The following is a 101,017-nucleotide window of genomic DNA, read 5'->3' as shown; positions in this document are numbered from 1 at the left end:
GCGCGGACCAGGTCCCGGGCGAGCGGCGCCGGGATCGGCCCGACCCCGACGACGTGGGCGGGCTCGTCGTCCGCGTCGGCCAGGGTCCGGTCGGTCATCACCAGATGCACCTCGACCCCGGGCACCATCGGTGCCCCCTCGGCCGGCCTCAGTACCCGGTCCACCAGGGCGTCGGCCATGATCTGACCTTTGGAGCGGTGCTCGTCCCCGTCGCCCGCACCGGTCATCGCGGTGCGGTGCAACTCCCCGAACACCGCTACGCCCTGCTTCATCGGCAGCAGCGCCGTCACGTACGTCATGCAGTCCGGCGCCGGCCGGATACTGACCCGCCGGTCCACCGCCGCCTTCGCCGCCCGCTCCGCCGCACCGTGCGGATCGAGCCGCTGCGCCCACCCCCGGGCCTCCCGCTCGGTCCGCGCATCACCCCACCCGGCCAACTCGCTCGCGATCGCCGCATCGATCTGTGCGCGGTGCTCCACCGACAGGTGCGCGGTTTCCCGAGCAATAATCGTGGCCCGCCACTCACTGGCCTCACCGGCCGCCAGCACGGCCAGCACCCCGGGCATCTCCCGCACCAGGGTGCGAGCCAACCCGACATGCCGGTTCCCTTTGTGCGCGCTGTCCCGCCGGGCCAACCCGACCTGCCCACACACCGACCGGCTGATCTCTCCCGGCTTCGAACCCGCCGCCACCAACAACGCCCGCTGCGACCCGGCAAACGCGTCCGTCACCTGCGCCTGCCGGGCGAACGCTGCCGACTTCACCCGTTCCAACGCGGTCAGCTCATCGATCCGCTCCGGATCGGTCAACCCGTCCAGGCCCGCCGCGGCCAGCGCCGCGAGGAACACGGCAGCGGCCTCGAGGATCGACGACATACGTTCGATTCTATCGCAGAGACCGCTTCATAGCCAGAATATTGGCACCTAGATACACAGATTTCGAACATGAGCGCGAACGGGAGATCTTGCTGGACGAGGGCATTTCTGTACCAGCCCGCGAAGGTGGGCCCGGGGCGAATCGGAACCAGAGGCTGCCGGGAGAAGCTCACATGCCGGCGACTGTCCGCCCGGGCGTACTCGCCCAGCGACTCTCGTTGAGTCGGCGGCTAGAGCCTGTCGACTAATTCGTTCGTAGGTGGATGAGGGTGGCGGCGAGAGTGATGCCGCCGAGGTAGGTCAGGGCGTGCTTGTCGTGCCGGGTGGCGATGCCCCGCCACTGCTTGAGCCGGAGAAATCCGCGTTCGAAGGTGTTCCGCAGGCGTAGATCTTGGGATCGAACGCGGGTGGCCGACCGCCGGCGGAACCCTTGGCCTTTCGCCGCTCCTTCTGGTCTGTGCGTTCCGGGATGGTGTGCGGGACTCGCCTGTTTCGCAGTTCCTTTCGACTGTTCGGGTGGGAGAAGGCCTTGTCCGCCAGCAGCCGGAACCGGTGCCGACGGCGGGGCAGTCGCTGGTTCTCGTGGAGGTCCAGCAGCGGTTGAAGTTGCGGGTTGTCACCTGCCTGCCCGGGCGTGAGTGATGACCGTCACTGGGTGGGTACCTGCGTCGGTCAGCGTGTGGATCTTGGTGCTCAACCCGCCCCGAGACCGGCCCAGGGCATGATCAACAGGCTCAATGGGCGAATTCGTGTAGTTCGACCTGCCCCCCTGTGGTGTCCGGGAGCTTCGACAGGTCCTCCGGAACAGCGCTGGTCTTGCGGGCTCCGGCGGCGTGTTGGTGCGCGCGGACCACGGTGGAATCGATCGAGAGGATGCGGTCGAGTTCCTCGCTGGCACTGACGCCGAACAGTCCTGCTGACCGGGCGGCGTCGAAGAGCTTCTGGTAGGTCCCGTCGTTCGACCAGCGGAAATGCCATTTCCATACGGTCTGCCAGGGACCGAACTCGTCCGGGAGGTCTCGCCATGGGGACCCCGTGCGGTACCGCCAGGCGATACCTTCTAAGGCTGTTCGGTGACACGCCCACGGCCGGCCCCGGCGGCCCGTCGAGGACGGCAGCACGGGCTCGACGATCGTCCAGAAGTCGTCTGTGAAGACACCATCGCGAACCATTTCAAGGTCATCTGTCAGCCAAGCGCTCCTGATAGGGAGACACGCTCTAGGCTCACTGCCGCTCCCGGATGATCCGGGCCACTACCCGGTTCAACGCCTGCGCCACCACCCGCACCGAGCGGCGGCGCAGGTTCTCCGGGCGGGTCAGCAGATCGATGGTGCGGCTGGCGCCGATCCCGGTCAGCGGGCGCAGCACGATCGTGTCCGGCGCGGCCAGCGGCGAGGTGTAGCGGGGGACCAGTCCGATGGCGTGGCCGGCGGCGACGATCGAATTGAGCGTGCCGTAGTCGTTGATCCGGTGGACCACGGTGAGCTGCCGGCCGGCCACCGCGGCCACCGCGTCGAGCAGGTCGTCGGGGGAGTAGCCGCCGCGGGTGGTGACCCAGCGCTCGCCGGCCACCTGTTCGGCGGTCAGCTCGGCACAGCCGGCGAGCGGATGGCCGACCGGCAGGGCCACGTCCAGCGGCTCGCGGACCAGGGTGATGGTGCGCAAGCCGGCCGCCGGCCAGGCCGAGCTGTAGTCCAGCCGGTGCGCGATCACCAGGTCGTACCGGGCGGTCAGCCCGGGGAAGTCCTGCCGGGGCACGTCCTCGTCGGTCAGCCGGACGTCGGGCGCCGTCGGCAACCGGGCCAGCTCCTGCAGCAGTAGCCCGAACATGGACTGCCCGGCGCTGTGGAAGCCGGACACCGAGACGGTGCCGCCGGCCGACTGCTCGAACGTCTCGACCGCGGTGCGGGCGGCCGCCATCGCATCGATCACCTCGGCGCCCGCGTCGGCCAGCACCTGGCCGGCGTCGGTCAGTGCCAGGGTCCGACCACTCTTCTGGGTGAGCGGCGTGCTGAAGCTGCGCTGCAGTGCGGTCAGGTGCTGGGAGACCGCGGACGGCGAGACGTTGAGCACCTTGGCGACGGCCGAAACACTGCCCAGGGCGCCGAGTTCGCGCAGGATCTGTAGCTGATGCACGTCCATATGGGAAACCTATCGGTGAAGCATGTGCTAAAGCAATGCCGAAGAAAGAGCCGGTTGCTCTTCATGGTTGTCGGGCCATCTACTTGTCCACATGAAGGCACTGTTCAAAGCCGAACGGGCACCGGGGTTCGAACTCACCGAGCGTCCCGACCCCACCGCCGGACCCGGCGACGTCATCGTCCGCGTCCTGCGCACCGGCATCTGCGGCACCGACCTGCACATCCAACGCTGGGACGCCTGGGCCGATTCAATGGTCCGCGCCCCCCTGATCCCGGGCCACGAGTTCTTCGGTGAGGTGGTCGAGACCGGTTCCGACGTGCGCGATGTCGTCGTCGGTGACCGGGTATCCGGCGAGGGCCACATCGTCTGCGGCTCCTGCCGCAACTGCCGGGCCGGACGGGGGCACATGTGCATCCGCACGATCAGCGTCGGCGTCCAGCGTGACGGGGCGTTCGCCGAGTACGTCGCCGTCCCGGCGAGCAACGTCTGGGTGCATCACGCGCACATCGACCCCGATCTCGGCGCCATCTTCGACCCGTTCGGCAACGCCGTGCACACCGCCCTGTCCTTCCCGCTGGTCGGCGAGGATGTGCTCGTCAGCGGGTGCGGCCCGATCGGGCTGATGGCCATCGCGGTGGCCCGGCACGCCGGCGCCCGGTTCGTGGTGGCCACCGACGTCAGCGCCGCCCGGCTCGACCTGGCTCGCAAGATGGGCGCCAACGAGGTGGTCGACGTGGCCCACCAGCCGATCTCCGACGCGCAGCGCTCGCTGGGCATGCGCGAGGGTTTCGACGTCGGCTTCGAGATGAGCGGCGCCCCGGCCGCCCTGCAGTCGATGATCGAGAACCTCAATCACGGTGGCCGGGTGGCCATCCTCGGCCTGCCCGCGCAGCCGTTCGCGATCGACTGGGGCAAGGTCGTCACGCACATGCTCACCCTCAAGGGCATCTACGGGCGCGAGATGTACGAGACGTGGAACGCCATGGGCGCCATGATCCAGTCCAGCCCGGCGCTGCGCGAGGCGATCACCTCGGTGATCACCCACCGCCTCCCGGCCCGCGACTGGGAGCAGGGATTCGCCGCCGCGGCCGCCGCCGGCACCGGCAAGATCGTCCTCGACTGGTCGGAGGTCTGACCCATGTACGGAGCACTGCAGCAGCACATCACCGCCGAACTCGACGGCATCCGTGAGGCCGGCCTGACCAAGCGGGAGCGGTCGATCACCGGCCCGCAGGGCACCGAGATCGTCGCCGACGGTCAGTCGGTGCTGAACTTCTGCGCCAACAACTACCTCGGCCTGGCCGACGACCCCCGGCTCCTGGCCGCCGCCCACGCGTCACTCGACGAGTGGGGCTACGGGTTGGCCAGCGTCCGATTCATCTGCGGCACGCAGGCGCAGCACCGGGAGCTGGAGCGCCGGCTGGCCGGCTTCCTGGGCACCCAGGAGGCCATCCTGTTCCCGTCCTGCTTCGACGCCAACGGCGGCGTTTTCGAAACCCTTTTCGGGGCCGAGGATGCCATCATCTCCGACGCGCTGAACCACGCCTCGATCATCGACGGCATCCGGTTGTCCAAGGCCCGCCGGTTGCGCTACCGCAACCGCGACATGGCCGACCTGGAGCAGCAGCTGCTCGCCGCGCAGGACGCCCGGTTCCGGATCGTGGTCACCGACGGTGTTTTCTCGATGGACGGCTACATCGCCCCGCTGGCGCAGATCTGCGACCTGGCCGAGCGGTACGACGCGCTGGTCTTCGTCGACGACTCGCACGCCGTCGGGTTCATCGGCGAGAACGGCCGGGGCACCCCCGAGCTGTGCGGCGTGCAGGACCGGGTCGACATCTACACCGGCACGTTCGGCAAGGCCCTGGGCGGCGCCTCCGGCGGCTACGTCGCCGCGCACGCCGAGATCGTCGAGCTGCTGCGGCAGCGGGCCCGGCCGTACCTGTTCTCCAACACCCTGGCCCCGGCCATGGTCGCCGGCACGCTGGCCGCGCTTGACCTGGTCGCCGGCTCCAACGAGCTGCGCAAGCGACTGCAGGAGAACGCCGCCCAGTTCCGCACTGCGATGACCGCGCACGGCTTCGACCTGCTGCCCGGCGAGCACCCGATCGTGCCGGTGATGTTCGGCGACGCCGCGTTGACCGCCCGGATCGCCGACGAGATGCAGCGCCAGGGCATCTATGTCACCGCGTTCAGCTTCCCGGTGGTGCCGCGTGGAGCGGCCCGCATCCGGGTACAGCTGTCGGCCGCGCACACCCCCGAGCAGATCGACCGGTGCGTCGCGGCCTTCGTCGCCGCCCGCGAGCTGGCCGTCTGACCCCGCCGCGCCGACAGCACTGCACCCGGATCCCGACCCACCCGAACGGCGAGGCGATGAACGACGCGGCGATGCACGTCCTGCGGGTCACCGACCTGTCGGGCGTGCTGGCCAACGCCCTGCTGGGCGGGGTACTCGCCCGGTCCCGCGGGTTCGACCTGATCGGCTTTGCCGTCCTGGCGGTGGTGTCCGGTCTCGGCGGCGGCATCATCCGCGACATCCTGCTGCAGAAGGGCACTCCGGTCGCCCTGGTCGACCACACCTACGTGCTCACCGCGCTGGTCGGCGCCGCGGTGGCCTTTCTGGTGCCGATCCGCGGCCGGGCCTGGGAACGGTCGTTCCCGGTGCTCGACGCCCTGGCCCTGGGCTGCTGGGCCGCGGTCGGCGCGCAGAAGGCGTTGAGCCTGGGCCTGGAATGGCCCGCCGCGATCGCCCTCGGCGCGATCACGGCAGCCGGTGGCGGGGTCGTCCGGGACGTGCTGCTGCGCCAGGTGCCGGCCATCTTCGGCGGCAACACCCTCTTCGTCACCCCGGCGCTGCTGGCCGCGGCGACCATGGTGCTGTTCCACCTCGCCGGTCAGGTCACCGCCGGCCTGCTGGTCGCCACCGGGGTCGGAGCCGGCCTGACCCTGCTGTCCCACCATCAGGGGTGGCGGCTGCCCGCCCCACCCGCCTGGTCCGCCCCGGTCCGGTTCGGCCGGTCCCGCCCGGACGGTCGCGCCCGCGACGAGGGCTGACCCGCCCGGTCCGGCCCGTCCGCCGTCTCGTCGACCCTCCAACGATCTCCCCCGCTTCGCTCTGCTGGGCCGTGCCCTACCCCGCTCGGCCCTGTGTGCTGCCCCGCCCGGACCCGGGCGGGCCCCCATCCCGAAAGGCGCTCCGATGCCCCACTCCGCGGCCGAAGAAGCCCGCTCCGTCGCCGAACACGTCAATCATCCCGGGCCGGACGATCCGGTCCTGAAGGAAGAGTTCGTCGCCGAGAACGCCGGCTATCACAAGAGTCTGACCAAGCGGCAGATCCAGATGATCGGCATCGGCGGCGCGATCGGCACCGGCCTGTTCCTGGGTGCCGGCGGCCGGCTGCACACCGCCGGCCCGGGCCTGGTCCTGGTCTACGCGGTCTGCGGGTTCTTCGCCTTCCTGATCATGCGGGCGCTGGGCGAGCTGATCCTGCACCGCCCGTCCTCGGGTTCGTTCGTCTCCTACGCCCGCGAGTTCTTCGGTGAGAAGGCGGCTTTCGCCGTCGGCTGGCTCTACTGGCTGAACTGGGCGGTCATCGCCGTCGTCGACACCACCGCGGTGGCCCTCTACATGAACTTCTTCAAGAAGTACATCGCGGCCATGGGTGCGGTGCCGCAATGGTTGTGGGCGCTGCTGGCGCTGATCCTGGTCGTCGGGATGAACCTCATCTCGGTGAAGGTGTTCGGCGAGATGGAGTTCTGGTTCGCGCTGATCAAGGTCGTCGCGCTGGTCGCCTTCCTGCTCATCGGCACCTACTTCGTCATCTTCGGCACCCCGCTCGAAGGGCACGACCCCGGCTTCAGCCTCATCTCGGACAACGGTGGCTGGTTCCCCAACGGCATCCTGCCGCTGCTGATCGTCACCCAGGGCGTCGTCTTCGCCTACGGCTCGATCGAGCTCGTCGGCACCGCCGCCGGTGAGACCAAGAACCCCGAGAAGGTCATGCCGCGCACCATCAACGCGGTCATCTTCCGGATCGCCATCTTCTACGTCGGCTCGGTCCTGCTGCTCTCGCTGCTGCTTCCGTACACCGCCTACCAGGCCGGTGAGAGCCCGTTCGTCACCTTCTTCGGTTCGATCGGCGTCCAGGGCGTTGACGCGATCATGAACCTGGTCGTGTTGACCGCCGCGCTGTCCTCGCTCAACGCCGGCATGTACTCCACCGGGCGCATCGTGCACTCGCTGGCCGCGGCCGGCAGCGCCCCCCGCTGGACCGGCAAGATGACCAAGTCGGGCGTGCCGTTCGGCGGCATCCTGCTCACCGGTGTGGTCGCCCTGCTGGGCGTCGGGCTCAACGCGATCGTCCCCGAGCAGGCCTTCGAGATCGTGCTCAACGTCTGCTCGCTGTGCCTGATCGCCGCGTGGATGGCGATCGTCGCCTGCCAGCTGCGGCTATGGCAGTGGGCGCGGCAGGGCAAGCTGCAGCGGCCGTCGTTCAAGATGTTCGGCGCGCCCTACACCGGCCTGCTCACCGCACTGTTCCTGGTCGGCATCCTCGTGCTCATCGCCCTGGACTACCCGGTCGGCACCGCGACGTGCGGACTGTTCCTGCTGGTCATCCCCGTGCTCATCGGGGGTTGGTTCCTGGTCCGCAAGCGCGTGCTGGCGCTGGCCGCCGAACGTTCCGAGCACGCGTCGGCATCGACGGCCGGGGGCGACGGCCCGACGACGACGACCGTCGGCTGACCATGTCCGGCGTCGCGGCGGGGGAGTGGACCGGGCTACCGGCGCCACTCACCGACCACTGGGACTGGCAGGCCGACGCGGCCTGCCGGGGGATGGACAGCGACCTGTTCTTCCATCCGCCGAACGAGCGGGCCCGCGGCCGCCGGCGACGGGTCGCCGCCGCCCGGGCAGTCTGCCAGAGTTGCCCGGTGATCCGATCCTGCCTGGCGCATGCCCTGGCCGCCCCCGAGCCGTACGGCATCTGGGGCGGCCTGTCCGAGGAGGACCGGGCCGAACGGCTCGGCCGGGCCTCGCTGCGCTACCCGGCCCGCCGGGCCGACCCGGTGCCGACCGGACCCTGACGCACCCGACCCCACTCCCGCCCGCCCTGCCCACCCTGACCACCCCTGCCCGAGGAGACTGTCCCCATGATCAGCGTTTTCGACTTGTTCAGCGTGGGGATCGGTCCGTCCAGCTCACACACCGTCGGTCCGATGCGGGCCGCGCTGATGTTCACCGATGAGCTGGCGCAGGCCGGGACCGAGCCGGTGCGGGTGCGGGTGGAACTGTTCGGCTCGTTGGGGGCGACCGGGCACGGGCACGGCACGGTGAAGGCGGTCATCCTCGGGTTACTGGGCTACGCGCCGGAAACGGTCGACCCGCGGGCCACCGGCGCCGCGGTGCAGACCGTCTACGACAGCCGCACCCTGCGGTTGCCCACGGGCACGGTCATCGACTTCGACCCGGACACCGACATCGTGCTGCACCGGCGCAAGCGGTTGGACTTCCACACCAACGGGATGCGGTTGTTCGCGGACGGTGCCGATGGTACGGAAATGCTGGTGCGGACGTACTTCTCGGTCGGCGGCGGATTCGTGCTCGGGGAGGACGAGGCCGGCCGGCCGGCGGTGGTCGCCGATGCCACGCCGGTGCCGTACCCGTTCCGCACCGGGTCGGAACTGTTGGCGCACACCCTGGCGACCGGTCAATCGATCAGCTGGGTGATGCTGCAGAACGAGCTGGTGCTGCGCAGTGAGGAGCAGATCCGGGCCGGGTTGCTCGAGATCTGGGCCGTCATGCAGGAGTGCGTGGACAACGGCGTCCGGGAGACCGGGGTGCTGCCCGGCGGGCTGAAGGTGCGCCGCCGCGCGCACACCCTGCACGAGCAGCTGATGGGGGCCGGCGAGTCGGCCGATCCGTTGCACGCGATGGAATGGATCACGCTGTTCGCGTTGGCGGTCAACGAGGAGAACGCGGCCGGCGGCCGGGTGGTGACGGCGCCGACCAACGGCGCGGCCGGGATCGTGCCGGCCGTGCTGCACTACTGGACCCGGTTCGTCGCCGGCCCGTCCGAGGCCGAGCAGGCCGACGGGGTCGTCCGGTTCCTGCTGGCCGCGGCCGCCATCGGCATCCTGTTCAAGGAGGGCGCCTCCATCTCGGGTGCGGAGGTCGGCTGCCAGGGCGAGGTCGGCTCGGCATGCTCCATGGCGGCGGGCGGGCTGGCCGAGGTGCTGGGCGGCACACCGGCGCACGTGGAGAACGCCGCCGAGATCGGGATCGAGCACAACCTGGGCCTGACCTGCGATCCGGTGGGCGGACTGGTGCAGATCCCGTGCATCGAGCGGAACGCGGTCGCCTCGGTCAAGGCGGTGACGGCGGCGCGGATGGCCATCCTGGGCGACGGTCAACACCATGTCTCGCTGGACAAGGCGATCAAGACCATGCGCGAGACCGGTGCGGACATGAGCGTCAAGTACAAGGAGACCGCCCGCGGGGGCCTGGCCCTGCACGTCATCCCGGTCAACATCGTCGAGTGCTGACCGGGCGGCGATGCCGGTGACGCGACGCCCGGCGGCCCGACCGAGACGACCGGTCGCCGGTGAATTCAGGCCGAGCTTGCCGTCGTCGACCGGCCCGACATCGCCGTGACCGGCACCGGTATCGGAAGCGGCCCCAGGCTGTTCCGGCGGGCCGCGGCCGGGTAACGCAGGTTCCCCACCCCCAGGATGGCCGCCCGTTCGTCCTCGGACAGGCCACCCCAGATCCCGTAGGGCTCCCGGGTTTGCAGGGCGTGCCGGCGACATTCCTCGAGGACCGGGCAGCCATGGCAGATTGCCTTCGCCTGCTCGATGCGCCGCTGCTTCTGCCCTTTTCGTTCGCGAGCCGGGTGAAAGAACAGCTCCACCTCCATGCCGCGACAGGTCGCCGCCAACTGCCAGTTCCACTCCTCGGCGACGGGCACCGGCAGTTGCGCAGGGCGGTTGATCATGCTGTCACCGGGTGAAGCGGGTCGGCCGGAGCGTTCCGTTCGGGTCAATGCGGCCGGTGCGGGGAGGGCCGCTTCGCACCTGGTCATCGCCATGGAGGTCCATCCTGATGTGTTCGGTCGGTTGGTTGTCTCGGGATTCCGCGCAGCGGGGTCTCGAAGGTGCCGAGCCCGTCGAGGGGCCACTTCTGGTCGTTCCGGGGTGGTGGGAACGGCGGGAAGTGGCCCCTCGATCAGGGGTTCAGCGGACGATGAGGACGGACAGGGTGCGGGGGCCGTGGACGCCTTCGACGCGTTCGAGTTCGATGTCGCTGGTGGCGGAGGGGCCGGCGATCATGGTGAGGGGTCGGGTGGGGTCGAGGCGGTTGATGGCTTCGGGGACGGTGTGCACGATCTGGTCGGCGTACAGGACGACGAGGTGGGTGTCGGGGATCAGGGTGATGGCGCGGCGGCCTTGGCCGGGTCCGCCGTCGAGGGTGATGGTGCCGGAGAGGGCGATGGCGACGGTGGCGGTGGTGAGGACGGCGTCGATCGAGTCGAGTTCGTTCGGGGTCAGGACGGTGGGGGTGCCGTCGGTGGTGACGGTGCGGGCGGAGCGGGCGGCGGCGGCTTTGAGGTCGGGGTTCAGGTCGGCGGCGACGACGACGGTGCGGGCGTCGGTCAGGGCGGTGTCGATGGCGTCGGCGAGTTCGTCGGTGGTGACTTCGCGGACGTGGGCTTTGTAGTCGACGAGCCGGTCGACCATGAGTTCCAGGACGGGGGGGCTGCCGGGTGGGTCGCCGACGCGGATGTAGTCGCGGGGGATCGGTGGTGGTGCGCTGACATCTGCGGCGAGGGCGTCGCGGATGCGGTTCAGGACGGTCTCTCGGCTACTCATGGTGCGTTTCCTTCCACCATTGCCGGAATGTTTGTTTGGGGGGTGCGGGCATGTCTTTGCTGTGGGTCCAGGCGGATCCGGGGAAGGGTAGGTGTTTGATTTTCTTGTCGGGTCCGGCGACGAGGCGGCCGACGGCGAGGCCTTTTTCGACGGCGGCGAACCGTTTCGGGTCGCTCATGATCCAGGGAGGAGGCGTAGGGCAGGGTCGAGTTGACGTCGTCGTGGCCGTGCATGCCGGTCAGTTGCGGGGTCAGGACGGCGCCGATCGGGCCGGGGTAGACCGAGCCGTAGGCGTGGCCGCCGGTGCGTTCGTAGACCGGGCACACGTTGAGGCAGGCGGAGCAGCGGATGCAGTGCAGGGCGGCGCGGCCGATCTGGTCGGCCAGGGCGTTGGTGCGGCCGTTGTCGAGCAGGATGATGTGGAAGTTCTGCGGGCCGTCGCCGTCGGTGACGCCGGTCCATAGGGAGGTGTAGGGGTTCATCCGTTCCCCGGTGGAGGACCGGGGCAGGAGTTGCAGGAACACTTCCAGGTCGGTGAATTCGGGCAGGATCTTCTCGATGCCCATCACGGTGATCAGGGTGTCGGGCAGGGTCACGCACATGCGGCCGTTGCCTTCGGATTCGACGACGCCGATGGTGCCGGTCGCGGCGATGCCGAAGTTGGTGCCGGAGATCGCGACCTTGCTGCGGAGGAATTTGCGGCGTAGGTGTTCCCGGGCGGCCATCGCGAGGCGGCGCGGTTCGTCGGTCAGGTCGGCGGGGGCGCCTTCCATTTCGGCGAGGAAGATGTCGCGGACCTCGGTGCGGTTGCGGTGGATCGCGGGGACGAGGATGTGGGAGGGCTTGTCGTGGCCCAGTTGCACGATCAGTTCGGCCAGGTCGGTCTCGACGGCGGCGATGCCGTTGTCCTCGAGGTATTCGTTGAGGCCGATTTCCTGGGTGGCCATCGATTTGACCTTGATGACTTCGTCGACGCCTTGGGCGCGGACGAGGTCGGTGACGATCCGGTTGGCTTCGTCGGCGTCGGTGGCCCAGTGCACGATGCCGCCGCGGGCGGTCACGTTGGCCTCGAATTGTTCGAGCAGGGCGGGCAGGTTCGACATGACCTGCGTTTTGGTCGCGGCGCCGGCGTCGCGGAGCGCTTCCCAGTCGGGCATTTCGTCGACGACCTGGGCGCGTTTGCTGCGGATGACCGAGGTGGCGTGGGCCAGGTTGCGGCGGAGTTGGTCGTTGGCGAGTTCCTTGCGGGCGGCCTTGGGGAACGGCAGAGTGCCGCGCAGCGGCGACTCCTCCTGCGCGGCGTGCCGTTTCGGGATCCCGAGGAACGTGCTCATGCCGATACCAGCTCTCGGGTGGAGGCCAGGATCTGGGCCAGGTGGATGGTGCGGATGCCGGTGTCCTGCCGGGACAGGCCGCCGCCGATGTTCAGCAGGCAGGACGCGTCGCCGGCGGTGCACCGGTCGGCGCCGGTGCCGGTGATGTTGGTGACCTTGTCGGCGAGCATCGCGGCGGAGGTGCCGGCGTTCTTGATGGAGAAGGTGCCGCCGAAGCCGCAGCATTGGTCGGCGCCGGGCAACTCGACCAGGTCGATGCCCTGGACCGCCCGCAGGAGTTGGAGGGGTTTGTCGCCGACGCGCAGCATCCGCAGGGAGTGGCAGGTCGGGTGGTAGGTGACGCGGTGCGGGTAGTACGCGCCGACGTCGGTCACGCCGAGCACGTCGACGAGCAGTTCGGACAGTTCGTAGGTGCGGCCGGCCAGGGCGGTGGCCCGGTCGGCCAGGGCGGTGTCGCCGGCGCGGCGGGCGACCATGGCCTGTTGGTGGCGGACCGAGCCGACACAGGACCCGGACGGGGCGACGGCGACGTCGAAGGTGGCGGCCTCGAAGACCTCGACGTGGTGCCGGACGACGGGCACGGCTTCTTTGAGGTAGCCGGTGTTGACGTGCATCTGCCCGCAACACACCTGGTCGGCCGGGAAGACGACCTGGTGGCCGAGGCGCTCGAGGAGCACGGTGGTGGCCTGGGCCACCTCGGGGAACAACGCGTCACCCAGACAGGTGGCGATCAACGCGATACGCATGGGCAGGACTCCGGTCAACTCAGTGCGGCGGCGGAAGAGTTGCAGTCAGGCAGGTGCGACAAGCGGGTGGAGACGAGCGAACGCAGGGATACGGCGGCACGGCTCGAGGCCGCTGGTGGTCATTGTGGAACGGCGCCCGCCGGAGGGCATCCGGGGGCGCCGTTCGAGTGGCTGTCAGGTCAGCCGATCATCCAGGACAGGACGTTGCTCTGCAGGTAGACCAGGACGCACATGGCCAGCAGCAGGCCGACGCTCCACTTGAGCACCCGGCGCAGAATTTCCGATTCCTTGCCGAGCAGGCCGACGGCGGTGGCGGCGATGGTCAGGTTCTGCGGGCTGATCATCTTGCCGACGACGCCGCCGGAGGTGTTGGCGGCGACGAGCAGGGTCGGGTCCAGTCCGGCCTTCTCGGCGGCGGACTGCTGCAGGGTGGCGAACAGGGCGTTGGCGCTGGTGTCGGAGCCGGTGACGGCGGTGCCGACCCAGCCCAGGATCGGGGACAGGAAGGCGAAGAAGGCGCCGGTGCCGGCGGCCAGCCACTGGCCGATGGTGATGGTCTGGCCGGACATGTTCATCACGTAGGCCAGGCCCAGCACGCTGCCGACGGTCAGCAGGGCGTACCGCAGCTTGTAGATCGTCTTGCCGAATTCCTTGACGGCCAGGCTCGGCTTGATGCGGTAGGCGATCATCACGATGACGCCGGAGATGATCAGCAGGGTGCCGGCGTTGGACAGGTAGCCCAGGGTGTACTGGGTGGCGGTGGAGGGCTTGCCGGCCAGGGTCAGGATGTTGCCGTCGGAGCCGGGCCAGCCGAACTTCAGGTCGGTGCTGGCCAGCCAGTTCTTGAGCGGGGTGAACAGCTTGGCCAGGGAGAACACCACGATGACCACGATGTAGGGCAGGAACGCCATCACGGTGCGGCCGACGGTCATCTTCTCGGTGGAGACTGCGGTCGCGACGGGGCCGGTGCCGGCACCACCGGTGGGCTCGACGTGCTCCTCCTGGGCGGCCAGGGCCAGACGCTCGCGGGCCTCGACGGTGCCCTTGGGCTTCCAGAACTTGAGCATCACGACGACGGCGATCAGGGCGGCGAGCGAGGCGATGATGTCGGTGAGTTCGACGGAGATGTAGTTGGAGCTGATGAACTGGGCGATGGAGAACGCGATGCCGGAGACCAGGGCGATCGGCCAGGTCTGCTTGAGGCCGCGCTTGCCGTCGACGATCATGACCAGCAGCAGGGGGACGAACATGGCCAGGATGGGGGTCTGCCGGCCGACGACGGCGCCGATCTCGTGGTAGTCGATGCCGGTCAGGTTGCCGGCGGTGATGATCGGGATGCCGATGGCGCCGAATGCGACGGGGGCGGTGTTGGCCAGCAGCACGGTGGCCGCGGCCCGCATCGGGGAGAAGCCGAGCGAGACGAGCATGACGCCGGTGATGGCGACGGGGGCGCCGAACCCGGCGAGGGCCTCGAGCAGACCGCCGAAGCAGAAGGCGATGATGATGCCCTGGATGCGGGGGTCGTCGGAGATCCGGTTGAACGCGGTCCGCAGGTCCTCGAACCGGCCGCTGATCACGGTCAGCTCGTAGAGCCAGATCGCGGCCAGCACGATCCACATGATCGGGAACAACCCGTACAGGATGCCCTGCGAGGCGCCCAGCAGGGTCAGGTCGACCGGCATCCCGAACGCGAGGATCGCCACCAGGATCGATGCCGCCAACCCGGCGAGGGCGGCGAAGTGAGCCTTTGTCTTCAAGACTCCAAGGAAGATGAAGACCACGGCCAACGGGATGATCGAGACCATCGCCGTCAAGAACAGACTGTCGCCGACGGCAGTGACGTCGGGTGTGTACGGGGTCGACATTGATCCTCCACGTGGTGGGAAACTCTCGGTCGTGCGCTAGCGGCGTGACGGTGGGTGTGCGCATCCGGAGACCGATGCTCATGGTGTCCGGTGATCAGATTGCGGTCCACTTCAGATGCGCTGCCGCCCTATGCGTATTCCGCATTCCGGTCATGCAGCGGGTGGTGCCGGGTCCTCCCGTCCTAGGCCTCGCCGCCCGTGCGGAAGCCGCCCGCGTCGCCCGGCCCGGATCCAAGGCCGCTGACCAGGTGGTCGGACAGTCCGGCGGCAACATCTGCCAGCGTGGCCGCGGCGTGATGATCGGCCAGCCAGGACGCGAACAGCGGTGCCGTCATCCGGCCGGCGGCCGTCATGACCGGTACCGGGACCAGATCGAACGCAGGCTCCCCGCAGCCAACGGCCACCCCGCGTCCGGCGGCCGCGTTGGCCATCCCGACCGGCGGGCAGTCGTATTCCTCTGCAGTTCGGTAGACGAGCCCCGCGTGGGTGGTGGCCTCGTCGATGATGTGCCGGACGTGCCGCCGGCGGTCCGGCAGGATCAGCGCATGCCCGACGAGCTCGGTGAGTGTCACCGACCCGTTCGCGGCAAGATCGTGAGTAGCCGGAACGAACGCGTGCACGGTTCGCCGGGCGAGCACCGAGACCGCGAGGTGTCCGGGCGGGATGTCTTCGTCGACGACCAGGTCGGCGTTCCCGTCGAGCGATGCATAGACCTGTCCCGCCTCGGCCGACCGCACGGCGAGCGGCGGTAGGTCGCGGGACGCCGATGCGATGAAGGGTGCCAGTACGTCGTAGGCGGTCACGGCGGAGGCGGTGATCTGCACCGTCGTGATTGCGCCGCAGGCGATGTCGCCAGCGAAGGATTGCACGTCGGTGGCCGTCGCCAGCAGCGTCCGCGCTCGTGGCAGCAGCTCCCGGCCCGCCGAGGTCAGGACCAGCCGGCCGTCGACGGGCCGGAACAGCAGGAGACCGATCTCCCGCTCCAGCCGATGGAGCTGGCGGGACAGGGAAGGCTGACTGACATAAAGCTCCTGGGCCGCGGCGGTCACCGAACCGGCGTCGGCGACGGCGACGAAGCAGCGCAACAGCCGCAGGTCCACCGTGTGCTTGGGTCCGGTCGACCGCAAGGAACGACCGCGCGGAGCCTGGGGTCCCATGACCGCCTTCGGAATTGGGTGGGCCGGTGGTGCGGGCACCGTCGAGGTCGGCATGGGTGAGGTTCCGGCGGTCAAGGTCGGCACAGGTAGCCCTCCTACAGGCGGTGAACGTCGTTGTATCGGGCCGGCGGGGAGGTGCGACTTGCGAGTGGAGAGGGAAGGCTTTTGGTAAGACCAAGATATGTATTGACCATAGAGCACATGTGGAGGTGTGTCTAGAGCCCCCGGCGAATCGGCTGAGAAGGACCGCGGCCGCGGCGCCCGATCCCGTGGCCGGGCGACCGCGGACGGCCGGGCGGGGCCGGGCAGGCCGGAATGTACGAGAAATCCGATAAGTACGAGAAGTGCGCAATAGGCCGGCCGGGTGCCGGCCGGTGGTTGGTTCCTCGGCGGGGCGTCGTCGGCACCGGACACTCGCCCCAGCCCGTGCGCGCACCGCCGACCACAATGACCACAACGACGCCAAAGACGAATAGCCGCACTTGTTTTTACAAGCATCGACGCTCCGCTGAGCCCGCTTACGGTTTGTCTACCAGCGACTTTCCGAAGGGAGCACCGATGCTCATCGCCCTCGGCTGCGTGATGATCGCAGTTTTCATGTATTTGATTCTCAGCAAGAGAATCGTCCCGGTGATCGCACTGATTCTGGTGCCGATCACCATGGGCCTGGTGGCGAGCGGCCTCGGCATCGCCGAGGACGTCGAGGGCGGTGTCACCGGCGCCATCATGAAGGCGGTCAAGGACTTCGCGCCGACCGCGGCGCTGCTGTTCTTCGCCATCATCTACTTCGGCCTGATGATCGACGTGGGCCTGTTCGACCCGCTGATCCGCTTCATCCTGCGCGTCGTCGGCAACAGCCCGGTCAAGGTCGTCCTCGGCACCGCCCTGCTGGCCGGCGCGGTCTCCCTCGACGGCGACGGCTCCACCACGTTCATCATCACCGTCTCCGCGCTGCTGCCGATCTATCGCCGGCTCGGGATGAGCCCGGTCGTGCTCTGTGTGGTCGCCAACCTGGCCAACGGTGTGCTCAACATCGTGCCCTGGGGTGGACCCACGATCCGTGCCGCGACGGTGCTGAACGTCTCGCCCTCCGAGCTGTTCAACCCGATGGTCCCCGGCATGATCATGGGCATCATCACCGTCTTCGTGCTGGCCTACTTCCTGGGCCGCAGCGAGAAGAAGCGGCTGATCAAGTCGGGTCTGACGCTGGACACGGTCGCCGCGGAGCTCCGTGGTGGCAACGGTGGCGGCACCCGCACCGCGGTGCTGACCGGCCCCGGCGCCGGCGGCGCCGGAACCACCACCGGTGGCGACTTCCCGCCGGTCCCGCCGGCCAACCTGAACCTGTCCTCGATCGCCCGCTCCGAGCTGGGCGTCACCGATGACGGCGAGCACTCCGACATGGAGGACGGACTCGATCCGAACCGCGCGACGCTGCGGCCGAAGCTGATCTGGTTCAACCTGGCGCTGACCATCGGCCTGCTGGTGTGTCTGGGGCTGGACAAGCTGCCGCTGGCCCTGGTGTTCATGGTCGCCGCCGCGGTCGCCCTGGTCGTGAACTTCCCGAAGCAGAAGGACCAGGCCGATCGGATCACCGCGCACGCCACGTCCATCGTCTCGGTGGTCGCCATGGTGTTCGCCGCCGCCGTCCTGGTGGGTGTGCTGTCCGGCACCGGCATGGTGACCGCGATGGCCAACGGGATCGTCTCGGCCGTGCCGGAACCGCTCGGACCGTACTTCGCCGTCATCACCGCCATCCTGTCCATGCCGCTGACGTTCTTCCTGACCAACGACGCCTTCTACTTCGGCATCCTGCCGATCCTGTCCCAGGCCGCCGGTCACTACGGGATCTCGCCGGTCGAAATGGCCCAGGCCTCGATCATCGGCCAGCCGGTGCACATGACCAGCCCGCTGGTCCCGGCCATGTTGCTGCTCATCTCGCTGGCCCGGGTGCAGATGGCCGATCACCACAAGAAGGTCATCTGGCGGGCCGTGGTCTGCTCGCTGGTCATGCTCGCCACCGCCGTCGTCCTGGGCGTGATCCCGGTCGGCTGATCCGACCCGGACCGGCCCGGTCCGAACCTCGCACCGCCAGGCCCGGTCCTGGGCCCGACACCTCCACCGTCGGGTCGGGGACCGCTCCGGATCCCGCGCACCGACCCTGGGACAGTGCCGTCCCCCTTGCCTGACCGACCGCCGATCTCGACAAGGAGTGACATGACCGTCACGCACGAATCCACCGCCCACTCCGACATCCATGCCGCCATCACCGACGAGGACCCGCAGGAGAGCCGCCGCCAGCGGGGGCCGCTCGCCGGGTACCGCGTCATCGACGCCGCCACCGTCTACGCCGGCCCGCTGGCCGCCACCATGCTCGGCGACTTCGGGGCCGAGATCATCAAGGTCGAGCACCCGACGGGCGACTCGGCCCGCACCCACGGGTGGCGCAAGCAGGGCAAGGGCCTGTGGTGGAAGACGTTGGGCCGCAACAAGCGGACGGTCACCGCGAAGCTCTCCGACCCGGACGGGCGTGAGCTGTTCCTGGATCTGATCCGCACCGCGGACGTGCTGATCGAGAATTTCCGGCCCGGCGTGTTCGAGAAGTGGGACCTGTCCCCGCAGACGCTGCACGAGATCAACCCGGGCCTGGTCATCCTTCGGGTCACCGGCTTCGGGCAGGAGGGCCCGTACGCGCAGCGGCGGGCGTTCGGCACGCTGATCGAGGCGATGAGCGGCCTGGCGCACATGACCGGCCAGCCCGACGGGCCGCCGACCCTGCCGCCGTTCGGCCTGGCCGACGGGGTGTCCGCGCTGGCCGGCGCGTACGCGGTCACCATGGCCTTGCTGCACAAGGAGCGCGGTGGCGCTGGCCAGGTCATCGACCTGTCGCTGCTGGAGCCGCTGCTGCTGATCCTCGGCCCGTCGCCGTCGGTCTACGACCAGCTCGGCGAGGTACCCGGCCGGCACGGCAACCGGTCGCCGAACAACGCCCCCCGCAACACCTACCTGACGAAGGACGGCCGCTGGGTGGCCGTCTCGACCAGCTCGCTGTCGGTGGCGGAGCGGGTGCTGACCCTGGTCGGCCACCCCGAGGTGATCACCGAGCCGTGGTTCACATCGGCCGGTGAGCGGGTCGAGCACGCCGACGAACTCGACGGCTACGTGGCCTCCTGGATCGCCGCCCGCGACGAGGCCGAGGTGGTCGCCGAGTTCAACCGGGTCGGTGCCGCGCTCGCCCCGGTGTACACGGTGCACGACCTGATGAACGACCCGCACGTGATCGAGCGGGACATCGTCACCACGGTCGACGACGAGGATTTCGGCCGAATGAAGATGCAGAACGTGATGTTCCGGATGTCCGCGACGCCCGGCGGGATCGACTGGACCGGAAGGGATCTCGGGGCCGACAACGAGGAGGTCTACGTCAAGGAGCTGGGCCACGACCTGGATCGGATCCGGACGCTGCGCGACGCGGGTGTGCTGTGACGGCGGGCCGGCCGGCGCCCGCCGCGGGCCCGATCCCCGAGGACCATCCGGCCGCCCGCCGCAGCCCGATGCACCCCGGGCCGCACGGTTCCGTCCGGTTTCCGGCCCCGACCACTCCGATCCCGAAGGTGCGACCATGAGCGGCCCGACCAGCTACCTCTTCGTGCCCGGCCACCGGCCGGACCTGATCGCCAAGTCCCGCCGGTCCGGCGCCGGTGCCGTCGTCATCGACCTGGAGGATGCCGTGGCACCGGCCGACCGGCCGGCCGCCCGGCGCGCGGTCCGCGCCGCATTGACCGCGGAACCCGTTCCGGGTCAACAACTATGGGTCCGGATCAACGCCCCGGGCAGCGCCGACGCGGAGGCCGACCTGGCCGCGATCGGCGACCTGCTCACCCACGCCCGGGTGCCCAAGGTCGACGACCCCGGGCAGCTGGACTGGGTTGCCGCCCGGGCGTCCCGGCTCACCGCCACCCTGCCCGCCATCGAATCGGCCACCGGGTTGCTCGCCGCGCCGGCCGTCGCCGCCCACCCGCTGGTCGTCCGGCTGGGCCTGGGCGGCGTCGATCTGGCCAACGATCTGGGCTGCGACGGCAGCGCGGCGGCCCTGGCCTATCCGCGGTCGGTGCTGGTCGTCGCGTCCCGGGCGGCCGGCCTGCCCGGCCCGGTGAACAGCGTGTTCGCCCAGCTGGACGACCCGGACGGTTTGCTCACCCACGCCCGCGCGGCCCGCGCCATCGGGTTCGGCGCCCAATCGGCGCTCACCCCGCGGCAGCTGCCGGCGATCCACCAGGTGTTCGGCCTCGCCGCGGACCGCCTGATCTGGGCCCGCGAGGTGCTCGGCGCGTTCGAGGCGGCGGGCGGCGCGGCCTGCCGAACCCCCTCCGGCGAGTTCGTGGACCTGCCGATCGCCCAGGAGGCGCAGCGCATCCTCGCCGCCGTCTGAACGCGGTTGAACATGAACGACACGCCCTCGTTCCTCGCGATGAGGGCGTGTCGTTCATGATCAACCGGGTCGGCGCGCGCTCGGCCGGAGGTCGTGGGATCCAGTCGTACCAGAAGTAGGATTGAGGGCATGACGGCGGCCGGATTTGAGAAGCACTCCGTATCGTTGCCCGCGGAAATGTCCGAGCGGGTTCGTTCCCGGGTCGGAACGCGGGGCTTTTCGGCCTACGTCGCGCAGGCGGTGGCTCGGCAGTTGGAGCGCGATGCGCTCGATGACGTGTTGGCCCGGATGGAGAGCGAACACGGGCCGGTCGACGAGCACGAGGTCCTGGCGATCATGCGGAGGCTGGCCGGATGATCGTCCGGCCGCATTCCTTCCTGCTCGATGCGGAGGCGCTGTCGGCCCTGGCCGTCGCCGACCGGAGAATGCAAGCGTGGGCAACTGTCGCTCGCCGCAGCGGGTCCAGCTTGCATGCGTCAACTCTCACGCTGGCCGAGGTGACCGATGGCCGGGGCCGGGATGCGGCGGTGCACCGAGTGGCCAAGGCGCTGCGGCTGGTCGAGGTGACCGAGCAGATCGGCTTCGCTGCCGGCCGGCTCCGGGCGGCGGCCGCGACGGCCCGGCGCAAACCCCGTGATCTCACCGTCGACGCGGTGGTGGCGGCGACGGCCCTCGTCCTGACGTCGCCGGTCGTCGTGTTGACCTCGGATCCACGGGATCTGCGCCTGCTCCTTTCCGAGACGACGGTCCGGGTGGAGGTTATCGAGCCGTAGGCGCGGGGCCCGGCCTACTCAGACCAGCCGGTAGAGCCGCTCCGGCCGGCCCGTCTTGCCGTACTTGAGCCGCACCTGCGCCACCCCCGTCTGATCCAGATACTCCAGATACCGGCGCGCGCTGACCCGCGAAATGCCCACCCGCTCGGCGCATTCCGTCGCCGACAGGGCCTCGTCGGCGCTCAGCGCCCGGCGCACCAGGTCGGCGGTTTCCCGGCTCAGCCCCTTCGGCAGGTCGGGCCGCCGGCCCGGCCCGCTGCCGACGCCGAACAACCGGTCGATGTCGCTCTGGTCGACCTGCGGGGTGTCGAGCACCGCCCGCGCCTTGCGGAAGTGGTCGAGCCGCTGCGCCAACGCCGTGTACTCGAACGGCTTCACCAGGTAGGACATGGCCCCGCCCTGCCAGGCGTCGCGCACGGAATCCAGTTCCCGTTCCGCCGTGACGACGATGACGTCCACCTCCGGGTGGTCCTGCCGGGCGATCCGCAGCACCTCCAGGCCGCTCATGTCCGGCAGGTGCACGTCGAGCAGCATCAGGTCGGGATTCAGCTCGGCCAGCTTGGCCAGCGCGTCGATCCCGGTGTGCGCGACGCCGGCGACCCGGAACCCGTCCTGCGTCTGCAGGAACCGGCTGTGGATGCGGGCCACCATGAAGTCGTCGTCGACCACCAGGACCCCGAATTCCGGCTGCGCCGCCGTCATGCCCGCTCCCGTTCCCGGGCGCCCGCATCGGCGCCCGTGGTGCCGTCCGGATCCGCGCGGTCCTCGACCGGCACCCGGCCCAGCACCGCGGTGAAGACGGCGCCGACCGCCGGGACGGAATCCTGACCACTGTGTACCCCGACCCAGCCACCGCGGCGCAGGCAGACCATCCGCACCAGGGACAGCCCGACCCCGCGGCCGCCGGCCACCGTCGACGACTTGGTCGAGAACCCGCGCGCGAACACCAGATCGCCGGTGCCCTCGGGAACGCCGGGGCCGCTGTCGGACACCACGACGCGCACCGCCGACTCGTCGGAGACGATCTCCACCGTGACCGCGGCGTCGACCGAGTTGGCGACGGCGTCCAGGGCGTTGTCCACCAGGTTCCCCAGGACCGTCCCGACGTCGGTGGACAGCTCGGAATCCAGCCGCGCGCAGCGCGACTCGGGGGACAGCTGGAGCTCCACCCTTGACTCGGCGGCCAGGCTGGCCTTGGCGATGAGCAGCGAGGCCACGGCCGGGTCCTTGATCAGCTCACTGATGGTGGTGTCCATCCGGGCCCGTCGAGCGGTGATGGTCGACAGGTACTCGCGCAACTCGTCGTACTCGCCCAGTTGGGCCAGCCCCGAGATGATGTGCAACTGGTTGTCGAATTCATGGGTCTGCGCGCGCAGCGTTTCGCCGACGCTGCGGGTCGCGCCGAGCTGGCGTTGCAGCGCGATCAGGTCGGATCGGTCGCGCAGCGTGGTGACGGTGCCGATGTCCTCACCCTTCCGGCCCTCCCGGCCGGGGGTGCGGGCGGTCCGCCGGTTGGCGACCAGCACCCGGTCCCGGTGCAGCACGACGACGTCGGCGCCGTCGGCCCGGCCGCACAGCACGTCGGCGACGTCCGGTTCCAACCCCAGTTCGTCCACCGGCCGGCCCACGCAGTCCCCGGGCAGATCGAGCAGGTCCCGCGCGCCGTCGTTGGCGATGGTCACCCGGCCGGCCGGATCGACGCCGACGACGCCCTCCCGGATGGAGTGCAGCAGCGCCTCCCGCTGATCGGTGAGCGTGGCGATCTCGGCCGGCTCGAGCCCGCGGGTCTGCTTCTTGATCCGCCGGGCCAGCAGCCAGGACCCGGTGAGCCCGGCCAGCGAGGCCAGTCCGAGCAGCAGCGCGACTTCCGGAACGTCGGAGGCCAGCGTGGTGACCGCGCTCGGGTACTCCTCACCGACGACGGCCAGCCCCACCAGCGACGGGTCGACGGCGCCGCCGGTGGGGCTGGTGAACACCGGCGTGCTCGCCGCGATGAGGTCGTTGCCGGCCAGGGTGAGGTCGCCGTCCCAGGCCCGGCCGTCCCAGGCCCGTTCGTCCGACACCACCAGTTCGCGGCCGATCAGGGTCGGGTCGGTCGCAGCGATGATGGTCCGACCCGCGTCGGCGATGACGACGATCGATGTGCCCGACTGGATGCGCGTGGACTCGACGATCGGCGCCAGATCGGCCGCTGCCGTCGCCGCGTCGATACGTTCGCGGACCGCGGGATTGGCGGCCAGGCTCTCGGCGGCCCCGAGGATGCGGTCGGCCGCGTTCGCCCGGAACTGGGCCTGCGACTGCCGCGCCGACACCACCGCGGCCACGATCAGCACCAGCGCCACCACGACCAGCTGCAGCACCAGGAACTTCCCGGCCAGCGTCCGCGGCAGCCAGCGTCGCATCAGGCGAGCCTCCCTGCTCGATCGTCTCCGGGCACGTCAAACCCTAGGACGTTCGGTGGCCGGCGCGGCGGCGACCACAACGACCAATAGGTCCGTTGCGACCGCAACCACTCGTCCGCCGGGGTGGGTCGTGCCAGGCTGACGGGCGGGAGGCGCACCGTGGGCAGGTCGATGCGGGTGTTGGCGTGGGTGCTGGGCTGCCTGTTGCTGACGACCGGGTGCACGGTGGACGGGTCGGGCGGCGGGGTCGACCGGTTCCGGATGATGGTGCCGAACGTGCCCGGCGGTGGTTACGACGTGACGGCCCGCACGGCGGTGTCGATCGCCGAACGGGCCGGCCTGCTGGACGACCGGGTCGCGGTCTTCAACCTGGCCGGTGACCAGGGGGTGATCGCGCTGTCCAGGCTGCTCGACGAGTCCGGCAACGGACGGCTGGCGATGATGATGGGGCTGGGTGTGGTCGGCGCGACGATCGCCAGCGGCAGTGGCCACCGGGTCACCGACGGGACGCCGATCGCCCGGCTGCTCCAGGAGCCGGAGGCGGTCCTGGTACCGGCCGATTCCCCGCTCCGCGATATCGAGGACGTGGTTCGATCGTGGCGGGCCGATCCGGGCGGGCTCGGCCTGGGCGGCGGTTCGGCGGTCGGCGGGCCCGATCATCTGATGACGATGCAACTCGCGCAGGCGATCGGCATCGACCCGCACCTGGTGCGCTATGGCACCTTCGACGGTGGCGGGGCACTGCTGCCCGCCCTGCTCGACGCCCGCATCGACGTCGCCGTCTCCAGCCTGGTGGAGTACGCCGAGCAGATCCGCTCCGGCCAGTTGCGGGTGCTGGCCGTGTCCGGACCGGAGCGGGTGCCCTGGGTGGAGGCGCCGACGCTGACCGAGTCCGGCATCGAGGTGATCTTCACCAACTGGCGTGGCGTGATCGCCCCGCCGGGCATCTCCGACGCCGACCGGGAGCGGCTGGTCCGGCTGTTCCACGATCTGGAGCAGACCCCGGAATGGCGCGACGCGCTGACCGAGAACAGCTGGACCGCCGCATTTCTGGACGGCGATGCGTTCGCGGCGTTCCTGCAGTCCGAGGACGAGCGGGTGCGCGACGCGCTCGCCGAGCTGGGCCTGGGCTGACCGCTCCTTCCGGACGGGCCGGCTCCGCTCCTGATCGCCGCCGGGTCGGACAGGCCAGTTACGTCCAACTGGACCGATCTCGCGCCGCCAGTAGGTCGTTGCCTGCGCGGGTCGCATCACGATCCTCGAGAGCATAGAGATCGCGCGGATTCCAGTAGCTTTCGGCGCCGTTCCGGCGAGCGGCGCGGCGTTGGGACCAGCGGTGCAGGAGCGATTTCCTTGTCATGCCTGCCAATCTGCGCGCAACTGGCTATCCATACCAGGTCCAGCTGGGCAATACTGGACCGATGAGCAAGGCTTGCCGATCGAATCAGTCCGAGACCCGATGACCGCACCCATCGTCTCGGCGACCCGGCTCACCCGCGATCTCGCGCAGTGGCGCGACCCGGGCCAGCGGCCCCGGCCGGCCTTCCGGGCCCTGGCCGAACGCATCAGCGTGCTCGCCCAGGACGGCCGGTTGCCGGTCGGCGTCGCGCTGCCGGGCGAACGCGACCTGGCGGCCGCCCTGGACGTCAGCCGCACCACGGTGGCCGCCGCCTACTCGATGCTGCGCGAGCGGGGGTACCTGGCCTCCCGCCCGGGCGCGCGGAGCACCGTCGCGTTGCCCGATGACGTGCTGGGTGGTGCGGTCGGCTCCCGGTTCGGTCCGGTGGGCGAGACCGCGAGCGGCATCGTCGACCTGTCGTACGCCGCGCCGGTCGCGCTGCCGGCCGTCGGCGAGGCGTACCGGGAGGCGCTCGTCCTGTTGCCGCAGTACCTGGCCGGGCACGGGCTCGGCGTCGTCGGGGTGCCGCGGCTGCGGCAGGCGATCGCCGACCGGTACACCGCGCGGGGCGTGCCGACCCGGCCCGAGCAGATTCTGGTCACTCATGGGGCCCAGCAGGCGATGACCCTGGTGATCGACCTGTTCACCGCTCCGGGCGACCGGGTGCTCGTCGAACACCCGACCTACCCGCACACCATCGAGGCGATCACCGCGGCCGGCGGGCGGGTCGCGCCGGTGCCGTTGATCACGGACAGCGGCTCGGCCGGCTGGGACCTGGACGGCCTCCGGGCGGCCGTGCGCCAACTCGCACCGAGCCTGGCCTACCTGCTGGTGGACCACCACAACCCGACCGGGCTGGCCCTGGACGAGCCCGGGCGCCGGGCGATCACCGCACTTGGCCGGTCGGCGCGAATGACCGTGGTGGTGGACGAATCCCTGACCGAGCTGGCCCTGGACGCCCCGCTGCCGCCTCCGATGGCCGCATTCGGCCCGGTGATCAGCATCGGCAGCGCCTCGAAGCCGCTCTGGGGCGGGCTGCGGATCGGCTGGGTCCGGGCCGACGAAGCGACGATCGTGCGGTTGGCCACCGCCCGCGCGCCACGAGATCTGGGCGCCCCGCCGCTGGAACAACTCGTCACCGCCCTGCTGCTGGCCGAGATCGAGGACCTCGCCGAGCAACGCCGGGCCCAGCTGCGCATTCAACGGGCCGCGCTGATCGCGGCGCTCGCCGAGCAGTTGCCGCAATGGCGGTGGGTGCCCGGGCCGGGCGGCCTCTCGTTATGGACGCAGATGCCGCTGCCGGTGTCCTCCCGGCTGGCCGCGGCGGCCGCCGGACATGGCGTCACGCTGACCGCCGGCCCCCGGTTCGGCGTCAACGGGGCCTTCGAGCATTGGGTCCGGCTGCCGTACGTGCACGAGCCCGATCGCCTCCGGCAGGCGGTGTCCGGTCTGGCGGCGGCCTACCGGGCGGTGACCGCCGGGGCCGGCACCGGCCTGCGCGAGCCCGCCGTCATGGTCTGATCCCGCTGGGCCCGGACCGGCGCGCCGCCCGTCGGATGAGCACCACGGATCAACCGGACGGGATCAGCCCGACGAGGAGATGTAGTCGATCAGCTGATCGTGCTCGGTCTGCAGTTCGTCGACCCGGAGCTTGACGACGTCGCCGATGGAGACGATCCCGGCGAGTCGCCCGCCAATCGTCACCGGCATGTGCCGGAATCGCTTGTCCGTCATGGTGATCGCCAGCCGACGCAACTCGTCGTCGGGCGTGCAGGTGACCACGTCGGTGGTCATGAACTGCCGGATGGGTGCGGTCAGCAGCGCGGTCCCCAACGTCGCCAGCGCGCCGACGACGTCCCGCTCGCTCAGAATGCCGCCGACCGTCACGCCGTCCGCGCTCACCACCACCGCGCCGATCCGCCGGCCGTGCATCATCTCGACCGCCTCGGCGATGCTCGCGTCGGGGTCGATGGTGGCGACCGCGGTGCCCTTCCGGTCCAGGATGTCCTTCACCCGCATGTGCGCTCCCACGAATCTCGGTTTCATCGGCGGCGGTGTCATCGAGAAATTCTGATGAGACCGCCGAGCGTAGTCGGTCGGCCCGAAGAATCGAGTGATCCGGCGGCAATTCAACAATTCCCGTTGCCGCCGGGCGGCAATGCCGCACAGTGCACCGCAGAATTCAACAGATGTCGACAGGAGCCGATACTCGACGGAAGACCGACGTGTTTCCGGTGACAACATCGGCCGTCGCCCCGGGCATTTGCCCCGGTGGTGATCCACGGGTCGATGAATCGCCGGGCGCCGGTTGACCCGTTACGACTAGCCCAGTGCCGGTCTGCGGGGCCGGTCCGATCGGATGTGTGGCGGCCCGTGCCGGGCCGCCGGGCCGCCACCCCGCGCCCGGCGATGGGCGCGATCCGTCATCCTGGTCCGATGGACCTGCGCAGCCTGGAGTACTTCGTCGCGGTGGCCGAGGAGCTCTCGTTCACCCGGGCCGCCCAGCGCTGCGACGTGACCCAGCCGACCATCAGCGGGCAGGTGCAGGCACTCGAACGAGAGGTCGGCGAGTCACTGTTCGACCGGTCGTCCCGCGGCATCGCGCTGACCGACGGCGGGCGGACGTTACTGCCTTACGCCCGCCGCTGCCTGGCCGCCGTCGAGGATGCCAAGGCCGAGTTTTCCGCCCGGGCCGGACTGCTGCGCGGCGCGCTGCACATCGGGACCGGCGGTGGGATCGAGCACACCACGGTGCCCACGCTGCTGGGCCGGATGCGGCATCGCCATCCGGGCATCGAGGTCCATGTCACCGAGGCGACCAGCGCGCCGCTGGTGGAGATGGTGCTGCAAGGGCGGCTCAACGCGGCCGTGATCGCACGGCCGGCAGAGCCGTTGCCGGCGGCGATCACCGCCTCGACGATGTTCAGCGACCGGCTCGTGGCGGTGTTCGACCCGGCCGTGGTGGAGCTGGCCGGTGATCCGGTTCCGCTGCAGGCGCTCACGGGCGAATCGATCATCAGCTATCCGCGCACCAGTGCCCTGCGGTCCCGGCTGGAGGACGTGGCGGCCGGTATCGGCGTGGCGGTCACGGTGAACTACGTCGCCAACGACGTCCGGCTGCAGGTCGCCTTCGCCCGAGAAGGGGTCGGCGTCGCGATCTGCGCCGGCTCGGACCCGGCGCTCGCGGACCTCGCGGGGTTGACCGTCCGGCCGATCTCGCCGCCGGTCGACTTCGACAAGATCCTGATCTGGCGCCACGACATCACGCCGTGCGCGCCGCTGCGGGCGTTCCTGCAGCTGTGGTGGGACTTCCGGGCCCGCGACGAGAGGGTCGAGAAGACCGCCTGACGCCGGCGTGCGGTGCCGGTGCCGGGTGTTCGTTGCGCGCCGCCGGCCGTCCCACGGATCGCCGGTCTGATCGCCCGCCCGGGTCGGCACCGACTTGCCACCCTCCGCCCACTTGATCGGCTCCGCAGGGCAGAAGACGGCAAGTCGGTCCGACCCGAGGACCGGGCCAGGTTCAGGACCGGATGAACTCCAGCAGGTCGGCGTTGATCACGTCGGCGTGCGTGGTCGGCATGCCGTGCGGGTAGCCGGGGTAGGACTTGAGCGTCCCGTTGGGCAGCAGCTGCGCCGAGAGCGGGCCGGAGTCGGCGTAGGGCACCACCTGGTCGTCCTCGCCGTGCATGACCAGGACCGGGATCTGCACGGCCCGCAGGTCATCGGTGAAGTCGGTCTGCGAGAAGGCGACTACGCCGTCGTAGTGCGCCTTGGCCCCGCCCGACATGCCCTGCCGCCACCAGTTGGCGATGATGCCGGGATCCGGTTCGACGCCGTCCCGGTTATAGCCGTAGAACGGGCCCGACGGGAACGACCAGAACAGCGACGCCCGGTTCGTGGCGACCTGCTCCTGCAGCCCATCGAAGAACGACTTCGGCAGGCCGCCCGGGTTGCTCTCGGTCTGCACCATGATCGGCGGCACCGCCGAGATCAGCACGGCCTTGGCCGCACGGTCGACACCGTGCCGGGCCAAGTAATGGATGACCTCCCCGCCGCCGGTCGAGTGACCGACGTGCACGGCGTCGCGCAGGTCCAGGTGGTTCACCACGGCGGCGAGATCGTCGGCGTAGTGATCCATGTCGTGCCCGTCGGCGACCTGCTCGGAGCGGCCGTGGCCGCGCCGGTCGTGGGCGACGACCCGGAATCCGTGGCGCAGGAAGAACATCAGCTGGGAATCCCAGTCGTCCGACGACAGCGGCCAGCCGTGGCTGAAGACGATCGGCTGGCCCGATCCCCAATCCTTGTAGTAGATCTCGACGCCGTCGCCGGTCACGATCGTTGGCATGTGCGCTCCTTGAACAGTCCCGGCGGGCGGGTCGCGACCGCCGGGGGCGATGTGGTCATCGGCAGCGTAGGACGGGCCCGCACGCCCCCGCCGACGTGGTCGATCGGCCTGCCTGATGAGGTCATCGACGCGGCCTATCACCGCCGGTCCGGGACCCGTGCGGGCGTTACTGCAGCACGATCAGCAGGACGATCAGCGTGATCGCGATGACGGCCATCACGACCGCGACGACCCACCACCAGTCGAAGCCGGGTGCCGGTGCGGGTGGAGGTGCCGGTTCCGGTGGCGGCGCGAACATGATGAGCGGTTCGGGGGCCGGCTCCGGCTCGGGAATGTCAACCGGGTGCAGGGACAGCGCACAGCGCACACAGATCTCCGCCGTCGGAGCGTTCGGCTCCTCGCAGTGGGGGCAGATCAGCGAGGCGGTCGCGGCCCGGCCGACGGTGCCGGGCAGCCGGCGCAATGACGCCCCGGTCTCCTGGCCCTCGGGGGTGATCACGGTGCCCTTGGCCCAGAACAGCGGGAAGTCGCAGTTGCGGCAGAAGTCGTCGGCCGACCGCCGGGCCATGTTGACGGTGGCCAACTGGCCGCATTCCGGGCAGGTGACCACGTCGGTCGCGGCGGCGGTGCGCTGGTCGGGCAGGGCCGCCGTCAGTGGCGGCTGGTAGGTCGGCGGCCGGTAACCGCGGCTCACCGGCGGCGGTTCGTCGGCGTCGACCACCAGCGGCCCGGTCTCGGGCGCTGCCGGCGGCGGCGGCGCCGGTGCGGCCTGCCTCGATTGCGCCGACATGGCCGCCAGGATCCTGGTGACGTCCGGGTCGTCCGAGGTGATGCCGGACACCGGTTCACTGGTCATCGATCGTCCTCCACCGTCGACAGGGCGCGTCGCCCGCCCACCCACAGTTCCACCCGTACGTGCGCGGGCACCTCGTCGCGCAGCAACGCGACGAACTCCCGGTCGGTCAGATGTCCGGTGCCGTCGACCTCCACGCGTACCCAGGCGACATCGTTCGGCGCCTCGCCCTCGCGCCAGATCCCGCCGCCGTCGTCGATCGTCGCCGGCCCACCGGACAGCATCTGCACGAACTCACGCAGCCCGTCCGCGGTGCCGCGACGGGACAGCGAGCGCGCCGACGAGCGCACGATGAGCCGTTGCAGGTCGACGGGGAGCGACGTGTCGACCGAATCCACGCCGATCCAGCCGGCCAGCGCCTCGAGCATCGGTACCGGCGTGACCGTGACGTCGGCGACGTGTTCGACCATGTCCGCGTCGTCCAGCAGGGTGGACGCCAGCTCCTGGAAGATGCCGACGAACCGCACGAAGAAGTCGTGTTGCGCCATGCCGACCGGCAGTTGGTCGACCAGCCACCGCGGGTGCCGGGCGGGCCGGCTCACGCGCATGCCCCGGCGGACCGGCACCCCGACCCCGGCCACACCGGCCACCGGATGGTGGGCGGACACCGCGACTGCGGTGCTCGGCGCGTCGGCCGGTGGGGCCCCCGGTAGCGGGGAGGCGCGGTCGCCGGGACCGGGGTCCGGGCCGGGAGCCGTCATCGGACCGGCCACCCGGGCCACCCCGCCGGCGCGGTCGCCCCGGCGCCACCGCCCCGCGGGCGGCGATCGTTCGATCGGCCGGACCGGCTCATCGCACGACGACCCGGTGGTTGCCGGACAGGAACAGCGAATGCCGGTCCAGCCGGATGACATCTCGCCCGGCCCCGATGCGTTGTCGGGTGCGCAGGTCGAACTCGTACAGCTGCACCTCGTCGACCCGATCCACGCCCTCCACGGTCTCCAGCAGCTGGGCGATGGCGGCGGCGTTCAGGTCGACGTCGAAGAGCCAGCCCGCGCCGTCCGCGCCGCCGGTGAGCGGGTTGATGTACCGGGTCAGCTCGTCGACCGCTCGCTGCCGGACCAGCGCGAGCGGCCGGCCGGGCGGTGCGTGAACCAGCGCCGCCACCGAGACGCCCTGGTAGTAGGGCGTGCCCACCTCGACGGCGGTGCCGACGATGCGGTGCCGGTCCAGATGCTCGGTGATCCGCCGCATCAGCGGCGCGGCCAGCGCGTAGTCGTCGAGCTGCTGGGACTTCGGATCGGTCCGGACGGCCGGTACGACCAGCAACCGGACCGGCCCGCGGCCGGTGGCGGAGGGCAGGCATCGGGCCCGGGCCACCTCGACCGAGGACTCGAGGGTCAGGCGCTCGAAATCGCCCGCGGTGACGGCTCGTTGACCGGTGCGCAGGGTCAGTGGGCCACGTAACTTGGCCTCCGCGACCGTTTCCGCATCGACGCCGCCGGTGGCCGCGCGGAGGTTGACGCAGCCGGAGATGAACGGCACGGACGTGCGCATCGCGGTCAGCGTGCGGGACCCGACGTTGCCGGCCGCTCCGCCGCCGAACCGGTAGCCGGTGACGGCGATCTCGGACCCGTCACGCGGGATCATGCCGTGCTGGCGGACCGACCCGTCGGCGTACCGGATGCGCGGGCCGAACCGGACCTCACCGGATGCCGAGTCCCAGACGAAGTGCCGATCGGCCGGACCGGACCGGGAGAAATCCTCCACCTCGGTCCATTCCGACGAGCCGTCGGGGCCCGACACGCGGACCGTCTCGCCGCTGCGCCGCGGCAGGATCGGCGGGAAACTCACCCGGAACTCCTGCCCCGGGCTGCCGTCCGACCGGCCGAGGACCTCCGCCGGTGACGGCGAGGCGTGTTCGGCCAGCACCGTGGCGCCGATCGTGGCGGCGCGCACGTCGTCGATCCTGGGCGCCGCCTGGTACATGGGCTGCCCGGCCCGCGGGGCGGTCAGCCGGACCCGCAGCCAGAAGGCGCTGGTCTCGCCCAGGGTCAACGACTGGTGTTCGTTCGGCACCATCAGCACGATCTCGCCGGACCGGTTCAGGCCGCCGGTGGTGTCGGTGAACACGTCGGTGCCGATCCAGGCCTCCCCGTTCCATACCTCCCAGGCCAGCGGCGGTCGCAGCGGATCGACCCCGATGCCCTGCGCCACCGCCGAGACCGAGAGCCGAAGCGCAACCCCGGCCAGCGATCTGGTGAAGCCCAGCAGCATCGCGTCACCGGGCAGCAGGGCACCGGCCGCGTCGACCGTGCTGAAGCAGGTGACGGACGAGCCCTCGTACCGCAGGTCGTCGATCACGTCGGTGAGCCGTTCGCCGCGGGCGTCGGTGGTCATCGCGGCGACGAGCTCGGGCGGCCGGATGTCGAGCCGGTCGACGGTGGTGAAGACGACCGCGCGATCGGTGACCGTCTCCCGGGCGGTCGTCACCTGGGTCCCCGCCGGCACCGTCGTCACGGTGTCCTGCGGTGCGGACAACCAGAAGGTCACGTCCGCCCGGGCGACCGAGGGTGGGAACGGCTCGATCCCCACCAGGTTCAGGAAATGCACGTACAACCGGTCGGGAACCTGGTTGACGCGGTAGAGCACCATCTCGCTCATCCAGGCGAACAGTTCGATCAAGGCCACGCCCGGGTCGGACAGGTTGTGGTTCGTCCACTCCGGGGTATAGCGCGGGATCAGGCGCTTGGCCTCGTCCACAATGTCCTGGAAGGTGCGGTCGTCCAGATTCGGTGTCGGTAGCGCCATCTCACCCCTCCTCGTGCGGGATCACGTAGAACGGGAACACCAGGTTACGCCGGTCGTTGGTGGCTCTGATCCGGTATCCGATGGTGATGGTGACCAGCGCGGCGTCCCGCGGGTCGGGCACCGGGTCGACCCGTTCCACCTCCACCCGCGGCTCCCACTGCACCAACGCGTCCCGGACCGCCTGCGCCATCAGCCCGAGCACGTTCGCGGTCACCGGTTCGAACAGCAGATCCCAGATGCGACAACCGAACTGGGCTCGCATCACGCGTTCACCCGGCGCGGTGGTCAGGACCACCCGCATGGCCGCCTCCAGGTCGTCGGCGCCCTCGGTGAGCCGGATCGAGCCGGTGTGGTCGACCTGCAGCGGCCAGAAGAAGCCGCGCCCGATGAACGACGCCTCGGGGTGGGCCGGGTCCCGCGAGACCGCTCCGGCCGGCACGATGTCAGACATTGTTCACCGTCATCAGTTGACCGCCACCATCGCGCCCTTGATGGTCATCGCCCCGCCGGCCGAGACCTCGTTCGTTGCCGACGCCTTGATCGCGATCTGGGTGCCCGACGTCTCGGCCTTCACGCTGGCCTTCTGGGTGATGTTCACGCCGGAGACCTCGACATCGGTGTCGGCCTTCAGGGTGATCTTCTTGCCCTGGATGGTGATCGAGCCGTCGCTGCCGATGGCGATCGACGAGTTGCCGGACTTGATCGTCATCGGCTTGCCCGCCGGCACGGTCGCCTCGAACTTCTCCTTGCCCAGCACGATCTGGTGCTCCGCCCCGGCCAGGATGAAGCTGATGTGCTGGTCGGTGGCCGCGTCACCGTCGCCGAACTCCATGAAATGACCGACCCGCGAGGTGATCCGGCGTTTGTTCACCTTGCTGTTGGCCACCCCGAACTCGGCCGGCACGTCCTGCCCGTTGTAGACCCCGCCGAGCACGATCGGCCGGCGCACGTCACCGCCCTCGAAGCCGACGATGACCTCGTCGTTGATTTCCGGGACGAACGTGGCGCCGCGCCCGCTGCCGGCGCCGAACGTGATGACGCGGGCCCAGTTCGACTCGAGCTGATCGCCGGCCGCCTTGTAGGCGACCGTCACCTCGCCCGGCGAGCCGTTCGGGTTGCCGACCTTGGTGACCACGCCGATGACGATGCCGTGCCGGCGGAAGCTGGACGTCGCCTCGCTCGTCAGGGCGTCGACCAGGGACGACGGCCGACGGTCGCCGGCGGTGAACCGGGTGGCGAAACCCTTGCGGTTGTAGACGTGTTCGACCTCGGTCACGTGGTAGTTGCCGGATGCCGGCCCCGCCCCGGTGATGGCGACCGTCGCGCCCGGCACCACGGCCGGTTCCACCTGCCGGGTCGTGGCCTTCGCGGTGACCGCGCCCGCCGTCCACCGGCCCGCCAGCCGGTTGGCCAGGACCTCGGCGTCGGTCTGGTCGAGCGGCACCTCGGTGGCGGTCGCCGTCTTGGCCCGGGAGGTCAGGTCGCTCGCGGTGATGAACGGTTCCACCAGCGACGCCACACTGCTCGCCGTGGTGGCCCGCCCGTTCGCGGTGACCGCCTGCTTCGTCTGCGGCCACCAGCCGTGCACGACCGGTTCGGCCGGATGCAGGGCGCTGGCCTTCACGGTGAACCCGACGAGGGTGGGATCGTCGCCGAAACCCAGCGACGACACCGGCTGCCCGTCCGACGGGGCGGAGACCACCAGCGTGGACTCGGCCACCCACCAGTCGTTGCCGGTGCGATCGGCGATCTCGGTGAGGAAGCCGAAGTCGGTGTCGGATTGCATGAGGTAGTCCTGCTGGGTGGTCAACGCGTCGGTGCCGCCCCGATTCTGGTAACTCAGACCCTGCTCCCGGCAGATCTGGGCGATCACCTCACCGTAGGTGATGGCGGCGAACGTACGGATCTTCGCGCCCAGCGTGAGCTTGTACGCCAGATCGTCGACGACGACGGTGAACTCGGGCTGCCCGCGGTCCATGGTGAACTCGACCCCGGTGACCTCGCCGGCCAGCAGCACGGTACCGGGGCCGCCGGTGATCTTGACCTGCGTGCCGATGCCGAAAATGCCGCCGGCGGCAAGGGTGTGGCCGGCATCGTCGAACCGAAGGACGGCCCGGCCGGGCAGCCGCAGCGCTCGGCTGATCCGCAGTTCGATCAGCGACTCGAGGTGACTCGTGGACAGCGGCGATCCGTTGACGTCGATCACCGGCGCCGTCCGGTTGATCTGCAGCGCGACCGTCATTCCGCACACCTTCCGGGGCGCCTCGCGAGCTCGGTCGCCCCGCGAAGGGGCGCCGATCTGACGTGCCGATGATTCGCTCGCTGTCGCTCGCTCATCTCGCCACCCCTTCCGGGGCACCTCGCGAGCTCGGTCGCCCCGGGAAGGGGCGCCGATCTGACGTGCCGATGATTCGCTCGCTCATCCCTGACCCCCCGGAATCGACAACAGCTGCCCGGGCCGCAGGGCCAGCGGATCGGCGACCGCGTTGGCCTGGGCGATGCTGCGCCAGCGGGTGGAGTCGCCGTAGTACTTCGCCGAGATGCGGTCCAGGGTTTCGCCCGGCTGCACCCGGTGGACGCGGTGCGGGTGAGGGGTGCCGGACGTCGGGTTCTGCGGACCGAACGCGTCGGACTGCGCGAACTGACGAAGGCTCAGATCGACCTCGGCGCGCAGCGGCACCCCCGTCGAGGAGAAGTAGGTGAAACGCAGCGTCAGGTCGGTGACGACGGCCTTGAACGAGTGCAGGTTTCCCCAGTGGAAGACGACGTAGGGCGGGCGGGCGTTATTGCTCTGCGCGTCGGTGCCGGGCAGCGATGAGTCGACGTCCATCAGCTTGAGCACCTTGCCGGTGTGCTGGCCGACGGTCTGCCCGGTATCGGTGGTGTCGAAGTGCAGCGTCAGCCGCATCTCGCCGGACTGCGCGCCGAGGTAACGGACCTGGCCGACGCCCTGGCCGCCCAACGACTCGGCCCGCCATGAATTCGACCGCGACACGGTCAGCTCGGCCGGGTTGAACATGCACGGGATCGTGTCCGGCCGGCCCTCGATCTCCAGGAACGCCTTCTCGGTCAGGGCCATTCAGAACACCCCCGGGGTGAAGCGGCGGCCACGCCGCGCCAACTCGTCCAGTACCCGCTCCTCGAGCCGGTCGACGATGATGTCGACCAGTTCGTCCCACTCGCGTGGGGTCAGTGCTTCGGCGATCTGCTGCCGCGGCACGACGTCGTCCGTCGGGGAACTCACGGCTACCTCCCTGGGCATGGCGACCGGCTGGCGGCCGGGGACCCCGCCGCCGCCGGACGGGTCGGCCAGGCCGGCCCGTGCCCGGTCGAACAACGAGGGTGGGATGAGGTCGACCAGGCTGCCGCGGCGGGCGGTGACCTCGGTCGTGCTGGTCGTCGGGTTCACCGGGCCGCCGGTCGGGTCGGTGAACACCGGACCGGGCGGCGTCAGCGATCGGGAACCCCGGGTGCGGGCGCCGATGGCCGCGCCGGTGAGGGCCCGCTCGCCGCGCGCGCCGCTGAAGGACCAGTTCGGGTCGGCGCTGCGCGGCACATCCGGTCCGCGGCGGTCACCGGTCTGCCGGTGCGATCCCAGGCGCGGAGTACCGGTCGGTGGCGCCGGCGGCATCCGCCGGATCACCCCGGCGATCGCCGCGTCGACCACCGCCGCGGCCGGGATCACCTGCCGCAGCAGCAGTCCGGCGACGGCGGCGGGGTTCGGTCGGGCGGCCGGGGCCGGGTTCGGGCGCCCCGCGGTCATGCCGGGTTCGCTCTGGCGGCCGTGACCAGCGGCGCCGTTCGGCCGAACCCGGCCGGCCGGGCCGGTGAGCGGCGGGGTCGGCGCGGCGGTGCGTGCGCGACCGATCATCGCGTCGGTGGCGTCGTCGGGATGGGCGGCCGCGCGGGCCGGGGAGCGTCGCAAGACGAACGGTGCCGCCGCGCCGCGGTCACGGCGCGCGACAGGGCCGGGTGGCCGGCCGGCGGCCCCGGCGCGCGCTGCGTTCGCCGCCGGGCTGATCGTGCGGGCCGACCCGAGCGACGCCACCCCGGACGCCGGCGCCCCCGTCGGAAGGATGGACCGCATCGCCGTCGGCAGCAGGAAGCCGGAGCCCGCCGATGTGGTGACTTCGGGTCGGGTGGCGCGGAACAATTGAGCCGGTGTCGCCTCCGCCGTCCGGCGACGAACGACTCGGCTGTCGGCGCGGAGGTCGGTTCGCCCGGAGCGGCGGTCGCCGGCGGCCGGGTCGTTGCCCGGCGCGCGGCCAGTGGCCCGCCCGGTTGCGCGCGCGGCGGACCCGGCCGCCAGCTGGAGCACGGTTCCCGTTGCGGTGCGGTCCGTCCCGCCGATCCGATTCGGTTGGGAGCCGCGCGGCGTCGGTCCGACCCCGGTACGGCGCTGAATCGCGGGCGGTTGCGACGTTCCCGACCAGGACGCACCCGCGGCCAGGTCAACGGACCCGGTTCGTCGGCGAACCGCCCAGCCCGCCTGGCGCCGGATCGCTGCCGGAGCCGGTCCGGCCGCTCGCGTCGTGGCGGCGGAGGCCGTGGGAGCGATCGGGCTGGCCACCCACGATCCGGTGGCGAGGCCTCCGTGCACCCCGGCGCGTCCGATGGACGTGACGGTGGATCGGTTCGTCCCGCCCTGCGCCGCGATACCCCGGCCGCCCGTCGCCGTCGGCACTCCGGGACGGCCGACGGCGAACGGCAGGGTGGCCCCGGCGGCCATCGGCAGGCCAGTGGCCGGCCGTGCCCAAGGCGAACGCGACCCGGCGATGGCTCGCGCGGAACCGGCGGCCGGCGACGCCGTCCCCGAGCCCGAGCCGACTCCGCGTCCTCCCGGGCGCGACCGGCTGAAAGCCGCTTCCGCCGGGGAGTGTGCCCCGTGCGCAGCGATGCGGCCGGCCCGGCCTGACCGGGATTCGCGCGACCCGGGCGCGGTGCCGACGTCGGGCCCGTTGCCGGCGGAACCACGGCCGGCGTGGGACCGGCGGATGCTCCGCGATCCGGGCCCGGAAATCGGGGCGGGCACGCTGCCCGGGCGACGTCCGGTGGTGTGGGACGCCCGGATGTTCCCCGTTTGATCGGACGACGCCAACGGTGGTGCGCTGCTCCGGTGACGGGGATCGCCCGCGACCCGCTCCGGTCGTGGGGCAGCCGTCGCCAAGCCGGCGAGGGCCGTCATCGACGGTGCCGGCCGACGCATCGACCGGGTCGGGCGGATGGTCTTGAACGCCCATCGGCCGGCGGTGCCGTCGATCGCCCCGGCCGCCGTCGACAGAGCGGCGACCGATCGGGTCAACCCCCACTGGGCACCGATCGCCGATGCCGGTGCGGTCGGGTTGCCGGGCCGAGCTGTGTCCGGTGCCCGGCCGCCCAGCAGGTGGCCCGGGGCCCATCCCGGGACGAGCGCGCGTCGAATCAGGCTGCCGGGCGGCATGCCTCCGGAGGCTGGGCCGGCGGCCAGGGCCGCACCGCCGGCGGAGCCCGGGAGGGCGACGACCGTCGGACCGATCGACCGCCCGTCCCGGACATCGAGGACGGGACGGTCGGGTTCGCTCACGTCATCGGGCCTGGTGCCCTGGGGCGTCGCGACGCCGCCGGCAACCGGGGCGAATCGTCGGATCGTCCCGGCCGTCGAGATGTCGGGCACGCCGGCCGCGGCGGGCGTCGGTGGGCTCGGCGACCGGTCCGCGTCGGCCGACCCGGCCGGCAGCGGGGCCGGGGCAACGGGGGGCATCGAGGAGAGGGCCGGCGGCGATCCGGCCACCGACGTCGGGTCCGCGGCCCGCCCGGACGAGCGGTCGGTCGGGGCGGTCCGGACACCCGCCGCCCGAGCCGGATGGGTGGTCGCCGGCATCGCGGAGCCGGATATGGATGACGGCGGGGACGACGCGGAGCCGGATGTGGATGACGGCGGGGATGACGCGGAGCGACGGACCACCGTGGCCGCGGCACCCGCCTCCGCCCCGACGGTGCCGGCCGCCGTCGGTCCACCGGGCGCCGACGAACTCGAGCCGGTTGACCGGGCCGCCGGTCCGTCGATGCCGGGCATTGCGGGGTCCCCCGCGCGACTCCGCGGGGCCTCAAGCCCGGCTCGAGATGACGGCGACCCGGTAAGCGTCGGCGAGCCGGTGACGATGCCCGGCCGGCCGGCCGGCGCGGCCGGGGTCGGGGCCGGTGGTGACGCGGCCGCACCGCTCGACCGCCCGACCGTGGGCGACGTCGCCGGGCCGGTCCGGTCGATCCGGGCCAGCCGCGGCGGGACCGGCAACCGGGCGGCCGACCGGACCCGGGCGACCACCGACCGGCGGATGAAACGACCGGGCCGCCATCCGTTGCGGGTGGCGTCGTCGCTCGACCCGGTTGCCGCCGGATCGCCCGTGCGGGGCAGGGTGCCCGGTACTGCGGGCCGCTCGCGCGACCCGAGCATCAACGGCCCCAGGCTGAGCGGATTCACCCGGTGCGCAGGACCTTCCGCCGCCCGCGGGGCTGCCGGCGACGGTACCGGCTGGGCGGCGGGCGCGCCGGAGCCCGTCGGGCTCGGCGAGACACCGGCCGGCCGGCCGCCGGACCACCGCCGCCGGATCGCCGACACCGACGGTGCCGCCGGCGATGTGCCTCGTTCGGGCGCCGCGAGGTTCGGCGCCGGTGGGGCCGTCCGGATGGCCCGCGGCCCTTGATCCACCGGCACCGACCGCACGCGCACGGCCGCGGCCCGCTCCTGTCCGCCTGCGCCGAATGTGCCGGGTGGTTCGAGGGGGGTCGTTCGGGCCGGCTGCCCGGAGGCCGAGATTCCACGTCGCACCGGTACGGCTGATTCCGTGGCCGCGGTCGCGGCTTCCGCCCGTGCTGCTTCCGAACTCCGCCCGGCCCACCGCCGCCGAAGCGCAATGCTGTGCCTTGTCCAACTCCCCGGGGCGGGCGCGGTGGTCCTGCGCCGGACCGCCGGGTAGGCCCCGGGCAGCGGGCTACCCGCCGAAGTCTCGCCCGACGCCGACGTGACCGGCCCGCTCTGGGGCACCGGCTCGCCCTGGGACACCGGCCCGCGCCGGATGGACGGCACCTGCTGGGCTGCCGGCCCGACATCCAAACCCGTTCCGCTCCCGGGGATTCCGGTCGCCGCAGGCCCACCGGCGACGGCGGGCCCGGCGCCCGGGCTCGCCGATGGAACCGTCTGACCGGCCGGCCGGGCATCGTCCGTCGCCGGGTCGGGGGTCCCTGGCACGCCGGACGGTGATTGGTCCGAGAGTCTCGGGTGGGCTGACGGCCCAGGAGGGTTGGCCGCCGGCAAGTCGGCCGTGCGTCGAAGCAGGCTCGCCGGGACGGAATCGGGTGGCCGGGCGGACGGGACCTCGGTCGCCGGAGTCGAGGTAAGGGCGGTCGACGTCAGTCGCGCCGACGGATCAGTGGTGCCCGCTGGGCGGGCATGGTCCGTCGCGGAGCCGGGAGTGACGCCGTTCCCGGGCGGAGGCGAGTCCGGCCGGCTCCGGTGCGGGTCCGACCCGGAGGGGATACCCGGTTGGCGGGCCGCGCTTCGGCGGATCACCTCCGCGGAGCGGGGATCCCCAGCGCGAGGGGTCTCCGCGGAGAGGGGGGCTCCCGGTGAACCGGTCGTGCCGGCCGACGGGGGAGTTCCGGGTGCACCAGGAGCTCCCGCGGACAGGGAAGGTGCCGCTGCACCCGGAGCGCCCGCGGACCCGAACATTGCCGGTGAACTGAGAGCGCCCGCAGACCGGGGCGTGAAGGGCGAACTGGGAGTGCCCGCGGATGGCGAAGTCTCCGTGGGGCGGGGAGTGTTCGCCGGGGTGCTGCGCGGAGGGGCCGCCGAGGCGGGGCGGGATCGGGGGACGACGGTGGCGGCCGGGCCGTCCCCCGGGCGGGTCCCCGGCGGTGAACCACCTGCGGACGACGCCGGCCCGGCCACGCCCGGACCGGGTCCGGGTGGCCGCGGACGGGGGGCTACGAGTTTTCGCGCCGCCCCGGCCATCGAACCGCCGAAGTTCACCTCTGGCATGCGGCGCACGGCAACAGGTTTCCCGGTCATTCCGGTCGTCGTTGCTCCGGGGCCGCGACCACGCAGGGATGGCACCGATCCGGCCGCCCGGCGCAGGGACCGGGATGGAATCTCGGTCACCGGCCAGGTGGCGGGGGCCCGGCTCGTCCCGCCGTCCGGACCGCGAGCGACCGATCCGGCATCAGCCGCTCGGGCGGCACCACCCGAGGGTCCGCGCGCAGCCGCCCACCCGGAAGCGGCGGCGCCCCAGGACTCCTCGGTTCCGTGGTTGGACGGGTACCACCACAGCGGCGGGCGCACCTGCCGTTCGGTCCGGGCCGGGGCGATCGGCACCGGCCCGGCCAGGTGGCGCCGAATCCGCGGCGCTTGGCCAAGACCCGCGGTGAACCGGAGGGCGGCGCCGCCGATGCTGCCCAGGGCGGCCGGACGTCGCCGGGTCCGGGGTCCGGGGAACGCCCAGCGCGAGGCCAGCGATCGGGCGAACACCGAGGGTGCCGTCGTCGCGGGGCGCTCGCCGTCCGGGACCGCCGCGCCGGCCGCCTCCGCAGCCAGGGCCTCGGTCGGGTCGTCGCCCGGGCCGCCGTTCATCGGCCCGGCGCCGAGCTACGGAATCCGTGGTGGGCGATCTCCAGCTCCTCGGTCAGCGGGTCCTCGCTGGTGGTGCTGAACCGGGGGCCGGTCCAGCGAATCGGGTAAACACCTTCCAACGACCAGGCCCGCAGCCGTGAACCGTTGCCGGCGATGGCCGTGATCGCGCCGGTCGACCGGACCAGCTTGTTGCCGGCCGCGGCGAACCCCTCGCCGGCGGTCTTGTTCATCCAGTCGAACAGCGCGTCGGCGTCGGTCAGCCCGCGGGTGAAGGTGATCGTCGGCCACTCGAGCCGGCCGGGCAGCCGGTGCACGAAACCGTTCTGACCGCCCTCGACCACCTCGACGAATTTCGAGCTCACCTCGAGTCCGACCACCGAGGCGAACAGTCCGATTTCGACACCGTCGACCTCGAAAAGGAATCGCGAGCCGAGCGCGAGGTCGCCGCCGAGGTAGCGCGTCGAGTCAGGCGAACTCACGGACCACCTCCCACGCTCGCTCGTTCAGGCCGGCCACTGCCCGGACGAGCCGGACCCGATCCATGTGTTCGAGGTCGAGCAGCTCCTCCAGCGGCCAGTGCAGGTGGTAGGCCAGGTAGGCCATCTCCTGCCACAGCACGTCGACCGGATACCGCAACATGGCGAATCAGGCCGGCACGCGAGGGATTTCCTCGATGCGGGGCCGCGACGCCGGTGGGGCCGCCGTCGGACCGGCCCCACCGGCGGGTGGGGTCGGGTCCGGCGCCCGCGGAACCGGGGCGCTGACCCCGATCAGCGGTGGCGCCTGCACCTGGGTGGCCAGCAGCTCCTCGTACTCCTGCTGGCTGCCGAAGTTGATCACGCCGTAGAAATCCTGCAGGAAGGCCAGATCGGCCGCGAACAGACCCTCGATCTCGTGCGGGGTGACCAGGTCCAAGCTGCCCAGTGATTGCACCACCCGAGCCAGAATCAGCACCGTCAGCCGGGGGTCGTCCGGACCCTGCACCGTGGGGTCGCGCAGCGGCTCGAGCTCGTCCCGGGCGGTAGCCAGCCGCATGCGGCCGGTCCGGTGTACCTCACCGTTCCGGTCGACATACCCGCGTGGGAGTGTGAACTCGTACGCGGTGGTCAGGCTCACTTCACCCTCGCCAGGCTCTCGACGGTGAGCGTGATCGTCTCCTTGACCGGATCGTTCGACTCGACGGACAGCTGGTCGGTGGAGATCTTGGACGGCCAGCCGTTGGTGAAGTTGAACCGGGCAATCTCGGCGTTGGTCGAGTCGTACATCACGATCGAACCGCTCTTGCGGTTGTTGGTGCGGTCGGACAGCAGGATGCCCTTGTCCCGGATGTCGTTGAACCAGCCCCACATCTTGTCCTGGGTCATGTCCGGTGGGGCCATGCGAGTGAGCGACAGGTCGGGCGCCTTGTTGGACTTGCCGAGGGTCTTGACGACCTGGACCTTGCCGTTGGCCCCGGCCTGCTCCATCGTCACGACCTCCATCTCGATGTCCAGGCCGGAGACACTGGACAGGATGGAGACGACCGCACCGTCGATCTCGAGGAAGAAGTTCTGGCTGACGATGGGGTCGGTGTTGATCAGTTCCGCATTGGGCATGGTGGTCTCCTTGAATGAATGACGTGGCTGGGAGCGTCAGGGATCAGTTCGCGACCTGCTTGTGCTGGGCGATGCGGAACACGACGAACTCCGCCGGCTTGACCGGGGCGATGCCGACCTCGACGATCAGCAGGCCCTGGTCGATCGACTCGGGCGGGTTGTTCTCGGCATCGCACTTGACGTAGAAGGCCTGATCGACCGACTGGCCGAAGAGCGCCCCGGTGCTCCACAATCCGCGCAGGAACGCGTTGAGCGTGCGCTTGATGCCCTCCCACAGGGAGACGTCGTTCGGCTCGAAGACCGCCCACTGGGTGCCGTCCGCGATCGTCTTCTCGACCATGTTGAACAGCCGGCGGACGTTGATGTAGCGCCAGTCGGAATCGCTGGCCAGCGTGCGGGCCCCCCAGATGCGGATGCCCCGGGTGCCGAACGGTCGGATGCAGTTGATGCCGATGGGGTTCAGCACCGCCTGCTCGTTCTGGGTGACGCCGTAGGCGACATCCAGGCAGCCGCGGATGGTGTCGTTGGCCGGGGCCTTCCAGACGCCACGGGTCTCGTCGGTGCGGGCCCACACCCCGGCGATGTGGCCGCTGGGCGGGATGAAGATCTCGGCGTCGCCGTTCACCCCGATGGGGTTCTCCACCTTGATCCACGGGTAGTACAGCGCAGCGAACGCCGAGTCGTACATGGCGGTCTCGGAGCGCCAGTCCCGGATCTGCTGGGGCGTCATGCCGGGCGGCGCGTCGAGCACGGCCATCCGGTTGCCGTTCTGCTCGCAGTGGCTGATCAGGGCCGTCTGCACAGCCTTCCACAGACCCAGGTCCAACGTGCCGTCGGCCTTGGTGGCCGCGGTGATCAGGTCGGGCACCACCACGATGGTGACGTCGTCGGCGACCGCCAGCCCGTTGATCCCCTGACGGGCGGACTCGGACCCGGCGAACTTGCGGCCACTGACCGGAACCGCCTCCGGAGCTGCCTTCTCGAGCGGGTACAGGCCCGGCCGGAGCAGCTCGAGCTGGCTCGACAGGTCGGTCTTGGCCTCGAGCAGCACCTCGACCTTGATCCGGGTGGATGTGTCGTTGACGACGGTGGCGACATTGCGCTTGCCACTGCCCAGGGTCAGGTCGGAAAATGACTCGACCACGGTCGGCCCGTCGAGCACGTCCAGGGTGAAGGGGGCCGGCCCGTCCTCGTCGGTGTCCTGGCTGGTCACCCGCAGGGTGAGATTGGCGTCGGGTTCGATGCTCTCCACCGTGAGCGGCAGGCCGAGCGCGCGGTCGGCGGCCGGGAGCTGCCGGGTGGCGGGTTGGCCGGACGGCGCGGTGTTCGGCACCCGCACGATGTAGGCAAGGGCTCCGCCGTTGGCGAAGTAGCCGTAGACGGACAGCGGCAGGATCGCGCCGGGAGTGAAACTCCCGTAGAGGGCCTCGAACTGCGACCAGCTGGTCACCAGGCGGGGGGCCAGGCCCTCCGGGTCCGTCGGGTCGTCGGTCGGGTAGCTCTCGGTGAATCCGACGAACGCGGCGACCGACGTGGGTGCCGCGGACAGCACCTTCTGGGTGGACGCCACTTCTTCGATGTACACACCTGGTGCGGCGTAGGTGGGCATCTGCACTCCTTGGGTTGGGGACCGGGCTGGACGTGGACTGGGATCAGGCCGCCGTGGTGCGGACGGCGCCGGGCATGGTGATGGAGATCGTGCCGGCGAAGGCGCAGAAGCATTGCGACCCGGCCACGACGACGGGCGCGCCCCCCGCGGTCATCTGCGGGGCCATCGGTGTCCACGGGGCCACGACCACCGGGACGCAGGGCATCGGCGTGAGCACCCCGAGCGCGGCCGCGGTCGCGGCGGCCACCGTCGGGTTCGCCAGCGACTGGCACATGCCGAACGGCGGGATGTTCGCGCCGGGCGCGATGTCGGTGATGTTGGCGAGCGGGCGGCCCTCCACCGTCGGCCGCGGGGCGACCACGTTCAGGGTCGACGGGGCCAACCCGAACGAGCAGGTGATCATGGCGCCGGACACCGCACACGGCTTACCCATCGTGGATCGACACCCCCCGCCTCACAGCTTGGACGCCTTGGCCGACGAGGTGAGCTCGGCGCCGGTCGTGGTGATGAAACAGACGACCGAGCGATCGTTCTCCTGCTCCCACCCGCGCGCCGACGGGACCAGGTAGGTGAAGAACAGCGAGGAATCGAGATAGCTGATGCCGACGTAATTCTGGAACTGTTCGGCACAGTTGGCATCCGCCCAGGACTTGAGTGCGGCATCGCCGGGAAAGGCATCGCCTTGGACGCCCGCCGGCGGCTGGTAGGCGACGGTGGCGTAGGCCTCCTGGCGGTGCGGCCCGTCGCACGGAATCGCGGACAGCGTCGCGATCTCGGCCTGGATCTCCTGCTGCGCGGCGAAGCACTGCCCGATCTGGACGTTGAACACCGACACCTCGACGGGCTGCGGGCCGTCGTCCCCGCGCAGCCCGGAGAAGAAGCTGCACCCGGTCAGGCAGACGGTGGTGGCGCCGATCCCGATCATCCGGCCGATCGCGCCCGCGCCGGACCGGCGATGCTGCGCCAGTGGCCCGAGTACCACCGCGTTCACCCCCGTCGGCCGGCCGTCGGACGACGCATGCCTGACGGCAGCGTGCGAGCCGAGCCCACCAGTCGGGGCGCCGCAGGGGCATCGGGCGAACGCCCTATTTCGTGCGCGCCCTACCCGACGGCCCCGGGATCGGGGTCCTAGCCTGGTCGGATGGCCGACGATGGGCGAACTGCAGCTCCGGCAGCTAAGGCCAGGGCCGGCGGCCGATCAGCTCGGCCGCAGCTCCTGCGCCAGCATGACGATGATGCCGCTCGGACCGCGCAGGTAGGTCAGCCGGTAGATATCGGCGTAGGTCCCGACCCCGCGCAGCGGATGGCAGCCGTGCCGGGCGGCGATGTCCAGCGCCTCGTCCAGGTCGTCGACCGAAAACGCGACCCGATGCATCCCGATCTCGTTCGGCAAGGTGGGTTCGGTCTCGATCGCGGCGGGATGCAGATACTCGAACAACTCGAGCCGTCCCTGCCCGTCGGGTGTCTGGAGCATCGCGATCTTGGCGTGGTTGCCGTCCAGACCGACCGCGGTGTCGGTCCACTCGCCGCTGACCGTGTCCCGGCCGATCACCGTCAACCCCAGGTCGGTGAAGAAGGCGATGGTGGCGTCCAGGTCGCGGACGGCGATGGCGACGTTCTCCAGTTTGATCGGCATGCCCGGCACGTTAACAAGAGGTCGGTGCCTGCAGCTCCACCTCCATCGGCGCCAGGAAACCCCGGGAGAGGCCGGTCAAGGCCGGGCCGGCGGTGACCGGCGTCCCGGTGTCGAACGGGGGTTGCGGGGCATACTCGGCCCTGAGCACCACGCAGCGGGCATGGTTCTCGCTGCACAGGTGGGCGACGAGCCGGATGGCCAGATCCTGCCAGCGGTGACGCCGGCGGCCGTGAGCCGGTTCCCGTCCTCGACGACGCGTTCGTCGACCTTGATCGCCCCGTACCCGGGGAGCAGGTGACGCATCGACCAATGTGAGGTGGCGCGGCGACCACGCAACAGCCCGGCGGCCCCCAGCGCGATCGAGCCGGTGCACACGCTGGTCACCCAGCGGGCATTCGCCCCCACCGACGCCAGAGCGGCCATCGCGGGGGCGTCCCGGAGCAGGATGCCGGTGTCGCCGCCCGGTACCAGGATCACGGCGGGGGCCGGTGGGAGCTCCGCCACCGTCATCGTCGGCACCACGGCGGTGCCGCCGCCGCTGACCACCGGCACGCCCGCTGCGCCGGTGGTCACCAGGTGGACGGCCGCGCCCGTCGCCGAGAGGAAATGCAACGGTCCGACGACGTCGAGCAGTTCGAACCCAGGATGCAGCCAGATCACGATGTCCTCGCCGGTCGCGAAGCGCACGCCGGGCAGTGCGGCCAGGGCGTCGTGCGCGGCGATCAACCGGTCGATCGCCCGCCGCTTGGCCTCATCGCCGTCCGCCGCGATGAACAAGGTGCTGCCGGTCGTCAGACCCGTCGCCGCGTCATGACCGGCGCCGGTCGGGGTCCGGTCGGACGCCTGGTCGTCGTGCATGTCCTGGCCCCCGATTCGGTTGGTGCCCGGCGCCCTCACGCGGACGGGACCGGAAGGTTGAGGTCGGGATGAAGGGCGTTGGCGATCGTGGTCAGGCCGACCATGATCGCGATGGACGAGTCGGTCTCCGCGGTCGGGACCTCGCTGATCCGGCCGTTCTTGACCGCCGGCAGGTCGGGGACGTTCTCCTCGAGGAAGGCCTTCTGCGACGCGAAGTCCTGGCCGTCGAACGTGCCGACCAGGATGACGTCGGCGTCGGAGGCGGCGAACTCCTCCTTGCTGACGTAGACGGCGGTCGAGGGGAAGGCGTTCTCGCCGCCTGCGGTGCTGATCAGGCTGTCGTAGATGCCACCGGCGAGCACGATCACCGGCCCGGTGCCACCGTTGAAATAGGCGGTCCTGACCGGCGGTTTGCCCTGGACCGCGTCGATGACCTGCTGCCTGTCGGCGTTGAGAGTCGCAATGACCGCATCGGCCTTGTCGCTGACGCCGAAGATGCGGCCGAAGTCACCGAGCGTTCTGGCGGCGGCGTCGACGTTCCAGACATTGATGTCCTGCGCATCCGCGGAGGTGCACAGGTTGGCGCCGTCGACCGTCGCCCCGGTCTGCTCGATCTGCGGCACCGTCGCGTACCCCTGCGCCGGGTCGAACGCGGACCCGTCCAGCACCTGCCCGGTCACGAAGTCGGGGTTCTCGCTGAGCAGCACCTCCTTTGACGGGAAGCTCATCGAGCTGCCGATCGCGTTGAGCCCCTGTGCGTCCTGCGCCACCGAGGCGGGGTAGGGCGAGTAGTTCTGCTGCACCGCGACGATCCGGTCGCGAAGGCCCAGGGCGAGCAGCGCCTCGGTCGTGGACTGCCACAGGCTGACCCTCGGACGTCACGGTGATCGACCGGCCACAGCTCTCCAGCGTGACCGGGTAGGCGGCGGAGTCAGCGGCGCTGCTGAACGGGCTCGGCGCCGGCGCCGGAGCAGGCCGACGTGACCAGCAGCAACGCGATGGCGGCCGTCGAGACGCCGACGAACCGTCGAAGGGTGGATCGCGTGACACTCCCTGTCGGTGAACGGATCTGGTGGCGTTGAGCCAACCCGTACACGGCCAGCGTGGTGGCCAGGGCGCCGACGAAGGCGGCGACCGGAACGGACATGCTGGCCAAGGCCCCGCTGGCCAGGGTCAGGACGGCCACCGCGGCGACGGATGCGCCGGAGGAGACACCGAAGACGAACGGGTCGGCCAGCGGGTTGCGCAGCACGGCCTGCAGGACGGCGCCCGCGACGGCCAGCGAGGCGCCGACAACGAATCCCAGCAAGGCCCGGGGCAACCGGAACTCCCAGACGATCCGGTCCTGCACGCTGGTGGCCGCCGCGTCCACCGGGCAGGGCAGCACGTGACCGGCGATCACCGACACCACCCGTCCCGGGGCGATGCCGACGGACCCGATTGCCACGGACAGCACGATCGCCACGACCGACGCGAGCAGCAGCACGAGCACGGCGGTCCGGGGACGTGACGTCCGGGCGGCGGCCGGAGCGAGCCCCGCCCCGGTCGCAAAGGCGCTCACCGCGCACTTGGCAGCGGCGCCCCGCTCGGCGCCCGGACGGACCCGGCGGGCACCGGCGTGCCGGGCGTGATCGGCGACCGCATGGGCGACTCCTCTTCGGGGGCAGGGCGTCCGGCGCCACGGCGGCACAGGCCGGCGCAGCTGGGCGACCCCCGGGTAGTCGGGTACGGAACCGGAAAAGTTCTGACTCCCGCGGTTCTTTTCTTCGGGCGTCCCCAGATGGTCGAGTCCGTCCATCCTCGGCGCCCCGCCGGGCCCCTCGAGCCGATGGCGCGGCGGGCCGGACCCGGTCGGGTCAGCCGAGCCGGTCGCGCAGCAGGCCGGACCGATATGCCAGCGCGACGGCCTCGGCCCGGCCGCGGACGTCGAGCTTGCGGTAGATGCTCACGCTGTGGTGCATCACCGTCTTGGTGGACAGGAAGAAGTCGCTGGCGATCTGGGCGTTCGTCCGGCCGCTGGCGATCGCCGCCAGGATTTCCAGTTCGCGGGCCGTCAGCACGTGCGCGACGACGCGGTCCCCTGTGGCGATCATCGACGGCCGGCTGGCCGCCGCCGGTGCCGCCGACGCCAACGAAGCCAGGGGAGCGCCCACCTCAACGGTCGCCGGCTCGTCCGCACCTTGCGCAGTCCCGATCGGCGCAAGGGTGCCCAATGCGCCTACTGCGCCTGCCGGGCCCATGGGGACCACCACGTCCGCCCCACCCAGGGCGAACGGCGGGACCGCCGCCGGCGAGTGGTCCGTGGCGATCTCGGTGGCAATTCCCACGGCCCATCCGGAGAGCCAGCCCCACCCCGCAATCGCCGATTCGCCGATCGGGGCCGGCTCCTGACGGGTGCTCGCCGCGAAGGCGCGGCGGGAGTCGTCGACCACCGGCGCCGGCAGGGCCCGCTCGAGGAGCCGGCCGTTGCCCGCGACCGCGTCGACCGCCAATGCAGCGTCCGCGTGCCGACCCAGCCGGCAGGCCAGGAACGACACCGCCCAGGCGGCCGTCACCTCGGCGAGCCGGTCGTCGCAGCGGCGGGCCGCGCCGATCGCCTCGACCAGATGCTCCGCCGCCTCGCCCGGGCGGTCGAGTTCGATCATCGTGATGCCCAACAGGTTCCGGGCCATCGCCGTGCCCTGCGCATCGCCGGCCGCGCGCAGCACGTCGAGGTTGCGGGTCAGCAGGCGGTCCGCACCGGCCCAGTCGCGATCGGCCATCAGGCTCATCGACATGAGGGTGGCCGCCCGGGCCGCCAGCCGGACCAGACCCGTGTCGGTGGCGGCGACATATGCCATCCGCGCCCACTGCACGGCGAGCCGGTCCTGCGCGCAGCGGACGACCATCCAGCGCAGGAACGCGCGGCGGAGCAGGAACATGCAGGTCCAGTACGGGTCGCCGTGCTCCTGGGCCGCGTGCAGGCCGTCGGCGATCAGCAGCCCGCACTCCTCGTACTCACCCACCATCAACAGGCCGAGCACCAGGTGGTCGGTCCAGCTCATCCAGGCGGACGGCCGATGCCGGTCGATCGCGGCGGGGCGGGCCGCGCGGATGGCCTCGATCCGGGACAGATCCCCGGTGGCGACCGCCAGCCGGGCCCACCAGCCCAGCGCGAGCCGGCGGGCTCGGTCGTGGCCCGGAAGCGCACCGACGACGGTCGGGTCGGCGCCCGACTCCGGCGCGGCCTCCAGGAAGGTGCGGTACCACCCGATTCCCTCGGTGGGCGAGCCGCGGCGGCACCAGTACTCGCCGAGTCGCAGACACAACGACAGGCCGAGCGTCCAGTCGCCATCGGCCGCGCAGGCGGCCAGCGACTGCCGGATGGCCGGCAATTCCAGATCGATCCGATCGAGCCACCCGGCTTCATCGACCGAGGTGATGCCCAGCTCCGCCCGGCCGAGCAGGTCCAGGCACCAATGCGCGAGCCGTCGCTGCACCCGGGGTCCGTCGCCGGACGCGGTGAGCAATTCGGCGGCGAAGGCGCGGGCCACGTCGGACATGGCGAAGCGGACGGGCTCGGGGTCGGCGGGCGCCGTGACCGGCTCGATCAGGTGCAGGTCGACCATCTCCGCGATGCCGTCGAGAACGTCTTCCGCCGCGTCCCCCGGTGTGGCGCCATCTGCGTCCGGTTCGGCCCCGTCACCGGCGATCGCCTCGGCCGCGTCCAGGCTGAACGATCCCGGCAGCACCCCCAACCGTCGGAACAGCACCTGGTGGGCCGGTTCGAGCAACTGGTGGCTCCACGCCAGGGTGGCCCGCATGGACAGCTGACGGGTCGGCAGGTCGGCCGGACCTTTGGCCAGCAGGGTGAGCAGGCGTCGGTGGTTCGGTGAGTGCATCTGCGCCAGCAGGGCCGTCGGGGACATCATCCGCGTCCGCGCCGCCGCCAGTTCGATGGCCAGCGGGACACCGTCCAGGGCCCGGCAGAGGGTCGCGATGGCCGGCCGCTGGGCGGCCATCGCCTGCGGATCGGCGCCGACCGCGACGGCGCGCGCCAGGAACAGGTCGACGGCCGGTCCGTCGGGCGTGGTCGGCAGCCCGACCAGATGCAACACCCGCTCGTGGCTGAGCCCCAACCGGCTGCGGCTGGTCACCAGGATGGTCAGGTGTCCGACGGTGCTCCGGATCTCCGCGATCAGATCGCTGATCTGACCTACCTGCTCGACGGAGTCCAGCACGAGCAGCCGCGGGTCCTCGGCCGGCGCGACCAGCGGCCCGTCTCGAAGGGTGCCGGTGGCCGCGTCGAACCGGCTCACCAGCAGGGGTGCGCAGACCCGGCGAATGGCCAGGGTTGCACCGGTGCGATCCAGGTCGGCGAGCGGGACGAAGTCGACCGGGCGGGCTTCCCGGCGGGCCACCTCGAGCACCACCCGGGTCTTGCCCACTCCGCCTTCGCCGCTGACAGTCACCAGACCCGGTGTCGCGACCATGGCGCAGAGCCGGGCGATTTCCGCCTCACGGCCCACCAGCACCGTGTTCGCGGCCGGCAGGGCGCGCGGTACCGGAACGGAAGTCTCCGGGGGAGGGCACGTGTCAAGACTCATTGCTGTGTGTCGCCCGTCCTGATGCATCCGAGATCGAAAACACCTCTTGCCCCAACCGGACGAAGATTACGAGGCGAATGTCCACTGCACAACAAATGAGTGAAGGCAGACGGGTGGCCCGGGCAACGGTCGGGTTAACGCCCGTTTGCGAGCGTGCCGGACGGGCGCTCCGCGCGACGATGCCGACCCGGTCGGGTCGGCCGGCCCACCCGTTCGTGGTGATCGCGGCCCGGCCGGCGCGGTGTCGGGAACCGTCGGTGTCGTTGCCTGACGTTGGGCTCCCCATCCGCGTGATCGTCCGGGAGCGGCAGTCTCGGGGCAATAGACCTGGGTCCCCAGCACGGGGCCCGCGGGTCCGGTGTTCCGCCCCGTCACGTCCACCCAGGGCCCGCCGAGGAAGCCCCGGCGATGACGTCGATCCGGTCGCCGACGAGGCCGGGACGACCGGGGGTGAATCCGACGTAATGCTTGACGGATCTCGGTCCGCGGGCCACGCTAGTACTCGACGTCGGCCATATAGCGGGTCGCGTCCTTCGGACTTCACCGTCCGCCGGCTCGTAGGTTCGGCGCCTTTTCAGGTGCTCCTCGTCGGCGTGGGGTTGAACCCGGGGGAGACGTCTGGACAGGCGTGCCCTCCGGTGGTAAGCTACTTGTTTGCGCTGCCCTCTTTGTGCTGCCTGGACTCTGTCGGAGTCCGACCGCCGTCTCGCCAAGACCGGTTGGACCCCCTCTGACCTGGGGCGATACCGAGAGGTGCCGGCCATGTCCTGACCATCCACGACACCAACCCACGACCAGAACACCCCCTTGGTTCCGGCCGCTCGGCGAACGGGCGGGACCGCGCATCAGCGAGTGTCCACACAGTGTTTGTCCTCGAAAGGACGAATCTTGGCAGTCACCAGCACGTCCAGGTCCACCGCAGGCAGCCTCAACCGGGTTTCCTTCGCCAAGCTCCGCGAACCGCTCGAAGTACCGAACCTCCTCGCCCTGCAGACCGATTCCTTTGCCTGGTTGGTCGGCGGCGCCGAGTGGCGCGCGCGCCAGGAGGAGCCGACCCCCAGTGGGCTCGACGAGATCCTCGAGGAGATCTCGCCGATCGAGGACTTCTCCGGCAACCTCTCGCTGTCCTTCTCCGACCCGCGCTTCGACGAGGTCAAGGCGAATGAGGAGGAGTGCCGGGACAAGGACATGACCTACTCGGCGCCGCTGTTCGTCACCGCCGAGTTCATGAACGGTGAAACCGGCGAGATCAAGTCGCAGACCGTCTTCATGGGCGACTTCCCGATGATGACGAGCAAGGGCACCTTCATCATCAACGGCACCGAGCGGGTCGTGGTGTCGCAGTTGGTGCGGTCGCCCGGCGTCTACTTCGACAAGAACCTGGACAAGACCGCCGGCAAGGACGTCTTCAGCTGCAAGGTCATCCCGTCGCGCGGCGCGTGGCTGGAGTTCGACGTCGACAAGCGCGACACCATCGGCGTGCGGATCGACCGCAAGCGCCGCCAGCCGGTGTCGGTGCTGCTCAAGGCCCTGGGTTGGGACACCGAGCGGATCCGCGAGCACTTCGCCTGGTCGCCGGTGCTGCTGGCGACCCTGGAGAAGGACCACATCGCCGGGCAGGACGAGGCGCTGCTGGACATCTACCGCAAGCTGCGCCCGGGCGAGCCGCCGACGAAGGAGAGCGCGCAGGCCCTGCTGGACAACCTGTTCTTCAAGGACAAGCGCTACGACCTGGCCAAGGTCGGCCGGTACAAGGTCAACAAGAAGCTGGGTGTCGATCAGCCGACCAGCGTCGGCACCCTCACCGAGGACGACCTGCTGTCCATCGTCGAGTACCTGCTGCGGTTGCATCAGGGCGACGCCGAGTGGACGAAGAACGGCCGGGTCTACCCGGTGGAGACCGACGACATCGACCACTTCGGCAACCGTCGGCTGCGCACCGTGGGCGAGCTGATCCAGAACCAGATCCGGGTCGGCCTGTCCCGCATGGAGCGCGTCGTCCGCGAGCGGATGACCACCCAGGACGTCGAGGCGATCACGCCGCAGACCCTGATCAACATCCGGCCGGTCGTCGCCTCCATCAAGGAGTTCTTCGGCACCAGCCAGCTCTCGCAGTTCATGGACCAGACCAACCCGCTGGCGGGCCTGACCCACAAGCGGCGGCTGTCCGCGCTGGGTCCGGGCGGTCTGTCCCGGGATCGCGCCTCGCTCGAGGTCCGCGACGTGCACCCGTCCCACTACGGCCGGATGTGCCCGATCGAGACCCCGGAAGGTCCGAACATCGGCCTGATCGGCTCGCTGTCGACCTTCGCCCGGGTCAACCCGTTCGGCTTCATCGAGACGCCGTACCGCAAGGTGATCGACGGCGTCGTGTCGGATCAGATCGAGTACCTGACCGCCGACGAGGAGAACCGGTACGTCATCGCGCAGGCCAGCGCCAAGCTGGATGTCGAGACCGGAGCCTTCACCGAGAGCCGGGTGCTGGTCCGCCGCAAGGGCTCCAGCGAGGTCGACCAGGTCCCGCCGGACGAGGTCGAGTACATGGACGTCTCGCCGCGGCAGACGGTGTCGGTCGCGACCGCGATGATCCCGTTCCTGGAGCACGACGAGGCCAACCGGGCCCTGATGGGCGCGAACATGCAGCGGCAGTCGGTGCCGTTGCTGCGCTCGGAGGCACCGCTGGTCGGCACCGGCATGGAGGCCCGCGCGGCCAAGGACGCCGGCGACGTGCTCATCGCCGAGAAGTCCGGCGTGGTCGAGGAGGCCACCGCCGACTACATCTCGGTGATGAACGACGACGGCACCCACCGCACCTACCGGCTGAACAAGTTCCGCCGGTCGAACCAGGGCACCAGCTTCAACCAGAAGCCGATCGTGGACGAAGGCGCGCGGGTCGAGGCCGGCGACGTCATCGCCGACGGTCCGTGCACCGACGGCGGCGAGATGGCGCTGGGCAAGAACCTGCTCGTCGCGCTGATGCCGTGGGAGGGTCACAACTACGAAGACGCGATCATCCTGAGCCAGCGGATCGTCCAGGACGACGTGCTGACCTCGATCCACATCGAGGAGCACGAGATCGACGCCCGCGACACCAAGCTGGGTCCGGAGGAGATCACCCGGGACATCCCGAACGTCTCCGAGGAGGTCCTCGCCGACCTCGACGAGCGGGGCATCATCCGCATCGGCGCCGAGGTGCAGGACGGCGACATCCTGGTCGGCAAGGTCACGCCCAAGGGCGAGACCGAGCTGACCCCGGAGGAGCGGCTGCTGCGCGCGATCTTCGGCGAGAAGGCGCGCGAGGTCCGCGACACCTCCCTGAAGGTGCCGCACGGTGAGACCGGCAAGGTCATCGGCATCCGGGTGTTCAGCCGGGACGACGACGGCGCCGAGCTGCCGCCAGGGGTCAACGAGCTGGTCCGCGTCTACGTGGCCCAGAAGCGCAAGATCCAGGACGGCGACAAGCTGGCCGGCCGGCACGGCAACAAGGGCGTCATCGGCAAGATCCTGCCCGTCGAGGACATGCCGTTCCTGCCCGACGGCACCCCGGTCGACATCATCCTGAACCCGCACGGCGTGCCGCGACGGATGAACATCGGCCAGATCCTGGAGACCCACCTCGGCTGGGTGGCCGCCCAGGGCTGGCAGATCGAGGGTGATCCGGAATGGGCTCGGCAGCTGGCGCCGGAGGCGCGAGCGGCCCAGCCGTTCACCAACACCGCGACGCCGGTCTTCTCCGGTGCCTCGGAGGCGGAGATCATGGGCCTGCTCGGGGCGACCACCCCGACCCGGGACGGCGAGCGCCTGGTCCACACCGACGGCAAGGCCGAGCTGTTCGACGGTCGCACCGGGGAGCCGTTCCCGTACCCGGTGTCGGTCGGTTACATGTACATCATCAAGCTGCTCCACCTGGTGGACGACAAGATCCACGCCCGGTCCACCGGCCCGTACTCGATGATCACCCAGCAGCCGCTGGGCGGTAAGGCGCAGTTCGGTGGGCAGCGGTTCGGCGAGATGGAGTGCTGGGCCATGCAGGCGTACGGCGCCGCCTACACCCTGCAGGAGCTGCTGACCATCAAGTCGGACGACATCGTCGGCCGGGTCAAGGTCTACGAGGCCATCGTCAAGGGCGAGAACATCCCCGAGCCGGGAATCCCGGAGTCGTTCAAGGTGTTGCTCAAGGAGCTCCAGGCGCTGTGCCTGAACGTGGAGGTCCTCTCCAGCGACGGCGTCGCGATCGAGATGCGCGACTCCGACGACGACGACCTCGAGCGGGCGGCCGCGAACCTGGGCATCAACCTGTCCCGGAACGAGTCCGCCTCGGTCGATGACTTGGTCAACTAAAGCTGTGAGCTGATCCTTCGACGGTGGTGACCGGGATCGCAACCGGCCACCACCACCCGGAAAGCCGCCTGCGGCGGAGCAGGGCTCACCTCCCGCGAGCCCCGCTCCGCCCCGGGTCCGGCCCTCCACCCCCGATCGCGATGCACAGCTGGTCGAGCCAGGCCAGCGAGCAGTGTGATCACCCGAAATACCGACAGACAGGGACGTGTCACCAGTGCTCGACGTCAACTTCTTCGATGAGTTGCGTATCGGTCTCGCCACCGCCGACGACATCCGCGCGTGGTCCCACGGCGAGGTCAAGAAGCCGGAAACCATCAACTACCGCACCCTCAAGCCGGAGAAGGACGGGCTCTTCTGCGAGAAGATCTTCGGGCCGACCCGCGACTGGGAGTGCGCCTGCGGCAAGTACAAGCGTGTCCGCTTCAAGGGCATCATCTGCGAGCGCTGTGGCGTCGAGGTCACCCGGGCCAAGGTGCGCCGGGAGCGGATGGGCCACATCGAGCTGGCCGCGCCGGTCACCCACATCTGGTACTTCAAGGGCGTCCCGTCGCGCCTTGGCTACCTGCTGGACCTGGCCCCGAAGGATCTCGAGAAGATCATCTACTTCGCGGCGTACCTGATCACCGCCGTCGATGAGACGGCTCGGCACAATGACCTGCCGACCATCGAGGCCGAGATGGGGGTCGAGCGCAAGAACCTGGAGAACGAGCGGGACGCCTCGATCGACGCCCGGGCCAAGAAGCTCGAGGCCGACCTGGCCGAGCTGGAGGCCGAGGGAGCCAAGTCCGACGTGCGCCGCAAGGTGCGCGAGGGCGGCGAGCGGGAGCAGCGGCAGATCCGCGACCGCGCGCAGCGGCAGATCGACCGCCTCGACGAGGTGCTCGACCTGTTCCGCAAGCTCTCGGTGCGTCAGCTGATCGTCGACGAGCTGCTGTACCGCGAGCTGGAGGACCGCTTCGGCGACTACTTCCACGGCGGCATGGGCGCCGAGGCGCTCAAGCAGATCATCTCCGACTTCGACATCGACGCCGAGTCCGAGCTGCTGCGCGACACCATCAAGAACGGCAAGGGCCAGCGCAAGATCCGGGCGATCAAGCGCCTCAAGGTCGTCGCCGCGTTCCAGCAGACCCGCAACTCGCCGCTGGGCATGGTGCTGGACTGCGTGCCGGTGATCCCGCCGGAGCTGCGCCCGATGGTGCAGCTGGACGGCGGCCGGTTCGCCACGTCCGACCTCAACGACCTGTACCGCCGCGTGATCAACCGGAACAACCGGCTCAAGCGACTGATCGACCTCGGCGCCCCCGAGATCATCGTCAACAACGAGAAGCGGATGCTGCAGGAGGCCGTCGACGCGCTGTTCGACAACGGCCGCCGCGGCCGGCCGGTGACCGGTCCGGGCAACCGTCCGCTCAAGTCGCTGTCCGATCTGCTCAAGGGCAAGCAGGGCCGGTTCCGCCAGAACCTGCTCGGCAAGCGCGTCGACTACTCGGGCCGCAGCGTCATCGTGGTCGGCCCGCAGCTCAAGCTGCACCAGTGCGGCCTGCCCAAGCTGATGGCGCTGGAGCTGTTCAAGCCGTTCGTGATGAAGCGGCTGGTCGACCTGAACCACGCGCAGAACATCAAGTCCGCCAAGCGGATGGTGGAGCGGCAGCGGTCGCAGGTGTGGGACGTCCTCGAAGAGGTCATCTCCGCGCACCCGGTGCTGCTGAACCGGGCACCCACCCTGCACCGGCTGGGCATCCAGGCCTTCGAACCGCAGCTGGTAGAAGGCAAGGCCATCCAGCTGCACCCGCTGGTCTGTGCCGCGTTCAACGCCGACTTCGACGGCGACCAGATGGCCGTGCACGTGCCCCTGTCGTCCGAGGCGCAGGCCGAGGCGCGGGTCCTCATGCTCTCGTCGAACAACATCCTGTCCCCGGGTTCGGGCCGGCCGCTGGCCATGCCCTCGCTGGACCTGGTGACCGGCCTGTACTACCTGTGCGGGTACAAGCCGGAGGCCAAGGGGGCCGGGTCGGCCTTCTCCTCGGCCGCCGAGGGGATCATGGCGCTGGACGCCGGACTGATCGACCTGCGCGCGCCGATCAAGGTGCGGCTGCCGGGTTCGGTCGTGCCGGGCAAGTTCGACACCCTGCCGGAGGACCACGAGCCGGGCACCCCGTGGCTGGCCGAGACCACGCTAGGCCGGGTGCTGTTCAACGAGCTGCTGCCCGACGGGTACCCGTTCGTGAACGAGGAGCTGCCCAAGAAGCGGCAGGCCGTCATCGTCAACGATCTGGCCGAGCACTACCCGATGTCCGTGGTGGCGCAGGTGCTGGACCGGCTCAAGGAGGCGGGCTTCCACTGGGCAACCCGCTCGGGCATGACGGTGGCCATCGGCGACGTCATCATCCCGCCGGAGAAGGAGGAGATCCTGCTCCGGCACGAGATCGAGGCGGAGCGGGTCGAGAAGGCCTACCAGCGCGGCAACCTGTCGCACGAGGAGCGCAACGACGACCTGGTGAAGATCTGGGAGGCGGCGACTCGGGAGATCGAGGAGGCGCTGCCGCCGGCCTACCCGGCCGACAACCCGGTGTCCACCCTGGTCAACGCGGGTGCGGCGGGCAACTGGATCCAGGTCCGGTCGCTGGCCGGCATGAAGGGTGTGGTGGCCAACTCCAAGGGTCAGCAGATCCCGCGGCCGATCCGGTCCTCGTTCCGCGAGGGTCTGTCGGTGCTGGAGTACTTCATCAACACCCACTCGGCCCGGAAGGGTCTGGCCGACACCGCGCTGCGCACGGCGGAGTCGGGTTACCTGACCCGTCGTCTGGTCGACGTGTCGCAGGACGTCATCGTCCGGGAGACCGACTGCGGCACCGAGCGCGGCGTGCTGCTGCCGATGGCCGACCGGTACGCGGACGGCTCGCTGCACATCAACGAGTTCATCGAGACCTCGGTGCAGAGCCGGGTGCTGGCGGTCGACCTGGTCGCCGACGACGGCACGGTCGTCGTGCCGGCCGGCACCGACGTGCGTGAGCACCACGTACGGGACGCGGTCGCGGCGGGCATCACGACCGCCCGGGTGCGGTCCGTGCTGACCTGCGAGGCGGCCATCGGCACCTGCGCGGTCTGCTACGGGCGCTCGCTGGCCACCGGCAATCTCGTCGATGTAGGTGAGGCGGTCGGCATCGTCGCCGCGCAGTCCATCGGCGAGCCCGGCACCCAGCTGACCATGCGGACCTTCCACACCGGGGCGGCGTCGGGTTCCTCCGACATCACCCAGGGTCTGCCGCGTGTGCAGGAGCTGTTCGAGGCCCGGATCCCCAAGGGCAAGGCGCCGATCGCCGACGCCGCCGGCCGGATCCGGATCGAGGACGCGGACAAGTTCTTCAAGATCATCGTCACCCCGGACGACGGGTCGGAGGAGATCGTCTACGAGAAGCTGCCCAAGACGCAGCGGCTCGCGACGTTGACCGTCGACGGCTCCGAGCGCCTGCTGGTGGACGGCGACCACGTGTCGGTCGGCCAGCAGCTGCTCGAGGGCAACCCGGATCCGCACGAGGTGCTGCGGGTCATGGGTCAGCGCGAGGTGCAGCTGCACCTGGTGCGTGAGGTGCAGAACGTGTACCGCTCGCAGGGCGTCGGCATCCACGACAAGCACATCGAGGTGATCATCCGGCAGATGCTGCGGCGGGTCACGATCATCGACTCCGGCTCGACCGAGTTCCTGCCGGGTGCGGTGATCGAGCGCAAGGAGTTCGAGGCGTCCAACCGTCGCGTGCTGGCCGAGGGTGGCGAGCCTGCGGCCGGTCGTCCGGCGCTGATGGGCATCACCAAGGCGTCGCTGGCCACCGAGTCGTGGCTGTCGGCGGCATCCTTCCAGGAGACCACCCGGGTGCTCACCGATGCGGCGATCAACGCCAAGTCGGACAAGCTCGTGGGCCTGAAGGAGAACGTGATCATCGGCAAGCTGATCCCGGCCGGCACCGGCATCGCCCGGTACCGGGACATCCAGGTGCAGCCGACCGAGGAGGCCCGCGCGGCCGCCTACACGCTGCCGTCGTTCGACGACACCTACTACGGTTCCGACACCTTCGGTGCCGCCACCGGGGCGTCGGTGCCGCTGGACGACTTCGATCTGGGTCGCGACTACCGCTGACGCGCCCGTCGCGTCGGTGACGTGACGACGCGAGGCCCGGCTTCACCACGGTGAAGCCGGGCCTTTCGTCGTCTGCGGTTCCTTCGTCGTCTGCGGGGCCTGCGTTGACTGGGGGGCCTGCTGGATCCGGCCGGCCCCGTGCGCCGGCCCCCCGTGCGCCGGCCCCCGTGCGCCGACTCGCCTCATCCGCAGGTTCTGAAGCGATTCAGAACCTGCGGATGAGGCGAGTCGGCGGTTCTCGACCCCCGTCGGACGCCTCGGACCTGGTGGTCGATCGGCCCGGGCCCATGGTCGGCTCCGTCGGTCGGGCCGGATAGCCTGGGAGGGTGACCGGATCGAGCGGACGAGGCCTGCCCTGGCAGGCAGCTCGGGCGGTCCCGATGGCGGTCATCACCATTGGATTCAGCGTCGCCGCGCACGTCGCCGCGGGCGGTATGCCGCCCGCCGTCGGTGCGCTGGCCCTGCTGACCGTGCTGTCCGCGGTGGTCTCGCTGCCGATCCTGTTGCGGTGGCGTTCACCGGCCGCCCTGGTGCCGATGCTGACCGCCGCCCAGGGGGCGCTGCATCCGGCCTTCGGCCTGCTCGCCGATTCCGGCGCGCACGCCGGCCACGTCATGCCGGGCGCCGGTACCTGGTCGTCCGCCATGCTGCTGGCCCACCTGGCGGCCGGGCTGCTGGCCGCGTGCCTGGTCGTGCTGGTCGATCAGCTGCTCCGGTCGGCCTTCCTGGGCCGCCTGCAGCGTCCGGTGCTCTCCTCGCCGATCGTCGACGGGGCGGCCGTCCCGCCCCGGCCGCGAACTCGCCCGGCCTGGGTGGCCGTGGCCGCCGACCTGCTGCATGCCGCACCGCGTCGCGGTCCGCCGGCGGTGTGCGAGGCGTGACCGACCGGCCCGCTGATCCCCTCGGGATCAGCGTCCGGGCGTTGGGCCGGCCCCGCTGCCCAAGCCCCCGACTGCCCGTGGCCCCGACAGCGCTGACCCCGGATGGGCGTGCCCGTGGCACCCGCCTGGGTGGCGTGCCTGTCCGCCGGTGCCCGGGTCGGCGATCGCGGCCCGCCCGGGGTCCGAAGCGCCCCGCTACGGGTGCATCGCCGCCATCGGTACTGAGTGTGCGACCCGTCCGGATCGCCCGAACGAGGCTGCCCTGACGGGGCTGCCCTGACTGGGTGGCCACGGGACCGGTCAACCGTCCGGGACCGATGAGCTCACGGGTTGCGCGCGCTCCGGGCCACGTCACGCGCATGCCGCCGACCGGTCTCCAGTCCAAGCGCCGGCCAGTCGACCGGCCGGCGCAATCAGCCCCGCCCGTCCTGGCTCCTGGCCGCCCGACCGAACCCTCCGGCGTCCGGCCTCCCCATCCGACCACCTGAAATGAGAATCCGATGACCCACCTTCGGCGCCTGCCCCGCGCCTCTTGGCTGCTGGCCGCCGCCTGCGCCGGCGGCCTGCTGCTGGCCGGCTGTGGTTCCGGCACGACCTCCACCGCCGGCCCGTCCTCCGGTCCCGCGACGACCACCGCGTCCACTGCCTCATCCACCGGTGCCGCGGCCGGCGAGGTGACCATCACCGACACCTGGATCCGCGCCACCGATGGCACCTCGGATCCGACGATGACCGCCGCCTTCGGTGCCCTGACCAACCACACCGATCAGCAGCGGACCATCGTCTCGGCGACCAACAGCGCCAGCGACCACACCGAGCTGCACGAGATGGCGATGGACAACGGCGCGATGGTCATGCGGCCGATCGCCGGGGGCATCACGATCCCGGCCGACGGCACCGCCACCCTGGAGCCAGGTGGCTTGCACGTGATGGTGATGGACCTGACCGCGCCGATCAAACCGGGCGAGGAGGTGAACGTGGTGCTCACCCTGGACGACGGGAGCACCGTGCCGTTCACTGCCGTCGCCAAGGAGTTCTCCGGGGCCCAGGAGTCGTACTCGCCGTCCGGGGGGATGGAGATGGGCACCAGCGGCGCCATGGGGTCCGACATGGGGATGACGACCTCCGGCCATGGCTGAGACACCCATCGACCGGGCGGGCGACGGTAGACCGGCGGGGTCACCCCCGGTCTACAGTCGGCGCCGGTTGTTGGCTACCTCCGCGGTGGCCGCGCTCTCGGGCGCGGCCGCCGTGGCGGTGGGCGGGGGGATCGCGGTTGCCCGCACCACGGACGACGCCGCCCCGGCGTCGGCCGGTGCCGGGAATGCCGGTGCCGGGAGTGCCGGTGCCGGAAGTGCCGATGCCGGGATTGCCGGTGCCGACGCCACCGCCGCGGCAGCCACGGCCACCGTCCCGTTCGCCGGTCCGCACCAGGCCGGGGTGCAGACCCCGGCCCAGGCGTTCGCCGCGTTCTGCGCCTTCGACCTGCGACCCGAGGTCGACGCCGGGGCGCTGCGCCGGCTGCTGCGCCTGCTCAGCGACGACGTCGCCCGGATGACCGCCGGGACCGCCGCGCTGGCCGACACCGCGCCGGAACTGGCGGCCGCCCCGGCCCGGTTGACCATCACGGTCGGGTTCGGTCCCACCCTGTTCGACAAGGTCGGGCCGGCCGTCGCCCGCCCGGCGGGCTTGACCGAGCTGCCCGCCTTCCCCGAGATCGACCGGCTCGACCCCGCCTACGGCGCCGCCGACCTGCTGCTGCAGATCTGCGCGGACGACGCGCTGGTGGTCGCCCACGCGCAGCGCATGCTGTTCAAGGACACCCGGGCCTTCGCCACGGCGCGATGGACGCAGCGGGGGTTCCTGCCCTTGCACGCGGCGGGCTCCACCCCGCGCAACCTGATGGGGCAGGTCGACGGCACCGTCAACCCGACCGTGGACGCAGACTTTGACCGCGTGGTCTGGCACGCCGGCGACGGGTGGTTCGCCGGGGGCACCTTTCTGGTGCTGCGCCGGATCCGGATGGAGCTGGACACCTGGGACGAGCTCGATCCGTCGGCGATGGAGGCGACCGTCGGCCGCCGGCTGTCCACCGGCGCCCCGCTGACCGGCACCGCCGAGCACGATGAGCCCGACCTGACCGCGCTGGACGCCACCGGCCTGCCGGCCATCGCGGATTTCGCGCACCTGCGGGTGGCGCGCGGCGACGGCCCGGCCCTGCAGATCCTGCGGCGCCCGTACAACTACGACGACTCACCGGGCGCCGACGGCGGCAGCGATGTCGGACTGCTGTTCTGCGCCTACCAGGCCGATATCGCGGCCCAGTTCGTGCCGATGCAGCGCCGCCTGGCCGCCGGTGACCTGCTCAACCAGTGGACCACGCCCATCGGTTCGGCCGTGTTCGCCGTGCCGCCCGGGTTCTCGGCCGGTGGGTTCGTCGGGGAAGGAATGTTCACGTGACGCTCGAAACGGTCGGGTTCCGCCGGCGGTGGGGGATGCTCGCACTCCTGGTGCCCGTCCTCACCGTGCTGTCGGTGGTGGCGGCGCCGGCCGCCTGGGCGCACAGCTCGCTGATCTCCAGTTCGCCCGCGGCGGACAGCGTGCTGGCGACGCCACCGACCCGGATCGACCTGGTCTTCAACGAGGAGATCCGCGACTTCCAACCCAAGATCGCGATCACCGTCGGCGATGCCGACCCGGTGGAGGTCACGCCGGTCGTCGACGGGGCGACTGTGTCGGCCGACCTGACGGGCACCCCGTTGCCCACGGTGGCCGGCGCCGGCTCGGTGGCCTGGAAGATCGGCTACCGGGTGGTGTCCGCCGACGGTCATCCGGTCTCCGGTCTCGTCCCGTTCTCGGTCGGTGACGGTCCGGCCGCCTCGGCCACCGGCACGGCCACCTCGACGGGCGCTCCGGCGGCCGCCGGCACCGGCGCCGCCCCGGCTGTTCCGGCCGACCAGGACTCGTCCGGCTGGCTGTGGGTCGGCGGGGCCGCGGTGGTCGTGGCCGCACTGCTGGTCGCCATCGTGCTGCTGCGCCGGCGCCGGCCGGGTTCGGACCCCGGGTCGGCCCCGGGCGGGACGCCGGACCGGGCAGCGGGCGGACAGTAGCGCGATGTCGATCCGGCAACCCGTGGCGACCGGGGTGAGCGTCGCACGCAGCCTGGTGTTCGGCGTGCTGACGACCTCGGTCACGGCGCTCGCGCACGCCGGCGCCGGTGGTGCGATGCCGGCTGCTCCGGGCCTGGTCGTGCTGACCCTGATCACCTCGGCCTCGGCCTGGCCGGTGCTGCGCCGCGCGGTGCGCCCGGCGGTCCTGTTCGCCGTGATCGGGGTGGCCCAGCTGGCCCTGCACCCCGCTTTCCAGGCGCTGGCCGCGACGGCCGGGCACGCCGGCCACCCGGGGACCTTGCCCATGACGGTTGCGCACCTCGCGGCCGGCCTCGGGGCCGCCGGGCTGGTCATCGCGATCGACCCGGTGCTCGGTCGCCGGCGAGTCGGCCGGGCGTGGCGCAGACGGGCACCGGCGCCGGCGATCGCCCACCGGCCCATTCCGATCCTGCCGGCGCCGGTATCGATGGTCGCGGCGAGAGCGGCGTCCGACGCGCCGCGCCGCGGACCGCCGGGCGGGGTGCTGACCTGTCCAGGGATCCGTCCATCGTCGCGACGTCCCGCCACCGCTCGCCGCCCCGGCGGCTGCGGACGCACCATTCCCCTTTGCCGATCAGGAGTCCTGTCATGAGCATTTCCGTTCGTCGGTCCGGCGCCCGGGCCGCGGTCATCGCCGCCGGTGTCGCCGCCCTCACGCTGGGTGGCGCACTGGCCGCCAGCGCGCATGTCACCGTCATTCCCGACACCACCGCGGCCGGGTCGTACGCCCTGCTCACCTTCGGCGTCCCGCATGGCTGCGCCGGGTCGTCGACCACCAAGGTCGCCATCAAGATCCCCGAGCAGATCAATGCGGTCACCCCGACCGTGAACCCGAACTGGGACGTGCAGAAGGTGATGGTGCCGCTGGACCCGGCCATCACCGATAGCCACGGCAACCAGATCACCCAGCGGGTTGACCAGGTCGTCTACACCGCCAAGACCCCCCTCCCGGACGGGTACCGGGACGCGATGGTGCTGTCGTTGCAGGTCCCGGACGCGGTCGGGCAGACGTTGAGCTTCCCGACGATCCAGACCTGTGAGGTCGGCGAGACCGCCTGGATCGAGCCGACAGTGGCGGGCCAGGACGAACCCGATCATCCGGCCCCGGCCTTCGAGGTGACTGCGGCCGCTGCGGGCGGCGACGATGACCATGCGGCGGCCACCACCACCGCCGCGGCGGCCGGCGGCGCCACCGCGGCACCGACCAGCAGCGCCGAGGTCGCGGCGACCGCATCGAGTTCGGAGTCGAGTGCCCCGAGCTGGGTCGCCATCGCCGGGCTGGTCGCCGGCGTGCTCGGGCTCATCGTCGGCGGGCTGGCGCTGGCGCGGTCGCGGCGCGCGTGACCCAGCGCTCCGGGTCGCGGTCGCGGGGATGGTCCGTCCGGACCGTCCTCGTGGCCGCGGCCGCGCTGGCCTTCCTGCTGGCCGGGTCCGCCCCGGCCTGGGCGCACGCGTCGCTGATCGGTACCGACCCCGTCGACGGCGCCCTGCTGCCGTCCGCCCCCACCACGATCACCCTGACGTTCAACGAACCGGTGAGCGTGGACGAGGGTGGCGTTCGCCTGCTCGATGCGTCCGGTGCCGAGCTGCCGAGCAGCACCCGCGCGGTCGACAACACGGTGGTGACCACCCCCGGGGAGCTCGGGACCGGCACGGTGATCGTGTCCTGGCGGGTCATCTCGGCCGACTCGCATCCGATCACCGGCGGGTTCACCTTCGCGGTCGGCGAGCGCAGCAGCACCGCGGTCGCGGTACCGACGACGTCGACGGACCCGGTCGTCGGTGTGGCGATCGCCGTGGTGCAGGCCCTGACCTACCTCGGGGTGCTGGCCGCCGCCGGTCTGATCGCGTTCGACGTGCTGGTGCTGCGCGGCGGCGGGGACACCGCGCTGCGCCGCGCGATCCGCCGGCTGTCCGCCTGGTGCGCCGGCGCCGGAATGCTCGCCGGACTGGGCTTACTGCCGCTCACCCACCTGCGGCAACAGTACGAGTCCATCGCCGGGCTGGCCGACCTGGCGACCTGGACGGCGCAGCTCGGCCGGGACGCCGGCCTGGCCCTGGTGATTGCCGGCGCCGGCCTGTTGCTGGCCTGGGAGGCCGCGTGGGCGGTGAACGACCGGACCGCCGCGAGCGCCGGCGCCGCGCTGGCCGGGTGCGGGCTCGCGGTCGGGTCGTTCGCCCTGGTCGGCCACACCCGCGGCTACGGCCCGGTGCTCCTCGTGCTGACCGCCGATCTGCTGCACCTGACCGTCGCCGCGTTCTGGCTGGGCGGGCTCGTCGGACTGGGCCTGGTCGTGCGCTCGGCCGGCCGGGCCGGGCACGGCCGGCCGGCCCCGTCCGGCGGCCGGGGGGTCCGGCCCGCGTCGGCCACCCGGACCCTGCCGCGGAGCCGGGTGGAGGTGGCCGCGGTGGCGCTGTCCCGGTTCTCCACCCTGGCCGCGGCGTTGGTGGCGGTCCTCGGGGTCGCCGGTGTCCTGCTGGCCTGGCGGATCCTCGGTTCCTGGTCGGCGCTGGTCGATACCGGCTACGGGCAGGCCCTGCTGGTGAAACTGGGCCTGGTCGTGGCGGCCCTGGCGGTCGCCGGGTACAACCGCTTTGTCGTCCTGCCGGCCATCGACACCGCGCCGACCGCCGAAGCCGGGTGGGTGCGGCTGCGCCGCTCGGTGTCGGTGGAGGCAGGCCTGTTGGTGGCCGTGCTCGCCGTCACCGGCTGGCTGGTCAACGCCAGCCCGACCTTGCCGGCCACCGGCGACAATGGCGGAGCGGCCGCGGCGCCCGTCGCCGCCCCGCAGGAGCAGACCGTTCCGTTGGGCGCGGGGACGGTGTCCGCCCGCCTGACGCCGGCGACCGCGGGCATCAATTCACTGGAGTTCAGCGTCGTCGACGCGAACGGCCAACCTGTGCAGCCGGTGTCGGACCCGGAGGTCTCGGTGACCATGCCGGCCGCGGGGGTCGGCCCGCTGACCCGGCCTGTCTCGGTCACCGGACAGGGCGCCTTTCAGGCGGTCCTCGATCTGCCGCTCTCCGGGCAGTGGGTGGTCACCATCTCCGTGCGGACCTCCGAGTTCGAGCAGCCGAGCGCGCGCATCGAGGTGGACATCCCATGAAACGCCTGCTCTCTCGCCTGACGGTGGCCGGTGGCGTGACGGTTGCGGCGCTCCTCGGGCTCGCCCCGGCCGCCGCCGCGCATGTGGCGGTCGACTCCGCCGCCCCCAACGGCGACGGCACGACGACGGTCAGCCTGGTCTGGGATCACAGCTGCAGTCCCGACGATGCCACCACCGGGGTCACCGTGTCCGCCGGGCCTGGCGTCGAGTTCACCAGCGGCGCCAGCGATCTGGTGGGCTGGTCGGCCACCGTCGACCCGTCGACGGTTGCGTTCAGCGGGCCGGCGGTGCCGACCGGGCAGAAGGCGGCGGTCACCGTGACCGCCCGCATCACCGCCACTCCGGGGTCGACCGTCACCTTCCCCTCCGTGCAGCAGTGCGGCGACCGGCAGACCGGTTGGACGGATCCTGACCCGTCGGCCGACCATCCGGCGCCCACCCTGATCGCCACCGCGGCCACCGCGACCGCCCCCGCCGCCGCGGCCGACCTCGACGCGGGCGCCGACCTGGGCCAGGTGCTGACCGGAGTGCTGCTGCTGGCCGCGGCTGTCGGCGCCGTCGGGATGGCGGTGACCCGGCGCACCGACCGCTGACCCGGGCCGGGCCGGCCTGACCTGATCCGGGCTGATCCGGGCTCATCCGGGCTCATCCGGGCTGAGTCTGGCCGGAGCTGGGCTGACTCGCGTCCGGCGGCCCCAACCGAACGGGGGCGGATCACCCAATCAGTAATGATAATGACTTCGGTTAGGTATAGTTCTCGCGTGCCCCCGCGATTCGACCGTGCCCCCCGGACCGGGGCGCCGTTCTCCGTCGTGACCGACCCGGTGGGGATCCGGGGGGAGACCTCGGTAGCCGTCACGGCTATCGACCCGATGACCAGCCCGGCCGCCGACCCGGTGATGGCCACGCCCGCCCACGACGCGGTCGGGTTCATGGGTGGCCCGGGTCCCCGCGATCCGGGATCACCCCCGGTCTGTGCCGGAATCAGTTCCGGCACAGACCTATTGACGGTCCGCGAGTCCGCGCCGCCGGCCCTGGAGATCGCCGGCCTGACGATCCGGCTGTCGTCCGTCACCCCGGTGTCCGGCCTGGATCTCCGGATCCCGGCGGGCGGCCGGCTGGCCCTGCTGGGCGCGTCCGGGTCCGGCAAGAGCCTGACCGCCGCCGCGGTGGCCGGCTGCCTCCCGCCCGGGGCGACGGCGCAAGGGTCGGTGCGGGTGGCCGGGGTGGAGGTGCGGCACCGGCCGGCGGCCCGGCGTCCCGTCGCGGCCCGGGTCGGGCTGGTGGTGCAGGACTCGGCGACCGCGCTGAACCCGATGGTGACCGTGGGACGGCAGCTGCGCCGACCACTGATGCGGCGCGGCCGGTCCCGGGCCGAGGCCACGGCGGAGCTGTCCGACCTGCTGATCGGGGTCGGTGTGGACGATCCGGACCGCATCCTGAGCGCCCATCCCGGCGCGCTGTCCGGCGGCCAACGGCAACGGGTCTGCCTGGCGCTGGCCGTGGCCTGCGAGGTTCCGCTGCTGGTCGCCGACGAGCCGACGACCGCCCTTGACGTCGTGACCCAGGCGGCCGTGCTGGACCTGCTCCGCCGCCGGACCGGTGGGGACGCCGGTCCCGGGCTGCTGTTCATCACGCACGACATCGCCGTCGCGGCGGCGCTGTGCGACGAGATCGCCGTGATGAGCGCCGGTGTCATCGTCGAGCAGGGACCGGTGGCCCGGATCCTGGGCGAGCCGACGCAGCCGGCGACCCGGCAGCTGATCGGCGCGGCCCGCGACATCGAGCGGGATCTGCTGGCCGCCATCTCCGCGGCCCCGTCGGCGGCCCCGTCGGGCGCCCCGGCCGACGCCATCTCGGTCGCCACCGCAGCCGTCACGTCCGGTCGGGCGTCATGACGGCCGGCGGCACCGGTCCGGCGGGATCGCTGCAGGCCCGGGGGGTGCGCCGGATGTACCGCCGGCACCGGGGACCGGAGGTGGTGCACGCCCTGGCCGGGGTCGACCTGACCGTTGCCGAGGGGGAGCGGGTCGGCATCGTCGGGGCGTCGGGCTCGGGCAAGTCGACGTTGCTGCGCCTGCTGCTGGCGTTGGAGCCGGTCGATGCCGGCGAGATCACCTATGCCGCAAGGCCCATCCGGCCCGGCGGCGTGCGGGAGTTGCGCTGGTACCGCCGGCAGGTCCAGTACGTGCCACAGGATCCGGCCGGGTCCCTGGATCCGCGCCGCCGGGTGGCCGATCTGGTGGCCGAGCCGCTGCGCCGCCTGCGGGTCGACGGCGACCACCGGGCGCGGGCGGCCGAGGTGCTGATCGCGGTCGGGCTGGAGGCGGGATTCCTGGACCGCCGCCCGTACCAGCTCAGCGGCGGGCAGTGCCAACGCGTGGCGATCGCCCGCGCGCTGGCCCCCGGAGCACGGATGATCCTGGCGGACGAGCCGGTCAGCGGGCTGGACCTGCCGCTGCGGCAACAGGTCCTGGCCGTGCTCGACGAGGTCTGCCGGACGGTCGGCACCGGACTGGTGATCGTCACCCACGACCTGTCCGTGGTGTCCCGACTGTGCGACCGCGGCGTCGTCATGGACGGCGGCCGGATCGTCGAGGACGCGGCCACCGCCGACCTGCTGACCCGGCCGGCGCACCCGGCCACCCGGCGCCTGCTCGACAGCATCCCGCGGCTCCTGACGGCATGATCGATGCCCCCCCGGCGCGGGCGACGGCCGTCGTCCGCACGCTGTTGGCGACCCAATTCGCCTTCAACATCGGCTTCTACGCGGTGGTCCCGTTCATCGCCGTTCGCCTGCACGACGACCTCGCGGCGACCGGCGCCGCCATCGCGCTCACCCTCGCCGTTCGGACCTTCAGCCAGCAGGGCATGTTCGTGGTCGGTGGGGCGCTGGCCGATCGGTACGGCGCCCGCCCGGTCATGGTGGCCGGTACGGCCGTCCGCACGCTGGGGTACGTGGCCCTCGCCGCGGCCGGCTCGGTGCCCTGGATGATCGCCGCGGCCGCCCTGACCGGGATGGGCGGTGCCCTGTTCTCACCCGCGCTGGAATCGTTGCTCGCCGGCCTGGGGATCGACCGGCCCGAGCGGCCCGACCGGCTCGACCGGCTCGACCGGGCTGAGCGACCCGACCGACCCGACCGACCCGACCGGCCCGACCGGCCCGACCGGGCTGAGCGACCCGACCGACCCGACCGGCCCGACCGGGCTGAGCGACCCGACCGACCCGACCGGGCTGAGCGACCCGACCGACTCGACCGGGCCGAGCGGTCCGAGCGGTCCGAGCGGTCCGAGCGGTCCGAGCGAGCCGAGCGGGCGGAGCGGGATGAGCGTCCCGGGGGACCCTCCCGGGAAAGGCTCTTCGCGCTGCTCGCGGTCTGCGGCGAGGTCGGGGCGGTGCTCGGACCGGTGCTCGGCGCACTGCTGCTGGGGCACGGTTTCCCCACCGTCGCCCTGGCCGGAGCGTGCCTGTTCGCCGTCGTCGGGGTGGTGCTGTGGGTCGTGCTCCCCGCGGGAGCTCCACGGCAGTCCCGCCCGCAGCCTGCCCCGCCCGCCGCGAAGCACGGGAGCCTCCGGCCGGCTCCGCCGTCGTGGCGGGCGGCTCTGCGCGACCGGCGATTCGTCGTGTTCTGCCTCGCCTACAGCAGTTACCTGCTCAGCTACAACCAGCTGTACGTCGGCCTGCCGGTCGAGCTCGATCGGGTCGGGGCCGGTGACGAGGCCCTGGCCGGGCTGTTCCTGGTGGCCGCGCTGCTGATCATCGTCGCCCAGCTGCCGGTCGCCGCGCTCACCCGCCGGCTCCCCGTCTCGGTGTCCCTGCCGGCCGGCTTCCTGCTGATGGCAACCGGGTTCGTGGTCGTCGCCCTCGCGTCCCCGACCGGGCCGGACGGGCCGACCGGGCCGGCCGGCTGGCCGCTGCTGCCGGCGACGGCGTGGGTCGTGCTCTGACCCTCGGCCAGATGACGGTGGTGCCGGTGGCCATGGACCAGGTCGGCCGGTTCGCCGGCCCCCGCCCGTCCGGCGCCTACTACGGCGCTCTGGCCACCGCCGGCGGGATCGCCGTGCTGCTCGGCTCGCTGGCGATCGGCCCGTTCCTGGACGGGGCCCGCCGGGCGGAGCCGGGGGCCGGCACCGCCTGGTGGCTGATGGCGCTGTTCCCGGCCATCAGCGCCGTCGTGCTCGCCGTGCTTTTCCACCGGGCGAGGCCCCGGACCGCCGATGACCAGCCCCCCGACCCCCTCCCCACCCCCACGAGAAACGGACACCCATGATCCACCGCACCACCCACCCGACCGGCCGCCGGCGGACCGGCTCCCGCGCCGGCTTCGGCGTGCTCGCCGTCACCGGTTCCCTCTTGCTCACCGGCTGTTTCGCCGCCCCGTCGGGTTCGTCCGGCGGCACCACCACCTCCGGCGGCGCCTCCTCCGGGGCCGGGTCGACCGGGGAGCCGGGCGCCCGGATCCGGGTGGCCCACCTGCTGCCTCCCCGATCCGCCCTCTCCCCGCTGAGCGACGACGCGTTCAAGCTGTCCCGCTGGTCGACGGCGGAGACCCTGGTCGTGCTCGACGCGAACGGAGACGCCCAGCCGGGGCTGGCCACCGCCTGGACGCAGGTGAACGAAACGACGTGGACGTTCACCCTGCGCGAGGGCGTGACGTTCCACGACGGCACGCCGTTCGACGCCGCCGCGGTGGTGACGGCGTTGACCGCGGCGACCACGGCCTCACCCAAGCCTCGCATCCTCGACGGCGTCGAGCTGACCATCACCTCGGATACCCCGAACACCGTCACCGTGGTCACCGGCAAGGCCGATCCGTTGGTGCCGCAGCGGTTGTCGAGCCCGCAGCTGTCCATCCTGGCGCCCGCCGCCTACACCGGCGGCCCGGTCGACCCGATCGGCCACGGCACCGGACCGTTCGAGCTCGTCGCGGTGAACGGCACCAGCACCGCCACCCTCGACCGGTTCGACGGCTACTGGGGCGAGAAGGCCACCGCGGCCGGGATCGACGTGAGCTTCGTGCCCGACGGCACCGCCCGGGCCGCCGCGCTGCGCACCGACACCGCCGACGTGGTCGAGGCCATCCCGGTCGCCCAGGCGGCGGTCATCGACCCCAGCCTGATCCACGAGGTCCCGATGCCCCGGACCAACACCCTGTATCTGAACAACCGGACCGGCGTCTTCGCCGACCCGGCCGTGCGGGCGGCCGCCCGTGAGGCGATCAACCCGCAGGTCGTCGTCGACCAGGTCTACGAGGGCCGGGCGGACGTGGCCAAGGGTCTGCTGGGCCCGGCGCTGCCGTGGTCGGCCGACCGCCCGCAGCGGACGGTGACCGCCGCCGCGACCGACATCCCCGCCCGCAAGCCGAAGATCACCCTGGGTACCTTCACCGACCGGGCCGAGCTGCCCGAGGTCGCCGTGCAGCTGGAACAGCAGCTGGAGGCCGCCGGTTTCGAGGTCGAGCAGGTCATCCGCGAGTACAGCTACATCGAGACCGACGCTCTGGCCGGCGCGTTCGACGCGTTCATCCTGTCCCGCGCGACCGTCCTGGACTCCGGTGACCCGGTGGCCTACCTGTACTCGGACTTCTCCTGCGAGGGGTCGTTCAATATCGCCCAGTTCTGTAACCCGGAGGTCGATGCGGCCCTGTCGGCCGCGGCGGCCACCCCGGCCGGCCCGGAGCGCCGGGCGGCGATCCTGCAGGTCGAGAAGCTGATCCTGGAGGCCGACGCGGCCGTGCCGATGCTGCACGAGCGGGTCATCCAGGGTGAGCAGGCCGACGTGACCGGCGCGGCGCGGGACCCGCGGGAGCGCACGCTGATCACCGCCGACACCCAGGTCGGCTGACATGACCGGCGGGCATCTCGACGGGCGGACGGAGGTCACCGCACCGCCGCATCCGGGTCCGGACGCGGTCCCGGCGCCGCATCCGGGTTCGGCCGGCGGCCCGGCCGGCCCGTCCGACGGTGCCCGCCCGGCCGGTGACCCCGTCGGTGACCCCGTTGGCGGCGGCGGCCGGCCTGCCCGGGCCGGATGGGCGGGCACCCTCATCGCCCCCGCGTCCCGGATCGTCACCCTGCTCGGCGTGGTGGCGGTGGTCGGCCTGCTGCCCTGGTTCTCCGGGCGGGACCCGGCGCAGACGGTCCTGCGGGCCCGGTCGGCCGAGCAGGAGGCCACCGAGGAGGCGCTGGCCGCCATCCGGGCCGACCTGGGGCTGGACGTCGGGCCGGTGGACCTGGTGAGCCGCTGGGCGTCCGGGGTGGTCCGCGGCGACTTCGGCACGTCGTGGGTGAACGGCCGGCCGGTGCTGCCGGGCATGCTGACCGCGCTGTCGGTCTCGCTGACGCTCATGGTGTTCGCCGTCGGGGTGGCGCTGCTGGTCGCGTCGGCGATCGTGATCCCGGCGCTGGTCGCCGGCCTCCGGGGCCGGCCCGGCCGGACCTCCGGCGTCGTCGCCGCGACGTTGACCGCGCTGCCGGAGTTCCTGCTGGCCTCCGTGCTGCTGCTGGTCGGCGCGGTCTGGCTCGGCTGGTTCCCACCCTACGGATGGTCCGGTCCGGCGTCCGCGGTGCTGCCCGCGCTGGCTCTCGGCCTGCCCGCCGGGGGTCTGATCGGGCGGCTGGCCGCGGACGCGGTCACCACGAGCTTTGCCGAGCGGTGGGTGATCACCTGGGCCGTCGCCGGCTTCGGTCGCCCGGCGATCGCCGGTGCCGTGCTGCGCCGGGCCATGCCGGGACTGCTGCCGCAGATCGGTCTGGTCATGGTGGCCATCACCGGCGGCGCGGTCGCCGTCGAGGTGGTCTTCGCCATCCCCGGCCTGGGCCGGGCGGCGTTGGGCGCGGCCAACTCTCAGGACATCCCGGCCCTGCAGACGGCCGTGCTGCTGTTACTGCTCCTGGGCATCGGCTTCGGCGTCCTGGCCGAGATCGGCCGGCGGCTGCTGCTGGGCCGGGCGCTGCGCACGGGGGAACTGCCGGTACCGCCGGCGGCGCCGGCGTCCGGTCGGCGCCGGATGATCGTGCCGGCCGTGATCCTGGTCGGCCTGGTGGTGATGGTCCTGGCCGGAGTCGGGCGCGACCCGCTCACCTCGTTCCGGCCGCGGCTGGCGGCACCGGGCGCCGGCCTGCCGTTCGGGGCCGACGCCAGCGGCCGCGATCTGCTGGCCCGGGTCGCGCACGGGGCCGTCACGACGGTGGGCCTGGCCCTGGTCGTCACGATCGTCTGCACGGTGATCGGGCTGCTGCTCGGGCTGGTGCCGCGGCTGGCGGCGGGGCCGATCGAGATCGCCAACGCGGCACCGCCGATCATCACCGGCCTGCTGATCGCGGCGGTGCTGGGCGCGGGCCCGTTCGGCGCGGCGGTGGCCGTCACCATGGTCAGCTGGGCCCCGCTCGCCGCGCACACCGCGGCCCTGGCCGCCGAGGCCCGGGCCCAGCCGTACGTCCGGATCCTGCCGGTGCTCGGCGTCGGCCGGCCCCGGATCCTGTTCACCTCGGTGCTGCCGGCCGTGATCGGGCCGGTCGCCCGGCACGGCCTGCTCCGGCTGCCGGGCATCGCCCTGGCCCTGGCCGCCCTCGGCTTCCTCGGGCTGGGCTCCCAGCCGCCGACCCCGAACTGGGGCCTGGTCCTCGCCGAGGGCATGCCCTACGTGGAACGGGCCCCCTGGGTGGTGCTCGCCCCGATCGGCGCGCTGGTCGCGGTGTCGGTGCTGGCCGTGTCCGCATCGGCGCTCGGCCCGCTGCGGCGGCGGTAGCGACTATCCGACCGCGGCGGTGGCCGGCTGCGGGGCGGACGCCGTCGCTCGCGGGGCGGCCGAGGCGGCCCGGCGCCGTCCGGGCCGCCGGTTCCACTGCACGATCACTACGGCGCCGAGCACCAGCAGCGCACCGAGCGCCTGCGGGGCGGAAAGGCTCTCGCCGAAGACGAGGGCCGCCGAGCCGACGGTGACCACCGGCTCGAGGATGGACAGGATCGCCGCCTTGGACGGCCCGACCCGGACGAGGCCGGCGAAGAAGCACAGCACGGCGCCGACGGTGCTGACCAGCGCGATGGCCACCAACCACAGCCAACCAGCCGGTGCGAAGTCGAGATCGTTGGTGCCGCGGAGGGTTCCGGTCACCAGGAAGGTGCCGAACGCGCCGCCGCAGACCAGCGCGGACAGCGCCAGTGGCGGCACGTCCGCGGTCAGTCCGTCGCCGACGAGGATGTACACCGAGTACGTCAGTGCTGCGCCCAGCGCCAGCAGTGCGCCCAGCAGGTCGAAGCCGCCGGACGCGGCCCCGGCCAGCACCAGCCCGATGCCGGCCAGCGCGGTGAGCAGGGCGCTGCACCGGCGCACCGAGGCGCGCTCCCGGCGCAGCGCGATCGCGCCGGCCATCACCAGGACCGGATACACGTACAGGATCAGCGCGACCAGGGACGCGTCCAGGCGGGTCAGCGCAGAGAAGTAGAGGCCGGCCTGCAGGGCGAACCCGGCCGCGCCCATGACCAGGCCGATCAGCACCGACCGGGCACGCACGTGCCGGAACGCTCCCCGGGCCAGGGCCAGAGTGAGCAGGACGGCGCCGGCCAGCCCGAAGCGGACCAGCAGCAGCGCGTCGACCGACACGCCCTGCTCGAACGCGAGCTTGCCGAACACGGCCATCACTCCGTAGCCGGCGGCGGACATCAAACACAGAACGGTTCCCACCGGACGATCATTGAACGAGCAATCGTTCACGTCTATCGCGAGTTGTTGCATAGCATCGTGTAGCTAGAGTGAACAGATGCTCGATCTGCACCGGCTCCGCCTGCTGCGCGAGGTGGCCAGCCGCGGAACCGTGCACGCGGCGGCCCGGTCGCTCGGCTACACCCCGAGCGCCATCTCCCAGCAGCTGACCGTCCTGGAGCGGGAGGCCGGCGCGAGTCTGCTCGAGCGGGCAGGGCGCAACGTCCGGCTGACGGACGCGGGCGCCGTCCTGGTCCGGCACGCCGAATTGCTGCTGCTCGGGGTGGAGGCCGCCGAGGCCGAACTCGCGGAGGTGGCGGCCGGCCGGCCGGCCGGGGTCGTGCGGGTCGCCGCGTTCCAGTCGGCGTTCCTGGGGATCGTCGTGCCGGCGGTCCGGTCGCTGACCGCCACCCATCCCGACATCCGGGTGACCGCCACCGAGATCGAGGTGGAGGAGGCCGCCCCGGCGCTGCGCCTGCAGCAGTTGGACGCGGTGGTCGGCGACGAGTACACCGGGCAGCCCCGCGCCGTGCACGCCGATCTGTTCCGGGAACCGTTGCTGCGCGAAGAGATCCGGCTGGTGCTGCCAGCCGGCCACCCGGCGGCGACGGCCGGGCCGGTGCGGCTGGCCGGACTGGCCGGGCTGTCGTGGTCGGCGTCGCAACCGGGCACCGGGCACCGGGAGATGCACATCCGTACCTGCCGTGAACTGGGCGGTTTCGAGCCGGACCTGCGGTACAGCTCCGACGATTTCTTCACCCAGCTCGAGCTGGTCAGGGCGGCCGGCGCGGCGGCGCTGCTGCCCGAACTCGGGCTGGCCCAGTCGACCGCCGACGTCGCCGTCCGGTCGATCGCGGACGGACCCGTCGGGCGGGAGGTCTTCCTGCTCACCCGCGCCGCCCGGACTCCCGCCGTCCGGGCGGTGGCGGCGGCGTTGCGGCGGGCGGCGGCTGAGCAGGCGGTCGGGCCGCGCCTGACGTCGCCGTAACCCAACGGCACCAAGGAACGCTAGGTCCGAGCGGGTGCCAGGGCGGTCCGCCAACGACCCTGACGGAAGCGGACCACGGTGCAGACCGCCCGCGCCGCCACGCCGGTGGCGAAACCCGCGTACACGCCCGAGAGACCCCACTCCAGTCGGGTCGCCGCGAACCAGGCCACCGGCACGGCGAGCAGCAGCTGGCTCAGCGCCCCGGCGTACAGGATCCCCTTGGTGTCGCCACCGGCGCGCAACACCCCGGCGAGCGTCATCGAGACCACCATGGCCGGCACCAGCACGAGCAGCACCCAGACGGCCCCCTGGGCGTCGGCCACCACTGCGGGATCGTCGCTGAAGAGCGGGAAGTACAGCCCGGGAACGGCCAGTGGCGCGGCGACCACGAGCAGGCCGAGCAGGGTCATCAGCAGCGCTCCGGCCTGGGCGACGCCGCGCACGCCGGCGAGGTCGCCGGCCCCCAGTCGCTGGCCGGCCAGGATCGCGATGCCGCTGCTGCAGGCGAAGACGACGACCCACAGCAGCGACACCGTGGTGACCATCAGGCGGTAGCCGGCCAATTCCGTCGTGCCGATGGTGGCGACGACGGCGGCCAGCAGCGCGTCCGCGCCGTACACCAGCACGGCGAAGGTGACGTCGGGCCAGCCGATCTGCCAGACCTGGCCGGCCATCGGGCCGGGCGAGCGCAGATGCGCGCGCCGAGGATAGGAGTAGTCCGGGGCCAGCCGGCGGCGGGCAAGCCAGGCGACGTACGCCGCACCGAGCATCGTCGCCAGCACCGTGCCGATCGCCGACCCGACCGCGCCCAGATCGAGGCCGAAGACGAACAGGACATCCAGCGGGATGTTGGCCAGGTTGACGATGACCGCGACCCGCATCGTGACCGATGTCTGGGTCAGACCGCCGAATACGCCGCGGTAGTGGGCGGTGATGGCGGTGAACGGGAGGCAGGCGGCCAGGATTCGCAGCGCCGTCGCCGACTCGGGAGGTGCCGCACCGCCCGCAACGAGGTCCACCAGCACCGGTGCGGTCACCGCGATCGCCAGGGCCGGCAGGGTGCCGGCGGCCAGGCAGATCAGCAGGCCCAGGTCCAGCAGCCGGGCAATCGACGCACGATCGCCGGCGCCCGACCAGCGCGCCACCAGTACCTGGATCGCGGTGCCCCACGGGATCACCAGGGCCGAACCCAGCACGAACAGCGGTAGCGCCACCGCGATGGACGCCAGGGCGTCGGTGCCGTACCGGCCGAGCAGTGCGGTGTCCACGAGGGCGAGCGCGGTGGCCGACAGGCTGCCGATGATCAGCGGCCAGGTGACCGTCCAGCTGTGGGCCATCCGCGCCGCCAGCGGGACCGGCGGCTCGCCGGGTGCGCGCGGCGGCAGCGGCTCGGGAGGGGTCATGACTCAACGTTATATGAGAACGGTTATCATCAGCTCGGGCAGGGAGCAGGTCCCTCGACCGAGTGTGGAGAGTGAGGTCGTCGTGTCCGTGCGCGTTCGGCCGTCGGTGCGCGACTCACGCGGCGTCACGTCGGTGCTGATGCTGGCCCTGCTGGTCGTCATGGTGCTCAGCCTCGGTCTGGGGGCGGTGTCGATCGGCCCCGACGTGACTGTCGGGGTGCTGGCCCACCGGATGGGTCTGACCGGTCAAGGGGCCTGGAGCGCCGTCGAGTCGCTCATCGTCTGGGACTATCGCGCTCCGCGCGTCCTGCTGGCCGCGCTGGTGGGGGCGGCGCTCGCGCTCGTCGGGGCGATTCTGCAGGCGCTCGTGCGCAATCCGCTGGCCGACCCCTGGGTGCTCGGGGTCTCCTCGGGCGCCGGCCTGGGCGCGGTCGCCACGGTCCTGCTCGCGGCCGGGGCCGGCGCGGTGACGTCGAGGTCCGCCGGCGCCGCGGCCGGCGCGGCCGTGGCAACGATCGCGGTCTTCCTGCTCGCCCGGCAGGACGGGCGACTGACACCGGTCCGGCTCGTGCTGTCGGGGGTGGCACTGTCGTTCCTCTGGGGGGCTGCCACCAACTACCTGGTGCTCACCAGCGACGCCGACGAGGTTTTTGGCGTCCTGTACTTCCTGATGGGCAGCCTGACCGCAGCGACCTGGGCGGACATCCCGGTCATCGCGATCATCCTGTTCGCCGGTGCCCTGCATGCCTGGGCCCGGGCCCGTCCGCTTACCGCCCTGCTGGCCGGCCAGGAGACCGCCACCGCGCTGGGGCTCAACACCAGCCGGATCCGGACCGAATTTCTGATCAGCACCTCGGTGCTGACCGGTGCGGTGGTGGCGGTGAGCGGTGGCATCGGCTTCGTCGGACTGCTCGTCCCGCACGTCGCCCGCATGCTCGTCGGCGCCGACCACCGCCGGATGCTGCCGGTGGCGCTGCTGCTCGGCGCGGCCTTTCTCGTGCTGGCCGACACCTGCGCGCGCACGATCGCCGCACCGATCGAGCTGCCGATCGGCATCGTCACCGCCGCCGTCGGCGCCCCGTTCTTCCTCTGGCTGATGCGGCGCGAGTCGCCCGCCCGCCGGGCCGGGGTGGGACGGTGACGCACTCTCCGATGTCGGTCGCCATCAGCGGACTGCAGGTGCGGGTCGACACGCTGGTGCTGCTGGACGGGGTGGATCTCACGGTCCGGCCGGGTGCCGTGTGCGGGCTGGTCGGTCCGAACGGCAGCGGAAAGTCCACGCTGCTGCGCGCGGTCTACCGGTCGCTGCGACCGTCCGCGGGCGTGTGCCGGGTGGGAGACGACGACCTGTGGCAGCTCTCGCCGCGGGACAGCGCCCGCCGCGTCGCCGTGCTGCCCCAGGACGAACCGCTGGACATCGAGCTCTGCGTCAGGGATGTCGTGCGGATGGGCCGGCTACCGCACCAGCGGGCGCTGGCCGCCGACAGCGACCTCGACCGGGCCGTGGTCGAGCAGGCGCTCGCCCGGGCCGACGTCGCCCAGCTGGCGCACCGCTCGGTCCAGACCCTGTCGGGCGGGGAACGCCAGCGCGTCCTGCTGGCCCGGGCCCTGACGCAGGACACCCCGGTGCTGGTGCTGGACGAGCCGACCAACCACCTCGACGTCTGCCATCAGCTTGAGCTGCTCGAACTGGTGCGCAGCATGGGCGTGACCACCCTCGTGGCCCTGCACGACCTGAACCTCGCCCACGCCTATTGCGACCAGATCGCCGTTCTGGCCGACGGGAAGCTGCTGGCCGCCGGCGATCCCGCCGACGTGTTGACTCCCGAGCTGGTCGGCGCGGTGTTCAAACTCGGCTGCCACCGGCTGTGCCATCCCGCCACCGGGCGGCCGCTGCTGGCCTTCAGCCCGCTCCCGCAGCAGGTGCCGCTCCGCTGAGACGCCGTGCGCCACCTGGCTCCATCCGATCGACCCTCGACCGACCCCTGACCGACCCGGACTCTCCCGCCATCGCCAGAAAGAGAAGCCCATGACGACCCACCCCACCACGATCCGGCCGGCCCGCCGGATCGCCATCCTCACCGTCTGCGCCGGCCTGATCGTGGTGGCCGGTTGCGGATCCCCGACCGGGCCCGCTGTGTCGTCGACGGCGCCGGCGGCAGTACCGTCCGGGGTCGCCGGCGCCCCGGCAAGCCCCGCCGCTGACGCGAGCGCCGCGACCTTCCCGATGACGGTGCCGAACTGCGGCGAGCAGCTGACTATCGGCGCTGTGCCCCAGCGCATCCTGAGCTTGGCCCAACCGCAGACCGACATGCTCACGGCCCTCGGGCTCACGGACCGGGTGGTCGGTCAGGCGCAGGTCTCCCCGCCCGACGGGCTGCCGGGCCAGACCGCCGCGTCCGCGGCCGAGGCCGGGATCGCCGTGATCGCCGCCGACTCCGTGCCGGCCAAGGAGGTCACCATCGCGCAGGCCGCCGATCTGGTGCTGGCGCCGACGACGTACGAGTTCCAGGCGGACGAGGGTTTCGCCACCGAACAGGATCTCGTGGCGGCCGGGGCGGTGCCCTACGTCGCGGCGGGTGGCTGCAAGGACCGACGGACCTCCGTTCCGTGCAGGACACCCTGACCGACCTCGAGACCCTGGGGGCGGTGTTCGGCGTCACCGACCGGGCGCAGGAACTGGCGGCCGACTACCGCGGCCGGCTCGACCAGGTCGCCGCCGCGGTCGGCGGGGCGGCCCCGGTCCGGGTCGCCGAGGTCTTCGTCTGGGGCAGCGACATCCAGAGTCTGGCCGGCTCGAGCAATGTCGACCTGGTCAAGGCGGCCGGCGGCCAGAACATCTTCGCCGACGACGACCCTCGTTTCGGCGGAATGATGTTCGCCTCGCTCTCCTCGGAAGTGCTGGCGGCGCAGGCACCCGAGGCGTTCGTCTTCTCCGCGGGCAGCGCCGAGGCGGCCGAGAAGGCCAAGGCGGCGTTGCGGGCGGCGTTCCCCACGACACCGGCCGTGCAGAACGACAAGCTGATCGCCTACAGCGCCACCGCGGCGCTGCCGGGCTCGCTGACGACCCCCGAAGCGGTCCGGTTCGTGGCCGAGCAACTGCATCCCGACGCGTTCTGATCCGGTCTCGCGGGTGCCGGCCGGCGGCCGTGCCGGCTCGATCGGGCCGGCTCGATCTGCCGGCTCCGGGACGGTTTGTCCGGCGCCGAATTGGCGTCGGCTCAGTCCCGGTCGTCCCGGACCGGCACCACCAGCACCGGGCCGGTGGCGCCGGCGATCAGCTCGTGGCTGGTCGACCCCAGCACCAGCCCGGCCAGCGAGCCGTGGCCCCGGCTGCCGACCACGGTCAGTTGCGGGCGTTCGGTCCCGGTCAATTCGGCAAAGTCGGTCAGGCACCGGGCCGGGCGGCCGTCCATCACCATCGGTCGAACGGTGACCTCGGGATACTTCTCCGACCACCCGCTGAGCTGCTCCGACAGCACCGCCGCATCCTCCTCGAGCTCCACCGGAAGGGGGCGGACAGGCCGCCGGGCGAAGCCCTGGTGCGCGACCACCCGGTCACCGGCCAGCACGGCGACCAGATCCGCCCCGCGTCGGGCGGCCTCGTCGAACGCGACGTCCAGGGCCGGCTGGCTGCTGCCGAGCGGATCCACCCCGACCAGAACCGCTCCGGTCGTGGGGATGTCGGTGTTCGGGACCACGGCGACCGGTGACGCCCCGCGTGCGGCCAGATGCAGTGCGACCGACCCGGTCAGCACCTCGGGCAGGCGACCCGACCCACGATTGCCCACGACGGTCATCACCGCCGAGCGGCTGGCCTGCACCAGTGCCGGCCGCGGGTCGCCCAACTGGAACTCGCCCGTGATCGTCAGGTCGGGGTGCCGGTCCCGGAGCCGGTGGACGATCCCGTCGACCATGGACCTGCCGATGGCCGGCCACTGCACGGTGTACTCGCCGGCCTCCGGCACCCCGGGCAGGCCGGCCGGGTACGGTCGGAACGCCGTCAGCACGTGCAGCCGGGCATGTCGACGCGTCGCTTCTCCGGCGGCCCATTCGGCGGCGTGGCTCGACTCCGCCGATCCGTCGAACCCGATCACGATCGTGGATGACACTGTCCTGGACATCGTTGTCCCTTTCGCTCTGGTGAGATCGCCTGCCCTCGCGACATCGTCCCGGCAGCAACAACTATCGTCGGCCGGCTGGGGCTGCGCCAGGGACCAAGGTCCTCACCCGGTCCGATGCCGGGGTGCGCGGCCGCGCCCCGATCACCTGCGGGTCGCTGACGATCGGGTCCATGACGACCATGGCGAGATGTCGCTGCCGGCTCAGCCGGTCCGCGACGAGCCGGCCGACCATGTCCGGCAACGCCTCGACGTGGATCGACCCGCTCAGGTCGTGCATGGCCCGGGTCGCTTCCGCGTAGATCTGTCGAGTCGGGTAGGTGGCACCGAGTCGATCGACGAGCTCGGTGATCGCGGGCTCCAACAACCCGGCGAGGTCGTCCTCCGAACGCCGGGGGACGCCGCGCCGGGCGGCAGTCGTCGGGGAGACCGCGATCACCACGTCGAATCGCCCCGAATCAGCACCTCCGAACCGCCGTCGATGAACACCACCTGCCCGCACAGATGGGTGTTGTCCGTGCTGGTCAGCCAGGCGATCAGGGACGCGCAGGCCTCGGGTCGGGCGATGCCGTGCAACGGCATCGGGACCCGCTCCAGCAGGCCCGCGGCCGCCTCGGGGGTGGCGACGAGGTCCGCCGTCATGGGGGTGCGGATGATGCCGGGCGCGATCGCGTTGAGGGGGATGCCGGCGCCGGCCCACTGGTCCGTCGCGGCATGGCGGCGGATCCAGCGGGCGAGCGCGCGCTTGCTGGTGGCGTAGATCGTTTCGCCGCCGGCGTGGGCGAGTGTGGCGGCCAGTTCCATGGCATCGGTCTCGGCGCCCTCCAGGAGCGTTCGTTCCAGTTGCTCGTCGACCGGCATCAGCGAGGCCATGGATGCGGTGGCGACGGCCCGGGGGGTGGGCGACCGCAACAGCAGCGGGTGCAGGCCCTCCAGGGTGGCCAGCGCGCCGTAGTAGTTCACCGCCACCGTGGCGGCGGTGGGGGAGGCGAGCCCGGCGTTGGCGACGACCGCGTCGACGTGGCCGCCGGTGCGCGCGGTCACCCCGCGCACCATCGCCTCCCGCCCCTGCTCGGTCGACAGGTCGGCGATCACCTCGGCATGGTGCCGGTCGACGCCGATGACAACGTCGCCCCGCGCCCGAAGCAGGGTCGCGGTGGCCAGTCCGATTCCCGAGGCCGATCCGGTGATGACATACGTACGCATGGCTTCTCCGATCACGCGGGGCACCTCCACCCTGTCCGGGTCGGGTCGCTCCCCCCAGGGTCGATGGTCCCGACCTCCCGGACACCCCGCGGACGGTGCCGGCCGGACCGGGAACGGATCGGATCATCCTCAGTCGACGTCGATCTCGTGCGGGATGTGCGGCCGTGAAGCGGTGGCCGTTGGGGTGCCGGTGGGCGGCGCGAGGGCGACGATCCCGCCGGTGGTCTGCTCGATGCCGGAGGCGATCCGGACGATCGATCCGGGGGGATCAGCCGGAATCGCCGACGACCGGGCCGACGATCGATGAGGTGCCGTCGCGCCAGGCCACCAGGCCGGTCCGGTCGGGTCGGGTCCCCAGCCAGCGGGCCGCCTCCGGGCCGAGTGCGTAGGCGGCGGTGGCGTCGATGTCCGCCCAGGTCAGCGAGTCCGCGATGACGGTCACCGAGGCGACCGCGGCCGGGGCCCGGCCGGTCCGAGCGTCGATCAGGTGCGATCCGCGATGGGCGGTGCCCGACGTGGCGACCGCTCCGGTCCGGATCGGGACCACGGCCAGCACCCGGGCCGGGTCCAGCGGGTCCTCGATGCCGATCCGCCACGGCGGCGCGTCGGGCCGGGCGGTTCGGCAGGTCAGGTCGCCGCCCGCGGACAGGCAGAAGCCGGTGTCCGGCAGTTCCCGGAGCGCCGCCGCGGCGCGTTCGACCGCCCAGCCTTTGACCACGCCGCTGGGGTCCAGCACGGTTCCCCCGCCGGGCCGCGGGCGACGCACCGCGAATGCGCCGTGCGACTCGGCGGTGGCGGTGTCGCCCAGACGCAGGACCTCGGCCACCTCCGGCGGGCAGTCGGCGGGCCCGATCTCACCCCGGCCGAGGCGGGAGATCGCCGAGTCGGGCCGGTAGGTGCTGAACACCAGGTCCGCCTCACGCAGGCTCGCGACCACCCTGATCCAGGCCGAACGGCCGGCCTCGTCGGCGGCGTGCCGGCCGCGCAGGGCCAGGCTGATCGGCATGCCCATCACGTGCGCCACGGACCGTACGATCCGCTCGTCGACGGATGTCCGGCCGCTCACCCGCATCACAGACCGGCCTGATCCAGCGCGCTCTGCAGGGACTGGACATAGCCCTCGCTGGTGATGGTGGCTCCGCTGACCATGTCGATCGACGCACTCTGCGCGGAGATCGTCTCGTCGATCAGCACCGGCAGCGCGCGGGCGTTGATCTGCTGATCCTTGCCGTTCTCGTGTGGGTACTGGACGACGGACACGTCGGTGACCCGGCCGCCGGCGACGGTGATCCGCACCTGGACCGGTCCCCATCGGGTCTGCGCCACCGAACCGGTCAGCGTGCTGGTGGCGCTCGCCGAACCCGCCGAACCCGCCGACCCCGCCGCCCTGGCCGAGGCCGAGGTGGAGGCGGAGCCGGTCGCCCCGGCGGCCGATCCCGCCGCGGACGTGCCCCCGGTCGTCGCGGGTTGACCGCCGTTGATCGGGGCGATGGCCGCGCTGTCCGCCGCGGCGGCCATCCGGGACGAGGTCGAGGTGTGGTAGCCGAACAGCAGGACCAGGACGGTCAGCGTGCTCATCGCCCACAGCACGATGCGTTTCATGACGGGTCACCAGCCAAAGGATTCGATATGGATGTGCTCGGCCGGCACCCCGGCGGCCTGCGCCGTCCGGGCGACGTCGTCGGCCCAGCCCTGCGGGCCGCAGATGAACACCTCGTGCTCACCGATGCCGGGCACCAGGACGGCGAGCGCCGCGACGTCGTCGACCGGCGGCACCTCGTCGCCGAGCCACGAGCCGGGCGCCCGCCGGTGGCCGGGCAGCAGGACCACCCGCAGCCCGCGGGCCCGGCTCAACGCCCGGAACTCTCCGGGGAACAGCGGTTGATCGGTGAACCGGTGGATCAGCACGGCCTCGCCCGTCGCGTAGTCGAGCGACTCGGCGAGCGCGCGCAGCGGCGTGATGCCGACCCCGGCGCCGATCAACGCCACCCGTCGGCGGGTGCGGGCGCGAGCGGTGAGCCGCCCGTACGGGCCCTCGACGAGCACCCGGGTGCCCGGCCGCAGATCGACCAGGCCCCGGCTGCCGTCACCGACGACCTTGGCGGTGAACCGCATCCCACCCCCGGCCGGCTCGGCGGACAGGGAGTACGGGTGCGCACGCATCCATCCGCGGCCGGTCAGGAAGCGAAAGGTGAAGAACTGTCCGGCTTCGGGGCGAAGTCCGCGCTCCCGGCCGTCGAGGTGGACGGACACCACCCCGGGGGCCTCGACCACCACGCGGGCGACGCGCAGCCCGTACCGGGCGCTGCGCAGCAGCGGCAGCGCGACCCGCCAGACCAGCACCGCACCGGCGGTGACGATCCAGGCGGTCCACCAGAACACGGTGCGCCCGGTCGAGGCCAGGAATTCCTGGCCGGTCCACAACTGGTGCGGCAGGGCCAGGAACACGCCGAGGTACGCGTACAGGTGCAGCAGGTGCCAGGACTCGTACCGCAGCCGCCGCCGGGCCGCCCGGATGCTGGTCACCACCACCATCACCAGGCAGCCGGTGCCGGCCAGGGCCAGCAGCATGCCCGGGTAGTCCACCGTCAGCGTCCAGAACGTGCTCACCGTCTGACGCAGCCGGCCGCCCGCGTACCCCCAGGTGATCAGCCCGATGTGGGCGAGCATCAGGGTGAACGAGGTGAAGCCGACCAGCCGGTGGGTGCGGGCCAACCGGTCCTGCCCGAAGGCCCGCTCCAGCATCGGAACGCGGGCCATCAGCAGCACCTGGGCCAGCAGCAGCACCGAGGCGATCAGCGCGGTCAACCGGCCGACCGAATCCAGCGCCGTCGTCCAGGTCAGCAGGTCCTGCAGACCGCCGCCGGCCGCCCACCAGTAGGTCACGAGCAGCAGGGCGCTCCACAGCAGCATCGCCGACCCCCACCGAACCGCGGCGTCGAACCGTGCGCGGGTCCCGTCGACCGGACGCCGGGAGGGCGCCATCCGCGGCCGGGCCGCGACGGCGGTCATGCGGACTCTCGCTCGGGCATCGTTGGTCACCTGGTCGTCCTCGGATCGCACGCCGGGTGCATGCGACTTCAACAATCCTCGGCGACCGAGGTCAGAGCTTTCTCACATGGAGCTTGTTCCGGTCATCTGCACAGCAGACCCACAGGGCCCGAGCCCATCAGCGCGGCGCGGGGCGATCCGTCGATCGGCGGCGGGTCAGCGCGTAGGCCACGGCGCCCAGACCCAGGACGGCCGCCCCGGTCAGCACCGACGACACCGGCAGGAACAGCGCCAGCAGCAGGCAGCCGCCCAGCCCGACGACGGGTACCAGCCGGGGCGGCCGGCCCTCGGCCGGGGTGAGGGTCCAGGCGGAGGCGTTGGCGATGGCGTAGTACGCCAGCACCCCGAACGAGGAGAACCCGATCGCGCCGCGCACATCGACGGTCGCCGCCAGCACGGCGACGATCGTGCCGATGGCGACACCGGCGTGCCGGGGCACCCGGGCGCGCGGGCTCACCGCCGCCAACCACCTCGGCAGGTGCCGGTCGCGGGCCATAGCCAGGGTGGTGCGCGAGACGCCCAGCAACAGGGCCAGCAGGGAGCCGACGGCCGCCACCGCCGCCCCCACCCGCACCACCGGAACGAGCCAGGGTCGTCCGGCGGCGGCCACCGCCTGGGCGAGGGGATCGGTCGCGGCGGCCACCATGGCCGGGCCGAGCACCATCAGAACGGCAACGGCGACTGCGGCGTAGACCGCCAGGGCAATGGCCAGTGCGACCGTGATCGCCCGAGGAATGGTGCGGGTGGGGTCGCGCATCTCCTCGCCGAGGGTGGCGATCCGGGCGTAACCGGCGAACGCGAAGAACAGCAGGCCGGCCGCCTGCAGGACGCCGCCCGGGGTGGCGTCGCTGCCGATGACCAGCCGGCCGGCGTCGGCGACGGGGCTGGTCAGGCAGGCGGTGAGGACGGCGGCCAACACGGCCAGCACGATCGTCACGATCACCCGCGTGGCCCACGCCGTCCGCTGGACCCCCACGCAGGTCAGGCCGGTGACCGCGACGACGGCGGCCACCGCGACGGCATGGGCCTGGCCGGGCCACACGTAGCTGCCGACGGTCAACGCCATGGCCGCGCAGGACGCGGTCTTCCCGACGATGAACCCCCACCCGGCCAGGTACCCCCAGAACTCGCCGAGCCGTTCCCGGCCGTAGACGTAGGTCCCGCCCGAGGCCGGGTAACGCGCCGCCAGCCGGGCCGACGACGTGGCGTTGCAGTAGGCGACGACGGCCGCGACGGCCAGTGCGATCAGCAGCCCGGAGCCCGCCGCGGCGGCAGCCGGGGCCAGCGCGGCGAAGATGCCCGCGCCGATCATCGAACCCAGCCCGATGATCACCCCGTCCGCGGTGCCCAACTGCCGTGACAGGCCCGGGTCAGTCACGCCCGGCACCGTTGTTCTCGCGCATGTCGCCGGCCCTTCCGATGTGCCGATCAAGGGTAGCCAGTGGGTTCCTGGTGGGGCGGCCCAGGCAGTATTTTCGGTGTGACGAGGGACGGCCGAACGTTTTCCCGGCGCCCGGTGATCCGGCCGTCCGTCCGATGGTGCTGGTCGGCCACGCGCCCGCGGTTCGATAGTGTCCTGCGGCGGCGTGTACAGCGGAGTACGTGATTTCGATGGAAGGCAGAGTCGTCCCGTGCGCATCGGAATTCCCAGGGAAGAGCAGCCGGGCGAGACGCTGGTCTCGGCGACCCCGAAAACGGTGGCCAAGCTGATCACGCTCGGGTACGAGGTGGTCGTGGAGGCCGGGGCCGGGGCGGCGGCGAAGTTCCCGGACGACGACTACGTCGGGGCCGGGGCGTCGCTGGGCACCTCCGCGCAGGTGTGGGCGGCCGACATCGTCACCAAGGTCAACGAGCCGACCCCCGACGAGGTGGCCCGGCTCGCCGACGGCGCCTTCCTGATCGACCGGATGACGCCGACCGAGCATCCCGAGCTGATCGAGGCCTTGCAGGCGCGGCGGGCGACCGGGTTGAACCTGCTGGCGATCCCGCGGATCTCCCGGGCGCAGTCGATGGACGTGCTGTCGACCATGAGCAATATCGCCGGGTACCGGGGGGTGATCGACGCGGCCGAGTCCTACGGCGGCATGTTCGCCGGGCAGGTGACCGCGGCCGGCAAGACCCAGCCGGCGACGGTGTTCATCATCGGCGCCGGGGTCGCCGGGCTGGCCGCGATCGGCGCGGCGGTGAGCCTGGGCGCGCAGGTCCGGGCATTCGACGTGCGCCCGGAGGTGGGCGAGCAGATCGAGTCGATGGGCGCCACGTTCGTCCAGGCCGCCGCGGCGCAGCAGCAGCGTTCCGCCGACGGGTACGCGCAGAAGCTGACCGAGGACCAGGAGGCCGCGACCCAGCGGATGTACGCGGAGGAATCCGCCAAGGCCGACATCGTGATCACCACCGCGCTGGTCCGCGGGTGGGCGCCCACCACGATCACCGCCGAGATGGTCGCGAAGATGAAGCCGGGCAGCGTGATCGTCGACCTGGCCGCGGTCGGCGGCGGCAACTGCGAGGCCACCGTGCCCGGCGAGAAGATCGTCACCGACAACGGCGTGACGATCATCGGGTACAAGGATCTGACCAGCCGGATGCCGGCGCACACCTCCCAGCTGTACGGGACGAACATCGTCAACCTGCTCAAGCTGCTCACGCCGGGCAAGGACGGGCAGCTCGTCCTGGACCTGGACGACGTGGTGCAGCGGGCGATCACCGTCACCCATGCCGGTCAGGTGCTGTGGCCGCCGCCGCCGGTGCAGGTGTCGGCCGCGCCCAAGGCCGCGGTCGACGACAAGCCGGCGCCGCCGGTGCCCACCGCCGCCGAGCTGGCCGAGCAGGCCCGCCGCAAGCAGCAGCGGATGTACGCCTGGTTCGGCGTGGCGGCGGTACTGGTCGGGTTGGCGATCACCTTCTCCCCGGGCAGCTTCCAGGGGTACTTCACCGTGTTCGTGCTGGCCGTGTTCGTCGGCTTCTACGTGATCACCAACGTGTCCGCGTCCCTGCACACCCCGCTGATGGCCCAGACCAACGCCATCTCCGGGATCATCCTGGTCGGTGCCCTGCTGCAGTTGGGCAGCACGAACGTGGCCGTGGTGGTGCTGGCGTTCATCGCCGCGACGGTTGCCTCGATCAACATCTTCGGCGGGTTCGCGGTGGCCGGACGGATGATCTCCATGTTCCGGAAGGACGCGTGATTTCGGTGGTCGACGAGCGCTGGTATTCCCTGGTCCAGGCCGCCTACGTGATTGCGGGCGTGCTGTTCATCCTGTCGCTGGCCGGCCTGTCCCATCAGCGCAGCGCCAAGGCCGGTAACACCGCCGGCAAGATCGGTATGGCCCTGGCGTTGGCCGCGACGGTGCTGCTGGCGTTGCTGAATTCGGAGCAGGCCGTTGCGGTGACCGCGGCGCTGATCGCCGGGGCGCTGCTGATCGGCGCGGTGATCGGCACGATCGCGGCGCGGCGGGTCGAGATGACGCAGATGCCGCAGATGATCGCGATCCTGCACAGCTTCGTCGGGCTGGCCGCAGTGCTGGTCGGGTTCAACTCGTACCTGACCGAGGACCACGCCGATGCGGTGCACCTGGTCGAGGTGTTCCTCGGGGTGTTCATCGGCGCGGTGACGTTTACCGGTTCGATCATCGCGTACCTCAAGCTGTCCGCGAAGATGAAGTCGGCGCCGCTGACCCTGCCGTCCCGGAACCTGCTCAACCTGTTGATCCTGGTGATCAGCGCCGGCCTGCTGGTCTGGTTTGTGGCCGCGCCCAGCCTGCTCCCATTGCTGATCATGACGGTGCTGGCGCTGCTGCTGGGCCTGCACCTGGTCGCCGCGATCGGCGGCGGCGACATGCCGGTGGTCGTCTCCATGCTGAACTCGTACTCGGGGTGGGCGGCCGCCGCGGCCGGCTTCATGCTGAGCAACAACCTGCTGATCATCACCGGCGCGCTCGTCGGTTCGTCCGGCGCGATCCTGAGTTACATCATGTGCAAGGCGATGAACCGCAAGTTCACGGCGGTCATCCTCGGCGGGTTCGGCTCCGAATCCACGGGCGGGGCCAAGTCCGCTACCGACGTGGACTACGGCGAGCACCGCGAGACCACCACCGGCGACCTGGCCGAACTGCTCCGCGAATCGCAGACCGTGGTCATCGCCCCGGGGTACGGCATGGCCGTGGCCAAGGCCCAGTACCCGGTGGCCGACCTGACGAGCAAGCTGCGGGCGATGGGCAAGGACGTCAAGTTCGCGGTGCACCCGGTCGCCGGCCGGCTGCCCGGGCACATGAACGTGCTGCTGGCCGAGGCCCGCGTGCCCTACGACATCGTGCTGGAGATGGACGAGATCCAGGACGACTTCCCGGACACCGACGTCGTCCTGGTGATCGGCGCCAACGATACCGTCAACCCGGCCGCCGCCGAGGACCCCAGCTCGCCGATCGCCGGCATGCCCGTCCTGCAGGTCTGGGAGGCCAAGCACGTCGTGGTCTTCAAACGGTCGATGGCCACCGGATACGCCGGCGTGCAGAACCCGCTGTTCTTCCGCGAGAACACGGCCATGCTGTTCGGCGACGCCAAGGACCAGGTCGAAGAGCTCGCTCACCTGGTCGGGGTCTCCGCCCACGAAATGGCCCCCGCCCAGGGCTGACGACCGCACGCATCCTGGCGGGTCACCGGCCGACCACGCACGAAGCACCCCATGCGTGTCGCCCACGGATCGGCCGATGCGCCTGGCATCCTCACGGCATGACCCCAGGGCGAGTCCGCAGTCGGAGTCCCGAGGAAGTCCTGCGAACCCGTCCGCTGCGCGCTCACGGGTACTCGGCCCGGCAGATCGCCAAGGTGCTGGACCTGCCGCGGGTCATCGCCGCGGCCTTCGTTCGGCAGCCGGCGCTGGCCGGCGCCCGTGCACTCGCCGCAGGTGAGGTGCGGGCCTGCTGGGTGAGCGCCGGGTGGAGCGCCGGGTTGCTGGTCGACGAGCGGTTCCGGTGGCCCGAACGGTCCGACGCCGTTACCGACACCCCTGGCCTGGCCGCAGTGCTGGTGGCCCGGAGTGCCGGCCGCGACACGGTGAGCGCCTGCGGGTACCTGGTCGACCTGTACTGCCGGGGGGTCAAGGACGTCATCGGGCCGCGGGTTCTCAACGACCAGCAACATGCCCAGTTCACCCGGACGTTCTTCGCGGGCTACCGGCAGCCGCCGATCGCGGCGCCGATCGAGCTGGCCCAGCAGCTGGTGCTGGGGTCGGCGCGATTCGCCCGGGCGCTCGGCTTCGAGGCAGCCCCCGGATTCGATGCGGTCCGCGGGCACCTCGGCGACTGGTCCGGGATCCGGGCCATCACCTTCGGCCGGCACGCCCGGCCGGAGTACATCCAGGGACCGTACGACGACGCCGCCCAGGAGCCGTGCACACTCCGCCGTGATGCGAGCGACCAGCTGGCCGAGGGCACCGCGACCCAAACGGTCGCTCCGATCCCCGGACGGCCGGTCCCAGGCGAGTCGTCCCCGACCGCGGCGACCCAGCGGCCGACGCCGTCGGGCGCCGGTTGGACCGAACTCGTCGGGGTCTGAACCTAGCCCGGCGGCACGCCGCCGGGCGCACCGCCGGTCCTGCGTGCACACGGCGCGCTCCGGAGCCGCGTCAGCGCACGCCCCACAGGGACAGTGAGAACCACCTCCGGTCGTCCGTCCACCATCCCCGGCCGGTGAAACCGGCCGCGGTCAGCTCGTCGGTCAGCCGGTCCCGCCGGAACTTGGCGGAGATCTCGGTGCGGATCTCTGCTCCCGGCTCGAGGCGGACATCCAGGCCGACGTCGTCGATCCGGACGGCGACCTCTCGGGTGGCCCGCAGCCGCATCTCGATCCACTCGTGCACCGGATCCCAGACCGCGACGTGCGTGAAATCGGACCGGCGGAAATCGGCGCCCAGCCGGTGGTTCAGCACGTCCAGAACGTTGAGGTTGAACGCGGCGGTGACGCCGGCCGCGTCGTCGTAGGCCGGGATCAGGATCTGCGGCGACTTCACCAGATCGGCCCCCAGCAGGAAATGGTCGCCCGGCCGCAGCCGGGCCCGCAGGGACTCGAGGAACGCCGCACGGTGCTCGGGGTCGAAATTGCCGATGGTGCCGCCGAGGAAGGCGACGGTCCGGCCCGGACCGTCCGGCAGCACATCGAGTTGATGGGTGAAGTCGGCCCGCACCGCCGCGATCCGCAGGTCGGGGTACTGCGCGACGAGACCGGCACAGGCCAGCCGTAGCGCGTCCTCGCTCACGTCCAGCGCGACGTAGTCGGCCGGTTCGTCGTCGCCTGTCGGCCGGGCATCCCGCCCGGCGGCGGCCGTCGACATCGCGTCCAGCACCAGCCGGGTCTTGTCCGAGGACCCGGATCCGAGCTCGACCAGCGTGCGCGTTCCGGCCAAGGCGACGATCTCCCGCGCCCGGGCGGCCAGGATCGACCGTTCCGTCCGGGTCGGGTAGTACTCGGGCAGGCGGGTGATGTCCTCGAACAACTCGCTGCCGACCTTGTCGTAAAACCACTTTGGCGGCAGCCATCGATGTGCGGCGGTCAAGCCGACGAGCACGTCCTCGCGCAGGCTCCGGTCGGCGAAGTCGGCCGGCAAATGGTCGTCGAAGGTGTAGCCATGCCGGGTGTGGTCAACAGTCATCGGTCCAGCCCGTCTTGGGTCGGCGCGAACGGCTCGACGGCGACTCCGTCGGGCCGGGCGGTCAGCAGGGATCGGTCGGGAACATCGACCCAGCCGGGGTCGTCGTCGTAGGGCTCGGAGGCAACGACCACCCCGTCGGGCAGCCGGCGCCAGCACAGGCTGGTGCCCCAGGCCGTCGCGGTGATCGTGTGCCCGTCGGTCAGCAGCATGGTGGCCCGACCGCCGCCGGCGTCCTGGACGCGCGCGATCACCTCGGTCAACGCGCTGGCGGCGGTCTTGCCCCGGCCCAGCAGATCGACGGTGATCGCCCAGAGCAGGGCGGAGTCGGTCGGCGCGTCCAGGGTGGCCAGCACGCCCGGGTCCAGGCCCCAGCCGAGTCGCGACGCGCTCTCCGGCCACCCGGGCAGGGCCCCGTTGTGGCTGAACAACCAGGGCCCCCGCCGGAAGGGCGCCGCCGCGGCCACCGACTGCCCACCGACCATGCCGACCGTGGCCGACCGCACAGCGGCCAGCAGGGCCGACGTGGAGATGACCCGGGACAACTCGGCGAAGGTTTCGTCCGCCCACACCGGCCCCGCCCCGCGGTGCCGGGCCGGCTCCGGGGCCGACCCGGTCCCGGCCACCGGTGGCCCGGTCGGGTACCAGCCAACCCCGAACCCGTCCGCGTTGACCACTCCGTGCTGCTGCCGTCGCGGCGCCCACGACTGGCGGACCAGACCGAACGGGGGGTCGGTGAGCAGCGCGCCCATCCGGATCGGCGCACCGACGTACGCCACGTGCCGGCACACCCGTCAGCCCTCGCCGGGCGCGGAGTCCCGGGCGCACCGGAACCCGGCGAAGATCTGCCGCCGGATCGGGTAGTCCCAGTTCCGGAACGTGCCTCGGCAGGCCACCCGGTCGGCCGCGAACGAGCCGCCCCGCAGCACCTTGTACTCCGGACCGAAGAACACCTCGGAGTACTCGCGGTACGGCCAGGCGGCGAAACCGGGATAGCCGGCGAAGTCGCTCGACGTCCATTCCCAGACGTCGCCGATCAGCTGGCGGATCCCCAGCGGGCTCGCACCGGCCGGGTAGGCACCCACCGGCGCCGGGCCGAGGTGGTCCTGGCCGAGGTTCGCCCGGTCGGGGGTGGCGTCGTCATTGCCCCACGGGTATTGCCGGGTGTCGTTGGTGACCGGGTCGTGCCGGGCGGCCTTTTCCCATTCGGACTCGGTCGGCAGCCGCTTGCCGGCCCACCGTGCGTAGGCGTCGGCCTCGTACCAGCAGACATGCATTACCGGTTCGTCGGCGGGCACCACTTCCGTGCGGCCGAATCGGCGCCGCAGCCAGTCCCGGCCGTCGCGTCGCCAGAACAGCGGGGCGGACAGGCCGACGGTCCGGACGTGGTGCCAGCCGGCTGGGTCCCACCAGCGCCGGTCGTCGTACCCCCCGTCGGCGATGAAATCCTGGTAGTCGGCGTTCGAGACCGGCACCGTGTCCAGCCAGAACGCGTCGACCTGCACCTGATGCGCGGGCCGCTCGTTGTCCAGGGCCCACGGGTGGGCCGAGGTGCCCATGGTGAAGGCGCCGGCCGGGACCAGGGTCTCGGGCGGCAGCCGGACGTCGGGCGCGTCCGGCGGTGCCGGGGCGTGCAGCACCGGGTCGCCCTGCCGCAGCTGGTGGGTGGCCAGCATGGTCTCGGCATGCTGCTGCTCGTGCTGGGCGATCATGCCGAAGACGAAGCCGCCCTCGGTGAGTCGGCGTCCGCGCAGCGGGGTCCGCTCGAGCAGGTCGATGACCTTGCCGCGAACCTCGGTCACGTAGCGCCGGGACGCGGCCGGGTCGAGCAACGGCAGCGTCGGCCGGTCGGCCCGGGGATGCTGGAACGCGTCGTAGAGCTGGTCGACGGTCTCCGGCAGCAGCGGATCGCGACCGCCGACGTCCCGCAGCAGCCACAACTCTTCCTGGTTGCCGATGTGCGCCAGGTCCCAGACCAGGGGTGACATCAGCCGGGAGTGCTGACGGATCAGGTCGTCGTCGTCCACGGCCTCGGTGAGCAAGGCGGTCCGTCGCCGGGCCCGGGTCAGATCGTCGACGATGCGGGCCCGCACCGCGTCGTCGGACGGTCGGTCGGGCAGCGTGTCGTGCTCGGTCATGCGATCCCCTCCCCACGCAATGCCCCCGGCATTCCGGCTGCGGCGTCGCCGGAATCCCGGTCGCATCCCCCTGCGGTGTCGAATGGCGGCCTGGTCAACTCGGCCGACGTCGGGGCGGCGTTCTCGCCGCAGGCGTATTCCCCGCCCGCGGTGCCCGGCGGGTCGTCGGCCGGGGAACGGCCCCGCAGGGTCCACCGTTGGAGGTAGCCCTCGACCTGGTCGGCGAACCGCGCGGTCGCGCCGTCGGTGCGCAGACTGTCGACGGCGGTGCCCAGGACGGCGACGGCCGCGCGGGCCAGGTCCGGGTCGCGCACACCGGACCGGGCGGCCGCCAGCCAGCGATCGCCGACCGGTTCGCACGCGTCCCGGGCCCGGTCGGCCGCCCGTGGATCGTCGAGGACGGCCGCCAGGACGGCGGTGGGCACGATCCACCAGCAGCCGGGCTGCGCATCCAGGTAGCGAACTTCGAGGTGGCCGCGTGCCCGGACGGGCGGGAAGAGGGTGGTCAGGTGGTAGGCCAGGTCGTCGACGGTGGGCGGTCGTCGATCCGGGACCGCCGCCCGGCCGTGCCGCAGCCAGCCGCGAAAGCTCAGGCCCCGCGGGGCCGACCAGTCCGGACCATCGCGCCGGACCAGCATGAGCGGGGCGTCGAGCGCCCAGCGGGTGTAGGCGGTCGCCGGGTCCTCGCCGGGCCGACGCGTCGGAGCGGTGGTGCGCGCCGGGTCCAGGCTCTGCCAGACGGCCTGCCGGGTGCTCTGGAAGCCGGTCGACCGCCCGTGTCGCCGGGGCGAATTCGCGAACGCGGCGACGAGCGCGGGTCCGATCGCGTGCAGCAGTTCCCAGCGGTCGGCGAGGCTCCCGGTCGGCGTCTGCGCCTCCACATTGACCTGGACGGACGCGGTCGAACACATCATCGCCGGACCGGACCCCCAGGGTCGGAGGTACCGCTCCATCGCCGCGTAGCGAGGTTCGTCGGTGATCCGCCGGGGTGGTCGGACGGGGTCGAGACCGGACCCGATCAGCCGGGCGCCGCAGGTCAGCGCCCGGCGGCGGAGGAGGGTGAGGTCCCGATGGACGGTGTCGACGGTCTCCGGCAGGTTCGGCCCGGGGCGGGAGCTGAGCTCGACCTGCCCACCGGGTTCCAGCGTCAACCGGCCGTCCAGCCGGCTCGGGCCGCCGTCCAGGGTTCTGATCAGATGCAGGTAGTGGTGCCGTGGGTAGTGGGTGGCCAGTGCATCCGGGCCGGGCCCGCCCACCAGCAGTTCCAGTTCGACGCCGATGCGCCTCGGCGGACCCTTCTTGAAGCAGGTTCGGGGGATCCAGGCCTCCGCGGCGGCTTCCGACAGCGGCGGCTCGGGAGGGCGGACCTCGAGGATCCGGGGGGCGGGGTCTGAACGGGCGGGATCGGACATTGCTGGCCTCCTGTCTCATTTCGGGCCGGGGGTGGTCCGGCTCGGTGGAGTAGTTCCCGATGTCGGCACCAGTGTGTCCCTCGGGTCCGACAGTCGTGACGCGCGGTGCCCGGCCGATCGACCGGCCGACCGCACATTGATCGTCGCCGGCGCCATCGGCCCGTTCGCGTCGAACCCTTCTCGACCCGCCGGCGTGGTTCTGGCAGCGTGGGGCCCGGTGCCGGCCCATGCGGCTTCCCGCCTCAAGTCGCCCGCCGGCGCTGCTCGGCGGGCGGTCCTCAAGGCACGACGGCCGGGCTGGCGGAGTGGAGGTGGGGCGTGGTACGGGACGGTGACCGCGGGCGCGCCGATCCGTCCGGACCGCGGGCGGAACCCGATGCGGACCCGGATCGGCCGACCGGCCCGGAACCGGATGACGCGGCCCTGCTCCGAGCGCTGCACGACGAGCATGCCGCCGCGTTGTGGAGCTTCGTGCTCCATCTGACCGGGGGCGATCGGGCCCGGGCCGAGGATGTGGTGCAGGAGACCCTGTTCCGGGCCTGGCGCCGGCCGGCGGTGCTCGCCCAGCAGGAGTCATCGGCGCGCGGATGGTTGTTCACCGTCGCCCGCAACATCGTCGTCGACGGGTGGCGGGCCGACCGCCGCCGCCCCACCACGTCGACCGAGTCGGTACCCGAACCGATGGAACCGGACTCGACCGACCGGGCCCTGCAGGCGATCGTGGTCGCCGAGGCGATGCGCCGGCTCAGCCACGACCACGGCGCGGTGCTGTTGGAGTGCTACTACCGCGGTTGCACGGCGGCGCAGGCCGCGGCGCGGCTGGGAGTGCCGGTCGGCACCGTGAAGTCTCGACTGCACTACGCGCTGCATGCGCTGCGGCTGGTCCTGGAGGAGATGGGGGTGGTGACGTGACAACGGGCGGACCGGACCAGGAATTCGGCAGCCGGCAGGTCTGTCAGGACGACGCCGCCTACGTGCTGGGTGCGCTCTCGCCGGCCGACCGGCGAACGTATGAGGAGCATCTGCGGGACTGTGCCGGCTGTCAGGCGTCGGTCCGTCGCCTGGCCGGGTTGCCCGGGCTCCTCGCCCTGACCACCGAGGACTCGTTGACCGGGCCCGAGCGGCCGGTGCCGCCGTCGGTGCTGGCCAGGGTGCTGGGCCGGGTGACACGAGCCCGTCGGCGCCGGCGGTGGGCGGTGAGCGGGCTGGTCGCCGCGGCGGCCGTGCTGATGGTCGTGGTGGTGTGGGCGATGGTCCGGCCGGAGCCGACCCCGTCGGCCGGGGGAGGCGGCAATGTCTCGACCTCCGTTGGCTCCGCGTCGGCCGCGCCCTCGGCCGCGCCGGACGACACGGTGTCGCTGGCCCAGGTGATGCCGGGGCCGATGAACGCGACCCTCGAGCTGGACGACAAGCGCTGGGGCACGGCGATCACCGTTGTCTGCTCGTACGACGAGACCATGCGCACGTCCGTGCCGTACGACCTGGCCATCGTGGACGTCGATGGGCACGAGTCGTCGGCCGGGTCATGGAGTGGGGTGCCCGGGGTTACCGCGCGGATTCCGGTGGCGACTGCGGTTCCGCGGGAACGGATCTCGGCATTCGAGATCCGCTTGGCCGATGGGCGGACGATTCTGCAGGGATCGCCGTGACCGTCGGCTGCCGGCGCGTCCGCGGGTCGAGCCCCGAGGCGTCGTCCTGGTGTGTCGGCGCCGCGGCAAGTCCCGGTGCCAAGCGTCCGCCGGGACGTCGGTGCGCGTCGACGGCGCGGGTCATTTTCATGGGCCAGAAAGTGTTGGAGCAGGGGTGATGCGAGCCCGCGCCGCCCGGGGTTCGGCCGGAGGCGCCGCGCTCGGGGGAACTTCGTCCGCCACGCAGCGAAATCCCCGATGATCGAGATCACCCGGCGTACTTTCGGCCCATGACCCGTCGGATCATGCTGTTCGAGCTCAACGAGGTGCCGTGGCGGATCGTCGACGAATTCGTCGCCGCGCAACCGAACTCCGCGCTGGCCCGGTTGCTGCCCCAGAGTCGTTGCTACACCTCGATCGCCGCGGATCGGGGCCACCTGTCACCGTGGACGACGTGGCCGACACTGCACCGCGGTGTGAACGACGAGCAGCACATGATCAGCGCGTTCGGACAGGACCGGGCCGAGGCTGACGACTGCTTCCCGCCGGTGTGGCGGATGCTCCGGTCGGCCGGGGTGTCGGTCGGGGTCTGCGGCAGCCTGCACTCGTTCCCGACCCCGCCCGATATGGACGGATATTCCTTCTACCTGCCCGACCCCTTCGCCACCGATCCGACCGCGCATCCGGCGGAACTCGTGCCGTTCCAAGAGTTCCAGTTGATGATGGTCCGGGCCTCCGCGCGGAATGTGGACACCGCGGTGCCGCGGGACGCCGCCCTGAAGTTCCTGCGTACCAGCCACAAGATCGGTGTCCGCGCGAGCACCTACGCCGCGCTCGCCGGGCAACTGGCCGCCGAGCGACGACGACCCTGGTTGAGCACCCGCCGCCGGTCGATGCAGGCGATCGTCGCGTTCGACGTCTTCGTCAAGGCGTTGACCGACACCCGTCCGGCGTTCAGCACCTTCTTCACCAACCACGTCGCCTCGGCCATGCACCGGTACTGGGCGGCCGGTCATCCGGACGACTATGACGAGATCGGCCTGAGCGACGACTGGATGGACCGGTACCGCGAGGAGGTGCCGTGGGCGATGGGTCGGGCCGACCGGATGATCGGCCGGCTCGCCACCTTTGCCGACGAGAACCCTGACTACGAACTATGGATCGCCTCCAGCATGGGCCAGGGCCCGACCATGGCGCAGGCCCTGGAGACCCAGTTGTACCTGCAGGACCCGGGGCTGTTCCTGCAGGCGATCGCCGGGGTTCCGGAGAGCGGGTGGAGCCGTCGCCCGGCGATGAACCCGCAATGCAACGTCCGGATCGCGCCCGAGTACGTCGGCGCGGTCGAGACGGCCCTGCGGACGGTGACTGTCGCCGGAACGCCGCTGGTGTTCCGGCAGTCTGCGGACGGGTTCTTCTCGATGGACTGGGGTCAGCCGAATTTGCACGACGCGCCGGACGCGGTGCGGGTCGACGGCCACGTCCACGACCCGGCCACGGTGGGCCTGGAGAACGTGGAGATCGAGGAACGCTCCGACACCACCGCCTATCACGTCCCGCAAGGTGTGTTGGCCATCTACGACCCTCAGGACCCGACGCCCACACCTGGCCCGCGGCGTGACGTGTCGGTGCTCGAGGTGGCCCCGGCGATCCTGCACACGTTCGGCGTCACGGTGCCCGGATACATGCAGGAACCGGGAGTGCTGGCCCGCGAGCTCGTCCCGCACTCGGTCGGCACGTTCTAGCGACTGGGTCCGTGCTGGATGGCGGCCTCGCACACTCGGCCGTTGCCTACGGACCGGGGGCCTCGGCGGGGTACGAGTCGACGGTCAGCAAGCCCAACCCCAGATTCGCCACCTGGTCGAGGACGCCGAACAGGGCACTGGAGTCCGGGCAGGTGCCAACCAGGACGGTGCCGGTCGGGGCCTGCTCGAGATGGAATCCGGCGAACGAGCCGCTGAACCGGCTGCCGAGGACTCCGTCGAGTTGGATCCGGTAGTGGCGTGCGGTCATGGGGCCCCCTGAGGCACTCTGCGGTCCTCCTGTGGTACCCGCTGGGCCCGGCCCGACACACCCCGCCGCGGGGGGGGGGGGCCCGGCGGCGCGACGCCCGGCCCCGCGGGCCCGGCGCCCACAGCGGGGACCCGTTCGACCAGCGACATCGTTTCCCGGGCCACTGCCCGGTTCTCCGGTTGGTGCCACGCCTGTGGCTGCCCGGCCGAGGTCCAGTGACCGGGATAGGACCCGTCCGGCCCCTGGAAACGATCCGGGTCGACGACCGGC

Annotated in this window: 85 protein-coding genes and 3 pseudogenes; 42 read left to right on the top strand and 46 right to left on the bottom strand. The window is 71.7% G+C overall.

The genetic code is table 11. The features are described 5' to 3' along the window. From ACILSK_RS20515 to ACILSK_RS20505, 3 genes and pseudogenes are all read right to left on the bottom strand, one after another. Nucleotides 1–875: pseudogene (locus tag ACILSK_RS20515) on the bottom strand (HNH endonuclease); the annotation flags it as partial. Nucleotides 876–1,119: 244 nt separating this feature from the next. Next, nucleotides 1,120–2,047, bottom strand: a pseudogene (locus ACILSK_RS20510) (IS5 family transposase). Nucleotides 2,048–2,099: 52 nt separating this feature from the next. Continuing rightward, entirely contained in the window at nt 2,100–3,017 is a 918-nt protein-coding gene (locus tag ACILSK_RS20505; RefSeq protein WP_395729042.1) for a LysR family transcriptional regulator, read from the bottom strand. A 91-nt stretch (nt 3,018–3,108) separates the two neighbouring features. Between ACILSK_RS20505 and tdh the strand changes: the two genes are divergently transcribed. The 6 genes from tdh (at nt 3,109) to ACILSK_RS20475 (ending at nt 9,560) form a co-directional block, all read left to right on the top strand. Beyond that, nucleotides 3,109–4,152 (top strand): L-threonine 3-dehydrogenase, encoded by a 1,044-nt coding sequence (gene tdh / locus ACILSK_RS20500; protein ID WP_395729041.1) that lies wholly within the window; start codon nt 3,109–3,111, stop codon nt 4,150–4,152. Nucleotides 4,153–4,155: 3 nt separating this feature from the next. Next, nucleotides 4,156–5,334 (top strand): glycine C-acetyltransferase, encoded by a 1,179-nt coding sequence (locus tag ACILSK_RS20495; RefSeq protein WP_395729040.1) that lies wholly within the window; start codon nt 4,156–4,158, stop codon nt 5,332–5,334. A 56-nt stretch (nt 5,335–5,390) separates the two neighbouring features. Further along, the gene (locus ACILSK_RS20490; RefSeq protein ID WP_395729039.1) at nt 5,391–6,071 is read left to right on the top strand and encodes a trimeric intracellular cation channel family protein; all 681 of its coding nucleotides are present in this window, start codon (nt 5,391–5,393) and stop codon (nt 6,069–6,071) included. 145 nt (nt 6,072–6,216) lie between these two features. After that, entirely contained in the window at nt 6,217–7,761 is a 1,545-nt protein-coding gene (locus ACILSK_RS20485; protein WP_395729038.1) for an amino acid permease, read from the top strand. A 2-nt stretch (nt 7,762–7,763) separates the two neighbouring features. Beyond that, a complete protein-coding gene (locus ACILSK_RS20480) occupies nt 7,764–8,102 on the top strand; it encodes a WhiB family transcriptional regulator (protein WP_395729037.1) in 339 nt (112 codons plus the stop codon). 66 nt (nt 8,103–8,168) lie between these two features. Continuing rightward, the gene (locus ACILSK_RS20475) at nt 8,169–9,560 is read left to right on the top strand and encodes an L-serine ammonia-lyase (protein WP_395729036.1); all 1,392 of its coding nucleotides are present in this window, start codon (nt 8,169–8,171) and stop codon (nt 9,558–9,560) included. 65 nt (nt 9,561–9,625) lie between these two features. Here the strand turns inward: ACILSK_RS20475 and ACILSK_RS20470 are convergent, their stop codons facing one another. The 6 genes and pseudogenes from ACILSK_RS20470 to ACILSK_RS20445 all read right to left on the bottom strand — a co-directional run bounded on the left by ACILSK_RS20470 (nt 9,626) and on the right by ACILSK_RS20445 (nt 15,955). Continuing rightward, complete coding sequence (locus ACILSK_RS20470; protein WP_395729035.1) at nt 9,626–10,009, bottom strand: WhiB family transcriptional regulator; 384 nt, start codon at nt 10,007–10,009, stop codon at nt 9,626–9,628. A 238-nt stretch (nt 10,010–10,247) separates the two neighbouring features. Then, complete coding sequence (locus tag ACILSK_RS20465) at nt 10,248–10,883, bottom strand: lactate utilization protein C (protein WP_395729034.1); 636 nt, start codon at nt 10,881–10,883, stop codon at nt 10,248–10,250. After that, a pseudogene (locus ACILSK_RS20460) lies at nt 10,876–12,217 on the bottom strand (lactate utilization protein B). The gene ACILSK_RS20465 and the pseudogene ACILSK_RS20460 overlap by 8 nt, the downstream one beginning before the upstream one ends. Then, complete coding sequence (locus ACILSK_RS20455) at nt 12,214–12,963, bottom strand: (Fe-S)-binding protein (RefSeq protein WP_395729033.1); 750 nt, start codon at nt 12,961–12,963, stop codon at nt 12,214–12,216. The pseudogene ACILSK_RS20460 and the gene ACILSK_RS20455 overlap by 4 nt, the downstream one beginning before the upstream one ends. A gap of 179 nt (nt 12,964–13,142) precedes the next feature. Continuing rightward, nucleotides 13,143–14,828 carry an L-lactate permease gene (locus tag ACILSK_RS20450; RefSeq protein WP_395729032.1) on the bottom strand — a complete coding sequence of 562 codons (1,686 nt, stop codon included), beginning with the start codon at nt 14,826–14,828 and terminating at the stop codon, nt 13,143–13,145. A gap of 182 nt (nt 14,829–15,010) precedes the next feature. Continuing rightward, the gene (locus tag ACILSK_RS20445; protein ID WP_395729031.1) at nt 15,011–15,955 is read right to left on the bottom strand and encodes a LysR family transcriptional regulator; all 945 of its coding nucleotides are present in this window, start codon (nt 15,953–15,955) and stop codon (nt 15,011–15,013) included. Nucleotides 15,956–16,543: 588 nt separating this feature from the next. Between ACILSK_RS20445 and ACILSK_RS20440 the strand changes: the two genes are divergently transcribed. The 5 genes from ACILSK_RS20440 to ACILSK_RS20420 all read left to right on the top strand — a co-directional run bounded on the left by ACILSK_RS20440 (nt 16,544) and on the right by ACILSK_RS20420 (nt 21,190). Continuing rightward, the gene (locus ACILSK_RS20440) at nt 16,544–18,040 is read left to right on the top strand and encodes a CitMHS family transporter (RefSeq protein WP_395729030.1); all 1,497 of its coding nucleotides are present in this window, start codon (nt 16,544–16,546) and stop codon (nt 18,038–18,040) included. A 162-nt stretch (nt 18,041–18,202) separates the two neighbouring features. Continuing rightward, complete coding sequence (locus ACILSK_RS20435; protein ID WP_395729029.1) at nt 18,203–19,471, top strand: CaiB/BaiF CoA transferase family protein; 1,269 nt, start codon at nt 18,203–18,205, stop codon at nt 19,469–19,471. 136 nt (nt 19,472–19,607) lie between these two features. Further along, nucleotides 19,608–20,417 carry an HpcH/HpaI aldolase/citrate lyase family protein gene (locus ACILSK_RS20430; RefSeq protein ID WP_395729028.1) on the top strand — a complete coding sequence of 270 codons (810 nt, stop codon included), beginning with the start codon at nt 19,608–19,610 and terminating at the stop codon, nt 20,415–20,417. A 129-nt stretch (nt 20,418–20,546) separates the two neighbouring features. Then, nucleotides 20,547–20,774: a CopG family transcriptional regulator gene (locus tag ACILSK_RS20425; RefSeq protein ID WP_395729027.1), complete on the top strand. Its 228-nt coding sequence runs from the start codon at nt 20,547–20,549 to the stop codon at nt 20,772–20,774. Then, a complete protein-coding gene (locus ACILSK_RS20420; RefSeq protein ID WP_395729026.1) occupies nt 20,771–21,190 on the top strand; it encodes a PIN domain-containing protein in 420 nt (139 codons plus the stop codon). The genes ACILSK_RS20425 and ACILSK_RS20420 overlap by 4 nt, the downstream gene beginning before the upstream one ends. Nucleotides 21,191–21,208: 18 nt before the next feature. On the opposite strand, the gene ACILSK_RS20415 is transcribed toward ACILSK_RS20420, so the two are convergent. Continuing rightward, a complete protein-coding gene (locus ACILSK_RS20415; RefSeq protein ID WP_395729025.1) occupies nt 21,209–21,892 on the bottom strand; it encodes a response regulator in 684 nt (227 codons plus the stop codon). Then, a complete protein-coding gene (locus ACILSK_RS20410; RefSeq protein WP_395729024.1) occupies nt 21,889–23,592 on the bottom strand; it encodes an ATP-binding protein in 1,704 nt (567 codons plus the stop codon). The genes ACILSK_RS20415 and ACILSK_RS20410 overlap by 4 nt, the downstream gene beginning before the upstream one ends. A gap of 171 nt (nt 23,593–23,763) precedes the next feature. On the opposite strand from ACILSK_RS20410, the gene ACILSK_RS20405 reads away from it, so the two are divergent. Both ACILSK_RS20405 and ACILSK_RS20400 read left to right on the top strand, forming a co-directional pair. Beyond that, the gene (locus ACILSK_RS20405; protein ID WP_395729023.1) at nt 23,764–24,726 is read left to right on the top strand and encodes a Bug family tripartite tricarboxylate transporter substrate binding protein; all 963 of its coding nucleotides are present in this window, start codon (nt 23,764–23,766) and stop codon (nt 24,724–24,726) included. Nucleotides 24,727–25,051: 325 nt separating this feature from the next. Beyond that, the gene (locus tag ACILSK_RS20400) at nt 25,052–26,512 is read left to right on the top strand and encodes a PLP-dependent aminotransferase family protein (RefSeq protein ID WP_395729022.1); all 1,461 of its coding nucleotides are present in this window, start codon (nt 25,052–25,054) and stop codon (nt 26,510–26,512) included. A gap of 63 nt (nt 26,513–26,575) precedes the next feature. On the opposite strand, the gene ACILSK_RS20395 is transcribed toward ACILSK_RS20400, so the two are convergent. Beyond that, the gene (locus ACILSK_RS20395; protein WP_395729021.1) at nt 26,576–27,010 is read right to left on the bottom strand and encodes a CBS domain-containing protein; all 435 of its coding nucleotides are present in this window, start codon (nt 27,008–27,010) and stop codon (nt 26,576–26,578) included. Nucleotides 27,011–27,427: 417 nt separating this feature from the next. Here ACILSK_RS20395 and ACILSK_RS20390 point away from each other — a divergent pair, with 417 nt between their 5' ends. Beyond that, a complete protein-coding gene (locus ACILSK_RS20390; RefSeq protein WP_395729020.1) occupies nt 27,428–28,339 on the top strand; it encodes a LysR family transcriptional regulator in 912 nt (303 codons plus the stop codon). 172 nt (nt 28,340–28,511) lie between these two features. Here ACILSK_RS20390 and ACILSK_RS20385 read toward each other — a convergent pair whose 3' ends face one another. The 8 genes from ACILSK_RS20385 to ACILSK_RS20350 all read right to left on the bottom strand — a co-directional run bounded on the left by ACILSK_RS20385 (nt 28,512) and on the right by ACILSK_RS20350 (nt 36,865). Beyond that, on the bottom strand, nt 28,512–29,336 hold the full coding sequence (locus ACILSK_RS20385; protein ID WP_395729019.1) for an alpha/beta fold hydrolase: 825 nt from the start codon (nt 29,334–29,336) through the stop codon (nt 28,512–28,514). Nucleotides 29,337–29,502: 166 nt separating this feature from the next. Then, on the bottom strand, nt 29,503–30,192 hold the full coding sequence (locus tag ACILSK_RS20380) for a hypothetical protein (protein ID WP_395729018.1): 690 nt from the start codon (nt 30,190–30,192) through the stop codon (nt 29,503–29,505). Then, the gene (locus tag ACILSK_RS20375) at nt 30,189–30,890 is read right to left on the bottom strand and encodes a phage tail protein (RefSeq protein ID WP_395729017.1); all 702 of its coding nucleotides are present in this window, start codon (nt 30,888–30,890) and stop codon (nt 30,189–30,191) included. The genes ACILSK_RS20380 and ACILSK_RS20375 overlap by 4 nt, the downstream gene beginning before the upstream one ends. A gap of 88 nt (nt 30,891–30,978) precedes the next feature. Beyond that, a complete protein-coding gene (locus ACILSK_RS20370; RefSeq protein WP_395729016.1) occupies nt 30,979–32,940 on the bottom strand; it encodes a putative baseplate assembly protein in 1,962 nt (653 codons plus the stop codon). 1 nt (nt 32,941) lies between these two features. Next, complete coding sequence (locus ACILSK_RS20365) at nt 32,942–33,391, bottom strand: GPW/gp25 family protein (RefSeq protein ID WP_395729015.1); 450 nt, start codon at nt 33,389–33,391, stop codon at nt 32,942–32,944. A gap of 12 nt (nt 33,392–33,403) precedes the next feature. Then, the gene (locus tag ACILSK_RS20360; RefSeq protein ID WP_395729014.1) at nt 33,404–35,182 is read right to left on the bottom strand and encodes a phage baseplate assembly protein V; all 1,779 of its coding nucleotides are present in this window, start codon (nt 35,180–35,182) and stop codon (nt 33,404–33,406) included. Between the two features lie 177 nt (nt 35,183–35,359). Next, on the bottom strand, nt 35,360–36,019 hold the full coding sequence (locus tag ACILSK_RS20355; protein WP_395729013.1) for a LysM peptidoglycan-binding domain-containing protein: 660 nt from the start codon (nt 36,017–36,019) through the stop codon (nt 35,360–35,362). Next, nucleotides 36,020–36,865 carry a hypothetical protein gene (locus ACILSK_RS20350; protein WP_395729012.1) on the bottom strand — a complete coding sequence of 282 codons (846 nt, stop codon included), beginning with the start codon at nt 36,863–36,865 and terminating at the stop codon, nt 36,020–36,022. 1,717 nt (nt 36,866–38,582) lie between these two features. Between ACILSK_RS20350 and ACILSK_RS20345 the strand changes: the two genes are divergently transcribed. Continuing rightward, nucleotides 38,583–39,623, top strand: a complete 1,041-nt coding sequence (locus ACILSK_RS20345; protein WP_395729011.1) for a hypothetical protein — start codon at nt 38,583–38,585, stop codon at nt 39,621–39,623. A 1,918-nt stretch (nt 39,624–41,541) separates the two neighbouring features. Here ACILSK_RS20345 and ACILSK_RS20340 read toward each other — a convergent pair. The 12 genes from ACILSK_RS20340 to ACILSK_RS20285 all read right to left on the bottom strand — a co-directional run bounded on the left by ACILSK_RS20340 (nt 41,542) and on the right by ACILSK_RS20285 (nt 51,829). Continuing rightward, nucleotides 41,542–42,024, bottom strand: coding sequence for a phage tail protein (locus tag ACILSK_RS20340; RefSeq protein WP_395729010.1), 483 nt, complete (start codon nt 42,022–42,024; stop codon nt 41,542–41,544). Beyond that, nucleotides 42,011–42,184 (bottom strand): DUF6760 family protein, encoded by a 174-nt coding sequence (locus tag ACILSK_RS20335; RefSeq protein ID WP_395729009.1) that lies wholly within the window; start codon nt 42,182–42,184, stop codon nt 42,011–42,013. Before ACILSK_RS20335 ends, ACILSK_RS20340 begins: the two co-directional genes overlap by 14 nt. 6 nt (nt 42,185–42,190) lie before the next feature. After that, a complete protein-coding gene (locus ACILSK_RS20330; protein ID WP_395729008.1) occupies nt 42,191–42,661 on the bottom strand; it encodes a hypothetical protein in 471 nt (156 codons plus the stop codon). Further along, on the bottom strand, nt 42,658–43,140 hold the full coding sequence (locus ACILSK_RS20325; protein WP_395729007.1) for a phage tail protein: 483 nt from the start codon (nt 43,138–43,140) through the stop codon (nt 42,658–42,660). The genes ACILSK_RS20330 and ACILSK_RS20325 overlap by 4 nt, the downstream gene beginning before the upstream one ends. A gap of 43 nt (nt 43,141–43,183) precedes the next feature. After that, complete coding sequence (locus ACILSK_RS20320; RefSeq protein ID WP_395729006.1) at nt 43,184–44,749, bottom strand: phage tail sheath family protein; 1,566 nt, start codon at nt 44,747–44,749, stop codon at nt 43,184–43,186. 43 nt (nt 44,750–44,792) lie between these two features. Further along, nucleotides 44,793–45,182 (bottom strand): DUF4280 domain-containing protein, encoded by a 390-nt coding sequence (locus ACILSK_RS20315; RefSeq protein ID WP_395729005.1) that lies wholly within the window; start codon nt 45,180–45,182, stop codon nt 44,793–44,795. 21 nt (nt 45,183–45,203) lie between these two features. Further along, nucleotides 45,204–45,731 carry a septum formation family protein gene (locus ACILSK_RS20310; protein ID WP_395729004.1) on the bottom strand — a complete coding sequence of 176 codons (528 nt, stop codon included), beginning with the start codon at nt 45,729–45,731 and terminating at the stop codon, nt 45,204–45,206. Nucleotides 45,732–45,947: 216 nt separating this feature from the next. Further along, nucleotides 45,948–46,385: a VOC family protein gene (locus ACILSK_RS20305; protein ID WP_395729003.1), complete on the bottom strand. Its 438-nt coding sequence runs from the start codon at nt 46,383–46,385 to the stop codon at nt 45,948–45,950. A gap of 75 nt (nt 46,386–46,460) precedes the next feature. Beyond that, nucleotides 46,461–47,243, bottom strand: coding sequence for a DJ-1/PfpI family protein (locus ACILSK_RS20300; RefSeq protein ID WP_395729002.1), 783 nt, complete (start codon nt 47,241–47,243; stop codon nt 46,461–46,463). A 35-nt stretch (nt 47,244–47,278) separates the two neighbouring features. Further along, nucleotides 47,279–48,106 carry an ABC transporter substrate-binding protein gene (locus ACILSK_RS20295; protein ID WP_395729045.1) on the bottom strand — a complete coding sequence of 276 codons (828 nt, stop codon included), beginning with the start codon at nt 48,104–48,106 and terminating at the stop codon, nt 47,279–47,281. A gap of 68 nt (nt 48,107–48,174) precedes the next feature. Continuing rightward, nucleotides 48,175–49,041: a FecCD family ABC transporter permease gene (locus ACILSK_RS20290; RefSeq protein WP_395729001.1), complete on the bottom strand. Its 867-nt coding sequence runs from the start codon at nt 49,039–49,041 to the stop codon at nt 48,175–48,177. Nucleotides 49,042–49,099: 58 nt separating this feature from the next. Next, nucleotides 49,100–51,829, bottom strand: coding sequence for a LuxR C-terminal-related transcriptional regulator (locus tag ACILSK_RS20285; RefSeq protein ID WP_395729000.1), 2,730 nt, complete (start codon nt 51,827–51,829; stop codon nt 49,100–49,102). A gap of 888 nt (nt 51,830–52,717) precedes the next feature. Here ACILSK_RS20285 and ACILSK_RS20280 point away from each other — a divergent pair. The 16 genes from ACILSK_RS20280 to ACILSK_RS20205 all read left to right on the top strand — a co-directional run bounded on the left by ACILSK_RS20280 (nt 52,718) and on the right by ACILSK_RS20205 (nt 75,193). Further along, nucleotides 52,718–56,170: a DNA-directed RNA polymerase subunit beta gene (locus tag ACILSK_RS20280; RefSeq protein ID WP_395728999.1), complete on the top strand. Its 3,453-nt coding sequence runs from the start codon at nt 52,718–52,720 to the stop codon at nt 56,168–56,170. 214 nt (nt 56,171–56,384) lie between these two features. Continuing rightward, nucleotides 56,385–60,305, top strand: a complete 3,921-nt coding sequence (locus ACILSK_RS20275; RefSeq protein WP_395729044.1) for a DNA-directed RNA polymerase subunit beta' — start codon at nt 56,385–56,387, stop codon at nt 60,303–60,305. A 326-nt stretch (nt 60,306–60,631) separates the two neighbouring features. Then, a complete protein-coding gene (locus tag ACILSK_RS20270) occupies nt 60,632–61,186 on the top strand; it encodes a hypothetical protein (protein ID WP_395728998.1) in 555 nt (184 codons plus the stop codon). Nucleotides 61,187–61,686: 500 nt separating this feature from the next. Beyond that, entirely contained in the window at nt 61,687–62,325 is a 639-nt protein-coding gene (locus ACILSK_RS20265) for a copper chaperone PCu(A)C (RefSeq protein WP_395728997.1), read from the top strand. After that, complete coding sequence (locus ACILSK_RS20260; RefSeq protein WP_395728996.1) at nt 62,318–63,646, top strand: Dyp-type peroxidase; 1,329 nt, start codon at nt 62,318–62,320, stop codon at nt 63,644–63,646. The genes ACILSK_RS20265 and ACILSK_RS20260 overlap by 8 nt, the downstream gene beginning before the upstream one ends. Next, nucleotides 63,643–64,296 carry a copper resistance protein CopC gene (locus tag ACILSK_RS20255; protein WP_395728995.1) on the top strand — a complete coding sequence of 218 codons (654 nt, stop codon included), beginning with the start codon at nt 63,643–63,645 and terminating at the stop codon, nt 64,294–64,296. Before ACILSK_RS20260 ends, ACILSK_RS20255 begins: the two co-directional genes overlap by 4 nt. Nucleotides 64,297–64,300: 4 nt before the next feature. Further along, complete coding sequence (locus tag ACILSK_RS20250; RefSeq protein ID WP_395728994.1) at nt 64,301–64,927, top strand: hypothetical protein; 627 nt, start codon at nt 64,301–64,303, stop codon at nt 64,925–64,927. After that, nucleotides 64,924–65,679, top strand: a complete 756-nt coding sequence (locus tag ACILSK_RS20245; protein WP_395728993.1) for a YcnI family protein — start codon at nt 64,924–64,926, stop codon at nt 65,677–65,679. The genes ACILSK_RS20250 and ACILSK_RS20245 overlap by 4 nt, the downstream gene beginning before the upstream one ends. Beyond that, on the top strand, nt 65,676–67,442 hold the full coding sequence (locus ACILSK_RS20240; protein WP_395728992.1) for a copper resistance CopC/CopD family protein: 1,767 nt from the start codon (nt 65,676–65,678) through the stop codon (nt 67,440–67,442). The genes ACILSK_RS20245 and ACILSK_RS20240 overlap by 4 nt, the downstream gene beginning before the upstream one ends. Beyond that, on the top strand, nt 67,439–68,035 hold the full coding sequence (locus ACILSK_RS20235) for a DUF1775 domain-containing protein (protein WP_395728991.1): 597 nt from the start codon (nt 67,439–67,441) through the stop codon (nt 68,033–68,035). The genes ACILSK_RS20240 and ACILSK_RS20235 overlap by 4 nt, the downstream gene beginning before the upstream one ends. A gap of 168 nt (nt 68,036–68,203) precedes the next feature. Next, a complete protein-coding gene (locus ACILSK_RS20230; protein ID WP_395728990.1) occupies nt 68,204–69,340 on the top strand; it encodes an ATP-binding cassette domain-containing protein in 1,137 nt (378 codons plus the stop codon). Then, entirely contained in the window at nt 69,337–70,131 is a 795-nt protein-coding gene (locus tag ACILSK_RS20225) for an ABC transporter ATP-binding protein (RefSeq protein ID WP_395728989.1), read from the top strand. Before ACILSK_RS20230 ends, ACILSK_RS20225 begins: the two co-directional genes overlap by 4 nt. Further along, nucleotides 70,128–71,390, top strand: coding sequence for an MFS transporter (locus ACILSK_RS20220; protein ID WP_395728988.1), 1,263 nt, complete (start codon nt 70,128–70,130; stop codon nt 71,388–71,390). The genes ACILSK_RS20225 and ACILSK_RS20220 overlap by 4 nt, the downstream gene beginning before the upstream one ends. Before the next feature lie 11 nt (nt 71,391–71,401). Beyond that, nucleotides 71,402–71,713 carry a hypothetical protein gene (locus ACILSK_RS20215; protein ID WP_395728987.1) on the top strand — a complete coding sequence of 104 codons (312 nt, stop codon included), beginning with the start codon at nt 71,402–71,404 and terminating at the stop codon, nt 71,711–71,713. Next, nucleotides 71,710–73,287 (top strand): ABC transporter substrate-binding protein, encoded by a 1,578-nt coding sequence (locus tag ACILSK_RS20210; protein ID WP_395728986.1) that lies wholly within the window; start codon nt 71,710–71,712, stop codon nt 73,285–73,287. The genes ACILSK_RS20215 and ACILSK_RS20210 overlap by 4 nt, the downstream gene beginning before the upstream one ends. A gap of 1 nt (nt 73,288) precedes the next feature. Next, complete coding sequence (locus ACILSK_RS20205) at nt 73,289–75,193, top strand: ABC transporter permease subunit (protein WP_395728985.1); 1,905 nt, start codon at nt 73,289–73,291, stop codon at nt 75,191–75,193. 3 nt (nt 75,194–75,196) lie between these two features. Here the strand turns inward: ACILSK_RS20205 and ACILSK_RS20200 are convergent, their stop codons facing one another. After that, nucleotides 75,197–76,129: a DMT family transporter gene (locus ACILSK_RS20200; RefSeq protein ID WP_395728984.1), complete on the bottom strand. Its 933-nt coding sequence runs from the start codon at nt 76,127–76,129 to the stop codon at nt 75,197–75,199. A 76-nt stretch (nt 76,130–76,205) separates the two neighbouring features. On the opposite strand from ACILSK_RS20200, the gene ACILSK_RS20195 reads away from it, so the two are divergent. Continuing rightward, nucleotides 76,206–77,135, top strand: a complete 930-nt coding sequence (locus ACILSK_RS20195; protein ID WP_395728983.1) for a LysR family transcriptional regulator — start codon at nt 76,206–76,208, stop codon at nt 77,133–77,135. 20 nt (nt 77,136–77,155) lie between these two features. Here ACILSK_RS20195 and ACILSK_RS20190 read toward each other — a convergent pair whose 3' ends face one another. Continuing rightward, nucleotides 77,156–78,538 (bottom strand): MATE family efflux transporter, encoded by a 1,383-nt coding sequence (locus tag ACILSK_RS20190; protein WP_395728982.1) that lies wholly within the window; start codon nt 78,536–78,538, stop codon nt 77,156–77,158. 82 nt (nt 78,539–78,620) lie between these two features. Between ACILSK_RS20190 and ACILSK_RS20185 the strand changes: the two genes are divergently transcribed. The 4 genes from ACILSK_RS20185 (at nt 78,621) to ACILSK_RS20170 (ending at nt 81,658) form a co-directional block, all read left to right on the top strand. Beyond that, complete coding sequence (locus ACILSK_RS20185) at nt 78,621–79,679, top strand: FecCD family ABC transporter permease (RefSeq protein WP_395728981.1); 1,059 nt, start codon at nt 78,621–78,623, stop codon at nt 79,677–79,679. After that, nucleotides 79,676–80,476, top strand: a complete 801-nt coding sequence (locus ACILSK_RS20180; protein ID WP_395728980.1) for an ABC transporter ATP-binding protein — start codon at nt 79,676–79,678, stop codon at nt 80,474–80,476. Before ACILSK_RS20185 ends, ACILSK_RS20180 begins: the two co-directional genes overlap by 4 nt. 91 nt (nt 80,477–80,567) lie before the next feature. Then, nucleotides 80,568–81,164, top strand: a complete 597-nt coding sequence (locus ACILSK_RS20175; protein WP_395728979.1) for a hypothetical protein — start codon at nt 80,568–80,570, stop codon at nt 81,162–81,164. Beyond that, a complete protein-coding gene (locus tag ACILSK_RS20170; protein ID WP_395728978.1) occupies nt 81,149–81,658 on the top strand; it encodes an ABC transporter substrate-binding protein in 510 nt (169 codons plus the stop codon). Before ACILSK_RS20175 ends, ACILSK_RS20170 begins: the two co-directional genes overlap by 16 nt. Before the next feature lie 101 nt (nt 81,659–81,759). Here ACILSK_RS20170 and ACILSK_RS20165 read toward each other — a convergent pair whose 3' ends face one another. From ACILSK_RS20165 to ACILSK_RS20135, 7 genes are all read right to left on the bottom strand, one after another. Then, the gene (locus ACILSK_RS20165; RefSeq protein WP_395728977.1) at nt 81,760–82,662 is read right to left on the bottom strand and encodes a universal stress protein; all 903 of its coding nucleotides are present in this window, start codon (nt 82,660–82,662) and stop codon (nt 81,760–81,762) included. A gap of 61 nt (nt 82,663–82,723) precedes the next feature. Then, entirely contained in the window at nt 82,724–83,101 is a 378-nt protein-coding gene (locus ACILSK_RS20160) for a hypothetical protein (protein WP_395728976.1), read from the bottom strand. Next, nucleotides 83,095–83,865: an SDR family oxidoreductase gene (locus tag ACILSK_RS20155; RefSeq protein WP_395728975.1), complete on the bottom strand. Its 771-nt coding sequence runs from the start codon at nt 83,863–83,865 to the stop codon at nt 83,095–83,097. Before ACILSK_RS20155 ends, ACILSK_RS20160 begins: the two co-directional genes overlap by 7 nt. Before the next feature lie 268 nt (nt 83,866–84,133). After that, nucleotides 84,134–84,889 (bottom strand): FAD:protein FMN transferase, encoded by a 756-nt coding sequence (locus tag ACILSK_RS20150; protein ID WP_395728974.1) that lies wholly within the window; start codon nt 84,887–84,889, stop codon nt 84,134–84,136. 47 nt (nt 84,890–84,936) lie between these two features. Then, entirely contained in the window at nt 84,937–85,467 is a 531-nt protein-coding gene (locus ACILSK_RS20145) for an FMN-binding protein (protein WP_395728973.1), read from the bottom strand. A gap of 6 nt (nt 85,468–85,473) precedes the next feature. Next, nucleotides 85,474–86,877: a ferric reductase-like transmembrane domain-containing protein gene (locus tag ACILSK_RS20140; protein WP_395728972.1), complete on the bottom strand. Its 1,404-nt coding sequence runs from the start codon at nt 86,875–86,877 to the stop codon at nt 85,474–85,476. Between the two features lie 157 nt (nt 86,878–87,034). Beyond that, nucleotides 87,035–88,294: an APC family permease gene (locus ACILSK_RS20135; protein WP_395728971.1), complete on the bottom strand. Its 1,260-nt coding sequence runs from the start codon at nt 88,292–88,294 to the stop codon at nt 87,035–87,037. 253 nt (nt 88,295–88,547) lie between these two features. Here ACILSK_RS20135 and ACILSK_RS20130 point away from each other — a divergent pair, with 253 nt between their 5' ends. From ACILSK_RS20130 to ACILSK_RS20120, 3 genes are all read left to right on the top strand, one after another. Next, nucleotides 88,548–90,101, top strand: coding sequence for a Re/Si-specific NAD(P)(+) transhydrogenase subunit alpha (locus tag ACILSK_RS20130; protein ID WP_395728970.1), 1,554 nt, complete (start codon nt 88,548–88,550; stop codon nt 90,099–90,101). Beyond that, the gene (gene pntB / locus ACILSK_RS20125; RefSeq protein WP_395728969.1) at nt 90,098–91,546 is read left to right on the top strand and encodes a Re/Si-specific NAD(P)(+) transhydrogenase subunit beta; all 1,449 of its coding nucleotides are present in this window, start codon (nt 90,098–90,100) and stop codon (nt 91,544–91,546) included. The genes ACILSK_RS20130 and pntB overlap by 4 nt, the downstream gene beginning before the upstream one ends. 98 nt (nt 91,547–91,644) lie before the next feature. Beyond that, a complete protein-coding gene (locus ACILSK_RS20120; protein ID WP_395728968.1) occupies nt 91,645–92,469 on the top strand; it encodes a helix-turn-helix domain-containing protein in 825 nt (274 codons plus the stop codon). Nucleotides 92,470–92,539: 70 nt separating this feature from the next. Here the strand turns inward: ACILSK_RS20120 and egtD are convergent, their stop codons facing one another. The 4 genes from egtD to egtA are packed head-to-tail and all read right to left on the bottom strand — an operon-like array spanning nt 92,540 to nt 97,109. Continuing rightward, a complete protein-coding gene (egtD, locus tag ACILSK_RS20115) occupies nt 92,540–93,562 on the bottom strand; it encodes an L-histidine N(alpha)-methyltransferase (RefSeq protein WP_395728967.1) in 1,023 nt (340 codons plus the stop codon). Then, on the bottom strand, nt 93,559–94,350 hold the full coding sequence (gene egtC, locus ACILSK_RS20110) for an ergothioneine biosynthesis protein EgtC (RefSeq protein WP_395728966.1): 792 nt from the start codon (nt 94,348–94,350) through the stop codon (nt 93,559–93,561). Before egtC ends, egtD begins: the two co-directional genes overlap by 4 nt. A gap of 3 nt (nt 94,351–94,353) precedes the next feature. Then, nucleotides 94,354–95,697: an ergothioneine biosynthesis protein EgtB gene (gene egtB, locus ACILSK_RS20105; protein ID WP_395728965.1), complete on the bottom strand. Its 1,344-nt coding sequence runs from the start codon at nt 95,695–95,697 to the stop codon at nt 94,354–94,356. Then, nucleotides 95,694–97,109 (bottom strand): ergothioneine biosynthesis glutamate--cysteine ligase EgtA, encoded by a 1,416-nt coding sequence (gene egtA / locus ACILSK_RS20100; RefSeq protein ID WP_395728964.1) that lies wholly within the window; start codon nt 97,107–97,109, stop codon nt 95,694–95,696. The genes egtB and egtA overlap by 4 nt, the downstream gene beginning before the upstream one ends. 423 nt (nt 97,110–97,532) lie before the next feature. Here egtA and ACILSK_RS20095 point away from each other — a divergent pair, with 423 nt between their 5' ends. The 3 genes from ACILSK_RS20095 (at nt 97,533) to ACILSK_RS20085 (ending at nt 100,479) form a co-directional block, all read left to right on the top strand. Beyond that, nucleotides 97,533–98,021: a sigma-70 family RNA polymerase sigma factor gene (locus tag ACILSK_RS20095; RefSeq protein ID WP_395729043.1), complete on the top strand. Its 489-nt coding sequence runs from the start codon at nt 97,533–97,535 to the stop codon at nt 98,019–98,021. Next, entirely contained in the window at nt 98,018–98,758 is a 741-nt protein-coding gene (locus tag ACILSK_RS20090; protein ID WP_395728963.1) for an anti-sigma factor family protein, read from the top strand. The genes ACILSK_RS20095 and ACILSK_RS20090 overlap by 4 nt, the downstream gene beginning before the upstream one ends. A 269-nt stretch (nt 98,759–99,027) precedes the next feature. Then, nucleotides 99,028–100,479: a hypothetical protein gene (locus ACILSK_RS20085; protein WP_395728962.1), complete on the top strand. Its 1,452-nt coding sequence runs from the start codon at nt 99,028–99,030 to the stop codon at nt 100,477–100,479. Between the two features lie 46 nt (nt 100,480–100,525). Here the strand turns inward: ACILSK_RS20085 and ACILSK_RS20080 are convergent, their stop codons facing one another. Further along, entirely contained in the window at nt 100,526–100,747 is a 222-nt protein-coding gene (locus tag ACILSK_RS20080) for a hypothetical protein (RefSeq protein WP_395728961.1), read from the bottom strand. Nucleotides 100,748–101,017 lie beyond the last annotated feature (270 nt).

The sequence above is a fragment of the Nakamurella sp. genome (assembly GCF_044224575.1).
In the GTDB taxonomy this organism is placed as follows: domain Bacteria; phylum Actinomycetota; class Actinomycetes; order Mycobacteriales; family Nakamurellaceae; genus Nakamurella.
The sequence above is the reverse complement of the archived record's forward strand: the minus strand, read 5'-3'. Positions and strand labels throughout refer to the sequence as shown.

What these genes read in the sequence shown, in the direction of transcription:
- ACILSK_RS20165 (WP_395728977.1), bottom strand. Translation starts at nt 82,662, where the DNA reads ATGTCCAGGACAGTGTCATCCACGATCGTGATCGGGTTCGACGGATCG.
- ACILSK_RS20415 (WP_395729025.1), bottom strand. Translation starts at nt 21,892, where the DNA reads ATGACGGCGGCGCAGCCGGAATTCGGGGTCCTGGTGGTCGACGACGAC.
- ACILSK_RS20315 (WP_395729005.1), bottom strand. Translation starts at nt 45,182, where the DNA reads ATGGGTAAGCCGTGTGCGGTGTCCGGCGCCATGATCACCTGCTCGTTC.
- ACILSK_RS20405 (WP_395729023.1), top strand. Translation starts at nt 23,764, where the DNA reads ATGCGGGTGTTGGCGTGGGTGCTGGGCTGCCTGTTGCTGACGACCGGG.
- ACILSK_RS20400 (WP_395729022.1), top strand. Translation starts at nt 25,052, where the DNA reads ATGACCGCACCCATCGTCTCGGCGACCCGGCTCACCCGCGATCTCGCG.
- ACILSK_RS20120 (WP_395728968.1), top strand. Translation starts at nt 91,645, where the DNA reads ATGACCCCAGGGCGAGTCCGCAGTCGGAGTCCCGAGGAAGTCCTGCGA.
- ACILSK_RS20380 (WP_395729018.1), bottom strand. Translation starts at nt 30,192, where the DNA reads ATGACCAGTGAACCGGTGTCCGGCATCACCTCGGACGACCCGGACGTC.
- ACILSK_RS20355 (WP_395729013.1), bottom strand. Translation starts at nt 36,019, where the DNA reads ATGGCCCTGACCGAGAAGGCGTTCCTGGAGATCGAGGGCCGGCCGGAC.
- ACILSK_RS20265 (WP_395728997.1), top strand. Translation starts at nt 61,687, where the DNA reads ATGACCCACCTTCGGCGCCTGCCCCGCGCCTCTTGGCTGCTGGCCGCC.
- ACILSK_RS20465 (WP_395729034.1), bottom strand. Translation starts at nt 10,883, where the DNA reads ATGAGTAGCCGAGAGACCGTCCTGAACCGCATCCGCGACGCCCTCGCC.
- ACILSK_RS20470 (WP_395729035.1), bottom strand. Translation starts at nt 10,009, where the DNA reads ATGATCAACCGCCCTGCGCAACTGCCGGTGCCCGTCGCCGAGGAGTGG.
- ACILSK_RS20155 (WP_395728975.1), bottom strand. Translation starts at nt 83,865, where the DNA reads ATGCGTACGTATGTCATCACCGGATCGGCCTCGGGAATCGGACTGGCC.
- ACILSK_RS20175 (WP_395728979.1), top strand. Translation starts at nt 80,568, where the DNA reads ATGACGACCCACCCCACCACGATCCGGCCGGCCCGCCGGATCGCCATC.
- ACILSK_RS20335 (WP_395729009.1), bottom strand. Translation starts at nt 42,184, where the DNA reads ATGTTGCGGTATCCGGTCGACGTGCTGTGGCAGGAGATGGCCTACCTG.
- ACILSK_RS20290 (WP_395729001.1), bottom strand. Translation starts at nt 49,041, where the DNA reads ATGGACGGACTCGACCATCTGGGGACGCCCGAAGAAAAGAACCGCGGG.
- tdh (WP_395729041.1), top strand. Translation starts at nt 3,109, where the DNA reads ATGAAGGCACTGTTCAAAGCCGAACGGGCACCGGGGTTCGAACTCACC.
- ACILSK_RS20215 (WP_395728987.1), top strand. Translation starts at nt 71,402, where the DNA reads ATGACGGTGGTGCCGGTGGCCATGGACCAGGTCGGCCGGTTCGCCGGC.
- egtB (WP_395728965.1), bottom strand. Translation starts at nt 95,697, where the DNA reads ATGACCGAGCACGACACGCTGCCCGACCGACCGTCCGACGACGCGGTG.
- ACILSK_RS20085 (WP_395728962.1), top strand. Translation starts at nt 99,028, where the DNA reads ATGACCCGTCGGATCATGCTGTTCGAGCTCAACGAGGTGCCGTGGCGG.
- ACILSK_RS20390 (WP_395729020.1), top strand. Translation starts at nt 27,428, where the DNA reads ATGGACCTGCGCAGCCTGGAGTACTTCGTCGCGGTGGCCGAGGAGCTC.
- ACILSK_RS20245 (WP_395728993.1), top strand. Translation starts at nt 64,924, where the DNA reads ATGAGCATTTCCGTTCGTCGGTCCGGCGCCCGGGCCGCGGTCATCGCC.
- ACILSK_RS20360 (WP_395729014.1), bottom strand. Translation starts at nt 35,182, where the DNA reads ATGACGGTCGCGCTGCAGATCAACCGGACGGCGCCGGTGATCGACGTC.
- ACILSK_RS20205 (WP_395728985.1), top strand. Translation starts at nt 73,289, where the DNA reads ATGACCGGCGGGCATCTCGACGGGCGGACGGAGGTCACCGCACCGCCG.
- ACILSK_RS20080 (WP_395728961.1), bottom strand. Translation starts at nt 100,747, where the DNA reads ATGACCGCACGCCACTACCGGATCCAACTCGACGGAGTCCTCGGCAGC.
- ACILSK_RS20430 (WP_395729028.1), top strand. Translation starts at nt 19,608, where the DNA reads ATGAGCGGCCCGACCAGCTACCTCTTCGTGCCCGGCCACCGGCCGGAC.
- ACILSK_RS20260 (WP_395728996.1), top strand. Translation starts at nt 62,318, where the DNA reads ATGGCTGAGACACCCATCGACCGGGCGGGCGACGGTAGACCGGCGGGG.
- ACILSK_RS20305 (WP_395729003.1), bottom strand. Translation starts at nt 46,385, where the DNA reads ATGCCGATCAAACTGGAGAACGTCGCCATCGCCGTCCGCGACCTGGAC.
- ACILSK_RS20455 (WP_395729033.1), bottom strand. Translation starts at nt 12,963, where the DNA reads ATGCGTATCGCGTTGATCGCCACCTGTCTGGGTGACGCGTTGTTCCCC.
- ACILSK_RS20485 (WP_395729038.1), top strand. Translation starts at nt 6,217, where the DNA reads ATGCCCCACTCCGCGGCCGAAGAAGCCCGCTCCGTCGCCGAACACGTC.
- ACILSK_RS20490 (WP_395729039.1), top strand. Translation starts at nt 5,391, where the DNA reads ATGAACGACGCGGCGATGCACGTCCTGCGGGTCACCGACCTGTCGGGC.
- ACILSK_RS20220 (WP_395728988.1), top strand. Translation starts at nt 70,128, where the DNA reads ATGATCGATGCCCCCCCGGCGCGGGCGACGGCCGTCGTCCGCACGCTG.
- ACILSK_RS20365 (WP_395729015.1), bottom strand. Translation starts at nt 33,391, where the DNA reads ATGTCTGACATCGTGCCGGCCGGAGCGGTCTCGCGGGACCCGGCCCAC.
- egtD (WP_395728967.1), bottom strand. Translation starts at nt 93,562, where the DNA reads ATGACTGTTGACCACACCCGGCATGGCTACACCTTCGACGACCATTTG.
- ACILSK_RS20425 (WP_395729027.1), top strand. Translation starts at nt 20,547, where the DNA reads ATGACGGCGGCCGGATTTGAGAAGCACTCCGTATCGTTGCCCGCGGAA.
- ACILSK_RS20235 (WP_395728991.1), top strand. Translation starts at nt 67,439, where the DNA reads ATGAAACGCCTGCTCTCTCGCCTGACGGTGGCCGGTGGCGTGACGGTT.
- ACILSK_RS20210 (WP_395728986.1), top strand. Translation starts at nt 71,710, where the DNA reads ATGATCCACCGCACCACCCACCCGACCGGCCGCCGGCGGACCGGCTCC.
- ACILSK_RS20495 (WP_395729040.1), top strand. Translation starts at nt 4,156, where the DNA reads ATGTACGGAGCACTGCAGCAGCACATCACCGCCGAACTCGACGGCATC.
- ACILSK_RS20250 (WP_395728994.1), top strand. Translation starts at nt 64,301, where the DNA reads ATGTCGATCCGGCAACCCGTGGCGACCGGGGTGAGCGTCGCACGCAGC.
- ACILSK_RS20225 (WP_395728989.1), top strand. Translation starts at nt 69,337, where the DNA reads ATGACGGCCGGCGGCACCGGTCCGGCGGGATCGCTGCAGGCCCGGGGG.
- ACILSK_RS20285 (WP_395729000.1), bottom strand. Translation starts at nt 51,829, where the DNA reads ATGAGTCTTGACACGTGCCCTCCCCCGGAGACTTCCGTTCCGGTACCG.
- ACILSK_RS20420 (WP_395729026.1), top strand. Translation starts at nt 20,771, where the DNA reads ATGATCGTCCGGCCGCATTCCTTCCTGCTCGATGCGGAGGCGCTGTCG.
- ACILSK_RS20300 (WP_395729002.1), bottom strand. Translation starts at nt 47,243, where the DNA reads ATGCACGACGACCAGGCGTCCGACCGGACCCCGACCGGCGCCGGTCAT.
- ACILSK_RS20440 (WP_395729030.1), top strand. Translation starts at nt 16,544, where the DNA reads ATGCTCATCGCCCTCGGCTGCGTGATGATCGCAGTTTTCATGTATTTG.
- ACILSK_RS20370 (WP_395729016.1), bottom strand. Translation starts at nt 32,940, where the DNA reads ATGGCGCTACCGACACCGAATCTGGACGACCGCACCTTCCAGGACATT.
- egtA (WP_395728964.1), bottom strand. Translation starts at nt 97,109, where the DNA reads ATGTCCGATCCCGCCCGTTCAGACCCCGCCCCCCGGATCCTCGAGGTC.
- ACILSK_RS20145 (WP_395728973.1), bottom strand. Translation starts at nt 85,467, where the DNA reads ATGAAACGCATCGTGCTGTGGGCGATGAGCACGCTGACCGTCCTGGTC.
- ACILSK_RS20480 (WP_395729037.1), top strand. Translation starts at nt 7,764, where the DNA reads ATGTCCGGCGTCGCGGCGGGGGAGTGGACCGGGCTACCGGCGCCACTC.
- ACILSK_RS20190 (WP_395728982.1), bottom strand. Translation starts at nt 78,538, where the DNA reads ATGACCCCTCCCGAGCCGCTGCCGCCGCGCGCACCCGGCGAGCCGCCG.
- ACILSK_RS20195 (WP_395728983.1), top strand. Translation starts at nt 76,206, where the DNA reads ATGCTCGATCTGCACCGGCTCCGCCTGCTGCGCGAGGTGGCCAGCCGC.
- ACILSK_RS20410 (WP_395729024.1), bottom strand. Translation starts at nt 23,592, where the DNA reads ATGCGACGCTGGCTGCCGCGGACGCTGGCCGGGAAGTTCCTGGTGCTG.
- ACILSK_RS20475 (WP_395729036.1), top strand. Translation starts at nt 8,169, where the DNA reads ATGATCAGCGTTTTCGACTTGTTCAGCGTGGGGATCGGTCCGTCCAGC.
- ACILSK_RS20450 (WP_395729032.1), bottom strand. Translation starts at nt 14,828, where the DNA reads ATGTCGACCCCGTACACACCCGACGTCACTGCCGTCGGCGACAGTCTG.
- ACILSK_RS20435 (WP_395729029.1), top strand. Translation starts at nt 18,203, where the DNA reads ATGACCGTCACGCACGAATCCACCGCCCACTCCGACATCCATGCCGCC.
- ACILSK_RS20345 (WP_395729011.1), top strand. Translation starts at nt 38,583, where the DNA reads ATGTCGGGCACGCCGGCCGCGGCGGGCGTCGGTGGGCTCGGCGACCGG.
- ACILSK_RS20325 (WP_395729007.1), bottom strand. Translation starts at nt 43,140, where the DNA reads ATGCCCAATGCGGAACTGATCAACACCGACCCCATCGTCAGCCAGAAC.
- ACILSK_RS20320 (WP_395729006.1), bottom strand. Translation starts at nt 44,749, where the DNA reads ATGCCCACCTACGCCGCACCAGGTGTGTACATCGAAGAAGTGGCGTCC.
- ACILSK_RS20385 (WP_395729019.1), bottom strand. Translation starts at nt 29,336, where the DNA reads ATGCCAACGATCGTGACCGGCGACGGCGTCGAGATCTACTACAAGGAT.
- ACILSK_RS20395 (WP_395729021.1), bottom strand. Translation starts at nt 27,010, where the DNA reads ATGCGGGTGAAGGACATCCTGGACCGGAAGGGCACCGCGGTCGCCACC.
- ACILSK_RS20505 (WP_395729042.1), bottom strand. Translation starts at nt 3,017, where the DNA reads ATGGACGTGCATCAGCTACAGATCCTGCGCGAACTCGGCGCCCTGGGC.
- ACILSK_RS20140 (WP_395728972.1), bottom strand. Translation starts at nt 86,877, where the DNA reads ATGACCGCCGTCGCGGCCCGGCCGCGGATGGCGCCCTCCCGGCGTCCG.
- ACILSK_RS20375 (WP_395729017.1), bottom strand. Translation starts at nt 30,890, where the DNA reads ATGACGGCTCCCGGCCCGGACCCCGGTCCCGGCGACCGCGCCTCCCCG.